Source organism: Pseudonocardia phyllosphaerae, from assembly GCF_046546475.1.
Taxonomy (GTDB): domain Bacteria; phylum Actinomycetota; class Actinomycetes; order Mycobacteriales; family Pseudonocardiaceae; genus Pseudonocardia; species Pseudonocardia phyllosphaerae.
Map to the genome: position 1 here is coordinate 399885 of NZ_JBKGXS010000002.1, position 114519 is coordinate 514403.

Sequence of the window (114519 nt, forward strand, 5' to 3'; positions counted from 1 at the left end):
GCTACTGGGGCGGTCCCGGGCAGTGGTGGTTCGAGGAGGTCCGCCGCGGCGTCCGGCAGCGTCGCGGTGAGCCGGGCACCGGGCACGCCGACTGGCTCACCGACTACTTCGAGCTCACCGAGCTGCACGTCCACCCGCAGGCTCAGGGTTCCGGGCTCGGGGAGGGCCTGCTGCGCGCCCTGGCCGCGGACGCCGACCGGTCCCGCATGCTGCTCTCCACCCCCGAGTACGCCCCCGGCCCACCCGGCCGGGCGTGGCGCCTCTACCGCCGGACCGGGTTCTCCGACGTCCTGCGCGACCACCTGTTCACCGGCGATCCGCGCCCGTTCGCGGTGCTCGGCCGGGAGCTCCCGCTCGCACCACCGGGCGGCGCACCGGATCACCCGACACACACCCGCGCGTGAGGACGGCGTCGTCGGTGCCGGGTGGCACGATGACCGCCATGCCGCTCCCCCGCACCGACGCAGCAGTCCCCGCACCCCCGGGAACCGCACGCCCGGCAGCGGCCCGCCGCGCGCGGGCCGTCGTGCTGCTCGTCGTGCTCGCCCTGGTCACCCTGACCGGCTGCACCCGCGCCCAGGTGGCACTGGCCGTGCAGCCCGACGACACGGTGGACGGCACCGTCACCGTCGCCACCCCGGACGGTGCACCGGGCGGCAAGGGCCCGCAGCTGACGGTGCCCGAGGACCTGCAGAGCCAGGTCGACGTGAGCTCCTACGACCAGGACGGCTACGTCGGCTCCACCGCGAGCTTCTCCGGCCTGAGCTTCGCCGAGGTCAGCAAGCTCAACGCACTCGGCGGGTCGGCGGCCGGCCGGGCGAACATGGAGATGCGCCGCGTCGGCGAGCGGATCCTGGTCCAGGGCCGCGCGGACCTCACGACGATGCCGGTGGACAAGGCCGACGTCCGGCTCGCGATCAGCTTCCCCGGCGAGGTCGTCGGTACCGACGGCGAGGCCGAGGGCGGCACCGTGAGCTGGAACTTCAGCCCCGGCAAGGTCAGTCAGTTCAACGCGCAGGTGGTCGCGACCGACCCGCACGCGCCGTCGGTGCTCGGCTGGACGCTGCTGCTGGTCCTGCTGGTGCTGGTCGCGGCAGGCGCCGCGGTGTTCCTGGCCCGCCGCGACCGGAACCCGCCGGTCCACTCCTGAGCCGCACCCTCACGAACGACGGCGGCGGGTCCGGGGAGATCCAGGGCCCGCCGCCGTCGTCGGGTCAGCTGGTCCTGCGGTGGGTCAGCGTGCCCCGGCCGGCACCGCCGCGGACTCGCCGCGGTGCGCGGCCAGGCCGAGCCGCTCGACCAGCTCGGTCGTCGCCGTCGACCGGTTGAGCGAGTAGAAGTGGATCCCCGGGACGCCCTCGGCGAGCAGTCGCTCGCACAGCTCCCCGGTGACCTCCATACCCGCGGCCCGGAAGGACTTGGCGTCCCCGGTGTAGGGCTCGAGGCGCTTCACCAGGTCCTCCGGCAGCGGCGAGCCGGACAGCTCGGGCCCCTTGTGGAAGGTCTTCTCCGAGGTCAGCGGCATGATGCCCGGGATGACGGGCTGGTCGAACCCGGCCGCGGCGACCCGGTCGCGCAGCCGCAGGAACCCGTCGGGCTCGAGGAACAGCTGGGTCACCGCGAACTCGGCGCCTGCCCGGAACTTCCCGACCAGGCGCTCGGTGTCGGACTCGAGGTCGGCCGAGCGCGGGTGGCCGTAGGGGAACGCGGCCACGCCCACGCAGAACGGGCCGGAACGCTTGATCAGCGTCACGAGCTCGTCGGCGTACTCGAGGCCCTCGGGGTGCTTCACCCACTCGCCGAGCGGGTCCCCCGGCGGGTCGCCGCGCAGCGCCATGATGTTGCGCACACCGGCTGCCGCGAGGGAGCCGATGACGTGTCGCAGCTCGTCGGTCGAGTGCGACACCGCGGTCAGGTGGGCCATCGAGCACAGGGTGGTGTCGGTGGCGATCCGCTCGACGGTGCGCACGGTGCGGTCACGGCTCGAGCCGCCCGCCCCGTAGGTCACCGACACGTACGCGGGGTCGAGAATCTCCAGGCGGCGGATGGCCCGCCAAAGGTCCGCCTCGCCCTGATCGTCCTTCGGCGGGAAGAACTCGACCGCGAAGAACGGGCGCTCGACACTGATCCTTTCGGTCACCGTGGATGCAGAAGTCGTCGTCACGAAGGGGACCCTACGTGGCCGGACGCCGGGATGGGACCCCACGGTGGACCGCAGGCGGGGCCCGGTGACCCCGGATAGCCTGGGGCCGTGGCCGATCCCACCCAGCACGACAGCGCCCCCGGTCCGTACGGGAACGCCGGTTACGGCCCGGCCGGAGCGGAGCCCGCCGCGCCGACCCCGTTCGACGACGACCTCCCCCAGCACGTCCAGCGGATCCTCGCCGGCTACCTGGAGCAGCGCCGCGAGGACGTCGTCGCCGTCGACCCGTCGGTCGGGCAGGCCGCGGAGGCGCTCGCCGCGTTCGTCCTGAACGGTGGCAAGCGGCTGCGGCCCACGTTCGCCTGGTGGGGCTGGCGCGGCGCGGGCGGCGACCCGTCGTCGCCGGACGCGGCCGGGGTGCTGACCGCGATCTCCTCGCTGGAGCTGATCCAGGCCTGCGCCCTGGTGCACGACGACCTGATGGACGCCTCGTCGACCCGGCGCGGCCGGCCGACGGTGCACGTCGACTTCGCCGGGCGGCACGCCGAGCGCGGCTGGTCGGGCCCGCCGTCGCGGTTCGGGGCGGCCGTGGCGATCCTGGTGGGCGACATGGCCCAGGTGTGGGCCGACGACATGTTCCACTCCGCCCCGCTGCCCGCGGGCGCGCACGACCGGGCCGCCCCGGCGTGGCGCGGGATGCGCACCGAGGTACTGGCCGGGCAGTTCCTCGACGTCGCCACCCAGGCCTCCGGCGACCCGGGCGAGCAGGCCGCGCTGCGGATCGACCGGTTCAAGACCGCCGCCTACACCGTGGAGCGGCCGCTGCACCTGGGCGCCGCGATCGCCGGGGCCGGGCCGGACCTGGTCACGGGCTACCGCCGCTACGGCGCGGACATCGGCATCGCCTTCCAGCTGCGCGACGACCTGCTCGGTGTGTTCGGTGACCCGCGGGTCACCGGCAAGCCCGCCGGGGACGACCTGCGGGAGGGCAAGCGGACGCTGCTCGTCGCCGTCGCGCTGCAGGAGGCGCAGCGCCGCGGTGACCGGGCGTCCTACGACCTGGTCACCGGCGCGCTGGGCGACCCGGGCCTCGACGACGCCGCGATCGAGCGGGTCCGCTCGGCGCTGGCCGGGCTGGGCGGGGTCGACGAGGTGGAACGCCGGATCGCCGCGCTGACCGGGTCGGCGCTGGACGCCCTGGACTCCTCGCCGGTGGCCGAACCGGGGCGGACCCGGCTGTTCGAGCTGGCCGAGCAGGCCACCCGGCGTACCTGGTGAGGCACGTACCGGGGCGGACCGACCACGTCGTCGTGGTGGGCGCGGGGCTGGCCGGGCTGTCGACGGCGCTGCACCTGCTCGGCGCGGGCCGGCGGGTGACGCTGGTGGAGCGCGACGCGTTCCCGGGCGGCCGCGCCGGGCGGGCCGACGTCACCGACGCGCACGGCACCTACCTGCTCGACACGGGCCCGACGGTGCTGACGATGCCGGACCTGCTCGAGGAGGCGTTCGCCGCGGCGGGCACCCGGATGGCGGACCGGCTCGACCTGGTGCGGCTCGACCCGGCGTACCGGGCGGAGTTCGCCGACGGTTCCGCGATCTCGGTGCACACCGACGCGGCGGCGATGGAGCAGGAGGTCCGCGACGTCTGCGGGCCGGACTCCGCGGCCGGGTACCGGCGGCTGCGGGAGTGGCTGACGGCCTTGTACCGCACCGAGATCGACGGATTCATCGGCGGCAACGCCGACTCCCCGCTGTCGCTGCTCGGCCCGGACCTGGCGCGGCTGGCCGCGCTGGGCGGTTTCGGCCGGCTGGGTCCGAGGATCGCGAAGCTGCTGCCCGACGAGCGGCTGCGGCGGATCTTCTCCTTCCAGTCGCTCTACGCCGGTGTCGCCCCGGCCGACGCGCTGGGCGCCTACGGCGTGATCGCCTACATGGACACCGTCGCGGGCGTGTACTTCCCGCGCGGCGGGATGCGCGCCCTCGGTGACGCGCTGGCCGGGGCCGCCGTCGACGCCGGGGCGGAGCTGCTGCTCGGCCGTACGGTGACCGGTCTGGAGCGTTCCGGGGACCGGGTGACCGCGGTGCGCCACACCGGATCCGACGGGACCGAGGGCCGGGTCGCGTGCGACGCCGTCGTGCTCACCGCCGAGCTGCCCGCCGCCTACGACCTGCTCGGCGGGGCGCCGCGCCGGCCGGTACCGCTGCGGTGGTCGCCATCGGCGGTCGTGGTGCAGGCGGGGCTGCCCGAGCCCGGTCCGGACGCGCCGTCGCGGCACCACCACACGATCTCCTTCGGGGCCGCGTGGGAGCGGACGTTCCGCGAGATCGTCGACGACGGCCGGCTGATGTCCGACCCGTCGTTGCTGGTCACGCGGCCGGGGCTGACCGAGCCGGGTGTGGCGCCCGCGGGGCGGGAGCTGGTGAGCGTGCTGGCGCCGTGCCCGAACACCGCGGTGTCGGACATCGACTGGGACGCGGTCGGGCCGGCCTACGTCGAGGAGCTGCTCGGGGTCGTCGCCGACCGGGGGCTGCTCGACCCGCACGTCGTCGCCGCGGGCCCGAGCTGGACGCGGACCTGGACGCCGGCGACGTGGGCGGCGCAGGGCATGGGCGCCGGGACGCCGTTCTCGCTCGCGCACACCCTCGCCCAGACCGGGCCGTTCCGGCCACGGAACCTGGTGTCCGGTGTGGAGAACGCGGTGCTGGCCGGGTGCGGCACCACCCCGGGTGTCGGGATCCCGCCGGTGCTGATCTCCGGGCGGCTCGCCGCGGAGCGGGTCACCGGCACCCCCGCGCCGGTCAGCTCGTTCGCCCCGGTGGGTGCCCCACGGTGACGGCCGTGGGCACGGGCGCGGTGCCCGGTGCGCCGACCCGCGCCGAGGCCGCCGAGCTCGACGCGGCCGGGATCACCGACCCGGCGCTCCGGACGGCCTACGCGGCCTGCCGGAGGTTGCACGCCGCGCACGGCCGGACGTACTACCTGGCGACGCGGCTGCTGCCGCCGGACCGGCGGATGGACATCCACGCGCTGTACGGCTTCGCCCGATACGCCGACGACATCGTCGACGAAGTCGACACCAGCAACACCCTCGACGAAGTCGACACCAGCAGCACAGTCGATGAAGCGGATGCCCGTGCCAATCCGCGGGCCGAGCTCGACGCGCTGGACTCCGAGCTCACCGACGCCCTCGCCGGGGCGTCTCCCCCGGGGCCGAGCCCGGTGGTCACCGCCGTTGCCGCGACCGCGCACCGGCACGGGCTGGACCCGCAGCTGTTCACGGACTTCATGGCGTCGATGCGGATGGACCTGACGGTCGAGGGCTACCGGACCGACGCCGAGCTGGGCCGCTACGTGCACGGCTCGGCGGCGGTGATCGGGCTGCAGACGCTGCCGGTGCTGGGCACGGTCGTGCCGCGGACCGAGGCGGAGCCGCACGCGGCACTGCTGGGGGTGGCGTTCCAGATGACGAACTTCCTGCGCGACGTCGGCGAGGACCTCGACCGCGGCCGTGTGTACCTGCCCGCCGACGAGCTGGCCGCGTTCGGGGTGGACCGGGAGCTGCTGGCCTGGTGCCGGGCCCACGGGCGCGGGGACCGCCGGGTGCGCCGCGCGCTGGCGCACCTGTGCTCGCGGACCCGGGCCACCTACCGGCGCGCCGATCCGGGCATCCCGATGCTGGAACCGGTGTCGCGGGCGTGCGTGGGTGCGGCGCGCGTCCTGTACTCGGAGATCCTCGACGAGATCGCCGACGCCGGTTACGACGCCGTGCTGCACCGCCGCGTCGCCGTCCCGAACCGGCGGCGGCTCGCCGTCGCGCTGCCGGGGCTGGGGCGGGCGGTGGCGGCGCGGGTGGCCGGTCGCTGACGCCGGCTCAGGCCGGTGCCCGGTCCGGGACACACCCGCCCCACTCAGGCCGTGGCGGGCCGCAACCGCATCGAGTACAGCACCGCCACGACGCCGAGCAGCGCCGTTCCGACCATGTACAGCGAGACCGGCCAGGACGCGCCTCCGCTCCAGGTCGTCAGCGAGACCGCGATCAACGGGACGAGGCCGGCGGCGATGGACCCGAGCTGCACCCCCAACGACGCGGCGGTCGCCCGGTACCGGACGTCGAACATCTCCGGGTAGTACTTGCCCTGCACGCAGTAGAGCCCGTAGAGCACCCCGTTCGCGAGCGTGTACGCGACGAACACCAGGACGAGCACACGCGACTGCAGCAGCCAGAACATGGGGAAGGCGATTGCCGCGGAGGCGATCGAACCCACCAGGTACACCCTGGCCGCACCGACCCGGTCGGCGATCCGCACGACGAGATAGATCGGCATGGCCGCGATCCCGCCGAGCAGCTTGAGGGTGAGGACCGATGCCGCCGCCATCCCCAGTGATCCCGTCGTGTAGGCGACGGTCCAGGTGAGCAGGTAGGTGATGCTGGCCTGGGTCGTGTGCAGACAGGCCACGGTGACGACCTGCCGGTAGTTGTCGCGCAAGACCTCACGTAGCGGGGTGCGCACGGGCGCCTGCTCGCGGACCCGCTCGAACTCCGGGCTCTCCGGCAGGCTACGGCGGATGTACAGGCCGATCGCGACGATGCCGACGCTGACCAGGAACGGGATCCGCCAGCCCCACGACAGCAGCTGTTCGGAGGTCAGCAGCCCGGTCATGAGGATCATCGACACCGACGCGAGGATCGATCCGGCCGAGGAGCCGAACTGCACCCACACCGTGTAGCGCGCCTTCCTGCCCGGTGGCGCGTGTTCGTTCAGCAAGCTCGCAGCGCTCCCCCACTCGCCGCCGATGGCGAGGCCGTGCGCGAACCTCAGCAGGGTGAGCAGAATCGGAGCCGCGGCTCCGGCCGCCGCGTAGGTCGGGAGCGCACCGATCCCGACGGAGGCGACCCCGACGACCGCCATCGATGCGACGAGCGCGGGCTTGCGCCCCAGGCGGTCGGCGATCCCACCGAAGACGATGCCGCCCAGAGGCCGTGCGACGAATCCGGCCGCGAACGTTCCGAACGAGGCGAGCAGCGCCGTGCTCGGATCGAGGCCGGAGAAGAACAGCTTGTTCAGAACGAGCCCGGCCATGAGGCCGTAGATGAAGAAGTCGTACCACTCGAGCACCGTCCCCGCGAAGGTCGCGGCATAGAGACGTCGGCGCACGGACGGCGACAGCTCCGCGGGGCGCGTGCCCGTTGCAGGCAGTCCGGTCATCTGAGAACGCCCTTCACCGGGGTCCGGACGGCACGAGCAGCAGCCGCAGCACGGTGTGGCGCTCCACCGCCGAGCGGCTGTAGTGCAGTGGGAACGTGTCCCCGGCGGCCCAGCGCGGCAGCAGGTCGCGGTAGTGGTCGTCCTCGGGACGCCCCGACTGACCGGGGGCGTTGACCGCCCGGGAGTTGTCCCAGTCGCCGACGTCGATCACCATGCTGAACGACGCTCCGCTGGTCTGGACGTAGGTGTCGTCGAACGCGGTCTGCATGACGGTGTCGGGGCCACCGCCCCGCTCGACCGGCGGTACCGCGACCCGCTCGTCGGAAAGACGCCCGGCCAACGGGTGCTGCGGCCTCGACAGGTGCAGGGCACCCCAGCGCCAGAGCTCAGGTGTCTCCCCGAGCCGGGACCGCAGGTCGTCGACCGCCGCACGCAGCGAGCGGGTGAGGATCTCGTCGAGGACGGTGCGCTCGCCGGTGAGGGCGGCTGCCATCTCCAGCGTCGTGCGGGTGTCGACGAGGGCGACCCGGCCCGGCATGAACCGTTCGACCGTGGTCTCCAGGTCCTCGGGCGCGACGCGGTCGGCCAGTGCGTTCCGGAGCAGCTCGGGCCGGAGGTGGGCCCGGCTCCACACCTGGTAGAGCGCCGCGGCCGCCGAGTCGGTCGTCTCGTCGCAGTCCCAGCCACGCAGCATCGCGACCGCGTCGGCGACGTCGGGCCCGGGCACGAATTCGTCGAGCACCTGCAGCAGCCTGCGGGCGGCGACGTCGACGGTGTCGCGCTGCAGCGCCTCGCAGGCGGCGATGGACACGTCCGTCGCCGAGCCCAGGACCTCGGCGATCCGTGCGTAGCGGAAGCCGGGGAGCCAGTCGTAGCCGACGGTGTGCTCGGCGTTGTCGTGGTCGTCGGGAAGGTTCATCTGGTTGGCCGTGGCGACCCAGTCGCACTCGGGGTCGCGCAGCGAGGGGAGACGGTCGACGTCGTAGAAGCCGTCCCACTCGTAGCGGCCGTCGCCCGGCACCGGGAGGGTGCCGTCCCAGTTGGGCCGGATCGGCACGAGACCGGCGGGGCGCCAACCGATCGTTCCGTCCGGTGCGGCGTAGACGTGGTTCAGGCCGGGTGCGCCCCAACGGTTCAGCGCGTCGACGTAGTCGTCCGGGGTCTCGGCGCGCTGGTAGGCCAGGCTCGACAGGTACGGGGCCATGCCGGGCTCGAGCCAGGCCGCCCGCACGGCGAACGCCGTGCGCCGCTCGGGATCGGCCCACACGACGGGTCCGTGCCGGGTGAACCGCAGCTCGACCTCCACCGGCTCCCCGCCCGCGACCGGCACGGTCTCGGTGACCACGGTCATCGGCTCCCACCCGTCGCGGTACCGGTAAAAGGTCGGGTTGCCGGGCTCGGTCTCGTAGACGTAGAGGTCCTGCATGTCGATACCGAAGATGGTCAGGGCGAAGGCGACGTTTCCGTTGTGCCCCATCGCCACGCCGGGCAGCGCCGGCTCCCCGGCACCGATGATGTCCACACCGGGGGCGGACAGGTGGGTGATGTAGCGCATCGACGGGAGGTCGATCGCCCGGTGCGGGTCGCCGGCCAGCAGGGGTCTGCCGGTCGCTGTCCGCGACGCACCGACCGCCCAGTTGTTGCTGCCTTCGGGAGCGTCGCGGTCCGGTGCCGGGTCCTCGCCGTCGAACACCGGCCAGCTCGTGGCCAGCCGGAAGTCGTCGAGGACGACCGAGGGGTCCTCGGGGAAGGCGGCGAGGTCGAGTCCCTCGGGAACGCGGATGGTGTGGGCGGGCTCCCGTGCCTGCCGCAGGTCCTCGGCCTCCGGACCGAGATCGCGCAGGGTCGTGACGCGCTCGATCTCCTGCTCCACGTTGTAGTAGAGGCCGTGGCTCCGGACGCGGACGACGTCGGCGGGCGCCCAGCGGCCCGGCTGGAACCCCAGCTCGCGGAACTCCAGCGGGAGCCGTTCGGGCTCCTGCTCGCAGACGTCGATGAACGCGTTGATGCCACCGACGAAGGCCGTCACGATCCGCTTGGTCGCGTCGCCGTAGGCGAGCCACTCCGCGTGCATGTCACCGCGGTAGAGGAAGAGTCGTGCTGCCCGGTCCCGCGCGACGAACCGTTCGCCGTAGACCTCGGCGAGCCTGCCGAGACCGCGCCGACGCCAGAGGTCGAGCTGGAAGAGGCGCTCGCGGGCGATGGTGAATCCCTGCGCGCGGTACAGGTCGTCGCCGGACGCCGCGTAATGGTGCGGCACTCCTGCGGCGTCGACGAGCACTTCGACCGTTGCGCCCAGACCCGCGACCGGAAGCTGCTCCTCGGGTGTCCCCGGTGGGATCTCACTCGCGTCGAACGGCATGGCGACACGCTAGGGATCACGCCGTTGATTCCGCTAACACTGAGATCATCTCACCGTGATGCCCGAAAGGCATCATCGCGCTGGTGAACCTGCAGCGTCTCGAGTACTTCCTCGCGATCGTCGACACCGGCACGACGCGGGCCGCTGCCGAACACCTGCGCATCGCCCAGCCCGCGCTGAGCCGGCAGCTCCGCGGTCTCGAACGCGAACTCGGACTCGAGTTGTTCACCCGGCACCGCCAGCGGTTGCAGCTGACTCCGGCGGGCCGGGAGACCGCTCGGCTGGCCCGCGAGCTCGTGGCGCACGCCGACTGGATGGAGAACGCGCTCGCCGATCTGACAACCGGGGCGGTCCGGCAGCTGACCGTCGCGGCCAGCATCCCGGTGATCAGCGAGATCCTCGCCCCGTTCATCGCGGATCTGCGGACGACCGATCCGATGATTCTCACCAAGGAGGGACCACACCTCGAGCTGGAGGCGCTGCTCCGCGGCGGGGCCGATGCCGTGATCTCCCCCGTCCGGCTGCACCGTGGATTCGCCCAGCACCTCATCGGCCGCAGGTCCGTGCGGGCCTTCGTCGCACCGACCCACCACTGGGCCCGTGACGGGCGTACCGCCGTCGGCGTGCGCGAGCTCGTGGACGAGCACCTGATCGTCCCCTCCGACGGTCTGGTCAGCAGGCGGCTGCTGGATGCGTCGACGACCCGGCTCGGCCTCACCTACGGCCGCAGGTCGGAGTGCGACTCGAGCAGTACCGCGATCGCCAACGCCGCTGCCGGGAAAGCTGTGGCGGTGGCCGCGACGCTCCGCGGCCCGGGCACGTATCCGATCCCCGTCCTGGAGAACGCCGACCGCCCGGACACCGTGCTGTACGTGCCGTTCCACCTGGTGTGGCACCCGCAGCACCACGCCGGGGCGGTGATCGAGGACCTCGCCGTCCGGCTCACGGCGTTCTTCCACGACGGGCCCGCGCGTCCGATGGCGTCGGCCGGGCCGGCCTCGCCTGCGCGCGGCGCCTGACCTCCTGGTGCCATACCGCCGTACTGCGGCCGGTCGCCCGGGTCGTCAGGTCGCCCGGGTCGTCAGGTCGCCGTCGACACCACGAGCTCGACGACGTAGCCGCCGTCGTCCTGCACGACGGTCCCCTGCCGGACCTCGGAACGCCCGAGGTCGATCCGCCGCTCGGCCACCGCGTCGTACAGGCCGACCGCCGCGGGATGCAGCGGGCCCTCCGGGAGGTTCTCGGCGTCGGCCGGGCTCCAGGTGACGACGAGCTCGGTGCGCGCCGGGAGGATCCCGGCGACCTCCTCCGGTCCGCACCACCCGTCGTCGACGGCACTCGTGGTGGGCCAGCAGCACACGAGGTCGACCGTGTCCTGCTCGCCGCTGCGCAGGCTCGACCAGGCCGGGCCGCTCGGCCCGAGACCGTCGGTCCGCAGCCGCGTGTACAGCGCTCCGAACGCCGCGTTCGCGACGTCGTCGGAGAGCTCGTCGAGTTCCTCGGGCCGTCCCCGGATCACGTGGCCGACGAACGGCTGGGCGGGCATCTCCCGCTCGGCGACCGCCACGGGCGCCGCCAGCGCACGCAGCACCTCACCGGCCGTGGCGAACGCCTGGTCCTCGGCCTCGCGCTCGGCGAGGACCGACCGGCGGTGCGCGGCGAGCGCGGCCGCCGCGTCACCGCCTGCGACGGCGTCGGAGACCTGCGGCAACGGGACACCGGCGTCACGCAGTGCGCGCACCGTCACCCCGGCCCGGACCTGGCCCTCGCCGTAGCGCCGGTACCCGGAACGGGCGTCGACCTCGGCGGGGACCAGGATCCCCTTCTCGTCGTAGTGGCGGAGCGCCTTGACCCCGAGCCCCGTCAGCCCTGCGAACTCGCCGATTCCCAACATGGGACCAGCGTCGCGTCTCCCCCTGCGGGAGGGTCAACCGACGACGGTGGAGGCGTCGCTCCGCGAGATCACGCCGGACGCCGCCGGACGCGCGGCCCCGACGTGCGGTGCCGCGAGAACGAAGTCGCGCCGCTCAACGCCAGCCGCAACGCAGCCACCTCGGGGAGGTCGGGCGGCGTGTCCCGCCGACAGGCCGGCGACCACACGCGAGTCGTCCCGCCCGCGTCGAGCTGACGCACCCGGGCAGGGTGTCCGGCCGGGCCGGGCGACGCCGTCAGAACGCCATCGCCTGCGCGCGACGCTTGATCTCCTTGTGCCGCCCCGCACGGATCGCGGCGATCGGCGTACCGGAGAGCGTCTCGTCGTCGGTGAACAGCCAGCGCAGGATGTCGGCGTCGTCGTAGCCGCCGTCGCGCAGCACCATGATCGTGCCGGACAGGCCGCGGACGACGTCGTCGCCGTCGAGGAAGACGGCGGGCACGACGACGTCGCGCTCGTGCTTCAGCGACAGCAGCTGGCCGTCACGCACCAGCTGGAACACGCGGGACACCGGGACCGACAGTCGTGCGGCGACCTCGTCGACCGGGATGATCTCCTCGGTGACGGCCGCGGGGAGGGACTCGCTCACCGGGGAACTGTCCCACATCGCACTACCGGGTGAACGGGGCCGCCGCCGGATCGGGTGGGTCGCCCCGCGGCCCGGCGGGGGCGCTGAAGTAGCCTTCCGGCCGTGAGCCCACCCTCCGGACCGGGCGATCCCGGCACGCCGGGTGGGGCCGCTCGGACGATCACCGACGGCCCGGCGCCGGTGTACCTCGACGACCGCTACCTGGTCGGCCCGGTGCTGGCCCGCGGCGGCATGTCGACGGTCTACCACGGCACCGACACCCGTCTCGACCGCGCGGTCGCCATCAAGGTCATGGACCCGCGGATGGCCGGTGACCAGGCGTTCCGCACCCGGTTCGACCGGGAGGCGCGGTTCGCGGCCCGGATCGACCACCCCGCCGTCGTCGCCGTCTACGACCGGGGCACCACCCCGGCCGGGCCGCTGGGTGAACCGAGCCTCTTCGTCGTCATGGAGCTGGTCGACGGCGGCACCCTGCGCGACGTGCTGCGCGCCCGCGGCGCGCTCGGCCTGCCCGCCGCGGTCCGCGTGCTGGAGCCGGTGCTGGCCGGGCTGGCCCGCGCGCACCGCCAGGGCATGGTGCACCGCGACGTGAAGCCGGAGAACGTGCTGATCTCCGCCTCCGGTGAGGTGAAGGTCGCCGACTTCGGGCTGCTCACCGCGGCCGCGGAGGCCGGCGTCAGCCACGCCGGGATGATCCTCGGGACGATGGCCTACCTGTCCCCCGAGCAGGTCGAGACCGGCCGCGCGGATGCCCGCAGCGACGTCTACGCCGCCGGGATCATGCTCTACGAGGTCCTCACCGGCGTCGCCCCGTACACCGCGGACAACCCGCTGTCGGTGGCCTACCGGCACGTGAACGAGGACGTCCCGCCCCCGTCGGCGCTGGTCCCGGGCCTGCCGCCGGCTGTCGACGCGCTCGTCGCCCGGGCGACCGCCCGCGATCCCGAGCTGCGTCCGGCGCACGCCGAGCAGTTCCGCCGCGAGCTGATCTCACTCGCCGACGACCTCGCGCTGCCCCGCGCCGCGGTCCCCCGCCCGCCGGCCCCGGTCGACGACGCCGAGACCCTCCCGGCCGGGCCGCGCCGGATCCGCGCCACCGCGCTCGAGGGCGCCGGCGCGAACGGCACCCGGGCCGCGACCCGCGGCGGTCCGCGCCACGGCGGCGGTACCGGCACGACGGTCACCCCCGCCGCCGAACCGGAGCCGGTGTCGCGCACCGAGCTGCGCCGCGCCAGGCGCCGCGGCAGGCGCACGTTCGCACTCTGGATGGTCCTTCTGGTGCTGCTCGCGGCGCTGGCCGGGACCGGTGCCTGGTGGCTCGGTGCCGGGCGCTGGACGACGATCCCCGCCGTCACAGGGCTCGATCGGGACCGGGCGGCGGCACTGATCGCAGAGTCCGACCTGACGCCATCGGTGGACGAGCGCGCCGACGACACCGTCGCGCCGAACCTGGTCGCCTCGGTCGACCCGGCCCAGCAGTCCCGGCTGCTGCGCGGCAGCACCGTCACCCTGGTCGTGTCGACCGGGCGTCCGGCGGTCCCGGAGGTCCCGCCCGGCAGCGCGGTCGGCGCCGCCGAGGACGCGGTCCGCCGCGCCGGGCTCAGCCCGGTCCGCAGCACCGAGGCCACCGAGTACTCCTCCACCGTCCCGAAGGACGCGGTGATCCGCACCGACCCGGTCGCGGGCACCCGGCTGCCCGGCGGAGCGCCGGTCACCCTGGTGACCAGCAACGGCGCCGAGCCGCCCCCGCCCCCACCCTCGCCGCCCGCACCGGTCGCCCCGGAGACGCCCGAGACTCGGGAGCCGACCACCAGCGCCCCGCCGACCAGCTCGGAGCCGTCCGGTTCCGGCTCGGTGCCGTTCGTGATCGGCATGAGCGCCGATGAGGCCCGGGAGCTGCTGGAGTCCGAGGGTTACTCGGTCGAGGTGGACAACAGCTTCCCGTTCGGGCGGCGCGACGACGGGCGCGTCGTCGGCCAGGACCCCGAGGCAGGCGACGAGGTGTCCGCCGGTGACACGATCACGCTGAACGTGCTCTGAGATGCCCCGGCCGGGTCCGGAGCAGCCGAGGCCCAGGGGCAGCCGGGGTCAGAGCCCGAACCGGGCCCGGGCCTCGCCGGTGAGCGGCCGCAGCTGCGCCCCGGGCGCGGTGACGGCGTAGGCGCCGGCCCGCACCGCGTAGCGGGCGGCGTCGGCGAGGTCGTCGCCTGCGGCGAGCCGGACGGCGACGGCGGCCAGGAACGCGTCCCCGGAACCGGTGGTGTCGACCGGGTCGGCCCGCACGGCGTCGACGTGGACGCAGTCGGTCCCGGTGCCTGCGTCGTGCACCCGGGCGCCCTGCTCGCCGAGCGTGACGATCGAGCGGGCCACGCCGTGCTCGCCGAGCAGCCGCGCCTCGTGCTCGTTGACCACCAGCACCCCGGTGAGCTCGAGCAGCTCGGCCGGGACCTCGGCGTAGGGCGAGAGGTTGAGCAGCACGGTGACCCCGGCGTCGCGGGCGGCACGGGCCGCGGCCAGCACGGCGTCGAGCGGGATCTCCAGCGACATGGTGAGCACCGCGGCACCGCCGAGGCCGGCCGGATCGGGGATGTCGGCCGCGGACAGCGTGCCGTTCGCCCCCGGCGACACGACGATCGTGTTGTCCCCCTGGGCGTCCACGGTGATCACGGCGGTGCCGGTCGCGGTGCCCGAGTCCGCGGGCCGCACCGCGATGCGGGAGACGTCCACCCCGGCGTCGGCGACGGCGGCGGTCACCGCGCGGCCGTGGTCGTCGTCGCCGACGGCGCCGATCATCGCGACGTCCCCGCCGAGCAGCCCGGCGGCGACGGCCTGGTTGGCCCCCTTCCCGCCGGGCCCGGTCACCAGGTCCTCCCCCGCGACGGTCTCCCCGCGCCCGGGGAAGCGCTCGGTGCGGACCGTGAGGTCCCCGTTCAGCGAGCCGACGACGACGATCCGGTTCACTCCGGCCTCCCGTTCGCCACCGCGGTCTCCCGCGGTGCGGTCTCCGCGGCGCTCGGCCGCGGGATCAGCAACGACACACCCAGCGCGGCCGCGGTGAGCACCGCCCCGGTGATCATCCCGCCGGTGTAGCCGGCGGCGGAGTGGTCGCTGCCGCCGAACGCGATCTGCGCGGCGGGCAGGACCACGAAGCTGATCCCGGCGCCGAGGTTGAACGCGCCCGCGTTGAGCCCCGGCAGCATCCCCGGGTTCTCCGGCGGCGACAGCAGCACCCCCAGCCCGTTGAGCATGATGTTGGCGATGCCGGCGTAGGTGATGCCGAGCAGCAGCGTCCCGGCGACCAGCACCGGCAGCGACGCGACCCCGGCAACGGCGAGCAGCACGGTCGCGGCGACGCTGCCCGCCAGCCCGATCCGCAGCACCGTCCGGTAGCCGAGCACCGGCGCGAGGCGTCCGGCGAACGGCCCGACCAGCCACCCGACCAGCGCGTACGGCGCGAGCAGCACCAGCGCGGTCAGGTCGGCGGGCAGCCCGAACCCGGCGCCGGTGGTGTTCTGCGCGAGCGAGGCGACCAGGCCGTTCGCGATCGCGAACACCCCGGTCATGGTGAGCAGCGTGGTCGCCAGCGTCGCCCAGGTGCCGCGGCGGCGCAGGAACGCCACCGGCACCAGCGGCTGCACGGTCCGCGCCTCGAGCGCGGCGAACACCGCCCCGGCCACGACGGCGACGACCACGTAGAGCGCGACCAGGCCCCAGTCGGCGTCGCCGAGCGCACCGGCCTCGTCGAAGGCCAGCAGCAGCGCGCCGACGGCGACGACCAGCGGGACGACGCCGCGCCAGTCCATCCGGGTCCCGGCCGAGGGTCGCGACTCGGTGCCCCACACCGCGACGCAGCCGATCGCGGCCACGGTGACCACGGCGATCACCCAGAAGATCGAGCGGAAGCCGTAGGCGGTGGCGAGCCAGCCGCCGGCCAGCGCGTCGAGCCCGGCGACGCCGCCGTTCACCGCGGTGACCAGGCCGAGGGCGACGCCGTAGCGGCGCGGGTCGGTGATCTCGCTGCGCAGCATGAGCAGCCCGATCGGGACGACCGGACCGGTGACGCCCTGCAGGATCCGGCCGGCGAACAGCATCCCGACGCCGGTGGCGAGCGCGGCGATCACGCTGCCCAGCAACATCACCGCGAGCATCCCGAGCAGCACCCGGCGGCGCCCGGCGATGTCGGACAGCCGCGGCAGGAACAGCGAGAACATCGCGGCGAGGGTGAAGAACATCGTCTGCGACAGCCCGACGGTCGCCTCGTCGGTGCCCAGCTCGCGGGCCATCGTGACCAGGGCGGGGCTGAGCATGGAGGCGTTGAGCTGGAACGCCACACAGGCGGCGACGACGGCGGCGACGAGCGCGGTCACCCGGCCGCGGGCGGCGGTCATGCGGCGTCCCCGGCCGTGCGCGCGGGCTCGCCGATGGTGCGCAGCGCGCCCACGACGAGGTCCCAGAACCGGGCGTGGTCGAGCTCGGTCGCCGCGTGCGTGCGGCAGCCGGCCGGGGCGGGCCCGCGCCGGTCGGCGACGGTCATCCCGGTGGTGTACCGCCCGGCTGTCTCGACGACGATCGGCATCGGTACGGCACGCACGACGCGCGGGTCGATGACGTGCGCGACGGCGCAGGGGTCGTGCACCGGCGGCGCGTCGAATCCCTGCACGTCGCGGTAGGTGTCGGCGAAGAAGTCGAGCAGCTCGTCGACGAAGCGGGCGGGCCCGGTGCCGACGGCGCGGATCGCGTCCCGCACGTCCGGGGTGGCCAGCGCCTGGTGGGTGAGGTCGAGCCCGACCATGACGACCTCCCAGCCGGCCGAGAAGACGATCTCGGCGGCCTCCGGGTCGATGGCGATGTTGAACTCCGCGACCGGGGTCCGGTTGCCGACCGCGACGCCACCGCCCATGAGCACGACCCGCTTGACGCGCTCGACGATCCGCGGCTCCCGGCGTGCGGCGAGGGCGATGTTGGTCAGCCCGCCGGTGGGGACCAGGGTGACCGTGCCGGGCTCGTGTGCCAGCACGGTGTCGACGATCAGGTCGACGGCGTGCCGGTCGACGGCGCCGAACGCGGGCTCGGGCAGCGCGGGGCCGTCGAGGCCGGTCTCGCCGTGGATGTCCGCGGCGACCTCGATCTCCCGCAGCAGCGGCCGGTCGGCGCCTGCGGCGAACGGGACGCCGGTGATGCCGGCCATCGTCGCGACCGACAACGCGTTGCGCGTGACCTTGGGCAGGGTCTGGTTGCCGACCACGGTGGTGACGGCGAGCAGCTCGATCGCCGGGTCGCCGTGCGCGAGCAGCAGGGCGATCGCGTCGTCGTGCCCGGGGTCGCAGTCCAGAATGATCTTCTCCGCCATCCGCGGATCTCCACCTCGTCGTAGAACCTCCACGCCCGGTGGGGCGCAGCGCCATCGTCATCCGTCAAGCGTTTGACGTCAAGCGCTTGATGTCGACTAGACTGCTGTGATGAGCGGGAACGGACGCAGGGTGACCGCGGCGATGGTCGCCGCACACGCCGGCACCAGCGTCTCGACGGTCTCGCTCGTGGTGAACGGCAAGGCCCGGGGCCGGGTGTCCGAGACAATCGCCGACCGGGTCCGCCGTTCGGTGTCCGAGCTCGGGTACGTGGTGGACCACGCCGCCAGCTCGCTCGCGCGCGGCCGGAGCGATCTGGTGGTCCTCCTGGCCCCGGACCTGCCGAACCCCTTCTTCGGCGACGTCGTCGCCGGTGTCCGCGCCGGCCTCGGCGAGCGCTACCACCTGATGCTGTCCACCCCGGCCGGGACGGGCACCCAGCCCGCCGCCGAGGACGTCGCCCGGGTCGCGGCGCTGCGCCCGACCGGGCTGCTGGTGCACGCGCCGTCGCCGTCACTGCTCGACGACCTGTCCCCCGACGGCCCGCCGCTGGTCCTGCTCGACGCGCGCGCTCCCGGCCACGACGCGGTGACCTTCGACTTCGGCCCCGGCGTCGACGCGCTGCTCACCCACCTGGCCGCACTCGGGCACCGCCGGATCGCCTACCTGGACGGCACCACGCCGTCGGCGACGTTCGCGGTGCGCCGCGAGCTACTCGCCTCCCGCGCCGGTGCGCACGGTCTCACCGTGCTCGGCGACGAGGTCCGCGCCGACGTCACCCTCGACGCGGCCGCGGACACCGCGGTCGGCGCGCTGCCCCGCTGGCTCGACGACGGCGCCACCGCGGTCGTCGCCGCCGCGGACACCCTGGCCTACGGCGTGCTCGCCGCCGCGGCCCGGCTCGGCCTCGCCGTGCCGGACGACGTCTCGGTCGCCGGGTTCGACGACCTGCCCTACTCGCAGATCACCGCACCGGCGCTGACCAGTGTGGGGCTGCCCGGGCACGCGCTGGGCCGGGCCGCGGCGCGCCGGCTCACCGCGGTGCTCGACGGCGACGACGCCGCTCCCCCGGTGTCCCCGATCGCCCGGCTGGCAGTCCGGCACAGCACGGCCCCGCCCCCGGGATCCGGGGACGGGGCCGCGAGCTGATCCCCGGCGGGCGCCTCAGCCGCGCAGCATCTCCGCGACCAGGAACGCCAGCTCCAGGCTCTGCTGGGTGTTCAGCCGCGGGTCGCACGCGGTCTCGTAGCGACCGGCGAGATCGGTGTCGGAGATCCGCTGCGCGCCGCCCAGGCACTCGGTGACGTCCTCACCGGTGACCTCGACGTGGATGCCGCCCGGGTGCGTGCCCAGCGCGCGGTGCACCTCGAAGAAGCCCTGCACCTCGTCGACGATCCGGTCGAAGTGCCGGGTCTTGTAGCCGGTGGAGGCCTCGTGGGTGTTGCCGTGCATCGGGTCGCACTGCCAGATGACCTTGTGCCCGGACGCGGTGACCTTCTCGACGATCGCCGGGAGCACGTCGCGGACCTTGTCGTTGCCCATCCGCGAGATCAGCGACAGCCGGCCCGGCCGGTTGTGCGGGTCGAGCCGCTCGACGTACTCGACGGCCTGCTCCGGCGTCGTCGTCGGGCCGATCTTCATGCCGATCGGGTTGGCGACGAGCTCGGCGAGGGCGACGTGCGCGCCGTCGAGCTGGCGGGTCCGCTCCCCGATCCAGAGCATGTGCGTGGACAGGTCGTAGAGCCGCGGCGCGGCGCCCGTGCCGTGCTCGTCGGCGCGCTCCAGGTCCAGGCGCAGCATCGAGCGCTCGTAGTCCAGCAGCAGGGCCTCGTGGCTGGCGTAGAACTCGACCTGGTGCAGGTTGTGGTCCTGCACGCCGCAGGCGTCCATGAAGCGGACCGCACGGTCGATCTCCGCGGCGACGGCCTCGTACCGGACGCCGGCGGCGGAGGTCCGCACGAAGTCCTGGTTCCAGTGGTGGACCTTGGTCAGGTCGGCCATGCCGGTCGCGGTCAGCGCGCGGACCATGTTCATCGCGGCCGAGGCGTTGGCGTAGGCGCGGATCATGCGCGACGGGTCCGGGGTGCGCAGCGCGGCGTCCGGCTCGAGGGCGTTGACGATGTCACCGCGGTAGGACGGCAGGCCCGCCGAGTCGATCGAGCTCGACCGCGGCTTGGCGTACTGCCCGGCGATCCGGCCGACCTTCACCACCGGCAGCGAGGCGCCGTAGGTGAGCACGACGGCCATCTGCAGCAGCGTGCGGATGGTCGCGCGGATGTGCGGCTCGGTGTTGTCGACGAAGGTCTCGGCGCAGTCCCCGCCCTGGAGCAGGAAGGCCTCCCCGTTCGCGACGGCGGCGAGACGCTCCTGCAGCCGGTCGACCTCGGGCGGGAGCACGACCGGCGGGACGGACTCCAGCACCTTGCGGACGTCACCGACCCGCGACGGGTCGGGCCACTCGGGCTGCTGTGCGGCGGGGCGGGAGAGCGCGTCGTCCAGCGAGGAGCGCAGGTCCGCGGGCAGCGGCGGGAGCTCCGGGAGGACGTCGATCGGCGCGTCGACGGACCAGTTCACGGCGCCCAGAATAGGGCGGTGTGCCCGGTCACCGGGTCCCGGCCCCCGTGGCGCTCCCCTGGGCGACAGCCGCCTCGATCGCCTGCCAGCGCTGCAGGTTGTGCCGTGCGTCGGCGAGGGCGTCGTGCGCCTCCCGCGGCGGCGGGGGCAGCGTGGGCCGGCCGGTGTCCTCCCAGCGCTGGCGCAGCTCGCGGGTGAAGCGCGGCATCGCACGCGGCAGCGCGGGCATCGAGCCCCACAGCTGGCAGAGCGCGACGTGGTCGTAGGCGGCGATCCAGGCCCACAGCTCGACGTCGCCGGGTGCGGAGGTGCAGAACTCGAGGATCTCGTCGCGGATCCGGGCGCGCGACATCCACGCCTTGTCCGCCGGCGACGGGAGCTTCGGCAGCACGTTGGTGCGCACCCACTTCCCGGCCCGGTCCGGGTCGAACTCGGTGGAGACGGCGTAGAACTCCCGGCCGTCCTCGCCGACCATCCCGATCGACACCAGGTCGATGGTGGTGCCGTCCTCGATGAACTCGCAGTCGTAGAAGAAGCGCATTCCGTGTTCCGTCGTCGGCGGTGCGGTCCGGGTGGATCCGCCCGGCGACGAGCGTACGTGTCAGCGGGTGCACCAGCTCCACAGCGGTCATCCGGACTTCCCTGCGCCCTACGCGCAGCTCGGCTCCGGCCCGATCTGGACTCGGCCGGTCGTCGAGGAGTTCGCCCGGCGCTGGTCACGCCGCCCGGGACGTCCGGCGTCCGCGTAGCGCGTCGGATCGCACCGGCCGCCGACCGTGATCACCGCCGGGAACCGCGCCGCCACGGCCGCGACGGGGTCTCGGCCGCCGAATGCCTCAGCAGGTGAGGCTTCTTCGGAGTGGGTATGCCCGTCGCCCCGGCGCGGGCAGCGCGGCCCGCGCCCGGTGGCCGCGCCCCTCAGCTCGCGCGCGAGTCCGGCAGCTTCGGGTCGGGCAGCTTCGGCTCCGTCCGCGACGGCGCGGGCGGCGGGGCGCCTGCGGCGGCCTTCTCCTTGACCGAGGCCGCGTACAGGTCGACGTAGGTCTGCCCGGACAGCTCCATCAGCGCGTACATGATCTCGTCGGTCATGGAGCGCTCGATGAACCGGTCGCCTGCCATGCCCTCGTAACGGCTGAAGTCGATCGGCTCGCCGATCACGATGCGCACCTTGAGCGGGCGCCACATCTTCGAGCCGATCGGGTTGACGCGGTCGGTGCCGACCATCGCCACCGGGATCACGCGGACGCCGGCCTCCAGTGCCATCCGGGCGACGCCGGTCTTGCCCTTGTAGAGGCGGCCGTCGGGCGAGCGGGTGCCCTCGGGGTAGATGCCGAGCAGCTTGCCCTCGTTGAGCAGCCGCACGGCGGTGTCCATCGCGGCGCGCGCCGCGGAGCCGCCGGAGCGGTCGACCGGGACCTGCCCGACGCCGCTGAAGAACTGCTTGGACAGCCAGCCACGCAGGCCCGGGCCGGTGAAGTACTCGCGCTTGGCGAGGAACGTGACCCGCCGCGGCAGCATCAGCGGCAGGAAGAAGGAGTCGGCGACGGCGAGGTGGTTGCTCGCGAGGATCGCGCCACCGTCACGCGGCACGTTCTCCGCCCCCACGATCGACGGTCTGCAGAACAGCCGCATGAGCGGCCCGAGCAGCACGAACTTGGACCACCAGTACAGCACGCTGCGCTGCCTCCCTACGACGTCGCCGCGTCAGCCTACGGATGCCCGCGACGTTCCGACAACGGGGCGGCGATCACGTCGGTCCGGCCCGTGCCACCGGCGTCGTCGCCGTGCCACCATGGGCGCTCCGGACGGGCGAGGGAGGGCGTGCGATGGAACCGCACGGCGGGTCCGGCCGCGACGAGGAGTTCGAGTCGATCGTCGCCGGCTGGCGCTCGGAGGGCTCGGTGCCCGCGTGGCCCGCCGAGCGTCCCGACCCCGCCCCGGAGGGTTCCGCCCCGCCGCCCGCTCAGGACGAGACCGGGCCGGGTGACACAGGACCGGACGTCGTCGACGCCGGCGCCGACCCCGACGACCACTACCACCCGCCCGAGCCGCCGCCGCTGCCCCGCCTGGGCCCACCGGCCGTCGTCGGGGGCGGGTTGATCGGGACGGGGCTGCTGCTCGCGGGCGCACCCGAGCTGGTCGGTGCAGGCGGGACGTGGCCGCTGCCGCTGGGCCTGGTGCTGATCGCGGCCGGGCTGGCGTGGCTGCTGCTGCGGCTGTGGACGGCCGACTCCGGTCCCGAGGACGACGACCTCGACGACGGCTCGCGGCTCTGACCCGCGGGGTCAGACGAGCAGGGCGTCCCGGGCCAGCGTCGCCGACCCGACGACGGCGGCCGCGGCCCCCAGCTGCGCGGTGCGGATCCGCGCGAGCGGCCGGTTCCCGGCGCCGGTGAGGATGCGGGCGTAGTGCTCGCGGGCCTCGTCGAGGAACAGCGGCGCCGAGGACGACACCCCACCCCCGATCACGACGACGTCCGGGTCGAACAGGTCCGCGACCAGCGACAACCCTTCCCCCAGCCAGCGGCCCATTTCGCGCACGGCGGCCCGGGCGACCGGGTCGCCCTCGCGGGCGGCGGAGGCGACCCGCTTGCCGGTGATCCGCCCCGGGTCGGCGGCGGCCTCCCGGGCCAGCGCCGACGGCCCCGCCACGTGCCCGCCCGAGACCAGCTCCAGGGCGGTCGTCGCCAGGGCGGTACCGCTGCAGTAGCGCTCCCAGCAGCCGCGCTTGCCGCACGGGCAGGCCCGCCCGTCCGGGACGACCCGCAGGTGCCCCAGCTCGGGGGCGACACCGTGGGCGCCGCGGAACAGCGCGCCGTCGAGCAGCAGGGCGCCGCCGATGCCGGTGCCGATCGCGACCAGCACCGCGGTCGACGCCCCGGCGGCGGCGCCGTAGCGGCGCTCGGCCAGGGCGGCGGAGTTCGCGTCGTGCTCGACGACGACCGGGACACCGCCGAGCCGGTCACGGATCCGGTCGGCGACCGGGGCGTCGCGCCAGGACAGGTGCGGCGCATAGCGCACGAGCCCGCGCGGGGCGTCGACGAACCCGGCCAGTGCCAGCCCGACGGCCTCGGCCGGGTACCGGGTGCGCAGCTCGTCGACCGCACCGGCGATGGCCTGCTCCAGGGCGTCGTCGGTGCGCGGGGTGGGCGCGGTGGCGGTGTCGAGGATCTGCCCGTCGGCGTCGACGACCCCGGCCCGCACGCTGGTCCCGCCGACGTCGACGCCGATGGTGAGCCGGTCGTCGGCGTAGCTCACGGCCGGTGCACCGGGATCCGCTGAACGGTCCGGCCGCGCGGCCGGGCGCCGTTCGTGCCGGTGCCCGGACGCGTGCGGCCCCGGGCGTCGGGCTCGGGGCGCGGCTGGTGCTCTCCGGTCTCCTCCAGCACCGCGATCAGCAGCGACAGCAGCCCGCCGACCTGCTGGGCCAGGCGCGCCGCGAACTCGGAGTGCTCACCGCGCAGCACCGCGATCAGCGCACACACCGGGCAGGCGGTGCAGGCCCCGGCCGAGCCGGGCGGTGGGCCGGCGGGCTCCCCCGCGGCGGAACCGGTCCCGGCCCCGTTCGCGGGGCCGGTCCCGGGCCCGTCGGCCGAGCCGGTCCCGGGACCCGTCGCGGAGCCGTTCGCCGTGCCGTTCGCGGACCCGCTCGCCGCACCAGCAGCCGAGCCGGTTGCCGACCCGGCCGTAGGGGCACTGCCGGAGCCAGTGCCCTGCAACGGTTCCAGCCCGTCCCGCAGCCGCTCCAGCGCGCTGATCGCCGTGGCCCGGAGGTCGTCCGGGATCCCGGCGTGCGTGCCGCAGCATCCGGGGCGCGGGGTCACGAGCTCATCCAGGTTCCGGGGTCGGGCTTGAACGCGATCACCAGGCGTGCGTCCAGCCCACCGGGCTCCAGCCGGGCGCCGACGGCCTCACAGCGCCGCAGCACCGACGGCAGCGTGATCACCCGCCGCGTCACACCGAGCCCGACGACCATGTCGTCGCCGACCCGGGCCAGGTCCAGCGGGCTGTCCTCGGCGCCGGGCAGCGCGACGTCGAGCTCGAACTCGGTGTCGGCGGAGACACCGTGCCCGGCGGTGCGGCGCAGCTCCATCAGCGGACGCGGGGTGCCGCCGTCGGGTGCGCCGGCCGGGTCGTCGTCGCCATAGATGGAGCGGGCCAGCTCGGCCAGCGCCTCGACGCCGGTCGGCTCGGCCGCGGTGTAGGGCACCGCGACGACCGGGACGCCGACGCCGAGCTCCTCCAGCTCGCGCAGCACCGCGTGCTGCTCGCTCGCCCGCTCGCGCAGCCAGCGCGCCGCGGGCCCGCGCAGCGACGGCGGCGGGCCGGGCATCACCCGGTTCGCCATCAGCGCGTCGACCCGCAGCTCGTGCAGCGCGAGCGCGGTCAGCGTGCGGCGGGTCTCCGCGGCGACGACGCGCTCCGGGGTCAGGACCAGGCGGATCGCGGTGCGGTCGCGGTCGGCGAGCATCGCGCGCAGCCCGGTGAGCTGCCCGGCGAGCGCGCCGAGGGCGGCGACGGTGCGATCCCAGCCGTCGGTGTCGTTCTTCGCCCCGGCGAGGTTCGCGACCAGGCCGCGGACGGCCCGGCGGTGCGCGGGGAACAGTCGCTCCAGGTAGCCGTTGAGCGCCTCGGGCAGGGTGAGCAGCCGCAGGGTCTCCGCGGTCGGCCCGCAGTCGACGACGACGACGTCGTAGACACCCGAGTCGGCGAAGCGCTGCACCTCGGCCAGCGCCAGCAGGTCCTCGACGCCGGGCAGCACGGTCAGCTCGTCGGCGACCAGCTCGTCGACGCCGGCCCCGGCCAGCATCGTCCGCAGGTGTTCCTGCAGGTCGCCCCAGGTGCCCTCGAGCAGGGTGCGGGCGTCGATGTGCGCGGCGTGCAGGTTCTCGGTGATCTCGGCGGGCTCGGGTCCGAGCGTGGTGCTCAGCGCGTCGCCGAGGGAGTGCGCCGGGTCGGTGGAGACGACCAGCGCGGTGCGGCCGGCTCCGGCGAGCAGCGCGCCGGTCGCCGCGGCCAGGGTGGTCTTGCCGACCCCGCCCTTGCCGGTGAACAGCACGACGCGCACGCGCCGGAGCGTAACGAGAGGCCCGGTCCCGGTCCGAGGGGACCCGCCGGTGCGCCGGTGGTGCGGCCGGCGCTGCGGCTCAGCCCTTCTCGACGCGGCGCTTGAGCCCCTTCAGCGCCGCATCGATGATCACCTTCTCGGCCTTGCGACGGAGCATCCCGATCATCGGGAAGTTCACCTCGACCGAGAGCGCGTAGGTGACGGTGGTGCCGGAGCCGTCCTCGACGAGCTCGTAGGACCCGTCCTGGGCCTTCTGGATGCCGCCCTTGACCAGCTCCCAGGTCACCGACCGGTCGTCGGGGGCCCAGGTGTAGTCGAGGGTGTAGGAGTCCTTGATCGCTCCGGCGTCCATCGCGAAGCGAACCTGGCGGGCGCGGCCGCCCTCGCCGGCGTCGACGATCTCGACGTCGTTGATCTGGTCGGTCCACTCCGGGTACTTCGGGAAGTCGGCGATGACCGCCATCACGTCGTCGGGGGTCGCGTCGATGTGGATCGAGGAGGTCGTCGCGTCGGCCATGGCCGGGAGGCTATCCCGTCGGGCCGGGCCCGGCTCACAGGTGGAGCACGTAGGGCTCTCCGGAGGCGCGGAAGTGCCCCGCGTTGACGGCCTCGGTGCGCCCGATGCGCACGCGCGGGTGCAGCGGCTGGTGCACGTGGCCGAACAGTGCGTGCGACGGCTGCTCGCGCCGGATCCGGTCCAGCAGTGGGCGGCTGGTCATCTCCCCGCGGCCGGTGACGACGTCGAACGCCAGGTCCGGGACCGCGGGCGGGACGTGCGTGCAGAGCACGTCGGCGGGGCCGAGCGCGTCGAGGCGGGCGGTCCAGTCCTCGTGCCGGACGAAGTGCGGCTGCCACGGCCCGGCCGGGCGGGGCTCGCGCCCGGGCGGCAGCGGGACGCCACCGAGGAACCCGACCCGGCGCCCGCCGATCTCGACGACGGTCCCGTCCGGGGTGGCGACGCCGTCGACGTCCGGCCAGGCGGCGGGCATGTCGACGTTGCCGGGGATCGCCCACACCGGCACGCCGAGCCCGGCGAGCACGCCGAAGATCTCGGCGTACTGGGCGGCGACGGCCTCGTGCACCGCTGCGGCCGGGTCGTCGAAGCGGGCCCAGGCCCGGTCCATCAGGCCGAGCATCTCCTCCCGCGGCGCCCCGGCGCGGCGCAGCCGGGCGAACTCGGCGGCGACGCCGACCCCGAGCAGCCGCCCGACGATGCCGTTCGCGGGCTCGCGGTAGTCGATGAACTCGACGAGGTCGCCGAGCACGATCACGCCGTCGGCGCGGGAGCCGTCCGGGCCGTGCGCGACGCGGGCGAGCGCGGCGCTGTCGCCGTGGACGTCGGTGACGACGTGCAGCCTCACCCTGCGGTCTCCCCCGCGGTGTCGGCTCCGGTCTCGCGCACGTGCTCCGGGACGACGCCGGCCGGTCGCCCGCCCTCCAGGCGCCGCTTGGCCGCGAACGCGCGGGTCTTGAACTCGCGGTGCCGCCGGTCGGACTCGCGCCGCTCGCGGCGGGCGCGGGTCAGCCGGTGACCCGGCAGCGGCGTCGTCGGGTCGGCGCGCAGGAAGAAGTGCAGGACGGTGCCGTCGCCGACCGGCTCGCACCAGACCTCCATGGTCCCGGTGAGCGCGCCGGTGACCGTCCAGCGGATCCCCGCCGGGCCGCGGTCGTGCGCGACCTCGGGGCGCAGGTCGGGCCACCACTGCGGCCACCGCGCAGGGTCGGCGAACTCCGCCGCGACCCGCTCGCGGGGCACGGCGACGAACGTCTCGTCGATCACGTCCACGGCCGGCACCCGGCCAGCCTGCCACCCGGGTCCGGGCGTCGCGCCGCGGGGACGCCGTGTCCGGTTCGTACCGTTTCCGAATCGCAGCTGACGACCCGTGTTCCCGGGGTCTACCAGACGGTAGGTTCCTGGGGAGATCATGTGCGGCACGAGGGCCGCGTGGTCGCACAGCCCAGCCGTCGCACAGCCCTGCCGAGGCCGCCAGGAGGTCGATTCCCGTGCGTGAGTACAGCGTTCCCGCCGCGGTGTCCGTGGGAGCCGAGGAGTCGCTCTCCGACGCCGTGTTCACCAATGCCGAAGAGTTCCCGCAGTCGGTGCTGTACCGGCGCAAGGACGGGGACGCCTGGGTCGAGGTGACCGCCGCCGAGTTCGCCGAGCAGGTCACCCGGGTCGCGGCCGGTCTGATCGCGGCCGGGATCGAGGCCGGGGACCGGGTCGCGCTGCTGTCGCGCACCCGCTACGAGTGGACGCTGTTCGACTACGCGATCCTCGCGGCGGGCGGGGTCACGGTGCCGATCTACGAGACGTCGTCGCCGGACCAGATCGGCTGGATCGTGTCGGACTCCGACGCCGTCGCGATCGTCGTCGAGACCGCCGACCACGCGGCGGCGGTGGAGAAGGTCCGCGCCGACCTGCCCGGGCTGCGGGCGGTGTGGCAGATCGAGCCTGCCGTGTCGGCTCCGGACGCGCCACCGGCCGTCGCGCAGCTCACCGGGCTCGGCTCGGACACCGGTGACGACGTGGTGCACGAGCGCCGCAACGCCGTGCGCGCCGAGGACCTCTGCACCCTGATCTACACCTCGGGCACCACCGGCCGGCCCAAGGGCTGCGAGCTGACCCACCGCAACCTGGTCACCGAGATCCGGACGATCGCTGCGGCGATGCCGGACCTGTTCGGCGACGACGACTCGGTGCTGCTGTTCCTGCCGCTGGCGCATGTGTTCGGCAAGGCGATCCAGTGCGGCTGCCTGGCGACCCGCACCGTCGTCGGGCACACCCCGGACGTGAAGAACCTACTGCCCGACCTGGCGGACTTCCGCCCGACCTTCCTGCTCGCGGTGCCGCGGGTGTTCGAGAAGGTCTACAACGGCGCCCGGGTCAAGGCCCACGACGAGGGCAGGCTGACCGGGACGATCTTCGACACGGCCGCCGACGTCGCCATCGCCTACTCCAAGGCGCTGGACACCGGGGGCCCGGCGCTGCCGCTCAAGGCCGTGAACGCCCTGTTCGACCTGCTGGTCTACCGCAAGCTGCGGGCCGCCGTCGGCGGCCGGGTGAAGGCGGCGGTGTCCGGGTCCGCCCCGCTGGGCGAGCGGCTCGGGCACTTCTTCCGCGGCGTCGGGCTGCCGGTGCTGGAGGGCTACGGCCTCACCGAGACCTCCGCCGGGATCACCCTGAACACCCTCGACGCGCAGCGGATCGGCTCGATCGGGCGCCCGGTGCCGGGCTGCGCCGCGCGGATCGCCCCGGACGGGGAGATCCTGCTGTCCGGCGACATCGTGTTCCGCGGCTACTGGCACAACGACACCGCCACCTCCGAGGCGCTGGAGGACGGCTGGTTCCGCTCCGGCGACATCGGCGAGATCGACGACGCAGGCTTCCTGCGGATCACCGGCCGCAAGAAGGAGCTGATCGTCACCGCGGGCGGCAAGAACGTCGCCCCGGCCGTGCTCGAGGACCGGCTGCGGGCGCACCCGCTGGTCGGGCAGTGCATCGTGATCGGTGACCAGAAGCCGTTCATCTCGGCGCTGGTGACGATCGACCCGGAGGCGCTGCCGGGCTGGCGCGAGCGTCAGGGCAAGCCCACCGGCGACGGCTCGTCGGCCGCCGACCTGGTCGACGACCCGGAGCTGCGCGGCGAGATCGCCGCCGCGGTCGAGGAGGCGAACCAGGCGGTGTCGCGGGCCGAGCAGATCCGCAAGTTCCGGATCCTGCCGCACGACTTCTCCGAGGCCGGCGGCGAGCTGACGCCGACGATGAAGGTGAAGCGCAAGGTCGTCGTCGACTCCTACGCCGGCGAGATCGAGGCGATCTACTCCTAGGCCTGCTCCTGGGCGGGTCCGCGGGCGCACCCGGCACCGTGGAGGAAGGCGCGCAGGCGTTCCGCGGAGCGCGGGCCGCCCCAGATCCGCTGCACCCGCGCCCGACCGGCCCGGCCCATCGCCTGCGCGCGGGCCGGGTCGGCGAGCAGGCCCGCGACCCGGCCTGCGACGGCCTCGACGTCCCGGCCGTCGACGACGTGCCCGGTCACGCCGTCCTCGACGGTCTCCGGCGCGCCCCCGGAGTCCCCGGCGACCACCGGCAGCCCGCTCGCAGCCGCCTCCAGCAGCGCGATGCCGAGCCCCTCGACGTCGAGACCGCGCAGGTGGGTGCGGCACGGCAGCGCGAAGACGTCCCCGGCGGCGTGGTGCGCGGCCAGCTCGCCGTCCGGAACCCCTCCGGTGACGACGACGGCGTCGGCCACCCCCGCGCGCCGGGCGAGACGCTGCAACCGGTCCCGGTAGGGGCCGCCGCCGACCAGCAGCAGCCGCGCGCCGGGGACCCGTTCGCGGATCCGGGGCAGCGCGGCGACCAGCGTGTCCTGCCCCTTGCGGGGCACCAGCCGGGACACGCACGCGACGACCGGGGCCTCCCCCAGCCCGTACCGGGCCCGGATCGCGGCGCGGGCGGCCGGGTCCGGGGCGAACCGGGTGGTGTCCACCGGTGGCGGCAGCGGTTCGAGCACCGCGTCCGGGCCGAACGCGGCACCCAGGCGGGAGCGGGTCCAGCCGGAGACGGTGGTGATCACGTCGGCGTCGGTGCCGATGCGCCGCAGCGCCTGGCGGGCTCCGGGCAGCATCGACCAGCCGACCTCGTGGCCGTGCGTGCTCGCGACGACCCGGCCGATCCCGGCGCGGCGGCGCAGGTACGGGCCGAGCAGGGCCAGGGGCGCGGCGGCGCCGAACCAGACGGTCGTCGCGTCGTGGTGGCGCGCGAGCTCGGCGGCGCGGCGGGCGACGTCCGGGGTGGGCAGCATCAGCGACGACGGGTGCCGGTGCACCGGGAACGGCTGGGCCCCGTCGAACACGGCGTCGGACGCCACATCGAGTACGGCGTCGGACACCGCATCGGCCACGGGGCCGGGCCGCCAGGCCGGGGCGTAGACGGCGAGCTCGCCGTCGGGCAGGGCACGGGCGAGGGCGTGCAGGTAGTGCTGGATGCCGCCGGGGCGCGGCGGGAAGTCGTTGGTCACCAGCAGGGTGCGGGCCACCCGGCGACCGTAGCCGCCGCGCCGGGCACGGCATTCCTGTCGGTCCCCTCCCCTACTGTCCGCGCTGATCACACGAGTGCTCCACGGAGGAGGCGGAATGATCATCGACTGCGACCGCTGCGAGGTGCGTGGCGACGCCTGCGGCAGCTGCGTGATCGGCGTGCTGATGGAGGTCCCGGAGGAGGACCGGCCGATTCCCTACCTGCCGGTCGACCCGCCGGGTGCGGCGGCGCGTGAGCCCGTCGTGGCCGCCGCCGGGCCCGCGCGGGTCTCCGGCGGGCCGTCCCGGGAGCCGGTCGAGTTCAGCGAGCCGGAGCGCCGGGCGCTGCAGGTGCTGGCCGAGCAGGGGCTGATCCCGCACCTGCGCCTGGTCGAGGGCGCCCGCACGCCCGGCCCGGTCGAGCAGCCGGATCTGGGGGTGGCCCCGGTGCAGCCGCTGCGGCGCCGGTTCGCGGGCTGAGTCCGCCGCTCAGCCGAGGCGGCGCAGCAGCACCGCCGACGGGACCGTGTGCGCCCCGCGGCGCCGCACCGAGCGAACGACCTCCTGATCCGACGTCGCGACGAGCAGCGTGCGCCCGCGCGGCTCGGCGGCGACGAGATCGCGGACGACGTCGTCGGCGAGCACCCCGGGGTCGCTGAACAGCACCCGCACGCCGCGCGCCCCGCGCCCGGACGCGGCGACGACGGCGGCGCCGTCGAACACGACGGTGACCTCGACGCCGGTGCGGGCCGCGAGCGCGCCCAGCTGCGTCACGAGCCGGGTGCGCTGGTCGGCGAGCGGGAGGTCCGGGTAGCCGGTCTTGCTGACGTTGTAGCCGTCGACGATCAGGTGCATCGACGGCATCCCGAGCAGCGTGTCCAGGGCGGCGAGCCCGTCGACGGGGACACCGGCGCGGCCGTGGCCGGTGCCGTCCCCGCTGCCGTCGGCGACGAGGTCGGCCGGGCGCGGTCCCCCGGCGCCGACGTCGAGCTCGCGGCGCAGCCCGGTGACTGCGCCGCCGATCGTGTCGAGCAGCAGCTCCAGGCGCACCTCGTCGGCCTTGCGGGCCTCACGGGCGGCGCGGCGGGCCACACCGACCTCGCGGGCCGCGGCGTCGGCGCGACGGCGTTCGGCGGCGGCCCGGTCGCGTTCGGCGTCCAGCTCGGCCTGCACGGCGGCGAGCCGGTCGTCGGAACCGGCGCGCAGCCGCCGGACCTCGGCCTCGAGGGTGTCGCGGGCGTCGACGGCGGCGCGCAGCTTGGCGCCCTGGTCGCTGACCCGGCGGCGCATCTGCTGGTACTCGGACTCGCGGTCGGAGACGACGGTGGCGGCGCGTTCGCGTTCGTCGGTGAGCTCGGCGCGGGCGCGTTCCAGCTCGGCGGTGAGCTTGTCGACCTTGGCCAGGGCCTCGTCGCGTTCGGCGCGGAGCGCGGCGAGGTCGCTCGTGCGCTCGGCCTGCGCGACCCGCCGCGACGCGAGGGGGTCGCCGGTGAGCAGCGCGACGGCCGCGGCGTCGAGGGTGTCGACCGGGGCGGGCAGCAGGTCGTCCGCGGCGGGCACCTCCGGAGAGGCCGGTGCGGTGCCGGACGCCGCGTCCGGCAGCTCCAGCTCGCCCGGCCGGTGCTCGGCCCACCAGGCGACGACGGCGGCCCGGAAGACCGGGTCGCTCTCCAGCCGTCCGACCAGCGCGGATGCACCGAGCCTGGCCCGCTTGGCGGGGGTGAACTTGGCGAACCGGCGCAGCGGCGCGGGCACGTCGGGCGGGGTCATCCCGCCGAGCGCGGTCGCGGCGATCTCGGCCAGCCGGGCACGCAACGGGCCGGGCAGCGCCGGCCACTCGGTGATCGGGCCGGGCTGCGCCGCATCCTCGGTCGGCCCCGCACCGGCCGGGCACGACGGGGCCCCGGCGCCCGCGGGCTCCGGCCGGTCTCCGTCGTGCTGCACCATCGGACCAGGTTATCCCCGTGCCCCGCACCCCGCGTCTGCCCGCCCGACCGGCCGCCGAGGCCGCCCCGATCGGGCCACCCGCACCAGGTCCCCGTTCGAACGGACGGGCGATCGAACATCTTGTCGGTACCTGCCGCTAGCGTGCGCCCCGTGAGTCCCCGCTCCCCGCAGCTCGCGTTCGACGAGCTGGGCACCCCGCTGCGTGACGTGACGTTCTGCGTGCTGGACCTGGAGACCACGGGCGGCAGCGCGACGCGCAACGCGATCACCGAGGTCGGCGCGGTCCGGGTCCGCGGCGGCGAGCGCGTCGACGAGCTCGCCACCCTCGTCGACCCGGGCATCGCGGTCCCCGCGGACATCACCCGGCTCACGGGCATCACCGACGCGATGCTCGACGACGCCCCGCCGCTCGGTGCCGTCCTGCCCTCGGTGCTCGACTTCGTGTCCGGGACGGTCCTGGTGGCACACAACGCGCCGTTCGACACCGGTTTCCTGCGCGCTGCCTGCGAACGCCTGGAGCGGCCGTGGCCGAAACCGCCGGTGTTGTGCACGGCCCGGCTCGCCCGCGCCGTCCTGCCGCGCAGCGAGGTGCCGAGCATGCGGCTCGGTGCGCGCGCCGCGCACTTCGGCTGCACCACCACCCCGGACCACCGCGCCCTCACCGACGCCCGCGCCACCGTCGAGGTGCTGCACCACCTGCTCGAACGCATCGGCAACCTGGGGATCCAGACCCTGGAGGAGCTGCTGCAGCTGGTGAAGGACCGTGCCCCGCACCGTCCGACGACCGCGCAGCGGCGCCGCCGCCACCTCGCGAACGACGTCCCGGCTGCGCCCGGGGTGTACCTGTTCCGTAACGCCGATGGCGAGGTGCTCTACGTCGGTACCAGCGGCGACCTGCACCGGCGGGTGCGGTCGTACTTCACCGCGGGTGAGCGGCGCCGCCGGGTGCGGGACATGGTCGCCCAGGCCGAGAAGGTCGACACCGTCGTCTGCGCGCACGCCCTGGAGGCCTCGGTCCGCGAGCTGCGGCTGATCGCCGCGCACCGGCCGCGCTACAACCGGCGCTCCCGCAACCCCGGCCGCGGCTGGTGGGTGGTGCCGACCGCCGAGGCGTTCCCGCGGCTGTCGGTGGTGTCGACCCCGCGCGACGGCGCGCTGGGCCCATTCGGCTCGCAGCGCGCAGCGACCGACGTCGTCGATGCCGCACTCGACGCGGTCCCGCTGCGCCGCTGCACCGTGCGGATCCCGGCGCGGAACCCGTCGGCGTCGCCGTGCGCGCTGCACGAGCTGGGCCACTGCGGGGCGCCGTGCGCCGGCCTGCAGACCCGCGACGACTACGCCCCCGCCGTGACCGCCTGGCACGACCTGGTCGACGGCCGCGACGACACCCCGCTGCGCACCCTGGCCGACGGCGTCGCGCAGCGATCCGCCGACGGCCGCTACGAGGCCGCCGCTCGGGGCCGGGACCGGCTGGCCGCGCTGGCCTCCGGTCTGGACAGGGCGGGGACGCTCGCGTCGCTGGCCACGCTGGAGGAGGTCGTCGGTGCCCGCCCGGACGGCGCCGGTGGCTGGGAGCTGGCGGTGCTGCGGCACGGGCGGCTCGCCGCGGCCGGGACCGCGCCGCGCGGGGTGCGCCCGATGCCGGTCGTCGAGTCGCTGCGGGCGGGCGCGCAGACGATCCTGCCCGGCGACGGCCCGCTGCGCGGCGCCCCGCCGGAGGAGGTCCGGCTGCTGCACCGATGGCTCACCACCGGCGGCACCCGCCTGGTGTACAGCACCCCGGCGTGGGCCGAGCCCGCGCACGGCGGCGGGCCGTGGCGGGAGTGGAGCGACCGCGCCCGCGACGCCGCCGGCCGCCTCGGCGAGCGCTCCCCCGACGAGACCGGCCGCCAGTAGATCGCCACCGGACGACACCGCCACCCCGAAGATCGCCACGTTCGTGACCACCCGGCCGCACAACGAACGCCTGGTCACGATCCCGGCGATCACCGTCGATCCGCCGCCACCGCACGAACACCTGCCCCCGAAGATCGCCACGTTCGTGACCACCCGGCCGCGCAGCGAACGCCTGGTCACGATCCTGCCGATCACGGATCGAACGGGCCGCCGATCAACCCACCCCGTGGCCCGCCCCGGCGAACGACGACGGACCCGCCCCCGGGATACCGGGAACGGGGCCGTCGTCGGAACGGGTGCGGCGATCAGGGCTGCTGCGGGCGCCCACCGTCGTCGGGGCGGCCGGCGAGCTCGCCCTGCTGCGCGGACTCCAGCTCACGGCGGGCGGCGGCCTCGCGCTCGTCGCGCGCGGCCAGCTCCTGCTCGTGGGCCTCGTGCCGCGCGGCGGCCAGCTCCCGGCTCTCGTCGGCCGGGTCCGGCGTCAGCAGCGAACCGGGGACCGGCTCACCGGCGGAGCCCAGCTGGTTCATCCGCTTCGGCACGGACGCGCCCTGGTACTCCAGCGGGATCGCGTGGCCGTGCGAGTCCACACCGCCGAGGGGCTGGTGCACCTCGATGAACTCGCCGTGCGGCAGCCGCCGGATGACACCGGTCTCGATGCCGTGCTCGAGCACCGCGCGGTCGGACTTCTGCAGACCCAGGCACCAGCGGTAGGTGACCCAGTACATGATCGGCGGCAGGATCAGCAGGCCCAGGCGACCGGCCCACGTCGTCGCGTTCAGCGAGATGTGGAAGAAGAACGAGATCCAGTCGTTGAAGCCGCAGATCACGAGCCACAGGTAGAAGGTGATGCCCATGGCGCCGAGCGCGGTACGGACCGGCACGTCGCGGGGGCGCTGCAGCAGGTTGTGCAGCGCGTCGTCGCCGGTGAACTTGCGCTCGATCATCGGGTACATCGCGCCGATCACGAACAGCACCGGCAGGAAGCCCGCGGTCGGGATGAACGCGGCCGGGATCGTGTACTTGCCGAACAGGTAGAACTCCCACGGCGGGAAGATCCGGCCCATGCCCTCGGAGAAGAGCATGTAGAAGTCCGGCTGCGAGCCCGAGGAGATGTGCGCGGCGTCGTACGGGCCGAGGTGCCAGATCGGGTTCATCTGGAACAGGCCGGCGACCAGCACCAGCACACCTGCGACGATCGCGAAGAACGCGCCGCCCTTCGCCGCGAACTGCGGGAGGATCCGCACGCCGACGACGTTGTTCTCGGTCCGGCCGGGGCCGGGGAACTGGGTGTGCTTCTGGTACCAGACCAGGCCCAGGTGCACCGCGACCAGCGCCAGGATCAGGCCCGGCAGGATCAGCACGTGGATGATGTAGAGCCGCGGGATGATCTCGGTGCCCGGGAACTCCCCGCCGAACAGCGCCCACTGCACCCAGGTGCCCATGATCGGCACGGTCAGGGTGATGCCCGAGGCGATCCGCAGACCCACACCGGAGAGCAGGTCGTCCGGCAGCGAGTAGCCGGTGAAGCCGGTGAAGGTGCCCAGCAGGATCAGCACGATGCCGATCGTCCAGTTGGCCTCACGCGGCTTGCGGAACGCGCCGGTGAAGAACACCCGGAGCATGTGCACGATCATCGACGCCATGAACAGCAGCGCCGCCCAGTGGTGCAGCTGGCGCATGAACAGGCCGCCGCGGACCTCGAACGACAGCTCGAGCGCCGACTCGTAGGCGCGCGACATGTGCACGCCGCGCAGCGGGTCGTACGGCCCGTTGTAGACGACCTCGGCCATCGACGGGTCGAAGAACAGCGCCAGGTAGATCCCGGACAGGATCAGGATGATGAAGCTGTAGAGGGCGATCTCGCCCAGCATGAACGACCAGTGGGTCGGGAAGACCTTGTTGAACTGCTTCCGCAGGCCCGCGGCCGGGTGGTACCGCTGGTCGAGCTGGTCGAGGGCCTCGCCGGCCTTCGCGCCGAGCCCGCCACCGGCTGAGGTGGTGGGTGTGGTGATCGCACTCATGTCGTCTTCGGCCTCTCCCAGAACGCGGGTCCGACGGGCTCGACGAAGTCACTCACGGCGACGAAGTAGCCCTCTTCGTTCACCTTGATCGGCAGCTGCGGAAGCGGCCGGGCAGCGGGCCCGAAGACGGGCTCGGCGTCCTTGGTCGCCAGGAACTGCGACTGGTGGCACGGGCACAGGATGCGGTTGTCCTGGGCCTGGAACAGCGACGTCGGGCAGCCGAGGTGCGTGCAGATCTTCGACCAGGCGTAGTACTCGCCGTAGTTGAAGTTCTCCTGTCCCGGGCGGGACTCGACGACGGTGCCCGGCCGGAGCCGGATCAGCATGACGGGCGCGTCCGAGGCACGCTGCGCCTTGAGCAGCTCCTCGTCGTTGCCGCGCTCGCTCTCCCGGTACGGGAAGACCGTCATCATCGCACCGGGCTCCATGTCCTCGGGCCGCACTCTCGCGATCTCGCCCAGGATACCGGTGTCCGTGCGCAGGTACACGGTTTCGTTGCCCTCCGGACGCCACCCGGTGTGCCACAGCGGCGAGTTGTCGCCCTCGGCCCACGGGTTCCGGATGATGCCGCCGAGCGCGATGACACCGGTACCGATGCCCAGCGCCCCCGCGGCGAGGCCGGCCGAGCGCTGGATCATCTTGCGCCGTCCCAGCGTCGACTTGTTCCCGGCGTCGGCCAGCTGCGCCAGGATCGTGCGGCGGTCGACGTCGTCGGACGCCCCGCCGTGCCGCTGCTGGACCGACACCTCGTCGGGCAGCAGCTTCTTGACGGCCTGGATGACCGCGATCCCGAGCGCCAGGATCGAGAAGCCGAAGAAGAACCCGATGACCGGGGTGTAGAGCGAGTACACGAAGTAGCCGGGCTCGCCGACGTTCTTGTACTCCCACGGCCACCAGATGAAGGCCACGATGAAGCCCAGCCCGGACAGGGCCGAGATGACGAACCACAGCGCGACCGACCGCTCGGCGCGCTTCTCCGCCCGCGTCCCCTCGATCGGGAACTTGGGCGTGTTGTGCACGACGTCGACGTCGTCCAGCTCGCCCGCGAGGCGGGCCAGCTCGTCGGGCGACATCGCGTCGAGCTCGGCCTGGGTGGGCCGCTTGCCCGACCCGGTGCTGACGTCGCTGCTCAACTCTTCGCCCCCAACCAGATCGCGAACCCGACCAGAGCGCTGATGACGACGGCGAAGATGAAGATGCCCTCCGCCGTCGGCCCGAGGCCCAGCAGCTCGTTACCGCCCGGGTTGTTCGTGCCGTTCACCGACTTGACGTAGGCGATGATGTCCTTCTTCTCCTGCGGCGTGAGCTGCTGGTCGGAGAAGCGCGGCATGTTCTGCGGGCCGGTCAGCATCGCGGTGTAGATCTGCTCCTCGCTGGCGGGCTCCAGCGCCGGGGCGTACTTGCCGGAGGACAGCGCGCCGCCCACACCGGTGAAGTTGTGGCAGGACGCGCAGTTCAGCCGGTACAGCTGGCCGCCGCGGCCGGGGTCGTCGCCCTGCAGGGCCTGCCCACGCTGCTCCGGCGCGACCGGGCCGCCGCCGTTGGCCTGGATGTAGGCACCGAGCGCCTGCAGGTTCGCCTGGCCCTCGGCGGTCTCCGGGTCGAAGACCGGCAGCGGGTGCTTGCGCATGGCCTGCGCCTCCTGGCGGGCCATCGGCATGCGGCCCGAGGAGACCTGGAAGTAGACGGCCGCGTCGCCGACGCCGATCAGGCTCGGACCGCGGTCCTTCACACCCTGCAGGTTCGCCCCGTGGCAGGTGATGCAGGTGTTGTTGTAGAGCTCCTCGCCCTTGGCGACGAGCGCCGCGTCCGGCTGCGCCTGGGCGTACTCGCCCTGCGGCGCGAACGCGGAGTACAGGAAGCCGACCGTGAGCAGGCCCAGCCCGATGGCCAGGGCGCCCGCGACGCGGCGGCGCAGCTTGCCGTGCGGCCGCGCGGCCCGGTCACGGCCGCCGGACGGCCGTTCCGGTGGTGGGTTCTGGGCGACGGCGCCCTCGGGGTTCTCTGTCATCGCTCGGTGGTCTTCCAACCTCGACGTCGTGGCGGGTGTGGCGATTCGGGAAGCAGCGGGACGGCTAGCGGATGAAGTAGATGACGGCGAACAGGCCGATCCAGACGACGTCGACGAAGTGCCAGTAGTACGACACGACGATCGCGGCGGTGGCCTGAGCAGGGGTGAACTTGCTGAGCGTCGTCCGGATCAGCAGGTAGACGAACGCGACGAGCCCGCCGACGACATGCAGGCCGTGGAAGCCGGTCGCCATGTAGAAGACCGTGCCGTAGGTCGAGGACGCCATCGTCGTCCCGCCCTCGATGAGGTGGCGGTACTCGTTCGCCTGGCCGATGACGAAGAACGTGCCCATCAGCAGGGTCAGCACGTACCAGCGGCGGAGGCCGAAGACGTCTCCTCGCTCGGCGGCGAACACGCCGAACTGGCAGGTGAACGAGGACGCCACCAGCACGATCGTCACGACGAGCGCGTACGGGACGTCGAGCTCGGTGGGGGGCGTCGGCCACGGGCCGGCGTTCTGGGCCCGCGCGGTGAAGTACATCGCGAACAGCCCGGCGAAGAACATCAGCTCGCTGGAGAGCCAGACGATCGTGCCGATGCTGACCAGGTTCGGTCGGTTCAGCGAATGGATCCGCGCGCTGATGTTGGGTGCGGCTGTCGTCACGGTTCGCATTATGACCCCACGCGAACTTCTACAGCCTGTCGGGCTCCCGGTTCGCACGTCACGATCGGCGAACGGCATGCGTGATCGACTTCGTGTCGGAACGCAACGGCGGCCGAGGGCACGACGTTCGAGGGCGCCGAGGAGTTCCCCTAGTATCGCCGGTGTGGCGAGCCGAACAGGTACCGACAGCGCCGGCACGGCGGCCGGGACCAGCACGATCCTGGTCTACAGCCATCGTCCCGAGGTGCGCGAGAGCATCATCGAGGCCGTCGGGCGCCGTCCCGCGCCGGACGTGGGCCGGGTGCGTTACGTCGAGGCGTCCGGGATCGCCGAGGTCCTCGCGGCCTGCGACGCAGGCGAGGCCGACCTGCTGGTGCTCGACGGCGAGGCGCAGCCGACCGGTGGCATGGGTGTGGCCAAGCAGCTGCACCACGAGGTCACCGACTGTCCGCCGATCGTGCTGACCGTGCGCCGCCGCGACGACCGCTGGCTGGCCACCTGGTCCGAGGCCGACGCGGTGCTGGTGCACCCGCTGGACCCGATCGAGGCCGCCGAGGTCGTCGCCCAGGTGCTGCGCGACCACCGCGCAGGCGCCGTCACCCCGGGCTGAGCGCCGTGGGCGAGCAGGACACGACGTGGCCCGCGCTGATCGGGCGGCTGATCCGCGGCGAGGACGTCGGCGACACCGAGACCACCTGGGCGATGGACCGGGTCTTCGCCGGTGAGGCCACGCCCGCGCAGTTCGCCGGGTTCCTGGTGGCGTTGCGCGCCAAGGGCGAGACGGCCGCCGAGATCTCCGGCATGGCCGACGCGATGCTGCTGCACGCGCTGCGGGTCGAGGTGCCGGGCCGCGCGCTCGACGTCGTCGGGACCGGGGGCGACCAGGCACACACGGTGAACATCTCGACGATGTCGGCGATCGTCGCCGCGGCCGCCGGGGCGCCGGTGGTCAAGCACGGCGGGCGGGCCGCGTCGTCGTCGTCGGGGACCGCGGACGTGCTCGAGGCACTCGGCGTGACGATCGAGCTGGGCCCGGCCGCCGTCGAACGCTGCGTGGCCGAGCTGGGCATCGGGTTCTGCTTCGCGCCGGCGTTCCACCCGGCGATGCGCTACGCCGGTGGGGTGCGCCGCGAGCTCGGCGTGCCGACCGCGATGAACGTGCTCGGGCCGCTGTCGAACCCGGCGCAGCCCGCGGCCGGGCTGATCGGCTGCGCGGACCTGCGGCTGGCCCCGGTGATGGCCGAGGTGTTCGCCCGGCGGGGCCGGTCGGCGCTGGTCGTGCGCGGTGACGACGGCCTCGACGAGCTGACCACGACCACGACCAGCCGGGTGTGGGTCGCCGAGGGCGGGCAGGTCCGCGAGACCGTGCTGGACCCGGCCCCGCTCGGGGTGCGCCCGGCGACCGCGGAGGACCTGCGCGGCGGGTCGCCGGAGTACAACGCCGACGTGGTGCGCGACCTCGTGGCAGGCAAGCCCGGCCCGGTCCGCGACGCGGTGCTGCTCAACGCCGCGGGCGCGCTGGCCGCGCACCGCGGCGTGACCGGGGATCTCACCGAGGCCGTCGCGGGCGGCCTGGACGCCGCGGCTCGCGCCCTGGACTCGGGTGCGGCGGCGGAGCTGCTGGCCCGGTGGGCGGCATTGTCGACCGAGCTGGGCCGATAGCCCGGCGGTCCGGAGGTCAGTCGAGCCCGATGGAGTACGCGGCGTCGGTGTCGGCCTTGGAGTAGGACCGGAAGGCGATGTGGGTGTCGGTGCCCACGACACCGTCGACCTTGCTCAGCTTCCCGGCGATGACGTCGGCCAGCTGCTCGTGCTCGCGGACCCGGACGATCGCGACCAGGTCGACGTCGCCTGCGCAGGAGTAGACCTCGGCGACGCCGTCGAGGTCGGCGATCGCCTGCGCGGTCTCCGGGATCCGGTCGGCGGCGGTGTGCACCAGGACGAACGCGGTGATCACGGGGCTCCCTCGGGTCGGCGGGGCTGTCCGGACCAGGCTAGTGCGGCGGCGTCCCGGGCCGCAGGACGGCGCCGGACGTGGTGTCGCGCAGCCGTTGCCGCCCGTTCACCCGCGCCGTGTGGCGCACGCCGCAGCCCCCTCTGCTACGCTGTGATCATGCGCACCGTCGGGCTCACCTCCACCGAGCTCTCCCTCACGCTGCGCGCAGCGCTCCCGGCACTCGCGGTAGTAGCACTGCGCGTCGGCTGATCCAGGCCGCCGACGCGCCCGCCGTACCCCGGCACCCCTCCCCTCCTCCCACGCACAACCCGCGTCCGAGGACCCATCGAGACCTGGCTCGCGTTCAGAGATCCGTTCTTCTCGCAACGCATGGAGCCCGATCACCATGAGCATCACCATCGACCGCCCCGCCACGATCGCCTTCCCGGCCACCTCGGGCACGCCCGCGGACATCGCCTCCCGGATGCCGCGCCGGCACACCGTCGTCACCGACGACGGCCTCGCCGGGGCCATGCTCGTCGCCAACGCGCTGCAGTCCTGCGGGCGCACGGTCCGCGAGTTCGCCGTCGACGTCCGCGAGGGCGTTCCCTACGGCTCGGTCACCTGCACGCTGTCGATGACCCCGGCCGAGACCGAGGAGTTCTGCGACCGGCTGCGCACGCTGCCCTGCGTCCTCGCGGTCGACCCGTACTGAGACCCGGTTGCGGGCTCACGTCCGGTCGCGGGGGCCGCGGGCGGCGTCGAGCATCGCGTCCCACTCGGCGATCTTGACCCGCTCGGTGCCGCCGCGGGCGGCCCCGAGGGCGCGTTCGGCGTCGTCGAGGCGGAGCCAGTCGCTCCAGGCAACCGGCTCGATCCCCAACGCGCGCAAGCGTTCCGGCACCGCGTCGCCGCCCGGGCGGGGTGGCGCGGCCAGCCCGGGGAGGTCGGCGAGCACGCTCTGCGCGGTCTCGGTGCCGTCGTGCTTGTTGGTGCCGATCACCCCGGTGGGGCCGCGTTTGAGCCAGCCGGCGACGTAGCTGCCCCGTACCGGCTCCCCGCCGAGCACGACCCGGCCCGCGACGTGCGGGACGGTGCCGGTCGCCGCGTCGAACGGCAGGCCGGGCACCGGCTCGGCGACGTGCCCGACGGCGCGCACGACCAGCCCGGCGTCGAGCACCGAGAGTTCGCCGGTGCCGCGGACACCGCCGTCGGGGGTCATCTCGGTCCGCTCGATCTCCACCCGGCCGACCCGGCCGGTGCCGTCGTCGAGCAGGCGGACCGGGCGGCGCAGGAAGTGCAGGTGCAGGTGCCGCCGCCCGCCGGCACCGGGCGGGTGGTCGCGCCAGTCGGTGAGCGTCTCGAGGTTCTGCCGGGTGCGGCGGTCGTCCTCGGGCGGGACGGGCTCGTCGAGGGCGTGGTCGTCGTCGACGTCGATCTCCACCCCGGTGATGCCGGGCAGTGCCCGCAGTTCGGCCGGGGTGAAGCGGGCGTGCTCGGGGTCGCGGCGCACGAGCACGTGGACGTCGGTGATCGCGCTGCGGCGCAACGCCTCCAGTACGGCGTCGTGGGCGTCGGTGGCGGCGAGGTCGTCGGCGGGGCGGGTGAGGATCCGGGCGACGTCGAGCGCGACGTTGCCCGCGCCCACCACCACGGCGCCGGGGTGGTCGAGCGCGGGACCGGGGCCGGCGGCGTCGGGGTGGCCGCAGTACCAGGACACGAACTCCCCGGAGCCGACCGAGCCGGTGAGCTCCTCCCCCGGCACCCCGAGGTCGCGGTCGATCGCGCTGCCGGTGGCGTGCACGACGGCGTGGTAGTGCACGCGCAGCACCTCCGCGGGCACCCCGTGCTCGCCGACGGGCACGTTGCCGAGGAACCGGACCCGGTCGGCGTGGTCGAAGGTCCCGGCCAGCGCGCGGATCACCGACTTCATCTTCAGGTGGTCGGGGGCGACGCCGTAACGGACCAGGCCGTACGGGGCGGGGAGGCGGTCGAGCACGTCGACGTGCACGTCCGGGTCGCCGTCGAGCAGCGCGGCGGTGGTGTAGAGCCCGGCCGGCCCGGCGCCGATCACCGCGACCCGGGGTGGGTACGGCGCGGGTCCTGCGGGATCTGCTGCGCCGGCCACGATCTGCCCCCTCCGCCCTGGTGTGACGACGCTAACACCGGTGGAGGTGCGGCGGCAGGGCCCGGGACCGGGACCTACATCGTCAGGGAACCGATCGTCCGGCCACCGTCGACGAAGAGCGTCTGGCCGGTGATGAACCCGCTCAGGTCGGTCATCAGGAAGGCGACGGCGTGGGCGAGCTCGGCGGGCGTGCCGAACCGCTGCAGGGGCACGACCGCCACGTTGGCCTGCGCCTCGGGGTCGTCCGCCGGCGTCGACTCGGTCTCGATCATGCCGGGGGCGACGACGTTGACCGTGATCCCCAGCGGCGCCAGCTCCAGCGCCCAGGTGCGGCTCATCCCGATGACGCCGGACTTCGTGGCGGCGTAGGCCGTGCGGTTGGCCTTGCCCAGAGCGGCGCGCGAGGAGATGTTCACGATCCGGCCGGACCCCAGTGCCCGCATCCCGGGGATCATGGCCTGGGCACAGATGAGCGGGGCCGTGAGGTGCAGGTCGCTCGAGGCACGCATGTCGCCGACGGTCGTGTCGAGGACGGAGCGGTCGGCCGAGAAGAGCGCGGCGTTGTTGACCAGCCCGTAGAACGGCTGTTCCTCGGCGAGCGACCCGATCAGTGACGAGGTCGCCTCGGTGTCGGTCAGGTCGCAGATGTGGAAGTCGGCCCCGTCGATCGGGGTCTCGGGTTCGAGGAGGTCGATCCCCGTCACCCGGTACCCGTCGTTGGCGAGGCGCCGCGCGATCGCGTACCCGATCCCCCGGCGCGCCCCGGTCACCAGCACTCGCCTGTTCTCGCTCACGCAGACCTCCCGACGGTGACGACGCTGACACCGGCCGGGCACGCTAACACCGGTCGCGGTGCCGCGGCAGCCCCTGCGTGCGGGTCGGCCCGGGATCAGGCCGGCGTGCGGAGGCCTGCGCCGACGGCGCGGACGGCGGCGCGGCCGTCCGGGAGCAGCAGCTCGGTGCGCAGGGTCCAGAACCGGCGGCCGTCGCGGACGACCTCGGTGCGGGCGCGCAGCTCGTCGTCGACCTGGACGGGGCGCAGGAAGTCGACGGTCAGTGACAACGGCCGGGTACCCGCGGCGCCGTGCCTGTCCAGGTACGCGACCTGCGCAGCCTGGGCGAACCCGCTCAGCACGGCGCCGTGCGTGGTGCCGTTGAGGTTGGTCGCGCCCACACCGGGGGTGTACAGGGCGTCACCGGTCTCCGGGTCGATGCGCAGCGCCTCGGGCCGCAGGGCGGTGGGGTCGAACGGGGGCAGCTCGGCGCGGAAGTCGTCGTCCGGGTGGCCGTCGCTCGCCGGGCCGGATGCCGCGGGCGTCGCGGAGTCCGCGGCGCGACCCGCGGCGGCGAGGCCACCCGGCCGGTCCGGGACGCCGGTGAGGGTCATGGTGACCATCGCGTGCGCGACGAGCGTGCCGGCGTCGTCGCGCATCTCGGCACGTCCGAGGCCGATCCGGTCGTCGAGGTGCAGCAGGGCGAGGTCGGCGGTGAGCCACTCGGAGTCCGCCGCGGGGGTGCCTGCGAGGTCGAGCCGCAGGTCGACGGTGGGGGCACCGGCGGCGAGCCTGCCGCGGGAGACAACGAGGAAACCGATGCCGGAGTCGGCGAGCGTCGCGGGCAGCACCGGGGCGACGGCGCCGCCCGGGAGCAGCACGGCGTCGGTCAGCGGCGCCCGGACCCGGACCCGGTCGGGACCGGCATCCGGGGCCGGACGCATGCCCAGCCCGCGTTCGACCGGCGCGTTCCGCACGCGCCCGCCGGTGTGCGTCCCGGGATCGCGCGAACCGGGACGTCCGGCAGGACGGGCGGACGACGACGTCGCGGGCATGACGGCCATCGTGCGTCACCACCGGCGACGCCGTGGGCCGCTTTCGGTGTGCTGTCGGTCACTCTGCGTGGAAGGCCTGTTCAGGCCGCTCCGGGTCCGGCGTCGTGATCGCATCGGAACGTGGCGCGGTAGTCGGCGGGTGCGACGCCGAGGGCGGCCCGGAAGTGGTGGCGCAGCAGCGCGCCGGTGCCGAACCCGCAGCGTGCGGCCACCGCGTCCATGCCGAGGTCGGTCTCCTCGAGCAGCGTGCGGGCGTGCAGGACCCGTTGCCGGGAGATCCAGCGGTGCGGGGTCGTGCCGGTCTCGGCGACGAAGCGGCGGGCGAAGGTGCGCTCGGACATCGCGGCGCGCCGGGCCAGCGCGGCGACGGTGTGCCCGGCGTCGAGGTGCTCGACGACCCACGCCAGGACCGGGGCGAGCGAGTCGCCGCCGCGTTCCGGGACGGGCAGCTCGACGAACTGGCGCTGGCCGCCCTCGCGCTGCGGCGGCACGACCATGCGGCGGGCGATGCCGTTCGCGACGGCGCCGCCGAGCTCGCGGCGCACCAGGTGCAGGCAGGCGTCGATCCCGGCGGCGGTGCCCGCGCCGGTGACCAGGTCGCCGTCGTCGATGTAGAGGGCGTCCGGCTCGACGACCGCCTCCGGGTGCCGGGCGCGCAGGGCGTCGGCGTGCTTCCAGTGCACGGTGCAGCGGCGGCCGTCGAGCAACCCGGCCGCCCCGAGCACGAACACCCCGGAGCACACCGAGAGCAGCAGTGCGCCGCGGTCGCGGGCGGCCCGCAGCGCGTCGAGGGCCTCCGGCGGGTACTCGCTCAGCCCGGTCGCGGCGACGGCGACGAGGTCGGCGCCGGCCAGCCCGTCGAGGCCGTGCTGCGGGACGACGTGCACGCCGGAGGTGGTGGTCACCGGGCGTCCGGCGGCGGTCCCGCAGACCTTCCAGTCGAGGACGGGCAGATCGTCGTCGGAGCGGTCGAGGCCGAAGACCTCGCAGAGCACGCCGAACTCGAACACGGCGAGCTCGTCGAGGACGAGCGCGGACACGCTGCGCAGCACACGGTCACGCTAGTTGGCAGGAACTGGTGTGTCGACGGCTTCTCTGCCGGTCGGGGCGTTGCGGGGTCAGGTGCTCGCGTAGCGGCTGGCCGGGCGGGCGAGGCCGAACCGGCCGCGCAGCGACTCGTCGTAGGGGGCCGGGGACCAGAGGTCGCCCAGGGCCGGGACCAGTGCGTCGGTGACGCCACCCAGCCCGTCGGCGCCGGCGGCGTACGCCAGCGGGAGCAGGGTGAACCCGTCCGCGGCGCGCTCCTCGGCGGCGTCGCGCAGCAGCGCGGCGAGCTCGTCGGCGGGTCCGGTGTGGCGCAGCGTCGCCGCCGCGGTGTCGGTGCCGGACGGGGCCAGCCGGTCCAGCTCGCGCAGCGTGTCCGCCGCATCGGCCCCCAGCAGCACCTCGACGTCGAGCAGCACGGTCACCGTCTCCGGGTCCCGCCCGGCGTCGGCGACGGCGGTGCGCACCCGCTCGCGCAGCTCCGCGGCCTCGGCGACCGAGGGAGCCGCGACCCGGACGACGTCGGCGTACCGCGCGGCCACCGGCAGCGCCTCGGGTTCGTCCCCGCGCACCACGGTCAGCGGCCTGCCCTGCGGCGGGCGCGGCGTGATCGACGGGCCCTTCACCGAGAAGAACTCGCCCTCGACGTCGACGTAGTGCAGCTTGTCGCGGTCGACGAACCGGCCGGTCGCGGCGTCGCGGATCTCCGCGTCGTCCTCCCAGGAGTCCCAGAGCCGGGAGACGGCGTCGGCGACCTCGCCGGCCTCGCGCCACAGGACGTCGGCGGGCTGCGGGCCGGTGCGCCCGAACAGGTCGGCCTCGGCCGCGGTGCGGGAGACGTCGGGCTGCCACCCGGCGCGTCCGGTCGCGACGAAGTCCAGTGTCGCGATCGCCTTCGAGACGTGGAACGGCTCGGTGTGGGTCACCGGGACGACCGGCACGAACCCGATCCCGGCGACGGCCGGGGCGACCCGCGCGGCGACGGCGACGGCGTCCGGGGTGCCGGGGATCGCGGCCGGGTCCGGCGCGGGCGGGGTGAACGTGTCGTCGATCGTCACCAGGTCCAGGCCCGCCGCGGCGGCGGCGCGGGCCCGGGCGAGGTAGCCGCCGGCGTCGAACGGGTCGGCGGCGCCGGGCAGCCGCCACGCGCCGGGGTGCGCTCCCGCGCCACCGATCTCCACCGCCAGATGCAGCCGTCCGCTCACCGGTACCTCCCGATCGCCTCGGTCGTCCTCCTGCGCAACACGGGCCCGGGGCCCGCTGTTCCCCGGCCCCGGGGACGCGCGGTGACGGCTGGGAGACTGGGCGCGTGCTGACCCACATCCTGCTCGACCTCGACGGCACCCTCGTCGACTCCGCTCCCGGCATCCTCGGCTCACTGCGCCGCGCCATCGACGAGGTCGGGCTCGAGGTCCCCGACTCCGCGATCAGCACCCGGCTGCTCGGCCCGCCGCTGTACGACTCGCTGCCGGAGATCCTGGGCGACGAGGGCACCGCCGCGGTCCTGCCGGTCTACCGCCGGATCTACGGCGACGAGGACGGCTGCCTGGACTGCCGCCCCTACCCGGGCGTCGAGGAGCTGCTGCGCGGGCTGTCCGACGCCGGCGTCACGATGGCGCTGGCCACCTCGAAGGCCGAGGTGTCGGCCCGCAAGATCCTCGCCCACCACGGCTGGACGGACCTGTTCACCGAGATCGTCGGTGACACCCGCTCCGCCGACCGCCCGACCAAGGGCGCGGTCGTCGCCGAGGCGCTGCGGCTGCTGGACAACCCCACCGGCCCGGACGCGCCGCTGATGGTCGGCGACCGGCTGCACGACGTGCACGGCTCGGCCGAGCACGGGCTGCGCTGCGCGGGTGCGGGCTGGGGCTACGCCGAGCCGGGTGAGCTGGCCGAGGCCGGCGCGGACCCGATCTACGACTCCCCCGGCGAGCTGCGGCGCGCGCTGCTCGGGTAGCCGGCCAGGCCTCGGTCCACCGCCGGGCCGGGGATCACCGGCAGCGCCGACAAGCCGCGGACCAGCGTCGACTCCCGGTACACCAGTTCCGACGGGTCCACTGCGAGGGCCAGATCCGGGCGCTGCTCGAACAGCATCCCGATCGCGACGCGGCCTTCGGTGCGGGCCAGCTGGGCGCCCAGGCAGAAGTGGATGCCGTGCCCGAAGAACACGCCGCCGGACGCGTCGCGGGTGATGTCGAGGGTGCCGGGGTCGGGCGTCCACTCCGGGTCCCGGTTGGCCGCGGCGAGCCCGAACATCACCGGCGAGCCTGCCGGGATCGTGACCCCGGAGTACTCGACGTCGGTGGTCGTGAACCGGACCGGGGTGTTGGACACCGGTGACTCGAACCGCAGGAACTCCTCCACCGCCCCGCCGATCAGCGACGGGTCCGCCTGCAGCCGGGCGCGCTGCTCCGGGTGGGTCAGCAGCGCGAGGACGCCGTTGCCGATCAGGTTGGCCGTCGTCTCGTGGCCGGCGATCAGCAGCATCACCGCCATCGCGACGAGCTCGTCGTGGGACAGGCGGTCTCCGTCGGCCTCGCTGACCGCGAGCAGCGAGGACAGCAACGCGTCGTCGGGCTCGGTGCGCTTGCGCTCGATCAGCTCGCCCAGGTAGTCGTGCAGCTCGCCGAGGGGGCCGAACTTCTCCTCCTGCGGCGAGTCGTCGACCAGCACCGTCGACCACGCGGAGAACCGGTCGCGATCCTGCGAGGGCACGCCGAGCAGCTCGCAGATGACCTCGACCGGAATGGCGAAGGCGTAGTCGCGCATGAGGTCCACCGGCGCGTCGGCGGGGAGCCGGTCGAGCAGGCCCTGGGCGATCTCGGCGACGCGCGGGCGCAGCTCCTCCATCCGGCGCACCGTGAACGACCGCCCGACGAGCTTGCGCAGCCGCGTGTGGTCCGGCGGGTCCATCAGGACCATCATCGGGATCGGCGCAGCCGACTGCCCCTCGCGCTGATCGGCGGGCAGCGTGTAGCGCCAGTCCTTGGACAGCCGCGGGTCGGTGAAGGCCGCGCGGACGTCGGCGTAGCGGGTGAGCAGCCACGCCTTCCCGTCCGGCAGCGCAAGCTCGCGGACCGGCTCACCGGTGCGCAGCGCGGTGTACGCGGGGTGCGGGTCGGTCCAGAAGTCACCCTCGAACAACGGGTGCTTCTCGGTGCCGGTGGTGGTCGACGCCATGACGTCCATGCTGCCACCGGGGTGTAAGCGAGCGCTTACACCGAACCGGTGAATCGGGTGACCGAGCACACATCCGGGTCGAGGTCGACGTCGGCCGGAGCGTCGGCGCCGAGGATCCGGGCCGCGGCGAGCGTGGCCAGCCCGGGTGCGGACTCGATCCCGGAGCCACCCTGGCCTGCGACGAACCAGAACCCCGGATGCTCGGGCCGCTCCCCCAGCACCGGGGCACGGTCCGGGGCGAACGTCCGCAGCCCCGCCCAGGCGGTGCGTACCGAGCGCAGCGGCAGCGTCGTCGCGGCCCGGACGCGGTCCAGCGCGAGCGCGACGTCGAGCTCGTCGGGCCGGGCGTCACCGGGCGGCTGCGGGGTCTCGTCGGCCGGGGAGACCAGGACGGTGTCGGCCTCGGCCTTGAGGTACCAGCGCTCGGCGGCGTCGATGACCATCGGCAGCGGGTCGTCGGGTCCCTCGCCCGTGCGCAGCAGCGACGGTTCCACCGGGCAGGCGGCGATCGTGCGCCGGTAGACGGTCAGACCCGCGCCGGGGATACCGGCCAGGGCGGCGACCTCGTCGGCCCAGGCCCCGGCGGCGTCGACGACGGCGGCCGCGGTGAACCGTGCACCGGTGGCGGTGGTGACGACCCAGCCGTCGCCGTCGCGGGTGATCGCGGTGACCCGGGCGTCGCGGTGCACGACGCCGCCGCGGGCGCGCAGGCCGCGCCGGTAGCCGTCGTGCAGGGCGGCGGTGTCGACGTCGGCGGAGCCCGACGTCCAGGCGGCGAGCTGCGGCGCGGTGCGCAGGATCGGGACGCGGCGCAGTGCCTCGGCCGGGTCGAGCGGGACGGGTGCCCCGGGCTCGCCGGTCTGCTCGTCGAGCATCGCCTGCAGGGTCTCGGCGCTCGCGTCGTCGTCGGCGACGTGCAGGACCGGGCGGGGTGACAGCAGCGGCGGGGTCCCCAGCTCGGCGGGCAGCGCGGCGTAGCGGGGCCCGGACGCGGCGATCAGCGTCCGGAACGGGCCGGTGCCGTGCCCGGGGATGTAGGTCGCGGCCGACCGCGCGGTGGAGTGGACCGGCAGGTCCCGCTCGGCCTCGAGCAGGACGACGCGGGCGTGCGCGGCCAGCCCGTACGCCGTCGAGATCCCGGCGATGCCACCGCCGACCACCAGCAGATCCGTGTCCGTCATCGGCGATCACGATAATTCGGTGGCGGCTGATCCGCGGGGCGCTCTACCGTCGCCGCCATGCTGATCCGGTTCCTCTGAGCACGACGCGGGCATCGTCCCGCGTCCCGGTCGCGGCCTCGTCCGCGCCGCTCGTCCCCCGGCCCGTGACGTCTCCCGGGCCCGGAACCAGGCTGTTCGCGTTTCCCGCCCGTTCCGGGTCTCCGCACGTCACCGGCTCCTGCCGATCCGATCTCGTGTCCGATCCTCGTGGAGGCCCGTATGCGCACCACCCACACACGCTCGTCCCTGTCCGCATCCCTGTCCTCGCCGGACCCGGTCGCGCCGACCGTCCCGGCGGCCGCAGCGGGCGGGGTCGCCACATCCGGCCCGGGGTCGTCCGCCGCGGGGCCGTCCGGGACGGCGCTGCCCGATGCCAGGCCCGTGGCTGCGGGCGACGTCGCATCGTCCGGGGACGACCGTCCCGCCAACCGGGCGGAGCGCCGCGCCGCGAAGCGGGGTCACGGTTCCGCCGGGAACGGCGGTCCCCCGGCCCCGCGGACGTCCGGCCCTGCGCCGCACGTGAAGCCGGCCCACGTGCGGTCCGACTTCGCCGCCCGTCGCACCGGCTGACGCGGGAACCGTCCGGTCCGGTCGATCACCGGGCCGGGCGTCCGCGGGTGCCCGGTGTCCGCGGGTGCCGGGTGCCGTGGAGCCCGAGCGGTCGCGGGGTCGGTCGATCGCCGGGGCCCGGTCCACACCCCTGCGCCGGTCTGCACACCCCGGGGCCGGTTCGCACACCCCATATTTCGGGTGTGCGGACCGGCCCCGGGGTGTGCAGTCGCCTGCCGCTCCCTCGCGGCGCAGCACACCGTTTCCGTACGTGGCACACGCTGCGGCATGTGCTGCGTACGGAAACGGTGTGCTGCGCGCGTTCCGGGGTGTGGGTGGCCCCGTGACAAGGTGGACTCGTGAGCGCCTCCGTCGCCGTCTACCTGGCGAAGCCGATCGATCCGGCCACCCGGCCCGACCTCGTCGCGCTGCTCGACGACCACGAGCGCGAGCGGATGGCCGCGTTCCGGCGCGACGACGACCGCGCCCGCTACCTCGCCGCGCACGCGCTGGTCCGGATCGTCGTCGCCGACCGGATCAGCGCCGACCGGATCAGCGCCGACGGAATCCCAGACGACCGGACCACCGCGGCCGCCCTGGTCCTCGACCGCACCTGCCGCTGCGGGAAGCCGCACGGCAAGCCCCGGGTCGCCGGCGGCGGGCCGGAGTTCTCGCTGACCCACTCCGGTCAGCTCGTCGGCGTCGCGGTGTCCGACGAACCGGTCGGGCTCGACGTCGAGCAACACCGCCCGCTGTCCGCATTGGACGGCCTCGCCGAGCACGTGCTGTCCCGGGCCGAGCTGGCCGCCGGCGTCCCCGCCCCCGCGGACTTCCTGGTCACCTGGACCCGCAAGGAGGCGCTGCTCAAGGCCACCGGCGAGGGCCTGTCCAGCCCGATGGACGCGATCACGCTCTCGGCTCCGGACGCGAGCGGTCCGCGGGTGCAGGCCTGGGACGGCGTCGACGGCGACTGGTGGGTCGCCGACGTCGACACCGGGCTCGACGACCATCCCGCCGCCGTCGCCGGGGCCGGGCGAGTCACACCGGAGATCCGCATCGGCGACGGCACCGCGATCCTGTCGGGGGTCCGCGCGACACTGGAGCGGTGACCGGGCCCGACAGCGGCACCGCGGACCTCCGCTGGGTGCTGCACCTCGACATGGACGCGTTCTTCGCCTCCGTCGAGCAGCTGACCCGCCCGACGCTGGCCGACCGGCCGGTGCTCGTCGGCGGGGCGGGGCCGCGTGGCGTCGTCGCCGGGGCGAGCTACCAGGCGCGGGTGTTCGGCGCCCGCTCGGCGATGCCGATGGGCCAGGCCCGCCGCCGCTGCCCGCACGCCACGGTGCTGCCGCCCCGGTTCCCGCTCTACAAGGCGATCTCCGACCAGGTCATGGGGGTGCTCGCGGAGTTCTCCCCGGTCCTGGAGCCGGTGTCGGTGGACGAGGCGTTCATCGAGCCGCCGTCGCTGGCCGGGGCGTCCCCTTCCGATGTCGAGGCGTTCGGCACCCGGCTGCGCACGGCGGTCCGGGAGCGGACGGGCCTGCCCGCCTCGGTCGGGGCCGGGTCCGGCAAGCAGGTCGCGAAGATCGCGTCCGAGCTGGCGAAGCCGGACGGGCTGCGGGTGATCGCGCATGCCGAGCAGGAGGCCGTGCTCGCGCCGCTGCCGGTGCGGTCGTTGTGGGGCATCGGGCCGGTCTCCGGCGAGGCGCTGCGCAAGATCGGCGTCGACACCATCGGCCGGCTCGCCGCGATGGACGGCCGCGAGGTCGCCGGGATCCTCGGCTCCGCCGTCGGGACCGAGCTGCACCGCCTCGCCCGCGGCATCGACGACCGCCCGGTCGCTCCGCGCGGTGCGGCCAAGCAGATCAGCGCGGAGACGACGTTCGACGCCGATCTGACCGCGATGACCGCGGTGCACGAGGCCGTCGCGTCGATCTGCGTGTCGGTGCACCGGCGCCTGGTCGCCGACGGCCGTGCCGCGCGGACGGTGACGGTGAAGGCGCGGACCGGGGACTTCGTCACCCACACCCGGTCGGAGACGACACCGTTCCCGACCCGCGAGCTGTCCACCCTGACCGCGGTCGCGCGGCGGCTCGCGGAGACCGCCGTCGGCGAGGGCGGGGTGCGGCTGCTGGGGGTGTCGGTGTCCGGGTTCGGTGACGAGCCGCCGCTGGCCCTGTTCGACGCCGTCCCGTCGGCGCAGGGGTGGGCCGCGGCGCCCGCGGCGGAGTCATCAGGCGACGTGCCGCCCGGCCTCGGCCTCGCGCTCACCGGCGGACCGGGCGATGCCGCGACGGAAGCCGGCCCCGCACCCGGGACCGGCGCCGTACCCGAGATCGGCGCCGGGGTGCTCGGCACCGCGGTGACCGCGCATCCCACCGCCCCTGCGGGCCCGGGAACGGCTGCGGCGGAGGGCATGCGCCCGGACCGCGATCCCGATCCGGGGCGGCCGTGGCGGGCCGGCGACGACGTCGCGCATCCCGAGTACGGGCACGGCTGGGTGCAGGGCGCCGGGCACGGCCGGGTCACCGTCCGGTTCGAGACGGCCGCGACCGGACCCGGGCGCACCCGGACCCTCGACGCCGCCGACCCCGCACTGAGCCGGGCGGACCCGCTGCGCAGCTGGCACCCCGAGGACACCGCGACATGACGGCCCCGGGGCCGGCGACGCGGCGTGACGTCCCGGGTGGGCGGCGGGCCGGTCGACCGGCCCGGTGTGACGGCGACGCACAGGATCGGCGACGCACGCACCGGCGCTCAGCCCGGCAGCGTGCTCCGGAACGGCGGCGCGACGCGCTCCTCGGCGCACACCCGCACGGCCACGCCCCCGGCGACGGCGCCGAGCCCGTCGAGCACGGCGCGCAGGGCGACGTCGTCGGCGGGGTCCCCGGCGACGAGCAGGACGGCGGTGCGTCCCGCACGTTCCGCGGCCCAGGTCGCGATCCGGGTGACCGCGGCGCGCGGTGAGACGGTCTCCACCCGCCACGCCTCGGCGTAGAACAGGGCCACCGACTCGGGGTCCGCGGCGGGTCCGGGCGGGAAGGCGAACACCAGGTCGGCGTCGGCGAGCAGGTCGGCGGCCCCGGGTGTGCCGGGGCCGGGTCCGGTGCCGAGCACCAGAAGGTCGGTCGTCATCGCGGTTCCTCCTCGGGGGTCCTCGCCCCCGGCATGGGATTCGTGCGACGACGGCTCAGTGTCCTGGCTCCCGGATCCGCGCGCCTCCCCGGCCTTCCGGTCCGGCGACCGTGGCCTGCGGTGGGGAGGCGCTCCCCGGTGACAGTGGCGGGACCGCGCCGGACTCGCACCGGCTTCCTGATCTCCGTCGTCGCGGACGAGCCCATCACGCGCCCGGGTGAGGGTCAACCGGCGACGACGACCGCCACATCCGGTCGGGCCACGGGCGACACAGCCCATCAGGCAAGGGCGGCGGGCGCCGCACCCCGCAGGTGGTCGAGGACGTCGTGCTCGGCGATCGTCCCGAGCAGCGGGCCGTCTGTGCCGTCTGTGCCGTCTGCGCCGTCGCGCACCGCCAGGCTCGCACCCCGGTGTTCGGCCAGGGTGGCGAGCACGTCGTGCACCGGGGTTCCCGGGTCCACGGATCCGGTGGCTCCGGTGTCGCCTGCGATCTCCCCGGCCGTCGCCGGGCGCATCACCTCCCGCACCGTCACCCACCGCAGTGCCTCGTCGACGGCGGTGTCGGCGCCGATGTCGACGCCGCGGCGCAGCAGCTTGAGCGTGTAGATGTTCTCCCGCGACACCAGGTGGCTGATCCCGGTGGAGAGCACGACGGCGGCCATCAGCGGCAGGATCAGCGCGTAGTCGCCGGTCAGCTCGAACACGATCAGCACCGCGGTGATCGGGGCGTGCGCGGCGCCGGCGAACACCGCGGCCATCCCGACGAGCCCGAACGCACCGGGGTCGAGGTGCAGCGCCGGGAACAGGGCGTCCATCGCCACGCCGAACGCGGTTCCGGCGGTCCCACCGACGAACAGCGACGGCGCGAACACCCCTCCCGAGCCGCCGATGCCGATCGTCAGGCTGGAGGCGAGGATCTTGCCGAGCACCAGCAGCAGCAGGAACCCGAGGACGTAGCGGCCCTCGATCGCATTCTGCAGCACCGGGTAGCCGACGCCGTACATCTCCGGCAGCCCGAGCAGCAGCGCACCGAGCACCAGCCCGCCGACGGCCGGGCGCAGCCACTCCGGGCCGCGCCACACGGCGTCGCAGGCGTCCTCGATCGCGTAGAGGATCCGGGCGAACGCCCAGCCCAGCAGCCCGGCGAGCAGGCCGAGCAGCGCGTAGAGCGGCAGCTGCACCGGGCTGCCCAGCTCGAAGTGCGGCAGCGTCAGGATCGAGTGTTTGCCGGCGATCACGGTGGCGACGACGTTCGCCGTCACCGAGCTCAGCACCAGCACGCCGAACGCCTCGGCGGAGAACGACCGCAGGATCAGCTCCAGCCCGAACACGACGCCGGAGATCGGCGCGTCGAACGTCGCGGAGATTCCGCCGGCCGCGCCGCAGGCCACCATCAGCACCAGCCGGGTCGCGGGGACCCGCAGCCATTGCCCGATCGCCGAGCCGAGCGCCGACCCGATCTGCACGATCGGCCCCTCCCGGCCGACCGAGCCGCCGGTGCCGATGCAGATCCCCGAGGCCAGCGCCTTGACCGCGGCGACCGTCGCCGGGATCCGGCCGCCCCGCCGCGCGACGGCGACCATCACCTCCGGGACGCCGTGCCCGCGGGCCTCCGGGGCGAACCACTGCACCAGCGGCCCGTAGACCAGCCCGCCGAGTACCGGGGCGATCAGCAGGAACCAGTAGCCGAGCGCGGGCAGGTGGGTCGAGGCGACGCGGCCGGCGTCGGAGAAGTCCTCCCGGCCGGTGACCAGCCACGTCACGCCGAGGATCAGCTCGTGGAACAGCACCGACCCGATCCCGGCGCCGACTCCGATGATCACGGCGAGACCGACCAGCCCGGGCCGGGTGGCGACGAGCGTGCGGTGCAGCGTGCGCGGCGAGAGCACCCCGGCGCTCACGGCGCTGTCCCCGGCTCTGTGTCCGACGCTGTCTCCGGCTCCGGGTCCGGCTCCGACGCCGTCTCCGGCAGGGGCGCGACGGCCCAGTCGGTCTCCGGGACCTCCCCGGCCGCGCCGGCGAAGGTGCGCAGCCCGTCCCGGACCGCGACCCGGTCCGCGGCGGGGAGCATCTCCAGCAGCCGGCGCAGCTCCGCGCGGCGCAGGCGGGTCACCTGGAGCACCAGCTCCCGGCCCTGCGGGCTGAGCGCGACGACGACCTCGCGGCGGTCACCGCCGTCGCGGGTCCGCTCGGCGAGCCCGCGCGCGACGAGCCGGTCGCACATCCGGGTCGCGGTCGACGGGCCGACCGAGAGCGCCACGGCCAGGTCGGCGGGGCGGCGGCTGCCGTGCTGGGCCAGGACGACCAGCGCGCGGTACTGCGGGAGGGTGACGTCGTCGTCGACGGCAGCCAGGGACCGGGCGACCACCGCGAGCATGGCGCGGCTGGCGGTCATGACGGCGTCGACGAGCTGGTCGGTCTCGTCGGACATGCCGCGACGATTGCACACTGCAAACTTGCAGTGTGCAATCCATGACCGGGGTCACTCCCCGACCGGCGCCTCCAGGCCCGCCACCGGCCCGACGACGACGATCGCCGGCGGGCTGACCTCGTGCGCCTTCGCATCGCGCTCGGCCTCGGCGAGCGTGGTGCGCACGCTGCGCTCGATCCGGGTCGTGCCGTCCTGCACGATCAGCACCGGGGTCTCCGGGTCGCGGCCGTTCGCGATGAGGGTCTCGGCGAACCGGCCCAGCCGCTCGACGGCCATCATGAGCACGATGGTGCCGGTCATCCGGCCCAGCGCGGTCCAGTCGGTGAGGCTGCGCGGGTCGTCCGGGGCGACGTGCCCGGAGACGACGACGATCTCGTGCGCCACCCCGCGGTGGCTGACCGGCACCCCGGCGACGGCGGGTGCGGCGAACGCGCTGGTGATCCCGGGGACGACGGTCACCGGCACCCCGGCGGCGGCGCAGGCCTGGACCTCCTCGAAACCGCGGCCGTAGACGAACGGGTCGCCGCCCTTGAGCCGGACGACGAACTTCCCGGCCTGCGCGTGCTCGATCAGCAGCTCGTTGATCTTCTCCTGGGCCATCGCACGGCCGTAGGGGATCTTGGAGGCGTCGATGACCTCGACGTCGTTGCCGAGCTCGTCCATCAGGTCGCGCGGCCCGAGCCGATCGGTGACGACGACCTGGGCACGCGAGAGCAGCCGCCGCCCGCGCACGGTGATCAGCTCCGGGTCGCCCGGCCCGCCGCCGACCAGGGCGACACCGGCCTGCGGGACCTCGGCCTTCTCGTCGACGACCCCCGACGCGAGCGCCTCGAGCAGCGCGGTCCGCACGGCCGCGGACCGGCGGTGCGCGCCGTGCGCGAGGACGCCGACGGTCAGGCCGTCGTGCTCGCCGGTGGCGGGGGTGACGGCGGTGCCGTGCGCGGCGTCGTCGGCGCGGACGCAGAACACCCGGCGGCGCTCGGCCTCGTCGAGGACGGCGGCGTTGACGGCCGGGTCGTCGGTGGCGGCCATGGCGTACCAGGCGCCGTCGAGGTCGCCGTCGGCCCAGCCGCGGTGGGTCCAGCTGATCTCACCGGCCGACACCATGCCCTCGACGGCCGGGGTGACCTCGGGCGAGACGACCTCGACGTGCGCGCCCGCGGCGATGAGCCGGGTGACGCGGCGCTGGGCGACCTGCCCGCCGCCGACGACGACCACGCGTCGTCCGGCCAGGTCGAGACCGACGAGGTACTGCTCGTGCTGCGCGCTCAACGACATTCCTCTCCCGGGGAGTCCGCACCCGGCGGTGGCTTCGGTTGCTGCGACCGCCCCGGCCACACGCGCGGGCACGGTCGTGGCGGCGGGCCATCCGGTGCGTACCGGGTCCCGCGCGACGACTGACGGACGAGGATAACGGTCGGTGCATGCGTGCGGTGAGGGCGCGAGGCCGATCCCACATCGGCGGTGATCAGCGGCGGGCCCGCGCGACGGCGACCGTGACACCGTCGCCGCGGGTCTTGGGGACCAGCAGCGTCGCACCGGGTCCGGCGGTGAGCAGCGCCGCTGCCTCGGCGACCGACGCGGTGCCGACGGCCGCGCCGACCCGCCCGTCCGGGCTCGGGACCGGCACCGCGGCGAGTGCCTCGGCCGGGTACCCGACCGGGGCACGCGGTGCGACGGCGGCCCGCAGCCCCGGCTCGTCCGCACGCCGGCCCAGGGTGGCGACGACCGCCGTGTCCAGCTCCAGCCCGTGCTCGGTGGCGACCCGGTGCAGCAGCTCCCGCACCGCGGCCTCCGGGGTCCCCGGCCGCAGCCCGATCCCGACGACGAGCGCTCCCCCACCCGTGATCACCGGTTGTGGAGCGGAACCCGCGGCCTGCGGTGCGTCCGCTCCGCAACCGGTGATCACGGTGCGGTGCGGGCCGCCGCGACGAACCGCGCGACCGCGTCGGGGACCCCGGCCGGGTGGGTGTGCAGGAACGACGCGTGCACCCCGCCGCCGGCGTAGCCCTCCGGTTCCCCGCCGCGCCACGCCCAGGCCGGGGTCGTGCCGGCGCGCGGGGTGACAGCGCAGCGGTGGAACTCGTGCGCCGACGCCCGCGCCCCGGCCGGAAACAGCGGCGACGGCGAGACGGCGACGGCGTCGCGGTAGCCGAGGGTGAGCCTCGGGGTCATCCCGGCCGACGCGTCGAGCACCCCGCACATGTCGACGCCGTCGAGGTCGCGGCACAGGTACAGCAGCCCGCCGCACTCGGCGTGCACCGGCGCCCCGGACGCGGCGAGACGGGCGACGTCGTCGCGCAGGGACCTGTTGTCCCCCAACGCCCCGACGTGCTCCTCGGGGAACCCGCCGGGCAGCACCAGCGCGGCGGTGCCCGTGGGAAGCGCCGGGTCGTGCAGCGGGTCGAACCGGACGACGTCGGCGCCGGCGGCGGTGAGCAGCTCGGCGTGCTCGGCGTAGCCGAACCCGAACGCCGGTCCCCCGGCGAGCGCGACGACCGGCCGGGCGCCCGGGCCTCCCGCCCCCAGGGGCACGCCCGGGGCATCCGTGGCAGCGAGGGTGCCCCCGGGGGCATCAGGAGCGTCGGCACCGGCAGCGGCCACCTCCGCGTGCGGGTCCCAGACCGGCCCCTCCGGCAGCGGCCGGGCCAGGGCGACGACGGCGTCGAGGTCCACGTGCTCGGCGACGAGCTCGGCCATCGCCTCGACGGCGCCGGTCGCCGCGGCCCCGTGCTCCGCGGCGGTCACCAGCCCGAGATGCCGCGACGGCACCGCCAGCTCCGCGCGCCGCGGCACGGCGCCGAGCACCGGGAGCCCGATCTCCTCGGCCGCGTCCCGGCAGACCCGGGCGTGCCGCTCGGAGCCGACCCGGTTGAGGATCACCCCTGCGACCTGCACCGACGGGTCGAACGAGCGGAACCCGTGCAGCAGCGCGGCCAGCGACCGCGACTGCCCCCGGACGTCGACGACCAGCACCACCGGCGCCCCGAGCTCGGCCGCCACCGAGGCCGTCGATGCAGCACTGATGTGCGCTCCGCCTGCGCTCCGCGCTGCACCGATGTGCGCTCCGCCTGCGCTCCGCGCTGCACCGATGTGCGCTCCGCCTGCGCTCCGCGCTGCCCCGTCGCCGATCCGACCGTCGAACAACCCCATGACGCCCTCGACGACGGCGACGTCGCACCCGGCGGCACCGTGCCGGGCCAGCGGTGCGATCCGCTGCGGGCCCTGCAGCACGACGTCGAGGTTCCGGCCGGGCCGCCCGGCGGCGAGGGTGTGGTAGCCGGGGTCGATGTAGTCCGGCCCGACCTTGAACGGTGCGACCCGGGACCCGCGGCGGCGCAGCGCGGCCATCAGGCCGGTCGCGATCGTCGTCTTCCCGCTGCCCGACGCCGGCGCGGCGACGACCAGCGCGCGCGGACTCACCACGTGGTCACCACTCGATGCCCCGCTGGCCCTTCTGCCCGGCGTCCATCGGGTGCTTGATCTTCGTCGTCTCCAGGACCAGGTCCGCGGCCTCGATCAGCGCAGGCGGCGCGTCCCGCCCTGTGATGATCACGTGCTGCTGCCCGGGCCGGTTCGTCAGCACGTCCACGACCTCGTCGACGTCGATCCAGCCCCACTTCAGCGGGTAGGTGAACTCGTCGAGCACGTAGACGCGGTGGGTCTCGGCCTCGATCCGGCGGCGGATCTCCGCCCAGCCCTCGCGGGCGTCGGCGGCGTGGTCGGTCTCGGTGCCCTGCTTACGCGACCACGACCAGCCCGAGCCCATCTTGTGCCACTCGATCGGCCCGCCCTGCCCGGTCTCCTCGTGCACCCTGCCGAGCGCGAGGAAGGCCTCCTCCTCGCCGATCTTCCACTTCGCGGACTTCACGAACTGGAACACCCCGATCGACCAGCCCTGGTTCCAGCCGCGCAGCGCGGTCCCGAACGCCGCGGTCGACTTCCCCTTCATCTCACCGGTGTGCACCACCAGCAGCGGGCGGTTGCGGCGCTGGCGGGTCGTCAGCCCATCGTCGGGTGTGACGGACACCTGTCCCTGCGGCACGGTCGTTCTCCTTCTGCTCAGGCGGCGTGCGCGGACCGGGCGGATCGCACCAGGTCGCCCACGCTGTCGGCGGTCAGCTCGTCGAGGGTCACCAGCTCGCCACCGGCCGCGGCGGCCAGCGGCGCAGCCAGCCCCAGCCGGACGTGCCCGGCCTCGCAGTCGACGACGACGGTGTGCACACCGTCCTCGGCCAGCAGCCCGGCGGCGCGGCGGGCGTCGGCGACCGGGTCGCCGCCCTCCCGGGCCGGGACGGTCGCCCGCCCGTCGGTGAGCAGGACGACCAGCGGACGGCGGCGCGGGTCGCGGCGGCGTTCGGCGGTGAGCACGGCGCGGGCCCTGAGCAGGCCGTCGGCGAGCGGGGTGCGGCCTCCGGTGCGCAGCTTCGCGAGCCGCTGCTGCGCGGTCGGGACCGACGACGTCGGCGGCAACGCCAGCTCGGCCGACCGGGCCCGGAACGTCACGAGCCCGACCTTGTCGCGACGCTGGTAGGCGTCGCGCAGCAGGCCGAGCACGGCGCCGGACACCGCGGTCATCCGCCGGCGCGCGGCCATCGACCCGGACGCGTCGACGACGAACAGCACCAGATTGCCCTCGCGTCCCTCGCGCTCGGCGCGGCGCAGGTCCGAGCGCCGCACGAGCAGCCCGGGCCCGCGGCGTCCGCGGTCGTGCTGGTGCGGGGCGGCGGCGAGCACCGTCCCGGCCAGGTGCAGGTCCGCAGCGCGGGTGGTGCCGCCGTCGGTGGGGCGCACGACGCGGCCGGTGTCGGTGCGGGCCCGCGACCGGCGCCCGGGGGCACCGGCGCCGAGGCCGGGGACCTGGAACTTACGGACGGTCGCGCGGTGCAGCCGGGCCGCGTCCCCGACCGTGACCGCGCGGCCCTCGCCGCCGTCGCCGCCGGGCTCGCCCTGCTGCCCGGTGCCCTCCTGCTCGGCGCCCTGCCGGTCGGCGGGCTGCGGGATCTCGTCGGCCGGGGTGCCGTCCGGGCTCTCCTGCGACGGCGCCTCCGGGGTGCCGTTCGCGGCGTCCTGCGCCCCCGGGGTGCCGTCCGGGCCGGAGCCGTCGCCGCGATCCGGGTCGGCGTCGGTGTCCTGGCCGGGTCCGTCGGGAGCCTGCCTCTCGGGGCCGGTGTCGCCGGGCTCGTCCGGGCCGCCGTCGCCGGGATCCGGGTCGGGGTCGTCGTCGGGGTCCGGGTCGTCACCCAGGTGGTCCTCGGCGTCGCGCAGCGCCTCGTCGAGGTCCTTCTCGTCCAGGCCCGGCTCGTCGAAGGGGTCCCGGCGCCGGCGGTGCGGCAGGGCGAGGGTCGCGGCGACCCGCACGTCGTCGGCGGTGATCGCGTCGCGGCCCTCCCAGGCCGCGTGCGCCGCCGCGGTGCGGGTGATGACCAGGTCGGCGCGCATGCCGTCGACGTCGAAGCGGGCACACACGAACGCGATCCGGCGCAGCTCCCGGTCGGAGACCTCGACCTTCCCGACCCGGGTGCGGGCGGCACGCAGCCGCTGCGCCAGCGCGGTCTCCTCGTCGGCGAAGCGGGCGACGAAGGCGGCCGGGTCGTCGTCGAACTCCATCCGGCGACGCGTGACCTCGGCCCGGGTGTCGACGTCGCGGCTGGCGCGCACCTCGACGGTCAGCCCGAAGCGGTCGAGCAGCTGCGGGCGCAGCTCCCCCTCCTCCGGGTTCATCGTCCCGACCAGCAGGAACTTCGCGGCGTGGGAGACGGAGACGCCGTCGCGCTCGACGTGCGCGCGACCCATCGCGGCGGCGTCGAGCAGCAGGTCGACGAGGTGGTCGTGGAGCAGGTTGACCTCGTCCACGTAGAGCACGCCGCGGTGCGCCTCGGCGAGCAGCCCCGGCTGGTAGGCGCGGCGGCCCTCGGCGAGGGCCTGCTCCAGGTCCAGCGAGCCGACCAACCGGTCCTCGGTGGCGCCCACGGGCAGCTCGACCAGCCGCGCGGGCCGGGTCACCGACGGCGCGTCCGGTGGGTGCGGGCCGTCCGGGCAGTCCGGGTCGGGGTCGGCGGGGTCGCAGCCGAAGCGGCAGCCCTGCACGACCCGCAGCTCGGGCAGCAGCGACGCGAGCGCCCGCACCGCTGTCGACTTGGCGGTGCCCTTCTCTCCGCGCACGAGCACCCCGCCGACGCCGGGGTGGACGGCGTTGAGCAGCAACGCCAGGCGCAGGTCGTCGTGGCCGACGACGGCGGAGAAGGGGAAACGCGGAGAACTCACGGCTGCGAGGCTGCCAGACGCGACGTCACGACCGGCAGTTCCGGCGACGCACCGTGGCGGATCACATGCTCAAGTGTCGACATGTCCAGATGATGTTCGACCAGGTCGGCCAGCAGATCCGCCTGCCGGGTGCGTTCCGCGGCGAACGAGGTGTCGTCCGCCACCCGGAACCCGTCGCGGCCGGCCTCGGCGGCGAGGCGGATCAGCAGCAGCCTGCGGAACGCGTCGTTCTCGGCGAGCCCGTGCCAGTGCGTGCCCAGCACGTTCCCCCGGTCCGAGCCCTCCCCGTCCGGGGCGTCGCCCAGCAGCGCCGGGTCGCCGGAGCGCACGACGCGGCCATGGTGGATCTCGTAGCCGGTCACCGGGACGCCCCACGCGGTCGTCGTCGGGGTGCCGAGGTGCTTGGCCGGGTCGAACGCGATGTCCAGGTCGAGCAGCCCGAGCCCGGGAACGGTGGTGCCGGGCGCGGCCTCGGCGCCGTCCGGATCGGTGATCGTGGTGCCGAGCATCTGGTAGCCGCCGCAGATGCCGAGCACCGGGCGCCCGGCAGCGGCGTGCGCGGCGACCGCGTCGGCCATCCCGGACGACCGCAGCCAGGCCAGGTCCGACACCGTCGCCTTCGACCCGGGCAGGACGACAACGTCGGTGTCGGCGATCCGGGACGGCTCGGTCACGTAGCGGACGGCGACGCCGGGCTCGCAGGCCAGCGCCTCGGCGTCGGTGGCGTTGGAGATCCGCGGGAACCGGACGACGGCGACGCGCAGCCACTGGTCCCCGCGCGGCGGTGCGGGGCGGCCGAGCACCCCGTCGCCGACGGCGGACAGCGAGTCCTCGGCGTCGAGCCAGAGCCCGTCGGCCCAGGGCAGGACGCCGAGGGTGGGACGCCCGGTCAGCTCGCGGAGCTGGTCGAGGCCGGGGTCGAGCAGCCGCGGGTCGCCGCGGAACTTGTTGATCACGAAGCCGGCGACGAGTGCCTGGTCGGCCGGGTCGAGGACGGCGAGGGTGCCGAACAGGTGGGCGAGCACCCCGCCGCGGTCGATGTCGCCGACGACGAGCACCGGCAGGTCGTTGCGCCGCGCGAACCCCATGTTGGCGAGGTCGGTGGGGCGCAGGTTGATCTCGGCCGGGGAGCCGGCGCCCTCGCAGACGACGACGTCGTAGCGGGACCGCAGGCTCGTCAGCGAGTCGGCGACGACGTCGGCGAGCGCCGCCGTGCGGTGCCGGTAGGACAGCGCGGACACCTGCCCATCGGCGCGGCCACGCACGACGACCTGCGAGGTGCGGTCGCTGCCCGGTTTGAGCAACACCGGGTTCAGGTCGACGCCCGGGGTGATCCCGCAGGCGAACGCCTGCATGGCCTGGGCGCGGCCGATCTCGCCGCCGTCGGGGGTGACGACGGAGTTGTTGCTCATGTTCTGCGCCTTGAACGGGGCGACGGAGACACCGCGGCGGGCCAGGACCCGGCAGATCCCGGCGACGACGGCGCTCTTGCCCGCGTCCGACGTCGTGCCCGCGATCAGTACCGCTCCCCCGCTGCCCACGCCCACCAGTATCGGATCACCGGTACGCGGGCCGGTGGCTACCCTGGCGGTCGTGCGTTTCCTGCTGCGTCCGGGGTGGATCGCGTTCGTCGTCGCGGTCCTGGCCTTCGTGGTCGCCTGCTACACCCTGCTGGCCCCGTGGCAGTTCGGCCGGGAGGAGCAGCGCAACGCGGAGAGCCGGGCGATCGCGCAGGCCGACGCGACCCCGCCGGTGCCGTTCGCGTCGCTGGTACCGGGCACGGAGATCCCCGGTGACGCGGTGTGGCGCCGGGTCGCGCTGACCGGCGAGTTCGACCGTGCGGCCGAGAGCGTCGTCCGGCTGCGGGTGGTCGACGGGAGCCCGGCGTTCGAGGTGCTGACGCCGCTGCGGCTCACCGACGGGCGGGTCGTCGTCGTGGACCGGGGCTCGGTGCAGGCCGGTGACCGCGGCCGGGTCCCCGCCTACGCCCCGGCCCCGGCCGGGCCGGTGACCGTCGACGGGCGGCTGCGCACCGACGAGAACGACCCGCAGGCGCGGGCCCCGCTGACCGGCGAGGGCGTCCCGCAGGTCTACGCCGCGGACTCCCGCTCGGTGGCCGCCGCGACCGGGATCCGCCCGCAGCCGGTGGCCGGCACGGTGACGCTGGAGGCGGGTCAGCCGGGAGTGCTGGACCCGATCCCGGTGGCGCCGTCGGGGGGCGGTGCGCCGTTCAGCAACTTCTCCTACGCCCTGCAGTGGCTGACCTTCGGCGCCGTCGCCCTGGTCGCGCTGGGCCTGTTCATCCGGCTGGAGCTGTTGCAGCGCAAGGGCGCCAAGACCGGCACGGACGCATCGGGCTCCGGTGCCGCACCGGCCGGTCGCGTCAGCCTGCGCGACCAGCTCGCCGGACGCGACGGGTACGGCGCCGACGCCCCCGCCTCCTCTGCTGAGCCGGCCGCAGACCCCGACTCCGCAGACCACGACTCCGCCGGGCAGGAGTGCGCGGGGCGCGAGTCCGCCGGGCAGGAGTGCGCGGGGCGCGAGTCCGCGGGGCGCGAGTCCGCGGGACGCAGGTCCGCCGGGCACGACGTTCCTGGCGGCCGCCCGCGCTGACCCGGCCGGTTCGCACACCCCTGGACCGGTTCGCACACCCGAAATATGAGGTGTGCGGACCGTCCGCCGTGTGTGGGAACAACCGGCGTTCGCGCCGCCGGGGCCCGATGCGAGCCGGAGCAGGACCGTCGGTCCGGAAATACGTCAGCACGTGACGTACTGCGCGACCCCGCGCCCCCTCCGAGGGACCTGCCGGCGCCCCGCCACCACTCCGCCGGGCCCCTCCCCCGGAGAAGCCTCAGCAGGTGAGGCATGTGCGGGGCGCCCCCTGATCGGGAGACCGTCGCAGTCCCACCGTCTCGCACGACCGTCGCAGGGCCGCCACCGGCCGCGAGACCGAACTGGTCCTGGACTGCACCCAGCCGTCGCCTCACCTGCTGAGGCATCCCCGGACCCCGCGCATCACTCGGCTCCGACCCAGCCCCCACGCCGTCAGCACCGCCAGCGCCCCGGACGCCCCCGCGACCAGCCGGGACAGCCGCGCGGCGCGGTGCAGGTCCGCGGTCGTCGGAGCCGGGCCCGAGCCCAGCGACGGACGTTCCTCGGTGCCGTGGGCGTAGGTCGTCGTCCCGCCGAGGCGCAGCCCGAGCGCGCCGGCGGCGGTGGCCTCGACCGGCCCGGCGTTCGGGCTCGGGTGCCCGGCGGCGTCGCGGCGCCAGGCCCGCAGCGCCGCGGACGGCGACCCGCCGACGGCCGGGGCGAGGGCCACGGTGAGCAACGCCGTCACCCGCGCCGGCAGCAGGTTCACGACGTCGTCGAGCCGCGCCGACGCCCGGCCGAACCGGTCGTAGCGGGGCGAGCGGTAGCCGACCATCGCGTCGAGGGTGTTCACCGCGCGGTAGCCGAGCAGCCCCGGAACGCCCGCGAACGCGCCCCACACCAGCGGCCCGACGACCGCGTCGGAGGTGTTCTCCGCCAGCGACTCCACCCCGGCGCGGGCCATGCCGTCGGCGTCGAGGAGCTGCGGGTCCCGCGCGCAGAGCGACGGGATACGGGCCCGCGCCGCGTCGAGGGCGGCGTCGTCGAGGGCGGCGTCGTCGAGGGCCGCGTCGCCGAGGGCGGCGTCGTCGAGGGCGTGCGCGAGCGCCGCCCCCTCCCCGATCAGCGACGTCCCGCCGAGCACGGCCCAGGTCGACACCGCGACCAGCGCGGTCTCGGCCGCCGCCCGCCCCCGCACCAGCCGCGCCACCGCGGCTCCGCCGAGCACCGCCCCACCGGCCAGCACCGCCGCGTACCCGGCGCCGGCTCCGACGGAGTCCCGGTACACCCGCCGTTCCAGGGCGGCGGCGACGGCGCCGAAACCGGCGACCGGGTGGCCCCGCCGGGGGTCCCCGAACGCCGCGTCCGCCGCGATCCCGATCATGAGCCCGGCCGCCCGGGCACCAGTGCGCATGATCAGACCGTAGAAGGCAGGATCGGGATCATGCGCACGGACCTGAGGCCGGACGAGATGGGCGCCGGCCCGTTCTACAAGCTGCTGACCAGCGTCGTCGTCCCCCGCCCGATCGCCTGGGTCTCGACCCGGTCGGCCGACGGCGTCGACAACCTGGCGCCGCACTCGTTCTTCACCGTCTCCTGCGTCGACCCGCCGATGGTCCAGTTCACCTCGGTCGGGAAGAAGGACTCGCTGCGGAACGTGTCCGAGACCGGCGAGTTCGTCGTCTGCCTGGCCGGTGAGCCGCTGTTCGAGAAGATCAACGCGACGGCGACGGACTTCCCCGCCGAGGTCAGCGAGCTCTCCTCGGTCGGGCTGACCGCGGAGTCGAGCGCCACCGTCGCGCCGCCGCGGGTCGCCGAGTCCCCGGTCGCGCTGGAGTGCGTGCTGCACGCGAACATCGAACTGGGCAACTCGACGGTCGTGATCGGCCGGGTCACCCACGCCGCGGTCGACGAGGCCGTCCTCAGCACCGACGAGCGCGGCAACACCCTGCCCGACGTGCGCAAGCTCGCCCCGCTGGCGCGGCTGGGCCGCAACGAGTGGTCCCGGCTCGGCGAGGTCGTCGAGATCACCCGGATCCCGTACTCCGACTGGCCGGGCCACTTCGGCGACTGACGCCGCCGGGTGGCCCGGCCGGTGGGTCAGAGCGTGTACTCCGTCGGCACCGCGGCCGCGGCGTCGGCGTGCAGCTCGTCCTCGCGTCCCCGCAGCTCGACCCGGCGGATCTTCCCGGAGATCGTCTTCGGTAGCTCGAAGAACTCCAGGCGCCGCACCCGCTTGTACGGCGCGAGGTGGTCGTAGGCGAACTGCAGGATGGCCTTCGCGGTCTCCTCGTTCTGCTCGTAGCCCTTCGCGAGCACCACGTAGGCCTTCGGGACGGCGAGGCGCAGCGGGTCCGGAGAGGGCACGACCGCGGCCTCGGCGACGGCCGGGTGCTCGATGAGCACGCTCTCCAGCTCGAACGGGCTGATCCGGTAGTCACTGGCCTTGAACACGTCGTCGGCGCGGCCGACGTAGGTGATGTAGCCGTCGGCGTCGCGGGATCCGACGTCACCGGTGTGATAGAAGCCGCCGGCCATGGCCTCGGCGTCGAGCTCGGGGTCGTCGGCGTAGCCGACCATGAGCCCGATCGGGCGCGGGTCGAGCTGCAGGCAGATCTCGCCCTCCTCACCGACGGTCCCGGTGGCGGCGTCGACGAGCGCGACGACGTAGCCGGGCATCGGGCGCCCCATCGAGCCGGGCTTGATCGGCTGGTTCGGCGGGTTGCCGACCTGCAGGGTGGTCTCGGTCTGGCCGAACCCGTCGCGGATCCGCCGTCCCCAGGACTTCTCGACCTGCTCGATGATCTCCGGGTTGAGCGGCTCACCGGCGCTCATGACCTTCGTCGGCGGCGTCGACAGCGCGGACAGGTCGGCCTGGATCAGCATGCGCCACACCGTCGGCGGGGCGCAGAAGCTGGTGACGCCGCAGTCGCCGAGCACGGAGAACACCGACTCGGCGTCGAACCTGGCGTAGTTCATGACGAGCACGGTCGCCTCGGCGATCCACGGCGCGAACACGTTGGACCAGGCGTGCTTGGCCCAGCCGGGCGAGGAGATGTTGAGATGCACGTCGCCGGGCTCGAGCCCGATCCAGTACATCGTGGTCAGGTGCCCGACGGGGTAGGAGACGTGCGAGTGCTCGACGAGCTTGGGCTTCGACGTCGTCCCGGAGGTGAAGTAGAGCAGCAGCGTGTCCGAGGCCTTCGTGACGCCGTCCGGGGTGAACTCGGCCGGCGCGTCGTAGGCCTCGCCGGTGTAGTCGCGCCAGCCCTCGGCCGCGCCGCCGACGGCGATGGGTGTGTAGTCGCCGGTGACGTCGTCGAACTTGGCGGTGTCGCCCACCCCGACGACGACGTGCCGGGCCCGGCCGCGGTCGATGCGGTCCTGCAGGTCGGCCGGGGTCAGCAGCGTCGTCGCGGGGATGACGACCGCGCCGAGCTTCATCGCGGCGAGCAGCGTCTCCCACAGCTCCAGCTGGTTGCCCAGCATCAGCACGATCCGGTCCCCGCGGCGCACCCCCTGCTCGCGCAGCCAGTTCGCGACCCGATCGGACCGCTCGGCGAGCTCGGCCCAGGTCCACGAGGCCTGCGACCCGTCCTGCTCGACGATCCACAGCGCCTTCTGCGCACCCTTCTCCGGATCAGCGGCGACGACGTCGAAGTGGTCGAGTGCGAAGTTGAACTCGGTCAGCTCGGGCCGGCGGAAGTCGCGGTAGGCGGTGTCGTAGTCCTCGCGGTGGGCGAGCAGGAAGTCACGCGCGGCGCGGAACTTCTCCGTCGCCGCGCCGTTCTCGGATGCCATCTCGGTGCACCTCGTCGGGCTCGGAGGATGTGCGGGCCCGAGCGGGTCCGCGGCCGTCATCGCGCACCCTAATGACTCCGGAGATGCCGCGCTCCCACCCACTCGCGCACCCGACGGCGTCCTCCCGTCACCCGGTCGACGGGATCCGCCGCCCCGGACGGCGGTGCGGCACTGCACACGCCGGGTGATCGTCCTACGCTGCGCGCGTGATCGTCCCCCAGCTGCGGCAGACCGCGCAGGCGCACCGTCCCGGGCCCGTGCGGGTCCACTTCGGCCCCCTCGGCCCGCGGCTGCTCCTGCGTGCCCTGCTGGTGGTCCTCGCGCTGGCGACGCTGGTGATGATCCTGACCGGTTGCGGTGGCGCACAACAGCTCCCGCCGGCCGACGCGGCCGCATCGGGTGCGGCCCCGCCCCCTGCCGCGCAGCCTCCGGCACCGCCCGCGGCCGCGGCGCCGCCCTCGGCGACCGACAACCCGTCGACGACCGACGAACCGGCCACCGACGAGCCGGAGCCGACGACCGGGTCCGCGCCGAGCACGACCGACGACGAGTCCGGGGACTCCGGCGAGTCCGGCACGACCCCGCCGTCCGGCGAGGCACGCCGGGCCGCCCCGACGACGACCCCGGCCCCGTCGCACGCGCACGGCAGCGCGGGCAACGCCGGCAGCGTGGACAGCGGAACCGCCGGCGAGGGCACGCAGGAGAAGAAGAAGGAGCGGAGCGCTCCGAGCTCGGCGACGCCGATCTGGCCCGCCTCGTCGCAGGCACAGGCGAAGGCGCTGCAGCAGCGGGTCGACAACGGTGGTGAGCCGTGGCTGCTCGACCCGCGCGAGGTCGCGATCTCCTACGCCGGCAGCGAGCTCGGCTACCGCAACCCGAAGGTGACGGTGCGTCGTCCCGGCGTCGTCGACCTGCACGACGGCAACGGCTCCTCGGCCTCGGTGACGGTCACCCTGAGCCAGACCGTCCGGAAGGGCGCCGGCGGCATCTGGCTCGTCACCGGCGTCGCGAAGCACTAGGAACCTGTCGCGAAGCCAACCTGTCGCGAAGCACCAGGAACCGCAGGATCAGGGACCTCCGCCTCTCCCGGAGTGGCCCCGCTCACCGCACGGTGAGCATCATGTCGCGCGAACGGGTGAATCCCGCCCGAAGGTGCAGCGCGACGGCCGTCCGGGACGATGGACGGGGTGAGAGCACGCGACGGGGGTGCTCCGCCGGCGACGCGGGAGAGGCACGATCGGTATGACCAGCGACTCGATCCAGCAGGACGTCTTCACCGTGCTGCACGGGCAGGCCTCCCCGATCGTGAGCCGGTGGGGCTACCGCGCCGACGACCCGTTCGCCGTGTCCTTCGCGGTGCGTCGTTCCCCGGACCGCTGGATCGAGTGGCTGGTGGCCCGCGACCTGGTGATCGAGGGGCTGACCGCGCCCACCGGCGTCGGGGACATCCGGATGGCGCCGCGCCGGGTCGACGGCTACGACGTCGTCGAGATCGAGATCCGGTCCGACGGCGGCGCCGCGGTCCTCGAGGTCGACCGGGACCTGCTGGCCCAGTTCGTGGACGCGACCTGCGAGCTCGTCGACCTGGGCGAGGAGGCCGACCACCTCGACCTGGACGCGGCCATCGCCCGCCTCAGCAGCACGGCCTGAGCCGCGCCACTCCCGCACACACCGCGCCACTCCCCGCACACACAGAACGCCGCCCGGCTCGTCGTGAGCCGGGCGGCGTTCTGCGTCTGCAGGAGCGGGGTCAGGCGTCCTGCTCCTCCTGCTCCTCCCACAGCTCCCGCTCGGCGTCGGCCTCCGCCTCGTCGGCGTGGTCGTCCTCGGCGAGCTGGCGGCTGACCTCGGGGTCACCGACCGGCCGGTCGTCGGCGACCGGGTCGATGGCCGGGTCGACGTCGTGCACGGCGGCCTCCTCGGCACTGGCCGCGCCGCCGTCGATGCCGGCGTCGAGCGCGGCGCCGTCGGTGGCGGGCTCCCCGGCCGGGGTCTCGTCGGCGTTGACCAGCCGCCCGGAGCGGTCGGCCTCGCCGACCGGCAGCTCGTCCGGGACCTCCTTGGCGAGCCGCTCGTCGAGGGTCTCGCCGTCGCGCTCACCGGCCTCGGTCACCGCGTTGTCGTCGACGCCCAGCGGGCGGTCCGGCGGGATGTAGCCGGAGTCGAGCGGGTCGGTGTCCGACGGGCCGGTCAGGGCCTCGTCGGTGTCCAGCTGCATCGCCGACGCCATGTCCGGTGCCTCGGGCTGGAACTCGTTCTCGTCGCCTGCAGCCATTGCGGCCTGTCCTCCTGCGGTGGTGGTGCGTGTGGTGGTCCGTTCCGGTGGTCGGAGGCGGTTACCCGGCCCGGCGGGGCCGCACACCCCGCCCGGCGGGCGCTACGGTCCGCCGGACGTGTCCGCACCGCCAGGAGGTCTCCCCCGTGCCCGCCGCAGGCCCGCCGTCCGAGCCCGCCCCCGCACCCGACGACGGCGGCGCCACCCGCCGCGCGCTGCTCACCGCCGCGGCGGAGCTGTTCGCCGAGCAGGGCTACGACCGGACCACGGTGCGCGCCATCGCCGAGCGGGCAGGGGTGAACCAGGCACTGCTGTTCCGGCACTTCGGCAACAAGGAGGCGGTGTTCGCGCGGGTCGCGGCCGAGCGGGCGCTCGCGGTGCTGCACGCCGGCCCGTCCGGCGAGCTCCTCGCCCGCACGCTCGGCTCGATCCTCACCGAGCGCTCCGGCCCGGAGAACGACCTGTTCGACTCGGTGCTGCGCTCGGCGGGCAGCACCGAGGCGCTGCGCGTGGCCCGCGACGAGCTGGCGCACGCGTTCACCGCCGCGTTCGCCGCGCAGGCCGCCGGGGAACCGTCGGACGCGGCACTGCGCGCGGAGCTGCTGCTCGGCTGGCTACTGGGGATCAACCTGCTGCGCAACGTCCTGCACACCGACGCCGTGTCCGGTGCCGACCCGGCAGCGGTCGACGCGCACGTCACCCGGGCGGCGACGGCGCTGCTGACCGGCTGACCGGCTCACTCAGGCGGTGAGCCGGTCCACCTCGGCCCGGAAGCGCTCCACCTGCTCGGGGGTCTCCTGCGTCCGGGACAGGTAGTGCTCCGGGCGGGGCGCGCGGTCGTGCCAGAACCGTCCCGTCCCCACCTCCGAGGACGGTGCCGCGGCCAGCCAGACGGCGGTGTCCGCGCCCTGGTCCGGGCTGCGCAGCAGCGGTCCGAGGATCTTGTCGAAGGCGGGGTAGACGTCGGTGACACCGGGGGTGCGCGCCCAGCCGGGGTGCAGCGCGTGCACGGTGATCCCGCGCGGGGCCAGCTCCTCGGCGAGGATCCCGGTGAGGACGACCTGCATGCGCTTGGTGCGGGCGTAGGCGGCGGTGCCGCCGTACTTCCCCTCGCGGAACTGCAGGTCGTCGGCGACCAGCGGCTGGGCGTACATCCCGCCCGAGGACACGAACAGCACCCGCGAGTCGGTGCCGGACAGCTCGGCGCCCTTGGCGAGCGCGTCGGCGAGGCCCCGGGTCAGCAGCAGCGGGCCGAGCACGTGCACGGCCAGGGTGATCTCGTTGCCCTCGGAGGTCTCGGTGCGCTCCGGCGGCACCAGGCCTGCGTTGTGCACCAGCACGTCCAGGCTCCCGACCTGCGCGGTGAACCGGGCCGCGAACTCGCGCACCTTCGCCAGCTCGCCGAGGTCGCAGACCTGCACCGGCAGCCGCTCGCGCGTCGCGCCGGGCACCGCGGCGAGGATCCGGTCGCGCACCGCACGGCCCTTCTCCTCGCTGCGCACCAGCAGGTGCACGGTCGCGCCGAGCTCCGCCAGCCCGCGTGCGGTCGCCTCTCCCAGACCGCCACCGGCCCCGGTGACCAGCGCGGTCCGCCCGGCGAGCGACCCGGGTGCGGGGTCGGCCCGCCCGCCGGTCCAGGAGCGGCGGCGGGCCAGGTAGCCGAGCTTGGTGTAGCCCCCGATGAGGCTGCGGTCCAGCACGGTGTCGAGCACGACCTCGGGAGACGGCATGACCCCGATCCGACCACACCCGCGATCCGGGCGCGCGGCGGCCGGGCTCAGCGTTCGCCGTCGCGGCGGCGCAGCAGGTAGGTGTCCATGATCCAGCCCTTGCGCTCGCGGGCCTCGGCGCGGACGCGGACGATCTCGTCGGCGACCTCGTCGAGCGGGCCGGCGACGAGCAGTTCGTCGGGGGTGCCGAGGTAGGCGCCCCAGTAGATCGACAGCTCGGTGCGCCGCTCGGGCGGGATCGTGGCGAACGCGGTGCGCCCGTCGAGCATCACCACGACGTCGTCGACGTCGTCGGGCAGGCCCTCGGCGACGCGGCGGCCGGTGGTGATCAGGACCGGGCGGCCGACCCGGTTCAGGATCAGCCGGTGCGCGGCGGCGAGCGCGGCGACCGAGGAGATCCCGGCGATCGACTCGAACCGCCACTGCCCGGGCGCACCGTCGAGGACCTCGTCGAGCAGGCGCAGGGTGCCGTCGTAGAGGGAGGGGTCGCCCCACACCAGGAACGCGCCGGTCTCGCCGTCGGCCAGCTCGGCGTCGAGCATCTCGCGGTAGAGCCGGGCCCTGCGGTCCTGCCAGTCGACGACGACCTCGCGGTAGGTCTCGTCGTCACGCTCGACGACCGGGCCGCGGTCCCGCCCGACCTCCGGCGCGGTGACCAGGCGGTAGCCGCCGTCCGGACGGTGCCGGCGCAGGATCTCGGTGCGCAGGGCCAGCAGGTCGTCCTGCCCGCCGGAGTCGAGCCCCTTGTCGATGACGAACACGACGTCCGCCCGTCCCAGCGCGGTGACCGCCTGGAGCGTGAGGTGCTCCGGGTCGCCCGCCCCGATCCCGATCACCAGCACCGTGCGCATTCCCGCGACGGTAGCCGCAGCCGACCCTGCTTCCTCGGTAGGGTGAGAGCGAGCACGCCGAACGAGACCCGCACCACCCCGGGAGGACGACGCGCCGTGACCACCAGCCCCCTCCGGATCGGGCACCTCGTCGACTCGCTGGACCCGCGCGGGGTCGCCGCCGCCCTCCCCGACCTGGCCACCGCCGGCCCCGACGCCGGGTTCGAGATCGTCGTCGTCGCGCTGGCCCGGACCGCCGATCCCACGGTCGAGCGGGCGCTGGACCGGGCCGGGTCGGCGTCGATCGAGCTGAACCTGGCCCCGTGGGACCCGCGCGGGGTGCTGCAGGTCGTCGCGGCGTTCCGCGAGCACGGCGTGCAGCTCGTGCACACCCACGGCGCCCGCGCCGACGTCGTCGGGTCGGCCGCCGCGCGGCGGCTGCGGGTCCCGGCCGTCTCGACGCTGCACCACATCCACGACGAGCCCGCCGACCGCGCCGACCACCTGCGGCGGACGGCGAAGACGCTGGCCCGCAAGCGGTTCATGACGCGCACGATCGCGACGTCGCTGCTGCAACGGGACTGGTACCGCCGAGTCGCCGGGTCGATGTCCGGGCTGTCGGTGATCCCCGACGGTGCGCTCGACCCAGGGGCGAGCACCCCGGAGGACGCGGCCCGGCTGCGTCGCTCGCTGGGCGTCGGCGACGACGAGGTGGTCGCCGTGTCGCTCGCGCCGATGCGCCGCGGTCAGGGCCAGGACATGCTGCTCGACGCCCTCGCCGAGCTCCCAGCCGAGGAGCCGGTGACCGTCGTGCTCGGCGGGGACGGCCCGCTGCGGCCGTGGCTGGAGTCGCGGGTGGCCGCCGACCCGGCGCTGGCCGGGCGGATCGCGTTCCGCCGCACCACCGACCCGATCGAGCTGCTCAAGGGCGCCGACCTGCAGCTGCACACCACCCGGCACGACACGATGCCCCGCGTGCTGGTCCTCGGGCAGGCCACCGGCACCCCGGCCGTCGCGACCCGGGTGGGCGGCATCCCGGAGATCGTCACCCGCGACACCGGTGCACTCGTGCCGGTATCGGCGACGCGGATCGCCGAGGAGGTCGTCCGGATGGTCCGGCGCCCGGAACTGCGCACGACCCGCGGTGCCGCCGCCCGGGAGCGCTTCCTGCAGCGCTTCTCCGCGACGCACTGGGCCGACCAGCTCGACGAGATCTACCGCAGCGCCCTCGGCCTCGCCGGCTCCACCGCACCCGCCGACCTCGACACCCCGGAGCCGGCCGGGCGCTCCTGAGCGCCCCTGCGCCCGCCCCGAACGGCGGCACGTGCACCGGTCCGCTACTCCGATTGCACCAACCGCTCACCGTGGGCCCACCTGGGCACGGGATCCGAACGGGCCAGGGTGTCCACCGTTCGGCGGTAGATATGTGCGTGGATCGCGCCACAGCCACCGCTCGTCGCACGGACGGCGGGTCCGCTGCACCGGCGCATCACGGACCGGTTACGTTGCTCTCGCTGGTCGGCACACGTCGGCTGGTGCGCCCGGTCGGTCGTTCGCTCCCCGCCGCCGACACTCCCCCTGGCGCCCACCCAGCTGGTGGCGGGGACGGGTACGTCGGCTCCCCCGCCGATGGCGTACCCGCCGGACGACGAGGACCCCCGAATGACCTCTGCACTGACTCACCCCGGCGAGACCCTCGAGACCACCGGGACCGACGCGCTCCCCCGCCGTCGCCGCGACCGCGACGCCTCCGCCGGCATCTCCGCGAGCGAGCTGCTCGCCCGCTACTCCGACGCCGGCTTCACCGCCCCGGCCACCGGCGGCCACCGTGCCGCCCACACCGCCGACCACACCGCCGACGCGTTCGGCCCGGCCGTCGAGCAGCTCCCCACCGAGCACGTCCCCGCCGAGCAGTTCGCCGCCGGGCACGGCGCCTCCGTGCCGGACGCCGGCGACACCGTCGTCACCCGCGACGCCCCGGCCGGCCTGACCTCCTCCACCCCGGTCGGCCTGATTCGCGGCCGTGGCGGCGACACCGGATCCTGGGGCCGCAACCCCCGCGCCGTCGCCGCGACGATGTCCGCGACGCTGGTCGGTGCCACCGCCGTCATGGGCGTGGTGACCACGCTCGGCGGCCAGGACGCCCCCGAGGACACCGAGCAGTCCATCGGCCTCGCCGGTGCCTCCTCGGAGAACACCATGCGGCTCTCGACCCCGGCCGCCGGCGCCCAGGGCGGCACCAGCCAGACCGCGACGTCGATGACCCAGGGCTTCCAGAACGTCTCCGCGGCCGTGCCGCAGGCGTTCCAGCAGGCCGATGCCGCCCGGATCACCGCCGTGGCCAAGCAGCAGGCCGCCAAGCAGGCCGCCGCCCAGCACGAGGCCCGGCAGAAGGCGGCCGCCGCCGCGGCGAAGGCCACCGCCGTCCGCTCGGCGGCGACCACCACCCCGAGCACCGGCCGCGACTCCGACGACGACGGCCCCGGCTCGGACACCGGTCAGGGCGCCGGCGATGACTCCGGCTCCGGTTCGGACTCCGGCTCCGGCTCCGGTTCGGACTCCGGTTCGGGCTCCGGCTCCGGCTCCGGCTCCGGCTCCGGGGACTCCAGCAGCAGCGACACGAAGTCCGACGCCCCGGCCGGTTCGTCGATCGGCACGCAGGCGCTGTCCGCGGCGGAGACCAAGCTGGGCAAGCCCTACGTCTGGGGCGCCACCGGCCCGAACTCCTTCGACTGCTCCGGCCTGATGAAGTGGGCCTTCGAGCAGGTCGGCAAGGACCTGCCCCGCAGCTCCTCGGCCCAGTCCCAGATGGACGGCCAGGACGTCTCCGAGGACGAGCTGCAGCCCGGCGACGTCGTGTTCTTCTACTCCCCGGTCAGCCACGTGGGTATCTACGCCGGCAACGGCAAGGTGCTGCACGCCTCCCAGGAGGGCGAGCCGGTGAAGTACTCGCAGGTCAGCGCGATGCCGTTCCACAACGCGCTCCGGCTCTCCTGAGCCACACACCCGAGAAACGTACGAGGCCGGTACCCCTGGGGAGGGGATACCGGCCTCGTCGCTGTTGTGGGGGCTGTTGCGTGGTTACAGCGAGCGCAGCCGCTCCGCCGCCGCCTCCGGCGACACGTCGGAGATGAACGCACCCGCCCCGGTCTCCGATCCCGCCAGGTACTTGATCTTCCCGGGGGCCCGGCGGATCGAGTGCAGGCGCAGGTGCAGCCGGGCATCGGACCGGCCGTCGGCCTCCCGCACGGGGGCCTGCTGCCAGGCCGCCACGTAGGGCAGCTCCTCGCCGTAGAGCGCGTCGAGGCGGCGCAGCAGGTCCAGGTAGAGCGGCCCGAATGCGTCCCGCTGTGCGGGGTCGAGCGCGGGCAGGTCCGGGGTCGGGGTGTTCGGGTACAGGTGCACCTCGACCGGCCAGCGCGCCGCCTCCGGAACGAACGCCGTCCAGTGCTCGTTCGCGACGACGACCCGCTCCCCGGCCCGCTCGGCGGCCAGCCGGACGTCGAACAGGTTCTCCCCGGTCTCGGCGCGGTACGCGGCGACGTTCGCCAGCATCCGCTGCGGGAACGGAGGCACGTAGGGGTAGGCGTAGATCTGGCCGTGCGGGTGCCCGAGCGTGACGCCGATGTCGGCGCCGCGGTTCTCGAACGGGAACACGTAGCGCACGCCCGGCCGGGCGCCCAGCTCGGCGGTGCGCTCGGCCCAGGCGTCGAGCACCAGCCGGACACGCTGCGGGGTGAGCCCGGCGAACGGGGTGTCGTGGTCGTCGGTGAAGCACACGACCTCGCAGCGGCCGGCGGCCGCGACCGGGGCGTCCCCGGTGACCTCCGGCGGCGGTGAGCCGGCCGGGGCACCGAACGAGGGAAAGCGGTTCTCGAACGCGACGACGTCGTAGGACGGGGCCGGTACCTCGGTGAGCCGGTCACCGCGGGTCGGGCACAGCGGGCACCGGTCGGTCGGTGGCTTGTAGGTCCGGTTCTGCCGGTGCGCCGCGATCGTCACCCACTCCCCCATCAGCGCGTCGTAGCGCAGCTGCGAGGCCGGGACGACCGGCGGCAGGTCGCGGTGGTCGACGAGCGTCGCGGGGTCACGCGGCGGGGTCCCCGGCTCGTCGAACCAGAGGATCTCCCGGCCGTCGGCCAGGTGGGTGCTGAGCGTGCGCACCGTGTCGGTCACCGTCTCCACTGTTCCGTTCCCATGTGCCGTTCCCGTCCTCCTAGGTGCCGGGCCGCGCGAGGATCACGCGCCCGACCTCGCTCTCCAGCACCGCGCGGCCGTCCTCGGGCAGGCCGTCGTCGGTGACCAGCACGTCGGCCTCGCCGAGCTCGGCGATCGTCGAGATGCCGACGCCGCCCCACTTGGTGTGGTCGGCGACGACGACGAGCGACTGCCCCGCGTCGACCAGCGCCCGGTCGGTGTCGCGCTCGGTGAGGTTCGGCGTCGAGTAGCCCGCCGCCGCGCTCATCCCGTGGACGCCCAGGAAGACGATCTCCAGGTTCACCGAGCGCAACGAGCCCACCGCGACCGGCCCGACCAGCGCCTCCGACGGCGTCCGCACGCCACCGGTGAGGATCACCGTGCTCCCCCGGGCCTCGGCGCCGCCGCTGTAGAGCGCGTCCGCCACGACCAGCGAGTTCGTCACCACCGTCAGCCGCGGCACCCGTGCCAGCAGCGATGCCAGCCGCCACGTCGTCGACCCGGCCGACAGCCCGATCGCCGCGCCCGGCTCGACGAGCCGGGCGGCCTCGGCCGCGATCGCCTCCTTCTCCCGGCGCTCGCGGTCGGCCTTGGCGGCGAACTCGGGTTCGTCGGTGCCGTGCCCGGCCGGTTCGCCGAGCCGTTCCGATCCCAGCTCCCCGACCGCCGTCGCCCCGCCGTGGACCTTGTCCACCAGCCGCCGGCGGGCCAGGACGTCCAGGTCCCGGCGCACCGTCATCTCCGAGACCGACAGGTGCTCGGCCAGCTCGGAGACCCGTACGGCGCCGCGTTCGCGCACCTGCTCGACGATCAGCTCGCGGCGCTGCTCACCCAGCAGGCTCATGTCGGGCCCGGTCCGGGCCGGGCCGCCTCGTCGCGGCCCCGGTTCTCACTCACCCGAACATAGTGCAACAAAACCGCACGTACGGCAATACGCCTGTGCTCGGACGATCACGTAGCGCCGATGGTTCCGGAATCCGCATCACTGTCCGGTCTCGGATTCGAGCGAACGTGTTCACTTCTGTCCGACTGCGAGTTACATTGTGCGGCGTTCGCGGCTCCTGTGGTACGTCGCACAGCTTCGCCGCGAACCCGCACAGAACGACTCAACGTCGAGGAGCGTCCACGACCATGTTTCACGGCGACACCCCCGCCCACCGGCGGGCCCTGACGCGGGAGGCCGGGGCATGACCGCGGACATCCTCCGTCTGCACCCGAACTGGGTCGACTACCTGCTGGTGGTCTTCTACTTCGTGCTGGTGCTCGGCATCGGCTACGCGGCCCGCCGTTCGGTCTCGTCCAGCCTGGACTTCCTGCTGTCCGGCCGGTCGATGCCGGCCTGGATCACCGGCCTGGCGTTCATCTCGGCCAACCTCGGTGCGCTCGAGCTGATCGGCATGGTCGCCAACGGCGCCCAGTTCGGCATCCCGACGGTGCACTACTACTGGCTCGGCGCCATCCCCGCGATGGTCTTCCTCGGCCTGGTCATGATGCCGTTCTACTACGGCTCCAAGGCCCGCTCGGTGCCGGAGTTCCTGCTCAAGCGGTTCAACCGCACCACCCAGCGCGTGCAGGCGGTGATCTTCGCCGTCGCCTCGATCCTGATCGCGGGCGTCAACCTGTTCTCGCTCGGCCTGGTGCTCGAGGCGCTGCTGGGCTGGCCGCTGATCGTCGCGATCCCGGTCGCCGCGGTCGTCGTGCTCTGCTACATCTCCCTCGGCGGGCTCTCGGCCGCGATCTACACCGAGGTCCTGCAGTTCTTCGTGATCCTCGCGCTGCTCATCCCGCTGACCCTCGCGGGCCTCAACCGCGTCGGCGGCTGGGACGGCCTGAAGGAGAAGGTCACCGCGGGCCCCAGCGGCGGCGCGGACCTCTCGGCCTGGCCGGGCACCCCGCTGACCGAGATCGCGAACCCGTTCCTGTCGGTGCTGGGCATCGTGTTCGGGCTGGGCTTCGTGCTCTCCTTCGGCTACTGGACGACCAACTTCGCCGAGGTGCAGCGCGCACTGTCGGCCAAGTCGATGTCCGCCGCGCGGCGCACCCCGATCATCGGTGCGTTCCCGAAGGCGCTGGTCGTGCTGGTCATCGTGACCCCGGGCATGCTCGCGGCGATCATCGTGCCGCAGATCAGCCAGGTGAAGGCCAACGGCGGCGACGCCGTCGACGGCATCACCTACAACAACGCGCTGTCGCTGCTGATGAAGGAGGTCCTGCCGAACGGCATCCTGGGCGTCGCGATCGCCGGCCTGCTGGCCGCGTTCATGGCGGGCATGGCGGCGAACATCAGCTCGTTCAACACGGTGTTCACCTACGACATCTGGCAGGACTGGGCGCGCCCGGGCCGCGACGACCGCTACTACCTGCAGGTCGGCCGGATCGTGACGATCGTGGGCTGTGTCCTGGCCATCGGGACGGCGTTCATCGCGTCGGGCTCGGAGAACCTGATGGACTACATCCAGTCCCTGTTCTCCTTCTTCAACGCCCCGCTGTTCGCGATCTTCATCCTGGGCCTGTTCTGGAAGAAGATGTCCGGGCCGTCGGCCTGGATCGGCCTGCTGTCCGGCACCACCGCCGCGGTGATCGTCGACGTGCTGGTGCGCACCGAGGTCATCGCGGTGTCGAGCCAGGCGGGCAGCTTCCTCGGCGCGATCGCGGCGTTCGTCGTCGGTGTCGCCGTGGCCGGGGCGGTCTCGCTGGTCACCGCGCCGAAGCCGGAGAACGAGCTGGTCGGGCTGGTGTGGAGCCTCACGCCGAAGGAGCAGCGCGCGCACTCCAGCGAGGGCGAGGACGCCGGCTGGTACCGCTCGCCGACCGTGCTCGGCGTCGGCGTCCTGGCGCTGACCGTCATCATGTACATCGTCGCGGGCTGAGAGGGAGGACGACATGTCGAGGATCGACGACACCGCCGAGCCCCGGAGCGGCGCGGACGCGCCCGTCTCCGCGACCGCGGCGAACCTGTTCGACCTGCGCTCGGTGATCGCGCTGCTGTTCGGTGTCTACGGCATCGTGCTGCTGATCATGGGGATCGTGTCGGGGAACGACCCGGAGAATCTCGCGAAGACCGGCGGTTCGAACCTGAACCTCGAGACCGGCATCGCCATGCTCGTGGTGGGCGTGCTGTTCGTCCTGTGGGTGCGGCTGCGACCGCTGAAGGTGCCCGCGGCCCCGGCGGAGACGCCGGAGGACTGAGAGAGACGGCAAGGGCGGGTCCGGGCGGCTCTGCCCGGACGTGCACTCCCCCTGCGAACGGCCGGCCGGCGGTACGGGGCCTCGTGCCCCGTACCGTCAGCGGTCGTCGCGGGCCGGCGTCGGGTAGACCGGGTTGAACGCCTCGAGGGTGAAGGTGTCGATCCGGCGGACGAGGCCGGCGACACCGGAACGCAGGGTGCGGAGGGTGTCGGTCATGGGGTGGTCCCTTCTCGTGGTCGTCGTACCGCTCCAGTGTCTTCTGAATCGGTTCCGAACCGCAGCCGATCGCGACCCGCGTCACGCTGTGACCTGCGGAACCACGCACCGGGGCGCCGCATGCGGGTGATCGCCCGCGACGGCGAGCACGAGACCGAGGTCTCCCGGTCGCGGTTCGTCTGCACCGTCGCCCGGGTGCGCAGCACCGACGCCGCGGCCGCCGTGGTCGACCGGGTCCGCCGCGCAGGCCCCGACGCCACGCACCACTGCACCGCACTGCGGATCGGTGACCCCGGCACCGGCGACGTGACCGCCCGCAGCAACGACGACGGCGAGCCGTCGGGCACCGCGGGCGTGCCGATGCTCGAGGTGCTCACCCGCCGCGAGCTGACCGACGTCGTCGCGGTCGTCAGCCGGTGGTTCGGCGGCACCAAGCTCGGCGCGGGCGGCCTGGTCCGCGCCTACTCCGGAGCGCTGGCCGCCACCCTCGACGAGGTCGGCACGCTGCGCCGGGTCCGGCACCGGGAGCTGCTGCTGGCCCTGCCGCACGACCGCGCCGGCCGGCTCGAGCACGAGCTGCGGGCCTCGCCGTACCGGCTGCGCGACGTCAGCCACGGCGCGGACGTCACGTTCACCGTCGCCGTCACCGACGTCGACGCCTTCACCGCCTGGCTCGCCGAGCACACCGGCGGCGGCATCGAGGCCGTCGACGCCGGGCCGCGCGACCTCTATCTCCCGTGACAGCGCTCCTACGCTGAGGCGGTGCTGATCACCGACGCCCGCGAGGACGACTGGCCCGCCATCTGGGCGATCCTGCGCGAGGTCTTCGCCGAGGGCCGCACCTACGCCGTCCCCACCGACGTCGACGAGCAGGACGCCAGGGCGATGTGGATGCCCGGCCCGCCGGTCCGGACCGTCGTGGCCCGCGACGGCACCCACGGCACCGTGGTCGGCACCGCCGAGTTCGGCCCGAACCGTCCCGGGCCCGGCGCACACGTCGCGAACGCGAGCTTCGCCGTCGACCCGGCCCGCGCCGGCCGCGGCACCGGCCGCGCACTCGGTGAGCACGTCCTGGCCGCCGCGGCCGCCGAGGGCTACGCGGCCATGCAGTTCAACGCCGTCGTCGAGTCCAACACCCGGGCGGTGGCGCTGTGGCACTCGCTCGGGTTCACCACGGTCGGGATCGTCCCGGACGCCTTCCGGCTCCCCGACGGCTCCACCACCGGGCTGCACGTGATGCACCGCCGGCTCACACCTGCTGGCATCTCCTAGTTAGCCCTTCCTACACTCCGGGTTCGGAAGCCCTCAGGAGGTCGGGTGCAGCAGGCAGTCACGGTCGAGTCTCTGCGCGACAGCGGCTGGCGCGGGCGCCTCGCCGTGCTCGGCCCGGCGTTCGTCGCCGCGGTCGCCTACGTCGACCCGGGCAACTTCGCGACGAACTTCTCCGCCGGTGCCGGCTACGGCTACCTGCTGGTCTGGGTGATCGTGCTGGCCAACCTGATGGCCATGCTCATCCAGTCGCTCTCGGCGAAGCTGGGCCTGGCGACCGGGTCGAACCTGCCCGAGCTGTGCCGTGAGCACATGCCGCGGTGGGGCACCCGGTTCATGTGGGCGCAGGCCGAGCTCGTGGCGATCGCGACCGACCTGGCCGAGGTGATCGGCGGCGCGGTCGCCCTGCACCTGCTGTTCGGGATCCCGCTGTTCACCGGCGGGGTGGTCACCGGGGTGCTGGCGTTCGTACTGCTGGGGCTGCAGTCGCGGGGGCACCGGCCGTTCGAGCGGGCGATCGTGTTCCTGCTGCTGGTCATCCTGGTCGGGCTGGTCTCGACGGTGTTCCGCGTCCCGGTCGACGGCGGCGCCCTCGCCGCCGGGCTGGTCCCCGCCTTCGACGGGCTCGACTCGGTCGTGCTGGCCACCGGCATCCTCGGCGCCACCGTCATGCCGCACGTGATCTACCTGCACTCCGCGCTCACGCAGCGCCGCGTCGTCGCCCGCACCCCGGCCGACACCCGGTTCCTGCTGCGGGCCGGGCAGTTCGACATCGTCGCGGGGATGGGCGTCGCCGGGCTGGTGAACCTGGCGATGCTGGTGATCGCCGCGGCGCTGTTCGCCGGGACCGGGATCGCCGACACCGACTCCCTGGAGGGGATCTTCGCCGCACTGGGCACCCGGCTCGACTCCGTGGCCGCGTACGGCTTCGCGATCGCGCTCCTGGCCTCGGGGTTCGCGTCGTCCGGGGTGGGGACCTACGCCGGCCAGGTGATCATGGCGGGCTTCCTGCGGCGCCGGATCCCGCTGGTGCTGCGGCGCGCGCTGACCCTGCTGCCGGCACTCGTCGTCCTCGGGGTGGGGATGGATCCGACCCGGGCGCTGGTGCTGTCCCAGGTGGTGCTGTCCTTCGGCATCCCGTTCGCGCTGGCGCCGTTGGTGTGGCTGACCGCCCGCCGCGACGTCATGGGCGAGCTGGTGAACCACCGGGTCACCACCGCGACGGCGGTCCTGGTGACCGCGGTGGTGATCGCGCTCAACGGGGTGCTGATCTGGCAGACCCTCACCGGCTCCGGCTGAGCGGCTCAGCGTGCCGCGGCCTGCGCGGGTGCGGTGCTGCGGTTCCACGCGTCGGGCACCGGGTTCTCCCAGTCCGCCAGCAGCGTCCGCAGCGCCGCGACCAGCGCCAGCGGCTGGTCGATCATCACGTGGTGCCCGGCGCCGGGCAGCTCGACGACCGGGGCGGGCCGCCCCATCCGGTCGACGACCATCTCCCCCATGTCTGCGGGTACCAGCCCGTGCTCGGCGCGGAACAGGGCGACCCGGCAGCCGGGGCGGCCCAGCTCGCCGGGGGTGAGCCCGATGCCGCCGAAGATCTGCGGGTCGAACTTCCAGGTCCAGCCGCCGTCGACGGCGCGGATGCTGTGCTCGGCGATGTGGGCGTGCACCCAGGGCAGGTCGCCGTCCTGCTCGGGGATGGTGCGGAACCGGGCGAGCAGCGCGTCGCGGTCGGGGTGCACGCGGGCCGGGCCGAACGCGCGCCGCGACCGGGCGGCCCGCTCCTCCGGTGAGCGGTCCTTCACCGGGGAGTCGACGGCGACCGCCCCGGCCAGCTCCTCGCCGTAGGTCAGGGCGGCGGTGAGCGTGACGAACCCGCCCATGCTGTGCCCGATCAGCGTGGGCCGCTCCCCCACCCCGGACGCGGCGACCACCGCGCGCAGCTCGGCGGCCCAGCGGTGCAGGTCGTAGGCCGGTGCCCGGCCGGAGTCTCCGTGCCCGGACAGGTCGAGCGCGACGACGCGGCGCCTGCCCTCGACCAGCAGCGGCGCGACGTGGTCCCACCAGCGGCTGTGCGCGGCACCGCCGTGCACGAGGACGACACCCGGGGCGCCCGGCTCGCCCCAGGTCCGGTACCGGATCGGGACGCCACCGGCCCCGGTCTCACCCGTCCCGGCCGGGACGGCGAGGGCCTCGGTGAACCACGCCGGTGCAGTCACGGCACCGAACCTACCCCGCGCTCACCCGACCGGGGCGGGCCCGACGGCGTGCGGGTGCTCACCGCCCGCCGCCCACATCGGGCCGACGCGCCCGGCCACCCGGGCCGCGACGACCCGCATGCCCGGTGAGCGCGCGGCGATCCCGGCCAGGGCGTAGAGCAGCTCGCCGTCGGTGCCCAGGTGCAGGTCGAGGACGCCGTGGGCGCGGGCGAGCTCGCGTACCGCCGTCCCGGGCGCGGTACGGCAGCGGGCCGAGGTGCGGGCCAGCGCGACCACGATCCGCGGGTCGGCGGCGGGCAGCAGGCCGCGCCCGAGCAGCGCGGCCGCTCCGGCGAGCGGCCCGAGGTCGGCGGGCACGACCGGGACCAGGCACAGGTCCGGGCAGGGGCCGGGCGGGTAGCCGGGCCGGTCCTGGGCGTCCTGCACGGCGGCGTCGAGCCGGTGCCAGGCGCGGCGGGCGTCGGTGGCGGGGAGCCCGGCGTCGCAGGCCTCGGCGAGCAGCACCGCGACCCGGTCCGCCGCGACCCGCCAGCCGTCCCGGTCGCGCGGGACGGCCCGGATCACCGTCGGTGTCACCGCTGCGCCCATGGCCGCGACGGTAGCGCCGCCGTCGTGCCCGGTCAGGGGGATGCGGGCCGATTTCGTCAAGTTTCGCCCGCCCGTGCCTACGATGATCATGTGGTCGATGACGTGACGGTACGGACGGGCGACGGCCTGTCGCTGGCGGTGCAGGTGCGCGGGGAGGGCCCGACCGTCGTGGCGGTGCACGGCTATCCCGACGACCACCACGTGTGGGACGGGGTGGCCGACGCGCTGGTCGGGTCCGGGCACCGCGTCGTCACCTACGACGTGCGCGGCGCCGGTGCCTCCGGCGTGCCCGGCGACCGCGCCGGCTACGACCTGGAGCTGCTGGCCGCGGACCTGCGGGCGGTGTGCGACGCGGTCTCCCCCGCCGAGCCGGTGCACCTGCTCGCGCACGACTGGGGCGCGATCCAGACCTGGCACGCCGTGACCGGGGACGCGCTCACCGGCCGGGTCGCGTCGTTCACCTCGATCTCCGGTCCGTGCCTGGACCACGTGGCCCGGTTCCTCGGCCGCCGGGCCCGCCGCGACCTGCCCGCGGTGGCCCGGCAGATGCTGCACTCCTGGTACACGGTGTTCTTCCGGATCCCGGTGCTGCCGGAGCTGCTGATCCGCTCCGGGCTGCTCGGCCGGATCGTGGCCCGCTCGGAGCGGATCGCCCCGCCGGACCCCGCCGACGCGGTGCACGGCCTGGAGCTCTACCGCCGCAACCTGCCCCGCCGCCTGGGGAACCCGCAGATCCGGCGCACCGACCTGCCGGTGCAGATCCTGTGCCCGCGCCGGGACGCCTACGTCGGCACCGACATGGCGGTCTCCGCGGCGCCGTTCGCCCCGGACCTGCGGGTCCGGCACCTGCCCGGCGGGCACTGGGTGGTCCGCCACCGCCCCGACGAGGTCGCCGGCCCGGTCGCCGAGCTGGTCGCCGAGACGACCGGCGACACCGTCGCGCCGGGGCTGGAGCGCGCCCGGACCCTGGGGTCCGCGCTGGTCGCGACCGGTGGCCGCGCCCTCGGCCGATGACGCTCAGTTCATGATCGCGAGCGTGTTCGGGACCAGCCGGTAGGCGTCGCCCGCGGGCCGGTTCACTACCTTGCCCCGGTACACCAGCATCGACGACCCGCCGCCGTCGAGGTTGACGCCGTCGACGGCCCCGGCGCGGCGCAACAGGTCCGCGGTCTCGGCCAGGGTGACGCCGACGCTGGTGGTCTCCCGGCCGTCCGCGGTGACCAGGACCAGCCTGCCGTCGCGGGTGATGCCGGCGGCGCTGCGCGGGGCGCGGGCCCGGGTGTCGAGCCCGGGCACCGGACGGCCACCGCGCAGGATCGGGCTCCCGCCGACGGCGGTGCGCGGCGAGGCGCCGGACCTCGCGACGAGCCGGTGGTGCAGCACCACGGAGTCACCGACCCGCAGCCTGCGCAGCTGCCACGCGCCCTCGTCGCGGCCGACGAGGATCTTCTGCCCCGGCCCGATCGGCCCGGCCCCGGGCTCGCGGACCGCGGTGACCCGGGCCCCGTCGACGACGACCTCGGTGCGGTCCGGCGGGCAGGGCGCGTTCCGGTCGGTGTTCGTGCCGCACAGCGTCGCGTTGCGGTCCCGGTCGCCCCAGGCCGGCGTCAGGATCCCGATGCCGCCCTCCGGGACGGCGTAGGCGTTGAGGGTGCGGATCGGGAAGCTGCCGCGCGGCCCGCGTACCTCCCCGGCCAGGGTGAGCCGGTCCAGCCGCGCCCGGCCCGCCTTGTCGATCACCAGCGCGTCGCCCTCCTGGTCCCCGGGGACCCCCGGGGCCAGCCGCCGCCCGGCCGGGACCGGCGAGGTCAGTGCGACCCCGCCCTGCACCGACGGCCCGGACGGGGCGTTGCTGCGGCCGAAGTCGAAGAAGTCGCCGTTGATCGCGGCGACCGCCCCGGCGGCGCGGGCGCGCTCCTGCGGGGTGGCCCGCTGCCCCACGGTGCGGCCGGTGAGCAGGGTCGCGCGCACCCGTCGCAGGTCGGCGACGACGACGTCGCTGGTCACCGGTCCCTTGGGCGTCGTCATCCGCTGTTCGCGGTGGACGACCGCGGGCGCCGTCCCGGCGGCGGCCGTGCTGGAGGTCGCGAGCAGGTCCCGGGTGACCGACCACTGCTGGTCCGGGGCGAGCGGGCCCGCGGGGGTGAGTGCGGCGAGCGCGACGGACACGAGCAGCACCATCAGCGGCTTGCTCTTGTCCGGGCCCTGCGGGACACCGTTCTCGTCGCGTTCCATCTCGCTGTCTCCAACGGCCCGCCGGAGTCGTGGAGACGATCACGACCGGGGCGTGGCTCGTGTGGGTGAACGTGTGGGTGGATCAGTGACTGCGGTACCCGGCTCCCGGGTGGTCCTTGCCGAGGCGGGCGCCGTCGCCGGTGCCGTAGCGCTCGCGCAGCGTCGGCCCGCCGGCGTCGGGCGCGGCGGGGACCCGGCCGCGGCGGCGCAGCTCCGGCACGACGTGGGTGACGACGTCGCGCATGGTGCCGGGGGTGACGGCGTAGGCGAGGTTGAAGCCGTCGAGGTCGGCCTCGTCGGCCCAGCGCTCCAGCTCGTCGGCGACGGTCGCGCCGGACCCGACGACGACCGGCCCGCGCCCGCCGACGGTGATGAACTCGGCCAGCTCCTGCACCGTCCAGTCCCGGTCGGGCCCGGTGAACGCGGCCAGGGCCGAGCGCGTCGACTCGGTCTGCACGTACTCCAGCTTCTGTCCCGGGTCGGCCCCGGCGAGGTCCACGCCCGACCAGCCGCCGAACAGCGCCAGCGCCGCCTCCGGGTCGGTGAGCTGCAGGTACTCGGCCAGGGTGGCGTGCGCGGCCTCGTCGGTCTCCCCGGCGATCGCGGTGAGCATCGCGAACACCTTCACCGAGCGCGGGTCGCGCCCGGCCTGCTCCGCCTCGCCGCGGATCGCATCCACCGAGCGCCGGACGACCGCCGGTGAGGGTCCGGACACGAACACGGCCTCGGCGTGGGTGCCGGCGAAGCGGGCGCCGCGCGGCGACGCCCCGGCCTGGAAGATCACCGGGGTGCGCTGCGGGGACGGCTCGGTCAGGAACGCGCCGGGCACGTCGAACCACTGGCCGTGATGGCCGATGTCGTGCACCTTCGCCGGGTCGGTGAACACGCCGCGCGCGGCGTCGCGGACGACGGCGTCGTCCTCCCAGGACCCTTCCCACAGCTTGTAGCAGACCTTCAGGAACTCCTCGGCGAGCTCGTAGCGCTCGTCGTGCGGGATCTGCCCGGAACGCCCGAGGTTGCGGGCCGCGGAGTCCAGGTAGGAGGTCACGACGTTCCAGGCGACCCGGCCGCGGGTGAGGTGGTCCAGCGTGGCGAACCGTCGGGCCAGGGCGTACGGGTGCTCGTAGGCGACCGAGACGGTCACACCGAAACCGAGCCGGGAGGTCACCGCGGCCATCGCCGGGACCAGCAGCAGCGGGTCGGCCAGCGGGACCTGGGCCGCGGCGCGGACGGCGGCGTCGCGGGATCCGCCGTAGACGTCGTAGACGCCGAGGACGTCGGCGAGGAACAGCGCGTCGAACCCGCCGTCCTCCAGCATCCGGGCGAGCTCGGTCCAGTGCTCCAGGTCGGTGTAGCGGTACCCCTCGTCCGACGGGTGGCGCCACAGCCCGGCGGACTGGTGCCCGACGCAGGCCATGTCGAACGCGTTGAGCAGGATCCGGCGGGTCATGCGGGGGTGTTCTCCTTCGTCGGGAGGGTGATGCGGTCGTCGCGCAGGCCGGTGCGCAGCGTCTCCGGGGACAGCACGGTGGCGAGGATGCAGATCGCGAACAGCACCGCGAACCAGCCCCAGATCAGCCAGGGGCGGCCGCCGCCTGCGTAGAGCAGCGCGGTGGAGATCAGCGGTGTGGTCCCGCCGATCACCGACCCGATCTGGTAGCCGAGCGAGGCGCCGCTGTAGCGGACCCGGGTGTCGAACAGCTCGCCGTACCAGGCGGCCTGCGGGCCGTACATCGCGTCGTGGAACAGGTTCACCAGCACGACCATCCCGACGACGACCAGCGCGGTGGACCCGGTGTCGAGCAGCAGGAAGAACACCGCGAGGAACAGCGGCGCCCCGATCGCGCCGACCAGGTACACCGGTTTGCGGCCGACCCGGTCGGACAGGATCGCCCACAGCGGCGTCGACACCAGCCCGATCGCCGACGCGACGATCACCGCGGTGAGCCCGGCGCCCGCGGCCGCGGAGGTGGTCTGCGCCAGGTAGGTCAGCGCGAACGTCGTCGCGAGGATGTAGACCGAGTTCTGCGCGATCCGGCTGCCGATGGTCAGCAGCACGGTGCGCCAGTCGGTGCGCAGGACCTCCAGCACCGGCATCCGGGCCAGGGTCCCGGCGTCGCGGGCGGCGGTGAACACGGCCGGGTCGGCCAGGGTCAGCCGGATCGCCAGCCCGACACCGACGAGCAGCAGGCTGAGCAGGAACGGGATCCGCCAGCCCCAGGCCAGGAACGCGTCCTTCCCGACGACGCCGAGCACCCCGGCGTAGACACCGGAGGCGAGCAGCATCCCGGCCGACGAGCCGATCTGCGGGAAGCTGCCGAAGAACCCGCGGCGCCGCTCGTGGCCGTCGCCGGTGGAGTGCTCGACGGCCATCAGCATCGCGCCGGCCCACTCGGCGCCGACCGCGAGGCCCTGCACCAGGCGCAGGACGACGAGCAGCACCGGGGCGAGCAGCCCGGCCGTCGGGTAGGTGGGCAGCAGCCCGATCAGCGTGGTCGCGGCGCCCATGAGCAGCAGCGACGCGACCAGCACCGACCGTCGTCCGACGCGGTCGCCGAGGTGCCCGGCGACGACGGCGCCGACCGGGCGGGCGCCGAACCCGGCGGCATAGGTGGCGAACGAGGCCAGCAGCCCGGCCGCCGGGTCGACGCCGGTGAAGAACAGCGGGGCGAACACCAGCGCGGACGCGGTGGCGTAGAGGTAGAAGTCGTACCACTCGATGGTGGTGCCGACGAGGCTCGCGACGGCGGCGCGGCGCGGCGTGGGGTGCGGGGTGGGACGGGACACGGGTGACCTGCCGGAGGTGGAGGTGAGCAGATGCGGGGAGCGTGCTCAGCGACAGGCGTGCGAGGACAGCCGGCCGTGGTCGAGCCACCGGCGGCGGGTCAGCGCGGTGCCCTCCATCCGCTCAGACGATCAGACCGTGCTGTCCCGATGCAACGGAAGGTGACGGGGTCCCCTCTCGTGCCGTGGTCCCCTCGCTCTGGAGCCCCGAGCCCGGGAGCCCCGCGCGCCTGGAGCCCCGAGGGGCACCCTCGTTCCCGTCGGTGGTGACGAGGGTGCCCCTCGGGGCATCGGCCCCGGGCGCGCTCAGCGGGCGCGGATCCGGGCGTGCAGCGCCGCCCAGTGCCCGGCGTCGAGATCGCGGGGCAACGCGCGCGGCCCGATCGCGTGCTCGGCGGCCCACGCGCGGGCGAGCCGGTGCCCGAAGCGGCGCCCGACGACGTCGACGACCCCGCGGCCGCGCCCGGTGAACACCGCGTCGACCGTGCGCTGGTAGGCCCGCGGCGGGCCGTCGACCAGCGGGACGGGCCGCCGGGTGATCTCCAGGACCCCGCCGTCGACGGCCGGGACGGGGCGGAACGCGGTGGCAGGAACCCGCATGACCAGCCGGAACGCGAACCACGGCCACCAGCGGGCGGTGAGCGCGCTCGTCGGTCCGACCGCGGCGCGTTTGCGGGCGACCTCCCACTGCAGGAGCAGCAGCGCGTGCCCCCAGCGCGGGGCGGCGAGCAGCCGGCGCAGCAGCGGGGTGGTCAACGCGTACGGCACGTTGGAGACGACGTCCTGGTGCCGGTCGAGACGGGCCTCGAGCAGGTCGCCGTGCCGCACGGTGACGGTGCCGCCGAGACGGCGCCGCAGCCGCCGGACCCGGTGGAGGTCCAGCTCGACGGCGGTCAGTGGTCGCCCGAGCCCGGCCAGCGGGACGGTCAGGGCACCGTCACCGGCGCCGAGCTCCAGCAGCGGCGACGGCGGCCACCCGGTGACGACGGCGGTCAGCGCCGCCGGGACCGAGGGGTCGGTGAGGAAGTTCTGGCCGTGCTCGTGACGGCCGAGGGGACGTGGGCGTGACAAGGAGGGCTCCCGAGTCCGGCAGGGGTACATGGACCTGCGGGACGGCGGCGCCGAGAGAGGAATGCGAGGGTGACGCCGCCGTCAGGCGACGCGCAGCCGTATCGAGGCGAACATGGCCGGGAGGCTAGGCGGGGACTACCCCGGAGGCACCCGGTTTTCCGCGCCCCCGGTGCGGCCGGGAGCGGCACCACTCACGGGGCGCCGGTGTTCCAGCGGCGGGTGGTGACGGTGACGCCGCCGTCGGTGCGGCCTCCGGCGATCCGGGCGGCCCGGATGCAGGCGTGCGTCCACATGTTGAGCTGCACCTCCTTCGCCACCCGCAGCCGGTTGTAGAGCACGTGGGAGAACCGGTCCCCGGGCCGTGCCCAGGACTCGATCTCGAAACGCAGCCGGTGCGGCAGCTCGTCGTCGCGCCGGACGCGGAACTCGATCCGCCCGGCCTCGAGGTGCCCGCGCAGGGTGACGAAGGAGAAGCTCGCCGGGCCGGTGGCGCAGACCCGGACCGGGCCGTCCCAGGGGCCGGGCATGCGGATCAGGAACTCGTCGCCGACGTTCATCGCGCCGGGGGTGCCGCGGGTGCGGCGGAACACGGCGAACTCCGGCGACCAGCGGTTGGGGTCGGCGACGATGCGGCGCATCAGCTCCTCCGGTGTCAGGGCGCTGCCCTTGATCCGGGCGGAGTAGGTGCGGTGCAGCAGAGTGCCGTAGCCGTCGGACGGGGCCTGGACGTCGGCGTCGTCGATCCCGGCCGGGGTGCGCGGTGGCTCGTCGGAGGCGTCCCCGGCGACGTCGCTGCGGTGGATCGCGGTCGCCCGCCAGAAGTAGCGCCACGACACCAGCACCACTGCCGGCGGCCAGCGCAGCAGCGCCGCCACCCGTTGCGACCGGCGGTCACCGGTCACCGGTGTGTCGGCTCGTCCCATGCTGCGAGTCCAGCACGGGTGTACCGGCCCCGCGAGCGGGGAACCTGGCGGCATGACGGTCGGAGGAGTGCTGCGCCGCGGTGGCGTACGCGGCGCACAGCTGCAATGGGTCTCGCTCGGCACGATCGGGCTGTCGATCGGGTTGTGGTTGCGCGCCAAGACCGTCGACCAGGACGAGCGGGGCAACGCCGAGCGCCGCGCGATCTTCGTCGGCATGTGGCCGTCGATGTTCTGGGTGATCGGCGAGTCGATGCGCCGCGACGAGCACCGCGGGGGCCGGTCCTGATCGCCGGCGTCGCGCTCGGTGCCACCCCGCCCGCGGACCTCGACGCGGAGCTGGACGGCCTGGCCGGGCTCGCGGTCAACTTCGACGACGCCGAGACCCCCGAGTCCGGCGACGACCCGCGCTGGCACGTCGACCACGGCCGCGCGCTGGTCGGCCGGGAGGCACCGGGGCCGCCGGAGCCGGGCGGGCCGTGGGAGCGAGCGTGCGTGGTGCTGCGCGACTACCAGTTCACCGCCCCGGGGCGGCTGCGCGGGATCTTCCGCCCCGGCGACCCGCTGCTCGGCCGGAACATGCTGCTGGAGGGCCGGTTCGGGCCGATGCGCTTCCACCTGGGTGTGCGGGTGACCGGCGTCGAGGACGCCGAGCGCGACGGGCAGCGGGTGTGGGGCTGGACGTACGAGACGCTGCAGGGCCATCTGGAGGAGGGCCGGCTCACCTACGAGGTGGTGAAGGACCTCGCGTCCGGCGACGTCGAGTTCGTCATCCGGGCGTTCTCCCGGCGGGCCCCGGTGCCGAACCCGATCCTGCGGCTCGGGTTCGCGGTCTTCGGCCGCGCTGTGCAGGAGGAGTTCTACCACCACGCCGGGCAGCGGGTCCGGGAGCTGGCCGGGGTGCCGGGCCGGGTGCCGGTGGTCGAGACGGGGCCGGACGGCGTGACCGTCGCCCCGGCCGGGAGCGGGCCGTCGTGGACCGACCGGCTCGCGGTACTGGTCCGGTACCCGGGCGCGAGCAGAGGCCTGTAGACGGTCGACGCCGACCGGCAGGCCCGCAGCATCCGCGAGCACCGGCTGAACGAGACGCACCGAACCCCCGCCTGCCACCGGGGCCGACGGGGGTTCGGTGCGTGTTCGCGGGTCAGGGGATGACGACCGGCGCGACGGTCGGCGCCGGGGCGTCGGCCCAGCGGTGACCGGTCTCGCGCGGGGTCACGCCCTCGTCGGTCCACGCGGCCATGAGCTGCGCGACCTTGGCGTGCATCACCGTGCGGAGCTTGTCGAACGAGTTCTCCGGCTGGTCGTCGACCTCGCCGAGCAGCAGCCACCAGGCCCAGGCGACGGCGCCGGCGTTCGCGACGAAGTCGGGCAGGACCGGGACCCCGCGGGCGGCCAGCATGGCCTCCGCCTCCGGGGTGGTGGCGGCGTTGGCGGCCTCGACGACGACGCGGGCCCGGACGTCGAAGGAGTTGTCCGGCGTGATCGCGTAGGAGATCGCGGCGGGGACGAAGATGTCGGCGTCGGTGGAGAGGATCGCGCCGCGCGGCAGCTGCTCGACCCCGTCGGGCAGCTGGGTGCGGTCGATCTCGCCGTAGCCGTCGCGCAGGTCCAGCAGGGCCGGGACGTCGAGGCCGTCGGCGCAGACGAGGGTGCCCGCGGCGTCGGCGACGGCGGTGACCTTCATGCCGGCCTCGTGCAGGTAGTACGCGGCCGCGCCGCCCATGGTGCCGACGCCCTGGATGGCGACGGTGGTGTCGGCCGGGACCTGGCCCCAGCTCACCGCGGCGGCCAGGCAGGAGTGCGCGACGCCGTAGCCGCCGATCACGTCACCGAGCTCGAAACCGTGCTCGACCTCGGCCTTCAGCCCGGTGCGGACCCGCTCGAGGGTCGCGGCCGGGTCGGCGGCGCGGCTGATCGCGGCGTGGTAGCTCTGGCCGAGGCCCAGCTTGGCGAAGACCTCGTCGATGAGGTGCTGCGGGACGCCGAGGTCCTCCGCGGTCACCCAGTGCGCGTCGATCCACGGGCGCATGGCCTCGCAGAACCGCTCGAGCACCTCGACGGCGCGGGGGTCCTTCGGGTCGAAGTCGATGCCGCCCTTGGCCCCGCCGATGGGCAGGTCGAAGGTGGCGGTCTTGTTCGCCATGCCCCGGGCGAGGTCCTCGACCTCGGAGAGCGTGCAGCCGGCACGCATCCGGGTGCCGCCGGTGGCGAGGCCGGCACGCAGCGTGTGGACGACGAGGTAACCGACGGCGCCGGTCTCCGGGTCGTTCCACTGCAGTCGCATGTACGGCTCGGGGCGGGCTGCGGGGACGACCGGGGCCGGAGCGGCCTGCCGGGTGATCTGCGGGGCCGTCTGCGGGGTGCTACCGGCCGGGTTCTGCATCGTCGTCATGGCGACCCACCTCCTCGTCGTGCTGTCACCGGCCTCTCGGGCTCCCTGGAGGAACGGCGAGTGCCACCGGTCTTTCGATGTGTGGCGGACCTCGTCGTCCGTGGGTCGGCCCCGCCTTGCGGGCCGGTGACAACAGCGTGCGGGCGGACCCCCGCGGGCGTCCATTTACGGATCATTCACTGCCGTGTTCACGGTTCCTGCACAGCGGCCTTACTCTCCCCGCATGGACCTGTCGTTGCCCCGGCTGCGGATGCTGCGTGAGCTGCACCGGCGCGGGACGATCACGGCGGCGGCGACGGCGCTGCACTACACCGCGTCGGCGGTGTCCCAGCAGCTCGCCCAGCTGGAGCGCGACGTCGGGACTCGCCTGTTCGAGCGACGCGGGCGCCGGGTGCAGCTCACCGACTCCGGGGTGCTGCTGGCCGAGCACGCCGAGGAGATCCTCGCCTCGGTGGAGCGTGCCACCGAGGCACTCGAGGAGGCCGGGGAGACCGTCTCGGCCCGGCTCCGGGCGGGGGTGTGGGCGTCGGTGGCGTCGGGCCTGCTGCCCGACGCGCTGGTGGCGCTGGCCCGTACGCACCCCGGCATCGTGGTGCGCAGCCGTGAGCTGGCGCCGGAGGACACCGCGGGTGCGGTCCGCGACGGCGCGCTCGACCTGTCGTTCGTGATCGACTACTCGAACTACCCGATGCCGTGGGACCCGGCGTTGCAGCGGTCGGTGATCGCGGTCGAGCGGCTCTACGCGGCGGTCCCCTCCGGTGCGGTCCCCTCGGCCAGCGTGGCGCTGGCCGAGCTGTCGGAGCATCCGTGGATCTCCCCGCCGGCGCGGTCGCACTTCGGCCGGGCGACCCGGCTGGCGTGCCAGGCGGCGGGGTTCGAGCCGCGGGTGGACCACGAGGTCGAGGAGCAGGCGACCGCGATGGCGATGGTGGCGGCCGGGCTGGGGGTCACACTGGTCTCCGATCTGGGGCTGGCGCTGCGCCCGCCCGGGGTCGACGTCGTCGCGCTCACCGAGGGGCTGCACCGCACGGTGTCGGTGGCCTACCGGACCGGGTCTGCACGGCGGGCGGCGTTGTCGCTGGTGGTGGACGCGGTCCGGACGGTCGCGGCGGAGAAGGGCCTCGCCGCGACCGCGGCCATCCCGCCGCCGGACCGGACGGCTCTGGGCACCGCGACGGAGGCTCCGTTACCCGAGACACCGGACGGTCCGGGCGCCGGCGGCCCGGCCGGAGTCGGAGTGCCCTCCGGTGAGGCGGCACTCCCGGTACCGCCTGACCCGGGTCACGGTTCGGCCGCCGGTGGGTCCGGGCCGAGATAGCCGTGCCCGGTGGGTGTCGTGGTGCGGAACCCGTCCGGGGTGCGTTCGACGGTCCATCCGGGTTGTTCGCGGACGTGGTTGTGGAACTCGCACACTCCGCGTCCGTTGTCGAACTCGGTGCGGCCGTCGTCGGCGGCCCGTAGTACGTGGTCGATGTGGCGGACCGGGGCATCGCAGTACGGCTCGGTGCAGCGGTTGCGGCTCCGCGCCCGGATGAACTCGGCGAGCGGGCCGGTGAAGGTGCGGCGCCGGGAGTCCCCGCCGATGACGATGCCGTCCTTGGTGATCAGCCGGCGCAGGCTCTTCTGGCCGGTGAGGGTGGCGAGCAGGTCGGCGGGGACGGGCCCGTAGCCGGGGATCTCCGCCGGTAGCGGGCTGTCCGGATCCAGCAGCGCCGCCAGCGGCACCATCACCTGCACCTCGACGTCCACGTCGGATGCGGTCGTCTTGCCGGTGAGCCGTTCGACGAGGGTGTCGGCCATGACCTGCGCGCGGGTCCGCGTCAACGGCGCCGGGTCGCAGGACAGGGTCGTGAACGCCTTCTGCAACGCCGCCAGACACGCCGCACCCTGCGCGACCGGCAGATACGCCGTCAGGTACGCCATCCCGTCGGTCGCCGGGCGCAGCGTCACCCGACGCTCGGACTTCGCCTGCTCGGCACGGTCGCGGAACTTCTCCGGCGCGATCTCGGCGACCAGGCGGCGCACCAGGTCCCGCAGACGGCCGATGCCGCGGCCGGTGAGGTCGTGCTCGGCCAGCCGCGCGTCGAGCCGGGCCCGGTCCCGGGCGGACAGGTCACCGGCAGCCGTGATGATGGCCGCGACCGTGTCCTCGGACAGCTCACCCGCCACGAACAGCGCGCGAAGGTAGGTGAACCCGTCGTAGAGATCCCGGGCAACCCGCATCCGTGACCGTGCCGTGAACGGCGAGATCTTGCAGGCCATCCCGAGCTGCGAGGCGACGGAGCGTTCCAGCTTCTCCGGCTCGCCGGCCCCGGCGGCGATCTGGTTCGCGACGTGGGTGCGGGCGAAGTGCCGCAGGCGGGTCGCCCGCAGCGCGGCCAGGGAGTTGTTCAACGCCTCCAGCTGCTGCAGCTCGTCGATCAGCTCGGCCTCGGAGACGTCGGAGTCGGCGAGGGCGGCTTGTTCGATGGCGACCTGCATCAGGGTGTAGTCGACCCGCGGCACGCCACGGTCACCGGTGTCGGTGACGGGTGGTTCCTGGACCGCGGTCATGCTGCCAGTGTACCGGAAATCGAACTAGTGTGCGAATTGCGTTCGCCATCGCAAACGCTGCGACCTGCAACGATGCGGCGAGGGCCCGGTGATCGCCACGGTCGTGACGAGGCGTTCGCCCCGCGGCCGTCCTGTCACGAACGCGCCGATCTCGGGCGGTCGAGCCACGGGGCCATCCGTTCGGAGCTACCGGGCCCTCCATCCCCCGGCACCCCGGGACGAACACGTGATCCGGAACCGGCCGGCACACGAACCCCACGTGTGCTCCCCACGATCGTGCCGACGCCCCACCGGTCGCCGCGCCGCGGTCTGGACGATCATGTGCGGGAGGCGCGCGACGTTTCCGGCACGCCTCCCGCCGACCGCACGCAGAAGGGCCGCGCCCGCACGCGATGAGCCACCCGACGAACCCCGGCACGACGCGCTCCGACGAGCCGGCCGACACGACCCGGCCCCGCGCCGCGGAGCCCGGCAGCCTGCGCGCCGCGAGCACCGCGTCCGGCGGCCGGCGCGCCGCGATCACCGCGACCATCGCCGGCCTCGTCGCGCTCCTGCTCGCCGCGCTGGTCCCGTTCGCCCAGGTGATCACCCGCGACACCATCGTCACCTGGCCGCAGGCCGGTGAGGCGCCGTCGTCGACGACGGCGGCGTTCGTGCCCGCCGCCCCGGAGTCGGTGCGGATCACGCTGCCCTGCACCGTGTTGCGCGCCGCCGACACCAGCGACGCCACCGTCGTCTCCTCCGAGCCGGTCGGGAAGCCGAACATCGGGTTCACCGTGGTCGCCGGCGGCGGCGACGTCCGGGTTTTGGTCGGCGGGCAGGAGCTGGTCCGCGAGCCGCTCGGCGACGGCGACTGCGGCCGCGTCGTCACCGCCGACGAGGCCGGGACCACCGTGACCGCCGCGAACGGCGGCACCCGGTCCTTCCCCGGCGCCGTCGTCCGCGCGATCGGCGCGTTCGCCACCGCGCTGCCGGCTGCCGACGCCACCGGGCTGCAGGTCACCGCGCGCACCGCCGACTGGTTCGCCGCCTCCCCCACCGTGCTCAAGGTCGTGCTGGTCGTCGCGCAGTGGCTCGCCGCCGCCGTCGCCGCGGTCCTGCTGGTCCGGCTCGCCGGGGACCGGGTCCGGGCCCGTCCCGGCCTGCGCCGGCGGCTGCGCGCCCGGCTCGGGCTGCGGGGACTCGCGCGGGCCGCCGTCGACGTCGTCGTGCTCGGGACGCTCGCCGCGTGGGTCGTGCTCGGCCCGCTGAGCACCGACGACGGCTTCACCGAGGCCATCGCCCGCAACGCCACCGGCGCCGGGGACTTCGGCAACGTCTACCGCTGGGGCAACGCCTCCGAGGCGCCGTACACGCTGGTCCTGCGGATGGTGAAGATCTTCGTCGACGCCGGCGCGGGCCCGCTCGAGCTGCGTGTCCCGGCGATGGTGGCCGGGGCGCTGACCTGGCTGCTGCTCAGCCGGGTCGCGCTGCCGGCGCTGCTGCCGCGGCACCGGCGCCGGATCGGCGTCCGCATCGTGCTCGCCGTGGCGCTGCTGGCGTGGTGGCTGCCGCTGAACTCCGGGGTCCGGCCGGAGCCGTTCGCGGCACTGTTCGCCGCCGCGGCGCTGGCCTGCGGGCTGCGCGCGGCCGCCCGCCCGGGTGGGCGCACCGGGCTGTGGATCGCCGGGACCGCGCTCGCGTCCGGGCTCGCGCTGGCCGTGACGCCCTCGTCGATCAGCGTGGCCGGGCCGTTGCTGCTCCTCGTCCCGGCGTTGTGGCGCAGGGTGACCCGCACCGGCGGGACCCGCACCGGGGTCGCCGCGGCGGTGGCCGCCGCCGGGGTCGCGGCCGCCGGGCTGGTCACCGTGTTCACCACGCAGAGCCTCTACACCGTCTCCCGTGCGACGCAGATGCACGCGTTCTACGGGCCCGACGTCCGCTGGTACGACGAGGTGCGCCGCTGGGTGCTGCTGCTCGGCTTCGACACCGAACAGGGCGGTCTCGGACGACGCCTGCCGGTGCTGCTCGCGGTCGCGCTGCTGGTCGCGGCGCTGCCGCTGGTCGCCCGCGGCGCGCACCACTGGACGCCCGGGCTGCGGTGGACGCCGGTCCCCCTGGCCGGGCTGGTGCTCGGCTTCGCGCTGCTCACCCCGGCACCGTCGAAGTGGACCCACTACTTCGGGACGCTCGCCGGGCCGGGGGCGCTCGCCGTCGTCGCCGGGGCGGTGCTGATCGTCGGCGCGGCCCGGGCCCGGCCACACGACCCGACGGTGCGCGGCGCCGCGGCCTCCGGGACGCTCGCGGTGGTGCTCGCGGCGGCGCTCGTGTTCGCCGGGCGCAACGCCTGGTTCCTGTGGTCGCAGTGGGCGGTCCCGCGCCGCGACGGCCCGTTCGGCCCGCTCGCCTCCCCCGCCCTGTGGCTGGTGGTCGCACTCGTCCTCGCCGGGGCGGCGCTACTGCTGCACCGCCGCTTCCCGCTGCCCGCGGTCCCGGCCGCGCTGACGGTGACGGCGCTGGTCACCGGGGTCGCGGTCGTCGCCGGATCGATGGTGGCGGCACCCGCGCGCTCCGGCGGCGGCTACTCCGTGGCCGGGCAGCTCGCCGACGAGCTCACCGGCGAGCCGACCTGCGGGATCCTCGACCACGTCCGGCTCACCGTCGACTCCCCCGGCGCTCTGAAAACCGCAGGCGGCTCGGCCGGCTCCGACGAGCTCCGCGGCTTCACCGCGGGCAAGGGCTGGGCCGGTGACGCACCGCCGGACAAGGGACCGGCCTGGGGCAGCCACTCCGGCGGCGGCGACGCGGGCACCGGTGCGACGACCGGTGAGCTCACCACCCGCTGGTTCGCCCTCCCGAAGACCCGCGACGACCAGCAGCTCGCCGTCGCCGTCGCCGGCCGGACCGGGCAGGGAAACACCGTCGAGCTGCAGTTCGGCCGCGGCGACGACCCCGCCCCGATCGGGACGGCGAGCCTGGACGACACCCGCACCTCCCCCGACGTGCGAGGCGAGTACCCGACCGAACGCGTCGACGAGCTCGCGCCGCTGGACCGGCCGGGCTGGCGGACCGTGCCCGTCCCGCGCGACGCGGCCCCCGCCGGGGCGGACCGGGTGCGCGTGCACGCCGTCGACACCACCACCGACCCGGCCGGCTGGGTCGCCGCGGCCGCCCCGCGGGTGCGGACCCTCGCCCCGGCCGTGCCGATGCTGCGCGACGCCGACGGCCCGGTCTACGTCGACTGGTCGATCCTGTGGGCCGCCCCCTGCCTGCGCGACCTGCCGACCGTGCGCGCCGGGCTCGCGCAGACGCCGCGCTACCTGGTGCTCGGGCCGTCGTCGCTCGGGTTCGCCCTCGACGTCTCCTTCTCCGACGGCGCAGGCGGTAGCTTCGCGGCCATGCGGCGCACCACCTCCGAGACCGGTGTCGGCACCCGCGTCGACACTGCCGACGACCCCGACCGCAGCGACTGGGGCTCGATCTCCCGGATCGACACCGGCCGCCTGGCCCGCGACGCCTACGACGTCACCTCCACCGGCGTCACCCGCTGGGGCTGGCAGGGCGACCGTTCCCCACTCGGGTTCCCGGAGAAGCCGGCGCCCTGATCCTCTCCGCCCGGAGAGGTCACGGGCGCCCGGTGCCGGGTGTAGACACGGTCACGGAGTGACATGGCCACTCCCGCATACGGATCACCGCACGAGCAAGGGAGCTCACCGTGGCCTTCCCCGGACTGCAGCACGTCGCGATCACCGTCAGCGACCTGGAGCGCAGCACCAAGTGGTACGCGGCGCTGTTCGACGCCGAGCCGGTCCTCGACGAGGACGAGGAGGGCGGAACCTTTCACCACACCGTCTTCGCCCTCGACGGCGGCATGCTCTTCGGCCTGCACACCCACCAGGGCCGCGAGTCCGGCGACACCTTCGACGAGCGCCGCACCGGCCTGGACCACATCGGTTTCGCCGTCGGCTCGCAGGCGGAGCTGAAGCAGTGGGCGGAGAAGCTGACCGAACTCGGGATCGCGCACGACGGCGTCAAGTCCGCGCACTACGGCAGCGGGGTCTCCTTCCGCGACCCGGACAACATCGCGCTGGAGTTCTTCGCCGCCCCCCAGGACTGAGCGCCCCGAGACCCGGGCCCCGCGCCGGGTCCGTGTCCGGACACTCGGCCACTCGTCGGGAGCACCCTTGTCGGCGCAGGCGAACCGCGGTCGAATCATGCGGTGATGCGCACCCTGCCTGGAGACCTCCCATGACCGTCACCGACGACCTGCTCGAGAACAACGCCCGCTACGCCGAGGGCTTCTCCGGCCCGCTGCCACTGCCACCGTCCAAGAAGGTCGCCGTCGTGGCCTGCATGGACGCCCGGCTCGACGTGTACCGGATCCTCGGCCTCGCCGACGGCGAGGCGCACGTCATCCGCAACGCCGGCGGCGTGATCACCGACGACGAGATCCGCTCGCTCGCGATCAGCCAGCGGCTGCTCGGCACCGAGGAGATCATCCTGATCCACCACACCGACTGCGGGATGCTGACCTTCACCGACGACGGGTTCAAGGCCTCCATCCAGGACGACACCGGCATCAAGCCGGCGTGGTCGGCCGAGGCGTTCGGCGACCTGGACACCGACGTCCGCCAGTCGATCGCGCGGATCAAGGACAACCCGTTCGTCCCGAACAAGGACTCGGTGCGCGGCTTCGTGTTCGACGTCGCGACCGGGAAGCTGAACGAGGTCGCCTGAGCCCCGGCGTCCGCCCGGACCGGCCCGGGCGGACGCCGCTCCGGGGCGAACCGGTACAGGGCCGGAACGGATCAGCGCCGATAGTCCGCCGCGAACGGCACCGACCGCACCCCGGCGTCCTCGGGCACGGCGGCCGGCGGCTCCCACAGCCCGCGGGCCCGCAGGATCGGCAGGACGCCCTCGCCCATCCACCACGCCTCCTCCAGGTGCGGGTACCCGGACAGCACGAACTCGTCGATCCCCGCGTCGTGGTACTCGGTCATCCGGTCCGCGATCTCGGCGTGGCTCCCGACGAGCGCGGTCCCCGCGCCGCCCCGGACCAGCCCGACCCCGGCCCACAGGTTCGGCGCGATCGTCAGGTCCTCGGTGGAGCCGTTGTGCAGCGCGCGCATCCGCCGCTGCCCCTCCGACTCCGACGCGGCCAGCCCCGCCTGCACCCCGGCGATGGTCTCCGGGTCGAGCGCGTCGAGCAGCTTCTGCGCCTGCGCCCACGCCTCGGCCGCGGTGTCGCGGGCGATCACGTGCAGCCGGATGCCGAACCGCACGGTGCGGCCGCGGTCGGCGGCGAGCTTGCGGATCCAGCCGATCTTCTCCGCAACCTGTTCGACCGGCTCACCCCAGGTCAGGTAGACGTCGGCGTGCTCGGCGGCGATCTCCCCCGCCGCGGGCGATGACCCTCCGAAGTAGATCGGCGGCACCGGGTCGGGCAGCCGGGACAGCGACGCCCGCTCGACGTGCAGGTGCTCGCCGTCGAGGTCGACGGTCTGGCCGCGCCACAACCGGGAGATGATCGACAGGAACTCGCCGGTGCGGGCGTAGCGGGCGTCCTTGTCCAGGAAGTCGCCGTAGGCGCGCTGCTCCGCCGACTCACCGCCGGTGACGATGTTGAGCAGCAGCCGCCCGCCGGAGTGCCGCTGGAACGTGGCGGCCTGCTGCGCGGCCAGCGTCGGGGAGATCGACCCGGGCCGGAACGCGACCAGGAACCTCAGCCGCTCGGTGTGCGCGACCAGCATCGCCGTCGTCAGCCAGGCGTCCTCGCACCACGCGCCGGTCGGGGTCAGCGCGCCGTCGAACCCGACCTGCTCTGCCGCGCGCGCCACCTGCGTCAGGTAGCCGATGTCCGCGGGGCGGATCGTGCCGGCCGAGCCGGTCGCGTTGCCGTGCCCGCCGCCGACGAGATGACGGCCGTCGCCCATCGTCGGCAGGAACCAGTGCAGGGACAGGGGTGCGTCGCTCGCCATCCGGTGACGGCACCAGCCGCGGGCGCCCGCGCACAAGGTTCCGGGCGTCGATCACCGCCGGTCTCCCGAGGCGTGCGACGAGCAGGTGAACCTGTCCGGACGAACGAGCCGCAGGCCTCTCACCAGGCAGGACGCCGGTGATCCGGATCGCCGATCGCTTGGGGACCGCCGGATCGCGGGCTACCGTCGGGCCATGACCGGCTCGGTGCTGCTGACCACGCGGGGGCACGTCGACCTCGCGCGTGTGGCGTCGGCGCTCTGTCCGTCCTGACGACCGGTCCCCCTCCGCTGCTGCACGTCCCGGACGCCGTCCGTCGCGTCCCGGCACGTACCCGCACGTCTTCTCCTCCACGAAGGACGCCTCTGTGACCACGACCGCCCCGTCCCCCACCCGCTGGTCCGACGCCCAGCTCGACGAGGTCTTCGGCCCCGTCTTCGCCCGCATCGCCGAGGGCGCCGTCGACCGCGAGCAGCACCGCACCCTCGCCCACGACGAGGTCGACGCCCTGCGCGAGGCCGGATTCGGTGCGCTGCGCGTCCCGGCCGAGCTGGGCGGCTACGGCGTCTCGGTACGCCAGCTGTTCCGGCTGCTGATCGACCTCGCCGCGGCCGAGTCGAACCTGCCGCAGGCGCTACGGGTGCACTGGACGTTCGTCGAGGACCAGCTGCGCGCCGAGCCCGGGCCGGACCGCGAGCGGTGGCTGCGTGCGGTCGCCGACGGAGTGCTGGTCGGCAACGCGATCTCCGAGCCGGGCGTCGGCGCCGCCGACCGCTACCGCACCACGCTGACCCGCGACGGCGACGGCTGGCGCCTCGACGGCACGAAGTACTACTCGACCGGCAGTCTCTACGCCGACCACATCCTCGTCGCCGCGGACCTCGACGGGGAGCGCAAGGCCGTTCTCGTCGACGCGACCGCCGACGGTGTCACCCAGCACGACAACTGGGACGGCTTCGGCCAGCGCCTCACCGCCAGCGGCACCACCGGGTTCGCGCACGTGTACGTACCCGCCGACCGGCTGCTCGGCCCGGGCTACGGCGCGCCCGGCCGGACGTACGCCACGGCGTACCTGCAGCTCGTGCAGCTGTCGGTGCTGGCCGGGATCGCGCGCCGCGCCACCGACGACGTCGCAGGGTGGGTGCGGCACCGCACCCGTACCTACTCCCACGCGCCCGCCGACCTGCCACGCCACGACCCGCTGGTGCAGGAGGTGATCGGGCGGCTGTCGTCGACGGCGTGGCAGGCCCGCACCCTCGTGCTCGACCTCGCCGGGCGGATCGACGAGCTGCTCGACGCCGGCGGCGAGGACCCCGACCTGCTCGACGCGCTCGAGCTCGACACCGCACACGCCCAGTCCGTCGTCATCCCGGCGGTGCTGGACGCGACCACCCAGCTGTTCGAGGTCGGCGGCGCGTCGAGCACCTCGGAGGCACTGCGCCTGGACCGGCACTGGCGCAACGCCCGCACCATCTCGGTGCACAACCCGCTGATCTACAAGCTGCGCTCGGTCGGCGACCACGTCCTCAACGGCAGCGACCTGCCCTACGCCTGGAGCGCCGGCGCCCGATGACCCGCCGCATCCACCTGAACGCGTTCGACATGACGTGCGCCGGGCACCAGTCGCCCGGCCTGTGGCGCCACCCCGACGACCGGTCGCACACCTTCCACGACCTGCGCTACTGGACCGACCTGGCACAGCTGCTGGAGCGGGGCGGGTTCACCAGCCTGTTCGTGGCCGACGTCGTCGGGCTCTACGACGTCTACCGCGGTGGACCGGAATCGGCGATCCGCGACGGCATCCAGGTCCCGGTCGGCGACCCGACGCTCGCGGTGTCGGCGATGGCCGCGGTGACCGAGAAGCTCGGCTTCGGGATCACCGTGTCGCTGACCTACGAGAAGCCCTACGCGTTCGCGCGGCGGTTCTCCACACTGGACCACTTCACCGGTGGCCGGGTCGCGTGGAACGTCGTGACGTCCTACCTGGAGTCCGCGGCCCGCAACCTCGGACTGGAGGTGCAGGTCCCGCACGACCGGCGCTACGACGTCGCCGACGAGTTCATGGAGGTCGTCTACCAGCTGTGGGAGGCGTCCTGGGACGACGACGCGGTGCTGCTCGACCGGGACAAGGGCGTCTACACCGACCCGGCCAAGGTGCGCCCGATCGACCACCACGGCGAGTTCTTCGACGTCCCCGGTATCGGGCTGACCGAGCCGTCCGCGCAGCGCACGCCGACGATCTTCCAGGCCGGGGCGTCGCCGCGCGGGGTCGCGTTCGCCGCGCGGCACGCCGAGGGCGTGTTCGTCACCGCCGCGACCCCGGAGACGCTCGCCCCGCGGGTCGCCACGCTGCGCCGCACGGCCGCCGAGCAGGGCCGCGACCCGGCGTCGGTGAAGGTGTTCGCGCTGCTCACGGTGGTTACCGCCGCCACCGACGCGGAAGCCGGGGACAAGTACGAGGACCTGCGCCGGTACGTGAGCCTGGAGGGCGCGCTCACCCTCTACGGCGGCTGGTCCGGCCTCGACCTGTCCACACTGGACCCCGACGAGCCGCTGCGGTTCGCCGAGACCGACGCGATCCGCAGCGCCGTCGAACAGTTCACGACCGCGGACCCGACACGGGAGTGGACCCCGCGCGACATCGCCGAGCACATCGGCATCGGCGGGATGGGCGCGGTCGTCGTCGGCGGGCCGCAGACCGTGGCCGACGAGATGGCGCGCTGGGTCGACGTCGCCGACGTCGACGGCTTCAACCTCGCCTACGCGATCACACCCGGCTCGTTCTCCGACGTCGTCGAGTTCGTGGTGCCCGAGCTGCGGCGCCGCGGGCTGCTGCCCGACGAGCCCGAGGGCGCGACGTTGCGCGAGCACCTGTACGGCAGCGGGCACGCACGGGCGCTGCCCGACCATCCGGCCGCCGTGCACGCACGGCGCTGATCCGCACTCCCGGAGGAACCGTGTCCGATCCCGCCACGTCCGATCCCGCCACGTCCGGCGCTCCGCCGCAGCGACGGCGGCTCGACGCCGACTGGGGCGCCGTGCTCCTCGCGGCGGTCCTGGTTCTGCTGGCCGTGCTCGGCCTGCTCCCCTCGATCCCGTTCCTGATCTCGTGAGCGCGCCCGCTGCACCGGCCCGGGCCTCCGGGATCGCCGGCACCGCCGGTCGTGCACTCCCGGGGCTGGTCCTGCTGCTCGTCGTCGGGCTGGTCGGGGTGGCGCTGCAGGCGGGGCTGCGTGCGGCCGGCACCGCCGGCGGCATCCCGCTGCCCGACGTCGAATACGTCCTGTGGGCGATCCTGCTCGGCCTGCTGATCCGCAACACCGTCGGTGTACCGGCGGTGTTCCGGCCGGGCGTGGCGACCTACGAGTTCTGGCTCAAGACCGGGATCGTGCTGCTCGGCGCCCGGTTCCTGCTCGGCGAGCTGGCTCGGCTCGGCGGTCTGAGCCTCGGGCTGATCCTGATCGACATGGTCGTCGCGACCGCGGTGATCCTGCTGGTCGGCAGGGCGTTCGGGCTGAGCGGGAAGCTGTCGACGCTGCTCGCGATCGGCACCTCGATCTGCGGGGTCTCCGCGATCATCGCCGGGCGCGGCGCGATCGACGCCGACGACGAGGACTCCGGCTACGCCATCGCCGCGATCCTCGCGCTGGGCGCGGTGGCGCTGTTCAGCTTCCCGGCGATCGGGCACGCGCTGGCACTGACCGACACCCAGTTCGGGCTGTGGGCGGGGCTGGCGGTGGACAACACCGCGGAGACGACGGCGACCGGTGCCGCGTACTCCCCGCAGGCCCAGCAGGTCGCCGTCGCGGTGAAGAACACCCGCAACGCGCTGATCGGCGTCGTCGTGCTGGTCTACGCGGTCTACTGGTCGACGCGTGGTGGCGTCGCCGTCGCACCGGGCCGGCGGGCCCGCGGCGCCTTCGTCTGGCGGACGTTCCCGAAGTTCGTGATCGGCTTCGTGGTCGTCTCCGCGCTCGCGACGGCCGGGGTGCTGGGCAAGGCCGACGTCAAGAGCCTCGGGAACCTGTCGAAGTGGGCGTTCCTGCTGTGCTTCGCCGGGGTCGGGCTGAACTTCGACCTGCGGGAGATCGCCCGCAGCGGCATCCGGCCGCTCGTCGTCGCTGCGCTCGGGCTGGTCGTGGTGGCCGGCTGCTCGCTGGTGCTGGTGCTGCTCACCTCGGACCTGCTGGGCACCGGCTGAGCCGCGCCCCTGCACCAGCCGATCAGCACGGTTCCACGGTGGTCACCGCGGGACCGTGCTGATCGACTCCTGGAGCTGCCTCAGGCGGCAGGCCGGTGCCGCGGCGCGGTCCGGGCGATCGCGAGCTGCTGCGCCACCTCGGCGGTGATCAGCTCGACGTGCAGCGGACCCGAGGTGTCGTGGGCCAGGGCCCGGTGCCTGCGCACCAGGGCCTCCAGCCCGTCGAGCAGACGGGCCCCCGGATCGGTGTCGGTGTGGTCGATGGTCGTCACGGCATCTCCTGTGCTGTCGCGAGGTCGGTCGGATCGGGGTGGATCGCAGGCCCGACACAGCGACGCGTGCACCAGGCCGTAGTCGACGAACCTGCGCCGGGACAGGACGGTGCGGGTCACGTCACCGCTCCCGCCCGTTGACCGGCGATCGCAGCGAGAAGCTCCTGGGTGTGGCCGTCGTGCGGGTCGGCGAACAGTTCCGCGGTGGGGCGGAGCTCGCGCAGCCGTCCGGCGTGCATGACGCCGGTGCGGTGGGCGACCCGGCGGACGACGGCGAGGTCGTGCGAGATGAACAGATAGGACAGCCCGTCGCGTTCCTGCAGCTCGGCGAGCAGCTCCAGGACCTGGGCCTGTACCGACACGTCGAGTGCGGACACCGGCTCGTCGCACACGACGAGCTGTGGGGACAGCGCGAGCGCGCGGGCGATCGCGACCCGCTGGCGCTGGCCTCCGGACAGCTCCGCGGGCCGCCGGTCCAGCACCGGCGCCGGTAGCGCGACCCGGTCGACGAGTGCGGCGGCGTGCTGGTCCTGCTCGGCGCGGGTGCCGACGGCGAACGCGCGCAGCGGCTCGGTGATCACCTCACGCACGGAGAAGCGCGGGTCGAGCGAGGCGTAGGGGTTCTGGTGGACGAGCTGGGCGCGGCGGCGCAGCCCGCGCCACGCCTCGCCGCGCACGGTGGTGACGTCCTCGCCGTCGAGCAGCACCCGGCCGGACGTGGGGTCCTCCAGGCGCAGCAGCAGCCGGGCGGTCGTCGACTTGCCGGAGCCGGACTCCCCCACCAGGGCGAGCGTCTCGCCGCGGCCGATGGTGAACGACACCCCGTCGACGGCGCGGTGGCGCTCGCGGCGCCACTGCCCGCGGATACGCGGGAGGGCGAACTCCTTGACCAGGTCGTGGACCTCGGCGACCGGCGCCTCCCCCGCCCCGGCCGCCGGGAAGGGTGACGGCGGGGTGCTCGTCGCGAGCCCGGGGGCGGCGGCGAGCAGCTCGCGGGTGTAGGCGTCCGACGGGTCGGCGAGCACGGCAGCCGCAGGCCCCTGCTCGACGATCCGTCCGTCGCGCATGACGACGATCCGGTCGGCCCGGTCCGCGGCCACCGCCAGGTCGTGGGTGATCAGCAGCAGGGCGGTGCCGTCGTCGCGGCGCAGGGTGTCGAGGTGGTCGAGTATCCGGCGCGCGACGGTCGCGTCGAGTGCGCTGGTCGGCTCGTCGGCGATCACCAGGCCGGGCCCGGCGGCGATCGCGACGGCGATCAGCACGCGCTGGCGCATCCCGCCGGAGAGCTCGTGCGGGTACTGGCCGGCGCGCACCGCGGCGTCCGGGAGCCCGGCGCGTTCGAGCAGCTCGACGGCCCGCCGGGGCGCGGAGCGGCGGTCGGCGATGCCGTGCGTGCGCAGCGCCTCCGCGACCTGCGCCCCGACGCGCTGCACCGGGTTCAGCGCGACCCCCGGGTCCTGTGGGACGAATCCGATCCGGGCGCCGCGCACCGCGCGCAGTCCGCGCTCGCCGAGCGTGGTGAGCTCGCCGGTGCCGTCGAGCTCGACCGTGCCTGCGGTGGCCGCTCCGTTGTCGGGCAGCAACCCGATGACCGCCTGGGCCAGTGTGGACTTGCCCGACCCGGACTCGCCGACGACGGCGACGACCTCCCCCGGCGCGACGTCGAGGCTCACCCCGCGCACCGCCGGGACCGTCCCGGCCGTCGTGCGGTAGCCGACCTCGAGCCCGCGGACCGACAGCAGCGCGCTCATGCCGACCGCCGCCACTCGCCGTCGAGGGCCCGGGAGATGCGGTTCAGCGACAGCACGGTCGCGGCGATCACACAGCCCGGCAGCCCGCACATCCACCAGGCGACGGCCAGGTAGTTGCGGCCCTCCGCGACCAGCGACCCCCACTCCGGGGTCGGTGGCGGGGTGCCGTAGCCGAGGAAGGACAGCGACGACACCGCCAGGATCGCCAGCCCGAACTCCAGCACGGCGAGCACTGCGACCGGGCCGACGGCGTTGGGCAGGACGTGCCGGGCCAGCGACACGTACCAGCGGGTGCCGACGGCGCGGGCGGCCTCGACGTAGGTCGCGCGCCGGACCCGCAGTGTCTCCGCCCGCATCACCCGGGCGACGTTCGCGATCGAGGCGACGCCGACGGCGACCGCAACCTTCACCGTCCCGAACCCGAGCGCGGTGACCAGTGCCAGCGACAGCAGGATCGACGGGATCGACAGCAGCACGTCGACGATGCGCATCAGCACCTCGTCGACCCAGCCGCCCGCGAACCCGGCGAGCAGCCCGATCAGCCCGCCCGCGACGAGCGCGACCGCCACGGCGATCACCGTGCCCAGCAACGACAGCGACGCGCCGTGCACGACGCGGGTCCACACGTCGCGGCCGAGGTGGTCGGTGCCGAACCAGTGCCCTGGCCCCGGCGGCAGCGAGCGCTGCGCGATCACCCCGGCGTCGGGGTCGCCGGGCGCGAGCAGCGACGGCACGACGGCGGCCAGCAGCACCGTGGCCACGACCAGGATCGCGACGACCAGCCCGGGGCGGTGCCGCAGGAAATGGCCGAGCCGGGCCGCACCGGGTCGGCGGGGCGTGGCCCCGGTGGGACCGGGCGTGGGCGGCGCACCGCGGTCGAGCAGCGAGGTCATCGGGTCCCTCCGTGGACGAGCACCCGCGGATCGAGCAGCGGGTACACGAGGTCGACGAGCAGGTTGACCAGCACGAACACCAGTGAGGCGAACAGCACCACGCCCTGCACGACGGGGATGTCCTGCAGCCCCACCGAGGACACGGTGAGCCGCCCGAGGCCGGGCCGGGTGAACACCGTCTCGACGACGACGGTCCCGGCGAGCAGGTTCCCGACGACGTAGCCGAGCACGGTCAGCGCGGGGATCGCGGCGTTGCCCAGGGCGTGCACCAGGTGCACCGCGGCCGGTCCGGCGCCCTTGGCCCGCGCCGTCGTCACGTACGAGGAGCCGAGCGCGGTCTGCAGGCTGCGCGCCAGCACCTGGGCGATCAGCGCCCCGGTCGGCAGGCCGAGCGCGATCGCGGGCATGACCAGCGCGGCCGGTCCGCGGGCGCCGACCGAGGGCAGCCAGCCGAGGGTGAAGGAGAACAGCTGCACCAGCATCAGCCCGACCCAGAACACCGGCAGCGACACCGCCAGCGACGGCAGCGAGCCGAGCAGCTGGGCCAGCCACCGCCGCCGCGTCCAGGTGGCGGCGACGGCGACGACGGTCCCGCCGACCACCGCGACGGCCAGCCCGGCGCCGGCGATCTGCAGGGTCTTCGGCAGCACCCGCCCGATCGCCGAGCTCACCGGCTCCCCGGTGGCGAACGACGTCCCGAGGTCGCCGTGCAGCGCGGCGGCCAGCTTCTGCCCGTACTGCACGAGCACCGGCTGGTCGAGGCCGTAGCGGGCGCGCAGCGCGGCGAGCTCGGCCGGGCTGACCGGCTCGCCGTCGGAGGCGCCGCCGGCCATCGTCGCGACCGGGTCGCCGGGCAGCAGGTAGAGCACGACGAAGGACACGGTCCACGCCGCCCACAGCACGACCAGCGCCAGCCCGACGCGGCGCAGCAGGTAGGGCACGCTCATGAGCGCCTCACTCCTCGGACTTCCAGGTGTCGTGCAGCTGGATCCGCGACGACGCGTCGAACGCGACGTCGTGCGCGGTCGGTGCCACTCCGAGCACGGTGGTCAGCTCGGCGACCGGTGCGACGCGGTGGTCGTCGGCGAGGATCTGCTGGGCCCGCGCCGCGGCCGCGGCCCGCTTCCGCGGGTCGACGGCGGCGGCCTGCGCCGTGAGCGGCGCGTCCAGTGGGCCGGGCGGGAACCGGTAGAAGTTCACGCCGGCCGAGGAGAACTGGGAGCGCAGGATGTCCGGGTCGGCGCGGGTGAGATTGCCCCACAGCGCGACGAAGTTCCCGCTCTGCTGGATCCCGTCGAGCTCGGAGATCTGCTTCTCCTGCAGGTCCACCTCGATCCCGATCCCGCGCAGCTGCTGCTGGACGAGCTCCAGCGCGGGCCGGTTGGTGGCCGCGTTCTGCGCCCAGGTCACCGGGACGACGAGCCGCTGCCCGCCGCGGACCCGCACCCCGTCCGGGCCGGGGACCCAGCCGGCGGCGTCGAGCACCCGCGCGGCGCGGGCCGGGTCGAAGCGGATGGCCGCGCTCCGGTCGGTCCAGTACGGCGTCGTCGAGGCGAGCGGCCCGGTCGCGACCTTCGTCTGGCTGGGGAACACCGCGCCGACGACCTGGTCGCGGTCGATGCCGCGGGTCACCGCCTCGCGCACCGCCGGGTCCTTCCCCAGTGGCGACGCCTGGTTGAAGGTGATCCCGAACGGCAGCCCCGGGTTGGGCCGGGCGGGCATGGCCACCCCGGCCGCCGCGAGCGGCGCCTCGTCCTGCTGGCCGACGCTGGCGATCACGTCGACCTCGCCGGACTGCAGGCTCCCCGCGCGTACCCCGGACTCGGGCACGACGCGGAACTCGGCGTGGTCGAGGTAGGCCTCGCCGGGGTGGGTGAACAGCGGCGAGCCCCACGCGTAGCCGGGGCGCCGGGCGAGCACCGTGGTCTGGTCCTTCACGTAGGACTCGATCACGAACGGGCCGGACCCGACGACGCCGGCGCAGCGCTCGTCGTCGCTGCGCGCGGCACTGGCCGGGGACAGCAGGCCCAGGCTGTGCGTGGAGGTGCCCTGCAGGAACTGCACGTTCGGCTTCGTGAAGCGCACCGTGAACCGGTCCGGGGCGACGACATCGGTGCCGGCGTAGCCCGCGAGGTAGCCCTTGGCCAGGGTGCCGCGGGCGCCCAGCTTCGGCACCCGGTCGAGGTTGGCCTTCACCGCGGCCGCGTCGACCGGGGATCCGTCGGAGAACGTGGCGCCCCGCCGGAGGGTGAACGTCCACGCCGTGGCCTGCGGGTTCGACGACCAGCGGGTCGCGAGCCACGGCACGATCGCCCCGCTGCGCGGGTCCTGGTCGGTGAGCGAGTCCACGACCTGGCGCAGCGAGTAGATCGAGTCGTTGCTCTTGACCTGCTGCGGGTCGGCGCAGCCCTGGTCGGAGGCGACGGCGACGGTCAGCGTGCCGCCGGGGCGCGGCGGACCGGCGTCGGCACCGGGTGCACCGGCACCGGCGGCGGTGCCGCAGCCGGCCAGCGCCACGGTGAGCACCGCGGCCGGCGCGAGGAGGGATCGCCTCACGCCGGCACCGCCGGGTCGCGCCGGTGCCCGAACCGCGACGGGTGCGCCAGGCCCAGGTTCTCCCGCAGCGTCCCGCCGTCGTAGCCGGTCCGGAACACGCCGCGTTCCTGCAGGATCGGCACGACCCGGTCGACGATCTCGTCGAGCCCGGACGGGCTGACGTGCGAGCCGAGGATGAAGCCGTCGCAGGCGTCGGCCTGGACGTAGCGGTCGATCTCGTCGGCCACGTGCTCCGGGGTCCCGACGAACACGGCGCGGTCGAAGACGTGCTTGACCGTGTCGCGCAGCGAGAAGCCGCGGGCGGCGGCGAGCTCGCGCCAGGCGGCGACGGTGGCGTGCGCGTCCTGGGTCAGCGGGGCCCGGCCCTCGATCCACTTCGGGGCCTCGGGGGTGGGCTCGACGTCGGGCAGCGGGCCTTCCGGGTCGTAGGCGGACAGGTCGCGGTTCCACACCATCTCGGCGAGCACGATCGCGGTCCACGGGTCGACCTGGCGGTCGTGGATGTCGGCGTGCCGCTCGCGGGCCTCGGCGTCGGTGTCACCCAGGACCACCCCGGCGCTGGGCAGGATCCGCACCTCGTGCGGGTCGCGGCCTGCGGCGCGGACGCGGGCCTTGACGTCGTCGTAGAAGGCGCGGGCCTCGTCGAACTTCTGGTAGCGGGAGAAGATCGCGTCCGCGCCCGCGGCGGCGAAGTCCCGCCCGGCCGGGGACTCCCCGGCCTGCAGGATCACCGGGTGGCCCTGCGGGCAGCGCGGCACGGTGAACCGCCCGGCGACGTCGAACTGGTTGCCCGACAGCGCGAAGTCGCCGACTCCGCCGTCGCGCAGGAACCACCCGGAGTGCGGATCGGCGACGACGGCGTCGGCACCCCACGAGTCCCACAGCGCGCGGACGGCGGCGAGGGTCTCCCCCGCGCGCTCGTAGCGCTGGTGGTGGCCGAGGTAGGCGCCGCGGCGGAAGTTCTCCCCGGTCGGCGCGTCGGAGGAGGTCACGACGTTCCAGGCGGCGCGGCCGCCGGAGAGCACGTCGAGGGTCGCGAGCTTGCGGGCGAGCTCGTAGGGCTCGTTGAACGTGGAGTTGATCGTCCCGGCCAGCCCGATGTGCTCGGTGACCGCGGCCAGCGAGGCGAGCACGGAGAACGTGTCCGGGCGCCCGGCGACGTCCTGGTCGAAGATCTCGCCGCCGCGGGTGCGCAGCCGCAGGCCCTCGGCGAGGAAGAGCAGGTCCAGCTTCCCGCGCTCGGCGGTGCGGGCCCAGTGCTCGAAGGACTCCCAGGCGATGTGGCTGCCCGAGGCCGGGTCGCTCCAGACGGTGTCGTGGTTGACGCCGGGGAAGTAGGCGCCGAGGACGATCTGCTTGCGGCTCATGCGGTCGCTCCCGCGGTGTTCGGCGAGTCGGAGTTCGGGGAGATGGCGCTCGGGGAGATGGCTGGGACGGCCGCGGGGTCGGCGCCTGCGGCGTAGCGGCTGAGCGGGCGGGCCAGCCCGAAGCGCTCGCGCAGCGTGGTCCCGGTGTAGGCGGTGCGGAACG

General features: G+C 74.6%; 105 protein-coding genes, 1 pseudogene and 1 riboswitch (2 of these 107 running past the window's edge). Of the genes and pseudogenes, 42 read left to right on the plus strand and 64 right to left on the minus strand.

Annotated features, from left to right (window positions below; all coding sequences use genetic code 11):
- Positions 1 to 404: the 3' portion of a GNAT family N-acetyltransferase gene (locus ACLE50_RS07190; protein ID WP_410942611.1), read on the plus strand. Its footprint begins 220 nt before the window's first position; the window shows 404 of its 624 coding nt (coding positions 221-624); its start codon lies beyond the left edge, outside the window; the stop codon is at positions 402 to 404.
- A 38-nt stretch (positions 405 to 442) separates the two neighbouring features.
- Positions 443 to 1150 (plus strand): LppM family (lipo)protein, encoded by a 708-nt coding sequence (locus ACLE50_RS07195; RefSeq protein ID WP_410942612.1) that lies wholly within the window; start codon positions 443 to 445, stop codon positions 1148 to 1150.
- 84 nt (positions 1151 to 1234) lie between these two features.
- Here the strand turns inward: ACLE50_RS07195 and metF are convergent, their stop codons facing one another.
- Entirely contained in the window at positions 1235 to 2140 is a 906-nt protein-coding gene (gene metF, locus ACLE50_RS07200; RefSeq protein ID WP_410942613.1) for a methylenetetrahydrofolate reductase [NAD(P)H], read from the minus strand.
- A 237-nt stretch (positions 2141 to 2377) separates the two neighbouring features.
- Here metF and ACLE50_RS07205 point away from each other — a divergent pair, with 237 nt between their 5' ends.
- From ACLE50_RS07205 to ACLE50_RS07215, 3 genes are read left to right on the plus strand one after another with little or no spacing between them, the layout of a single operon-like run.
- Positions 2378 to 3421 (plus strand): polyprenyl synthetase family protein, encoded by a 1044-nt coding sequence (locus tag ACLE50_RS07205; RefSeq protein WP_410942859.1) that lies wholly within the window; start codon positions 2378 to 2380, stop codon positions 3419 to 3421.
- Positions 3418 to 4977 (plus strand): phytoene desaturase family protein, encoded by a 1560-nt coding sequence (crtI, locus tag ACLE50_RS07210; protein WP_410942614.1) that lies wholly within the window; start codon positions 3418 to 3420, stop codon positions 4975 to 4977. Before ACLE50_RS07205 ends, crtI begins: the two co-directional genes overlap by 4 nt.
- A gap of 5 nt (positions 4978 to 4982) precedes the next feature.
- Complete coding sequence (locus tag ACLE50_RS07215) at positions 4983 to 6008, plus strand: phytoene/squalene synthase family protein (protein WP_410942615.1); 1026 nt, start codon at positions 4983 to 4985, stop codon at positions 6006 to 6008.
- Positions 6009 to 6052: 44 nt separating this feature from the next.
- On the opposite strand, the gene ACLE50_RS07220 is transcribed toward ACLE50_RS07215, so the two are convergent.
- Together ACLE50_RS07220 and ACLE50_RS07225 are read right to left on the minus strand one after the other, a co-directional pair.
- Positions 6053 to 7300: an MFS transporter gene (locus tag ACLE50_RS07220; RefSeq protein ID WP_410942616.1), complete on the minus strand. Its 1248-nt coding sequence runs from the start codon at positions 7298 to 7300 to the stop codon at positions 6053 to 6055.
- Positions 7301 to 7364: 64 nt separating this feature from the next.
- On the minus strand, positions 7365 to 9713 hold the full coding sequence (locus ACLE50_RS07225) for a penicillin acylase family protein (protein WP_410942617.1): 2349 nt from the start codon (positions 9711 to 9713) through the stop codon (positions 7365 to 7367).
- Positions 9714 to 9796: 83 nt separating this feature from the next.
- Here ACLE50_RS07225 and ACLE50_RS07230 point away from each other — a divergent pair, with 83 nt between their 5' ends.
- Positions 9797 to 10732, plus strand: coding sequence for a LysR family transcriptional regulator (locus tag ACLE50_RS07230; RefSeq protein WP_410942618.1), 936 nt, complete (start codon positions 9797 to 9799; stop codon positions 10730 to 10732).
- Between the two features lie 62 nt (positions 10733 to 10794).
- On the opposite strand, the gene ACLE50_RS07235 is transcribed toward ACLE50_RS07230, so the two are convergent.
- Together ACLE50_RS07235 and ACLE50_RS07240 are read right to left on the minus strand one after the other, a co-directional pair.
- Positions 10795 to 11607, minus strand: coding sequence for a MerR family DNA-binding transcriptional regulator (locus tag ACLE50_RS07235; RefSeq protein WP_410942619.1), 813 nt, complete (start codon positions 11605 to 11607; stop codon positions 10795 to 10797).
- A 274-nt stretch (positions 11608 to 11881) separates the two neighbouring features.
- Positions 11882 to 12235 (minus strand): Rv2175c family DNA-binding protein, encoded by a 354-nt coding sequence (locus tag ACLE50_RS07240; protein WP_410942620.1) that lies wholly within the window; start codon positions 12233 to 12235, stop codon positions 11882 to 11884.
- A gap of 102 nt (positions 12236 to 12337) precedes the next feature.
- On the opposite strand from ACLE50_RS07240, the gene pknB reads away from it, so the two are divergent.
- On the plus strand, positions 12338 to 14275 hold the full coding sequence (gene pknB, locus ACLE50_RS07245; RefSeq protein ID WP_410942621.1) for a Stk1 family PASTA domain-containing Ser/Thr kinase: 1938 nt from the start codon (positions 12338 to 12340) through the stop codon (positions 14273 to 14275).
- Positions 14276 to 14323: 48 nt separating this feature from the next.
- On the opposite strand, the gene ACLE50_RS07250 is transcribed toward pknB, so the two are convergent.
- Genes ACLE50_RS07250 through uriH form a run of 3 tightly spaced genes read right to left on the minus strand, consistent with a single transcriptional unit; the run spans position 14324 to position 17585 of the window.
- A complete protein-coding gene (locus tag ACLE50_RS07250; RefSeq protein WP_410942622.1) occupies positions 14324 to 15196 on the minus strand; it encodes a ribokinase in 873 nt (290 codons plus the stop codon).
- Positions 15193 to 16623, minus strand: coding sequence for a uridine transporter UriT (gene uriT / locus ACLE50_RS07255; RefSeq protein ID WP_410942623.1), 1431 nt, complete (start codon positions 16621 to 16623; stop codon positions 15193 to 15195). The genes ACLE50_RS07250 and uriT overlap by 4 nt, the downstream gene beginning before the upstream one ends.
- Positions 16620 to 17585, minus strand: a complete 966-nt coding sequence (gene uriH / locus ACLE50_RS07260) for a uridine-preferring nucleoside hydrolase UriH (RefSeq protein WP_410942624.1) — start codon at positions 17583 to 17585, stop codon at positions 16620 to 16622. The genes uriT and uriH overlap by 4 nt, the downstream gene beginning before the upstream one ends.
- Before the next feature lie 109 nt (positions 17586 to 17694).
- On the opposite strand from uriH, the gene ACLE50_RS07265 reads away from it, so the two are divergent.
- The gene (locus ACLE50_RS07265) at positions 17695 to 18732 is read left to right on the plus strand and encodes a LacI family DNA-binding transcriptional regulator (protein WP_410942625.1); all 1038 of its coding nucleotides are present in this window, start codon (positions 17695 to 17697) and stop codon (positions 18730 to 18732) included.
- A gap of 15 nt (positions 18733 to 18747) precedes the next feature.
- Here the strand turns inward: ACLE50_RS07265 and ACLE50_RS07270 are convergent, their stop codons facing one another.
- The 3 genes from ACLE50_RS07270 to ACLE50_RS07280 all read right to left on the minus strand — a co-directional run bounded on the left by ACLE50_RS07270 (position 18748) and on the right by ACLE50_RS07280 (position 21831).
- Positions 18748 to 20157 carry a class II 3-deoxy-7-phosphoheptulonate synthase gene (locus ACLE50_RS07270; RefSeq protein WP_410942626.1) on the minus strand — a complete coding sequence of 470 codons (1410 nt, stop codon included), beginning with the start codon at positions 20155 to 20157 and terminating at the stop codon, positions 18748 to 18750.
- A gap of 28 nt (positions 20158 to 20185) precedes the next feature.
- Positions 20186 to 20698, minus strand: a complete 513-nt coding sequence (locus ACLE50_RS07275) for a polyadenylate-specific 3'-exoribonuclease AS (RefSeq protein ID WP_410942627.1) — start codon at positions 20696 to 20698, stop codon at positions 20186 to 20188.
- A 377-nt stretch (positions 20699 to 21075) separates the two neighbouring features.
- Positions 21076 to 21831: a lysophospholipid acyltransferase family protein gene (locus ACLE50_RS07280; RefSeq protein WP_410942628.1), complete on the minus strand. Its 756-nt coding sequence runs from the start codon at positions 21829 to 21831 to the stop codon at positions 21076 to 21078.
- 152 nt (positions 21832 to 21983) lie between these two features.
- Here ACLE50_RS07280 and ACLE50_RS07285 point away from each other — a divergent pair, with 152 nt between their 5' ends.
- The gene (locus ACLE50_RS07285; protein ID WP_410942629.1) at positions 21984 to 22433 is read left to right on the plus strand and encodes a DUF308 domain-containing protein; all 450 of its coding nucleotides are present in this window, start codon (positions 21984 to 21986) and stop codon (positions 22431 to 22433) included.
- A 9-nt stretch (positions 22434 to 22442) separates the two neighbouring features.
- Here ACLE50_RS07285 and ACLE50_RS07290 read toward each other — a convergent pair whose 3' ends face one another.
- From ACLE50_RS07290 to ACLE50_RS07315, 6 genes are all read right to left on the minus strand, one after another.
- Complete coding sequence (locus ACLE50_RS07290; RefSeq protein WP_410942630.1) at positions 22443 to 23414, minus strand: ROK family protein; 972 nt, start codon at positions 23412 to 23414, stop codon at positions 22443 to 22445.
- Positions 23411 to 23980 carry a hypothetical protein gene (locus tag ACLE50_RS07295; protein WP_410942631.1) on the minus strand — a complete coding sequence of 190 codons (570 nt, stop codon included), beginning with the start codon at positions 23978 to 23980 and terminating at the stop codon, positions 23411 to 23413. The genes ACLE50_RS07290 and ACLE50_RS07295 overlap by 4 nt, the downstream gene beginning before the upstream one ends.
- On the minus strand, positions 23977 to 25224 hold the full coding sequence (locus ACLE50_RS07300) for an ArsA family ATPase (RefSeq protein WP_410942632.1): 1248 nt from the start codon (positions 25222 to 25224) through the stop codon (positions 23977 to 23979). Before ACLE50_RS07300 ends, ACLE50_RS07295 begins: the two co-directional genes overlap by 4 nt.
- Before the next feature lie 79 nt (positions 25225 to 25303).
- Positions 25304 to 25741, minus strand: coding sequence for an SRPBCC family protein (locus ACLE50_RS07305; RefSeq protein WP_410942633.1), 438 nt, complete (start codon positions 25739 to 25741; stop codon positions 25304 to 25306).
- A gap of 34 nt (positions 25742 to 25775) precedes the next feature.
- Positions 25776 to 26585: a metallophosphoesterase family protein gene (locus tag ACLE50_RS07310; protein ID WP_410942634.1), complete on the minus strand. Its 810-nt coding sequence runs from the start codon at positions 26583 to 26585 to the stop codon at positions 25776 to 25778.
- Positions 26582 to 27019 carry a polyketide cyclase / dehydrase and lipid transport gene (locus ACLE50_RS07315; protein ID WP_410942635.1) on the minus strand — a complete coding sequence of 146 codons (438 nt, stop codon included), beginning with the start codon at positions 27017 to 27019 and terminating at the stop codon, positions 26582 to 26584. Before ACLE50_RS07315 ends, ACLE50_RS07310 begins: the two co-directional genes overlap by 4 nt.
- 209 nt (positions 27020 to 27228) lie before the next feature.
- On the opposite strand from ACLE50_RS07315, the gene ACLE50_RS07320 reads away from it, so the two are divergent.
- Positions 27229 to 29052, plus strand: a complete 1824-nt coding sequence (locus ACLE50_RS07320) for an AMP-dependent synthetase/ligase (protein ID WP_410942636.1) — start codon at positions 27229 to 27231, stop codon at positions 29050 to 29052.
- Here ACLE50_RS07320 and ACLE50_RS07325 read toward each other — a convergent pair.
- Positions 29049 to 30260 carry a glycosyltransferase family 4 protein gene (locus ACLE50_RS07325; protein ID WP_410942637.1) on the minus strand — a complete coding sequence of 404 codons (1212 nt, stop codon included), beginning with the start codon at positions 30258 to 30260 and terminating at the stop codon, positions 29049 to 29051. The genes ACLE50_RS07320 and ACLE50_RS07325 overlap by 4 nt on opposite strands.
- Positions 30261 to 30357: 97 nt before the next feature.
- Here ACLE50_RS07325 and ACLE50_RS07330 point away from each other — a divergent pair, with 97 nt between their 5' ends.
- Entirely contained in the window at positions 30358 to 30720 is a 363-nt protein-coding gene (locus ACLE50_RS07330; RefSeq protein ID WP_410942638.1) for a hypothetical protein, read from the plus strand.
- 9 nt (positions 30721 to 30729) lie between these two features.
- On the opposite strand, the gene ACLE50_RS07335 is transcribed toward ACLE50_RS07330, so the two are convergent.
- Positions 30730 to 32187 carry an NYN domain-containing protein gene (locus ACLE50_RS07335; RefSeq protein WP_410942639.1) on the minus strand — a complete coding sequence of 486 codons (1458 nt, stop codon included), beginning with the start codon at positions 32185 to 32187 and terminating at the stop codon, positions 30730 to 30732.
- Positions 32188 to 32337: 150 nt separating this feature from the next.
- Between ACLE50_RS07335 and ACLE50_RS07340 the strand changes: the two genes are divergently transcribed.
- A complete protein-coding gene (locus tag ACLE50_RS07340; protein WP_410942640.1) occupies positions 32338 to 34083 on the plus strand; it encodes a DEDD exonuclease domain-containing protein in 1746 nt (581 codons plus the stop codon).
- A gap of 305 nt (positions 34084 to 34388) precedes the next feature.
- On the opposite strand, the gene qcrB is transcribed toward ACLE50_RS07340, so the two are convergent.
- The 4 genes from qcrB to ctaE all read right to left on the minus strand — a co-directional run bounded on the left by qcrB (position 34389) and on the right by ctaE (position 38791).
- Positions 34389 to 36107 carry a cytochrome bc1 complex cytochrome b subunit gene (qcrB, locus tag ACLE50_RS07345; protein ID WP_410942641.1) on the minus strand — a complete coding sequence of 573 codons (1719 nt, stop codon included), beginning with the start codon at positions 36105 to 36107 and terminating at the stop codon, positions 34389 to 34391.
- Positions 36104 to 37240, minus strand: coding sequence for a cytochrome bc1 complex Rieske iron-sulfur subunit (gene qcrA / locus ACLE50_RS07350; RefSeq protein WP_410942642.1), 1137 nt, complete (start codon positions 37238 to 37240; stop codon positions 36104 to 36106). The genes qcrB and qcrA overlap by 4 nt, the downstream gene beginning before the upstream one ends.
- Positions 37237 to 38118: a cytochrome bc1 complex diheme cytochrome c subunit gene (gene qcrC, locus ACLE50_RS07355; RefSeq protein ID WP_410942643.1), complete on the minus strand. Its 882-nt coding sequence runs from the start codon at positions 38116 to 38118 to the stop codon at positions 37237 to 37239. The genes qcrA and qcrC overlap by 4 nt, the downstream gene beginning before the upstream one ends.
- A 64-nt stretch (positions 38119 to 38182) precedes the next feature.
- Positions 38183 to 38791 carry an aa3-type cytochrome oxidase subunit III gene (ctaE, locus tag ACLE50_RS07360; protein ID WP_410942644.1) on the minus strand — a complete coding sequence of 203 codons (609 nt, stop codon included), beginning with the start codon at positions 38789 to 38791 and terminating at the stop codon, positions 38183 to 38185.
- A 154-nt stretch (positions 38792 to 38945) separates the two neighbouring features.
- Here ctaE and ACLE50_RS07365 point away from each other — a divergent pair, with 154 nt between their 5' ends.
- Together ACLE50_RS07365 and trpD are read left to right on the plus strand one after the other, a co-directional pair.
- Positions 38946 to 39392, plus strand: coding sequence for a response regulator (locus ACLE50_RS07365; RefSeq protein ID WP_410942645.1), 447 nt, complete (start codon positions 38946 to 38948; stop codon positions 39390 to 39392).
- Between the two features lie 5 nt (positions 39393 to 39397).
- Entirely contained in the window at positions 39398 to 40444 is a 1047-nt protein-coding gene (gene trpD, locus ACLE50_RS07370; RefSeq protein WP_410942646.1) for an anthranilate phosphoribosyltransferase, read from the plus strand.
- Between the two features lie 16 nt (positions 40445 to 40460).
- Here trpD and ACLE50_RS07375 read toward each other — a convergent pair whose 3' ends face one another.
- The gene (locus ACLE50_RS07375; RefSeq protein WP_410942647.1) at positions 40461 to 40739 is read right to left on the minus strand and encodes an Lrp/AsnC family transcriptional regulator; all 279 of its coding nucleotides are present in this window, start codon (positions 40737 to 40739) and stop codon (positions 40461 to 40463) included.
- 385 nt (positions 40740 to 41124) lie between these two features.
- On the opposite strand from ACLE50_RS07375, the gene ACLE50_RS07380 reads away from it, so the two are divergent.
- Entirely contained in the window at positions 41125 to 41433 is a 309-nt protein-coding gene (locus ACLE50_RS07380; RefSeq protein WP_410942648.1) for a hypothetical protein, read from the plus strand.
- A 15-nt stretch (positions 41434 to 41448) separates the two neighbouring features.
- Here the strand turns inward: ACLE50_RS07380 and ACLE50_RS07385 are convergent, their stop codons facing one another.
- The 5 genes from ACLE50_RS07385 to ACLE50_RS07405 form a co-directional block, all read right to left on the minus strand.
- Complete coding sequence (locus ACLE50_RS07385) at positions 41449 to 42846, minus strand: FAD-dependent oxidoreductase (RefSeq protein ID WP_410942649.1); 1398 nt, start codon at positions 42844 to 42846, stop codon at positions 41449 to 41451.
- Between the two features lie 74 nt (positions 42847 to 42920).
- Positions 42921 to 43640: an SDR family NAD(P)-dependent oxidoreductase gene (locus ACLE50_RS07390; protein WP_410942650.1), complete on the minus strand. Its 720-nt coding sequence runs from the start codon at positions 43638 to 43640 to the stop codon at positions 42921 to 42923.
- Positions 43641 to 43735: 95 nt separating this feature from the next.
- The gene (locus ACLE50_RS07395; RefSeq protein ID WP_410942651.1) at positions 43736 to 44674 is read right to left on the minus strand and encodes an acyl-CoA thioesterase domain-containing protein; all 939 of its coding nucleotides are present in this window, start codon (positions 44672 to 44674) and stop codon (positions 43736 to 43738) included.
- 80 nt (positions 44675 to 44754) lie between these two features.
- Positions 44755 to 45726 carry a helix-turn-helix domain-containing protein gene (locus tag ACLE50_RS07400; RefSeq protein ID WP_410942652.1) on the minus strand — a complete coding sequence of 324 codons (972 nt, stop codon included), beginning with the start codon at positions 45724 to 45726 and terminating at the stop codon, positions 44755 to 44757.
- Between the two features lie 66 nt (positions 45727 to 45792).
- Positions 45793 to 46923 (minus strand): LLM class flavin-dependent oxidoreductase, encoded by a 1131-nt coding sequence (locus tag ACLE50_RS07405; protein ID WP_410942653.1) that lies wholly within the window; start codon positions 46921 to 46923, stop codon positions 45793 to 45795.
- Positions 46924 to 47027: 104 nt separating this feature from the next.
- Here ACLE50_RS07405 and ACLE50_RS07410 point away from each other — a divergent pair, with 104 nt between their 5' ends.
- Complete coding sequence (locus tag ACLE50_RS07410) at positions 47028 to 47675, plus strand: HAD hydrolase-like protein (protein WP_410942654.1); 648 nt, start codon at positions 47028 to 47030, stop codon at positions 47673 to 47675.
- On the opposite strand, the gene ACLE50_RS07415 is transcribed toward ACLE50_RS07410, so the two are convergent.
- The gene (locus ACLE50_RS07415; protein ID WP_410942655.1) at positions 47633 to 48898 is read right to left on the minus strand and encodes a cytochrome P450 family protein; all 1266 of its coding nucleotides are present in this window, start codon (positions 48896 to 48898) and stop codon (positions 47633 to 47635) included. The two genes, ACLE50_RS07410 and ACLE50_RS07415, sit on opposite strands and share 43 nt — an antisense overlap.
- 35 nt (positions 48899 to 48933) lie before the next feature.
- Positions 48934 to 50079, minus strand: a complete 1146-nt coding sequence (locus ACLE50_RS07420) for an NAD(P)/FAD-dependent oxidoreductase (RefSeq protein ID WP_410942656.1) — start codon at positions 50077 to 50079, stop codon at positions 48934 to 48936.
- Between the two features lie 947 nt (positions 50080 to 51026).
- Between ACLE50_RS07420 and ACLE50_RS07425 the strand changes: the two genes are divergently transcribed.
- Both ACLE50_RS07425 and ACLE50_RS07430 read left to right on the plus strand, forming a co-directional pair.
- Complete coding sequence (locus ACLE50_RS07425) at positions 51027 to 51776, plus strand: 4'-phosphopantetheinyl transferase family protein (RefSeq protein WP_410942657.1); 750 nt, start codon at positions 51027 to 51029, stop codon at positions 51774 to 51776.
- Positions 51773 to 53317 (plus strand): DNA polymerase IV, encoded by a 1545-nt coding sequence (locus tag ACLE50_RS07430; RefSeq protein WP_410942658.1) that lies wholly within the window; start codon positions 51773 to 51775, stop codon positions 53315 to 53317. The genes ACLE50_RS07425 and ACLE50_RS07430 overlap by 4 nt, the downstream gene beginning before the upstream one ends.
- A 107-nt stretch (positions 53318 to 53424) precedes the next feature.
- Here ACLE50_RS07430 and ACLE50_RS07435 read toward each other — a convergent pair whose 3' ends face one another.
- The 9 genes from ACLE50_RS07435 to ACLE50_RS07475 form a co-directional block, all read right to left on the minus strand.
- Positions 53425 to 53802, minus strand: a complete 378-nt coding sequence (locus ACLE50_RS07435) for a hypothetical protein (RefSeq protein WP_410942659.1) — start codon at positions 53800 to 53802, stop codon at positions 53425 to 53427.
- 35 nt (positions 53803 to 53837) lie between these two features.
- A riboswitch (cobalamin riboswitch) is annotated at positions 53838 to 54023 on the minus strand.
- Positions 54024 to 54080: 57 nt separating this feature from the next.
- Complete coding sequence (locus ACLE50_RS07440; protein WP_410942660.1) at positions 54081 to 55703, minus strand: chloride channel protein; 1623 nt, start codon at positions 55701 to 55703, stop codon at positions 54081 to 54083.
- Positions 55700 to 56233, minus strand: coding sequence for a MarR family transcriptional regulator (locus tag ACLE50_RS07445; protein ID WP_410942661.1), 534 nt, complete (start codon positions 56231 to 56233; stop codon positions 55700 to 55702). The genes ACLE50_RS07440 and ACLE50_RS07445 overlap by 4 nt, the downstream gene beginning before the upstream one ends.
- 51 nt (positions 56234 to 56284) lie before the next feature.
- Complete coding sequence (gene cobA / locus ACLE50_RS07450) at positions 56285 to 57511, minus strand: uroporphyrinogen-III C-methyltransferase (protein WP_410942662.1); 1227 nt, start codon at positions 57509 to 57511, stop codon at positions 56285 to 56287.
- Positions 57512 to 57701: 190 nt separating this feature from the next.
- Positions 57702 to 58085: a cobalamin biosynthesis protein gene (locus ACLE50_RS07455; RefSeq protein WP_410942663.1), complete on the minus strand. Its 384-nt coding sequence runs from the start codon at positions 58083 to 58085 to the stop codon at positions 57702 to 57704.
- A gap of 53 nt (positions 58086 to 58138) precedes the next feature.
- Entirely contained in the window at positions 58139 to 59659 is a 1521-nt protein-coding gene (locus tag ACLE50_RS07460; protein ID WP_410942664.1) for a cobyrinate a,c-diamide synthase, read from the minus strand.
- Positions 59660 to 59663: 4 nt separating this feature from the next.
- Positions 59664 to 60278 carry a cob(I)yrinic acid a,c-diamide adenosyltransferase gene (gene cobO / locus ACLE50_RS07465; protein ID WP_410942665.1) on the minus strand — a complete coding sequence of 205 codons (615 nt, stop codon included), beginning with the start codon at positions 60276 to 60278 and terminating at the stop codon, positions 59664 to 59666.
- A 17-nt stretch (positions 60279 to 60295) separates the two neighbouring features.
- Positions 60296 to 62500 carry a putative cobaltochelatase gene (locus tag ACLE50_RS07470; RefSeq protein WP_410942666.1) on the minus strand — a complete coding sequence of 735 codons (2205 nt, stop codon included), beginning with the start codon at positions 62498 to 62500 and terminating at the stop codon, positions 60296 to 60298.
- Complete coding sequence (locus ACLE50_RS07475; RefSeq protein ID WP_410942667.1) at positions 62497 to 64041, minus strand: cobyric acid synthase; 1545 nt, start codon at positions 64039 to 64041, stop codon at positions 62497 to 62499. Before ACLE50_RS07475 ends, ACLE50_RS07470 begins: the two co-directional genes overlap by 4 nt.
- Before the next feature lie 52 nt (positions 64042 to 64093).
- Between ACLE50_RS07475 and ACLE50_RS07480 the strand changes: the two genes are divergently transcribed.
- Positions 64094 to 65113 carry an SURF1 family cytochrome oxidase biogenesis protein gene (locus ACLE50_RS07480; protein ID WP_410942668.1) on the plus strand — a complete coding sequence of 340 codons (1020 nt, stop codon included), beginning with the start codon at positions 64094 to 64096 and terminating at the stop codon, positions 65111 to 65113.
- Positions 65114 to 65483: 370 nt separating this feature from the next.
- On the opposite strand, the gene ACLE50_RS07485 is transcribed toward ACLE50_RS07480, so the two are convergent.
- The gene (locus tag ACLE50_RS07485) at positions 65484 to 66506 is read right to left on the minus strand and encodes a cobalamin biosynthesis protein (protein ID WP_410942669.1); all 1023 of its coding nucleotides are present in this window, start codon (positions 66504 to 66506) and stop codon (positions 65484 to 65486) included.
- A 30-nt stretch (positions 66507 to 66536) separates the two neighbouring features.
- On the opposite strand from ACLE50_RS07485, the gene ACLE50_RS07490 reads away from it, so the two are divergent.
- Positions 66537 to 67166: a flavin reductase family protein gene (locus tag ACLE50_RS07490; RefSeq protein ID WP_410942670.1), complete on the plus strand. Its 630-nt coding sequence runs from the start codon at positions 66537 to 66539 to the stop codon at positions 67164 to 67166.
- A gap of 26 nt (positions 67167 to 67192) precedes the next feature.
- Here ACLE50_RS07490 and ACLE50_RS07495 read toward each other — a convergent pair whose 3' ends face one another.
- Entirely contained in the window at positions 67193 to 68893 is a 1701-nt protein-coding gene (locus ACLE50_RS07495) for an AMP-binding protein (RefSeq protein ID WP_410942671.1), read from the minus strand.
- Positions 68894 to 69099: 206 nt separating this feature from the next.
- Between ACLE50_RS07495 and ACLE50_RS07500 the strand changes: the two genes are divergently transcribed.
- Both ACLE50_RS07500 and ACLE50_RS07505 read left to right on the plus strand, forming a co-directional pair.
- Positions 69100 to 69912 (plus strand): hypothetical protein, encoded by an 813-nt coding sequence (locus ACLE50_RS07500; RefSeq protein WP_410942672.1) that lies wholly within the window; start codon positions 69100 to 69102, stop codon positions 69910 to 69912.
- 223 nt (positions 69913 to 70135) lie between these two features.
- On the plus strand, positions 70136 to 70543 hold the full coding sequence (locus ACLE50_RS07505; protein ID WP_410942673.1) for an SsgA family sporulation/cell division regulator: 408 nt from the start codon (positions 70136 to 70138) through the stop codon (positions 70541 to 70543).
- Between the two features lie 100 nt (positions 70544 to 70643).
- On the opposite strand, the gene ACLE50_RS07510 is transcribed toward ACLE50_RS07505, so the two are convergent.
- Positions 70644 to 71168, minus strand: coding sequence for a DUF5709 domain-containing protein (locus ACLE50_RS07510; RefSeq protein ID WP_410942674.1), 525 nt, complete (start codon positions 71166 to 71168; stop codon positions 70644 to 70646).
- A 146-nt stretch (positions 71169 to 71314) separates the two neighbouring features.
- On the opposite strand from ACLE50_RS07510, the gene ACLE50_RS07515 reads away from it, so the two are divergent.
- Positions 71315 to 71899, plus strand: a complete 585-nt coding sequence (locus tag ACLE50_RS07515) for a TetR/AcrR family transcriptional regulator (protein WP_410942675.1) — start codon at positions 71315 to 71317, stop codon at positions 71897 to 71899.
- A 9-nt stretch (positions 71900 to 71908) separates the two neighbouring features.
- On the opposite strand, the gene ACLE50_RS07520 is transcribed toward ACLE50_RS07515, so the two are convergent.
- The gene (locus tag ACLE50_RS07520; protein ID WP_410942676.1) at positions 71909 to 72898 is read right to left on the minus strand and encodes an SDR family NAD(P)-dependent oxidoreductase; all 990 of its coding nucleotides are present in this window, start codon (positions 72896 to 72898) and stop codon (positions 71909 to 71911) included.
- A gap of 47 nt (positions 72899 to 72945) precedes the next feature.
- Complete coding sequence (gene cobF / locus ACLE50_RS07525) at positions 72946 to 73749, minus strand: precorrin-6A synthase (deacetylating) (RefSeq protein ID WP_410942677.1); 804 nt, start codon at positions 73747 to 73749, stop codon at positions 72946 to 72948.
- Between the two features lie 96 nt (positions 73750 to 73845).
- Here cobF and ACLE50_RS07530 point away from each other — a divergent pair, with 96 nt between their 5' ends.
- Both ACLE50_RS07530 and ACLE50_RS07535 read left to right on the plus strand, forming a co-directional pair.
- Entirely contained in the window at positions 73846 to 75021 is a 1176-nt protein-coding gene (locus tag ACLE50_RS07530; protein ID WP_410942678.1) for a glycosyltransferase family 4 protein, read from the plus strand.
- A gap of 369 nt (positions 75022 to 75390) precedes the next feature.
- The gene (locus ACLE50_RS07535; protein ID WP_410942679.1) at positions 75391 to 76725 is read left to right on the plus strand and encodes a C40 family peptidase; all 1335 of its coding nucleotides are present in this window, start codon (positions 75391 to 75393) and stop codon (positions 76723 to 76725) included.
- An 84-nt stretch (positions 76726 to 76809) separates the two neighbouring features.
- Here the strand turns inward: ACLE50_RS07535 and galT are convergent, their stop codons facing one another.
- Both galT and ACLE50_RS07545 read right to left on the minus strand, forming a co-directional pair.
- Positions 76810 to 77892, minus strand: coding sequence for a galactose-1-phosphate uridylyltransferase (galT, locus tag ACLE50_RS07540; protein ID WP_410942860.1), 1083 nt, complete (start codon positions 77890 to 77892; stop codon positions 76810 to 76812).
- A 52-nt stretch (positions 77893 to 77944) separates the two neighbouring features.
- Positions 77945 to 78769, minus strand: a complete 825-nt coding sequence (locus tag ACLE50_RS07545) for a DeoR/GlpR family DNA-binding transcription regulator (protein WP_410942680.1) — start codon at positions 78767 to 78769, stop codon at positions 77945 to 77947.
- 343 nt (positions 78770 to 79112) lie between these two features.
- On the opposite strand from ACLE50_RS07545, the gene ACLE50_RS07550 reads away from it, so the two are divergent.
- The 5 genes from ACLE50_RS07550 to ACLE50_RS07570 all read left to right on the plus strand — a co-directional run bounded on the left by ACLE50_RS07550 (position 79113) and on the right by ACLE50_RS07570 (position 83898).
- Positions 79113 to 80795 carry a sodium:solute symporter family protein gene (locus ACLE50_RS07550; protein WP_410942681.1) on the plus strand — a complete coding sequence of 561 codons (1683 nt, stop codon included), beginning with the start codon at positions 79113 to 79115 and terminating at the stop codon, positions 80793 to 80795.
- Positions 80796 to 80808: 13 nt separating this feature from the next.
- Positions 80809 to 81114 (plus strand): hypothetical protein, encoded by a 306-nt coding sequence (locus ACLE50_RS07555; protein WP_410942682.1) that lies wholly within the window; start codon positions 80809 to 80811, stop codon positions 81112 to 81114.
- Between the two features lie 336 nt (positions 81115 to 81450).
- Positions 81451 to 82071, plus strand: coding sequence for an IMPACT family protein (locus ACLE50_RS07560; protein ID WP_410942683.1), 621 nt, complete (start codon positions 81451 to 81453; stop codon positions 82069 to 82071).
- 21 nt (positions 82072 to 82092) lie between these two features.
- A complete protein-coding gene (locus tag ACLE50_RS07565; protein WP_410942684.1) occupies positions 82093 to 82602 on the plus strand; it encodes a GNAT family N-acetyltransferase in 510 nt (169 codons plus the stop codon).
- Positions 82603 to 82647: 45 nt separating this feature from the next.
- Positions 82648 to 83898 (plus strand): Nramp family divalent metal transporter, encoded by a 1251-nt coding sequence (locus tag ACLE50_RS07570; RefSeq protein ID WP_410942685.1) that lies wholly within the window; start codon positions 82648 to 82650, stop codon positions 83896 to 83898.
- Positions 83899 to 83903: 5 nt separating this feature from the next.
- Here the strand turns inward: ACLE50_RS07570 and ACLE50_RS07575 are convergent, their stop codons facing one another.
- Together ACLE50_RS07575 and ACLE50_RS07580 are read right to left on the minus strand one after the other, a co-directional pair.
- On the minus strand, positions 83904 to 84815 hold the full coding sequence (locus ACLE50_RS07575) for an alpha/beta fold hydrolase (RefSeq protein ID WP_410942686.1): 912 nt from the start codon (positions 84813 to 84815) through the stop codon (positions 83904 to 83906).
- Positions 84816 to 84836: 21 nt separating this feature from the next.
- Positions 84837 to 85403 (minus strand): hypothetical protein, encoded by a 567-nt coding sequence (locus ACLE50_RS07580; protein ID WP_410942687.1) that lies wholly within the window; start codon positions 85401 to 85403, stop codon positions 84837 to 84839.
- A 102-nt stretch (positions 85404 to 85505) separates the two neighbouring features.
- On the opposite strand from ACLE50_RS07580, the gene ACLE50_RS07585 reads away from it, so the two are divergent.
- Entirely contained in the window at positions 85506 to 86417 is a 912-nt protein-coding gene (locus tag ACLE50_RS07585) for an alpha/beta fold hydrolase (RefSeq protein ID WP_410942688.1), read from the plus strand.
- Between the two features lie 3 nt (positions 86418 to 86420).
- On the opposite strand, the gene ACLE50_RS07590 is transcribed toward ACLE50_RS07585, so the two are convergent.
- From ACLE50_RS07590 to ACLE50_RS07610, 5 genes are all read right to left on the minus strand, one after another.
- Positions 86421 to 87638, minus strand: coding sequence for a phosphodiester glycosidase family protein (locus tag ACLE50_RS07590; protein WP_410942689.1), 1218 nt, complete (start codon positions 87636 to 87638; stop codon positions 86421 to 86423).
- An 82-nt stretch (positions 87639 to 87720) separates the two neighbouring features.
- Positions 87721 to 89088, minus strand: coding sequence for an LLM class flavin-dependent oxidoreductase (locus ACLE50_RS07595; RefSeq protein ID WP_410942690.1), 1368 nt, complete (start codon positions 89086 to 89088; stop codon positions 87721 to 87723).
- Positions 89085 to 90425: an MFS transporter gene (locus ACLE50_RS07600; RefSeq protein ID WP_410942691.1), complete on the minus strand. Its 1341-nt coding sequence runs from the start codon at positions 90423 to 90425 to the stop codon at positions 89085 to 89087. Before ACLE50_RS07600 ends, ACLE50_RS07595 begins: the two co-directional genes overlap by 4 nt.
- Before the next feature lie 303 nt (positions 90426 to 90728).
- Positions 90729 to 91493 (minus strand): ribosomal RNA small subunit methyltransferase A, encoded by a 765-nt coding sequence (locus tag ACLE50_RS07605; RefSeq protein WP_410942692.1) that lies wholly within the window; start codon positions 91491 to 91493, stop codon positions 90729 to 90731.
- 191 nt (positions 91494 to 91684) lie between these two features.
- Positions 91685 to 92416: a DUF1990 family protein gene (locus tag ACLE50_RS07610; RefSeq protein ID WP_410942693.1), complete on the minus strand. Its 732-nt coding sequence runs from the start codon at positions 92414 to 92416 to the stop codon at positions 91685 to 91687.
- 52 nt (positions 92417 to 92468) lie between these two features.
- Between ACLE50_RS07610 and ACLE50_RS07615 the strand changes: the two genes are divergently transcribed.
- Positions 92469 to 92702, plus strand: a complete 234-nt coding sequence (locus ACLE50_RS07615) for a hypothetical protein (RefSeq protein WP_410942694.1) — start codon at positions 92469 to 92471, stop codon at positions 92700 to 92702.
- On the plus strand, positions 92633 to 93445 hold the full coding sequence (locus ACLE50_RS07620) for a DUF1990 family protein (protein ID WP_410942695.1): 813 nt from the start codon (positions 92633 to 92635) through the stop codon (positions 93443 to 93445). The genes ACLE50_RS07615 and ACLE50_RS07620 overlap by 70 nt, the downstream gene beginning before the upstream one ends.
- Before the next feature lie 112 nt (positions 93446 to 93557).
- On the opposite strand, the gene ACLE50_RS07625 is transcribed toward ACLE50_RS07620, so the two are convergent.
- Entirely contained in the window at positions 93558 to 94700 is a 1143-nt protein-coding gene (locus ACLE50_RS07625) for a Glu/Leu/Phe/Val family dehydrogenase (protein ID WP_410942861.1), read from the minus strand.
- A gap of 331 nt (positions 94701 to 95031) precedes the next feature.
- On the opposite strand from ACLE50_RS07625, the pseudogene ACLE50_RS07630 reads away from it, so the two are divergent.
- Positions 95032 to 95952, plus strand: a pseudogene (locus ACLE50_RS07630) (LysR substrate-binding domain-containing protein); the annotation flags it as partial.
- 137 nt (positions 95953 to 96089) lie between these two features.
- Here the strand turns inward: ACLE50_RS07630 and ACLE50_RS07635 are convergent.
- The gene (locus tag ACLE50_RS07635; RefSeq protein ID WP_410942696.1) at positions 96090 to 97361 is read right to left on the minus strand and encodes an HNH endonuclease; all 1272 of its coding nucleotides are present in this window, start codon (positions 97359 to 97361) and stop codon (positions 96090 to 96092) included.
- 392 nt (positions 97362 to 97753) lie between these two features.
- Between ACLE50_RS07635 and ACLE50_RS07640 the strand changes: the two genes are divergently transcribed.
- From ACLE50_RS07640 to ACLE50_RS07650, 3 genes are all read left to right on the plus strand, one after another.
- Entirely contained in the window at positions 97754 to 100945 is a 3192-nt protein-coding gene (locus ACLE50_RS07640) for an arabinosyltransferase domain-containing protein (protein WP_410942697.1), read from the plus strand.
- A gap of 110 nt (positions 100946 to 101055) precedes the next feature.
- Positions 101056 to 101457 carry a VOC family protein gene (locus ACLE50_RS07645; RefSeq protein WP_410942698.1) on the plus strand — a complete coding sequence of 134 codons (402 nt, stop codon included), beginning with the start codon at positions 101056 to 101058 and terminating at the stop codon, positions 101455 to 101457.
- A gap of 131 nt (positions 101458 to 101588) precedes the next feature.
- Entirely contained in the window at positions 101589 to 102077 is a 489-nt protein-coding gene (locus tag ACLE50_RS07650; protein ID WP_410942699.1) for a beta-class carbonic anhydrase, read from the plus strand.
- Between the two features lie 71 nt (positions 102078 to 102148).
- On the opposite strand, the gene ACLE50_RS07655 is transcribed toward ACLE50_RS07650, so the two are convergent.
- Complete coding sequence (locus ACLE50_RS07655; protein ID WP_410942700.1) at positions 102149 to 103318, minus strand: LLM class flavin-dependent oxidoreductase; 1170 nt, start codon at positions 103316 to 103318, stop codon at positions 102149 to 102151.
- Positions 103319 to 103511: 193 nt separating this feature from the next.
- Here ACLE50_RS07655 and ACLE50_RS07660 point away from each other — a divergent pair, with 193 nt between their 5' ends.
- The 5 genes from ACLE50_RS07660 (at position 103512) to ACLE50_RS07680 (ending at position 107517) form a co-directional block, all read left to right on the plus strand.
- Entirely contained in the window at positions 103512 to 103589 is a 78-nt protein-coding gene (locus ACLE50_RS07660; RefSeq protein ID WP_410942862.1) for a putative leader peptide, read from the plus strand.
- Positions 103590 to 103683: 94 nt separating this feature from the next.
- Positions 103684 to 104889, plus strand: coding sequence for an acyl-CoA dehydrogenase family protein (locus tag ACLE50_RS07665; RefSeq protein WP_410942701.1), 1206 nt, complete (start codon positions 103684 to 103686; stop codon positions 104887 to 104889).
- Positions 104886 to 106253 carry an LLM class flavin-dependent oxidoreductase gene (locus ACLE50_RS07670; protein WP_410942702.1) on the plus strand — a complete coding sequence of 456 codons (1368 nt, stop codon included), beginning with the start codon at positions 104886 to 104888 and terminating at the stop codon, positions 106251 to 106253. The genes ACLE50_RS07665 and ACLE50_RS07670 overlap by 4 nt, the downstream gene beginning before the upstream one ends.
- 20 nt (positions 106254 to 106273) lie before the next feature.
- On the plus strand, positions 106274 to 106429 hold the full coding sequence (locus tag ACLE50_RS07675; RefSeq protein WP_410942703.1) for a hypothetical protein: 156 nt from the start codon (positions 106274 to 106276) through the stop codon (positions 106427 to 106429).
- Entirely contained in the window at positions 106426 to 107517 is a 1092-nt protein-coding gene (locus ACLE50_RS07680; protein WP_410942704.1) for a YeiH family protein, read from the plus strand. The genes ACLE50_RS07675 and ACLE50_RS07680 overlap by 4 nt, the downstream gene beginning before the upstream one ends.
- An 80-nt stretch (positions 107518 to 107597) precedes the next feature.
- Here ACLE50_RS07680 and ACLE50_RS07685 read toward each other — a convergent pair whose 3' ends face one another.
- The 7 genes from ACLE50_RS07685 to ACLE50_RS07715 form a co-directional block, all read right to left on the minus strand.
- On the minus strand, positions 107598 to 107789 hold the full coding sequence (locus ACLE50_RS07685; protein WP_410942705.1) for a hypothetical protein: 192 nt from the start codon (positions 107787 to 107789) through the stop codon (positions 107598 to 107600).
- Between the two features lie 116 nt (positions 107790 to 107905).
- Entirely contained in the window at positions 107906 to 109540 is a 1635-nt protein-coding gene (locus ACLE50_RS07690) for a dipeptide ABC transporter ATP-binding protein (protein ID WP_410942706.1), read from the minus strand.
- A complete protein-coding gene (locus ACLE50_RS07695; protein WP_410942707.1) occupies positions 109537 to 110433 on the minus strand; it encodes an ABC transporter permease in 897 nt (298 codons plus the stop codon). Before ACLE50_RS07695 ends, ACLE50_RS07690 begins: the two co-directional genes overlap by 4 nt.
- Positions 110430 to 111380 carry an ABC transporter permease gene (locus ACLE50_RS07700; RefSeq protein ID WP_410942708.1) on the minus strand — a complete coding sequence of 317 codons (951 nt, stop codon included), beginning with the start codon at positions 111378 to 111380 and terminating at the stop codon, positions 110430 to 110432. The genes ACLE50_RS07695 and ACLE50_RS07700 overlap by 4 nt, the downstream gene beginning before the upstream one ends.
- Before the next feature lie 7 nt (positions 111381 to 111387).
- Positions 111388 to 112989, minus strand: coding sequence for an ABC transporter substrate-binding protein (locus tag ACLE50_RS07705; protein ID WP_410942709.1), 1602 nt, complete (start codon positions 112987 to 112989; stop codon positions 111388 to 111390).
- Entirely contained in the window at positions 112986 to 114356 is a 1371-nt protein-coding gene (locus ACLE50_RS07710; protein WP_410942710.1) for an NtaA/DmoA family FMN-dependent monooxygenase, read from the minus strand. The genes ACLE50_RS07705 and ACLE50_RS07710 overlap by 4 nt, the downstream gene beginning before the upstream one ends.
- On the minus strand, positions 114353 to 114519 hold the end of the coding sequence (locus ACLE50_RS07715) for an LLM class flavin-dependent oxidoreductase (protein ID WP_410942711.1). 1120 nt of this gene lie beyond the right edge of the window; only the last 167 of its 1287 coding nucleotides appear in the window; its start codon lies off the right edge, out of view; its stop codon occupies positions 114353 to 114355. The genes ACLE50_RS07710 and ACLE50_RS07715 overlap by 4 nt, the downstream gene beginning before the upstream one ends.

Coding starts and splice junctions, on each gene's coding strand:
- ACLE50_RS07615 (WP_410942694.1), top strand. CDS start 92,469: ATGACGGTCGGAGGAGTGCTGCGCCGCGGTGGCGTACGCGGCGCACAG.
- ACLE50_RS07660 (WP_410942862.1), top strand. CDS start 103,512: ATGACCGGCTCGGTGCTGCTGACCACGCGGGGGCACGTCGACCTCGCG.
- ACLE50_RS07580 (WP_410942687.1), bottom strand. CDS start 85,403: ATGGGCGCAGCGGTGACACCGACGGTGATCCGGGCCGTCCCGCGCGAC.
- ACLE50_RS07520 (WP_410942676.1), bottom strand. CDS start 72,898: ATGCCGTCTCCCGAGGTCGTGCTCGACACCGTGCTGGACCGCAGCCTC.
- qcrC (WP_410942643.1), bottom strand. CDS start 38,118: ATGACAGAGAACCCCGAGGGCGCCGTCGCCCAGAACCCACCACCGGAA.
- ACLE50_RS07420 (WP_410942656.1), bottom strand. CDS start 50,079: ATGACGGACACGGATCTGCTGGTGGTCGGCGGTGGCATCGCCGGGATC.
- ACLE50_RS07265 (WP_410942625.1), top strand. CDS start 17,695: ATGAGCGGGAACGGACGCAGGGTGACCGCGGCGATGGTCGCCGCACAC.
- ACLE50_RS07625 (WP_410942861.1), bottom strand. CDS start 94,700: ATGCGACTGCAGTGGAACGACCCGGAGACCGGCGCCGTCGGTTACCTC.
- ACLE50_RS07435 (WP_410942659.1), bottom strand. CDS start 53,802: ATGACGACCGACCTTCTGGTGCTCGGCACCGGACCCGGCCCCGGCACA.
- ACLE50_RS07395 (WP_410942651.1), bottom strand. CDS start 44,674: ATGCCCGCGACGTCGTCGTCCGCCCGTCCTGCCGGACGTCCCGGTTCG.
- ACLE50_RS07305 (WP_410942633.1), bottom strand. CDS start 25,741: ATGGCCGACGCGACGACCTCCTCGATCCACATCGACGCGACCCCCGAC.
- ACLE50_RS07560 (WP_410942683.1), top strand. CDS start 81,451: ATGCGGGTGATCGCCCGCGACGGCGAGCACGAGACCGAGGTCTCCCGG.
- ACLE50_RS07490 (WP_410942670.1), top strand. CDS start 66,537: ATGCGCACGGACCTGAGGCCGGACGAGATGGGCGCCGGCCCGTTCTAC.
- ACLE50_RS07225 (WP_410942617.1), bottom strand. CDS start 9,713: ATGCCGTTCGACGCGAGTGAGATCCCACCGGGGACACCCGAGGAGCAG.
- ACLE50_RS07635 (WP_410942696.1), bottom strand. CDS start 97,361: ATGACCGCGGTCCAGGAACCACCCGTCACCGACACCGGTGACCGTGGC.
- ACLE50_RS07545 (WP_410942680.1), bottom strand. CDS start 78,769: ATGAGCCTGCTGGGTGAGCAGCGCCGCGAGCTGATCGTCGAGCAGGTG.
- ACLE50_RS07535 (WP_410942679.1), top strand. CDS start 75,391: ATGACCTCTGCACTGACTCACCCCGGCGAGACCCTCGAGACCACCGGG.
- ACLE50_RS07550 (WP_410942681.1), top strand. CDS start 79,113: ATGACCGCGGACATCCTCCGTCTGCACCCGAACTGGGTCGACTACCTG.
- ACLE50_RS07555 (WP_410942682.1), top strand. CDS start 80,809: ATGTCGAGGATCGACGACACCGCCGAGCCCCGGAGCGGCGCGGACGCG.
- ACLE50_RS07710 (WP_410942710.1), bottom strand. CDS start 114,356: ATGAGCCGCAAGCAGATCGTCCTCGGCGCCTACTTCCCCGGCGTCAAC.
- ACLE50_RS07670 (WP_410942702.1), top strand. CDS start 104,886: ATGACCCGCCGCATCCACCTGAACGCGTTCGACATGACGTGCGCCGGG.
- ACLE50_RS07700 (WP_410942708.1), bottom strand. CDS start 111,380: ATGAGCGTGCCCTACCTGCTGCGCCGCGTCGGGCTGGCGCTGGTCGTG.
- ACLE50_RS07235 (WP_410942619.1), bottom strand. CDS start 11,607: ATGTTGGGAATCGGCGAGTTCGCAGGGCTGACGGGGCTCGGGGTCAAG.
- ACLE50_RS07610 (WP_410942693.1), bottom strand. CDS start 92,416: ATGGGACGAGCCGACACACCGGTGACCGGTGACCGCCGGTCGCAACGG.
- ACLE50_RS07695 (WP_410942707.1), bottom strand. CDS start 110,433: ATGACCTCGCTGCTCGACCGCGGTGCGCCGCCCACGCCCGGTCCCACC.
- ACLE50_RS07505 (WP_410942673.1), top strand. CDS start 70,136: ATGACCAGCGACTCGATCCAGCAGGACGTCTTCACCGTGCTGCACGGG.
- ACLE50_RS07595 (WP_410942690.1), bottom strand. CDS start 89,088: ATGACCCGCCGGATCCTGCTCAACGCGTTCGACATGGCCTGCGTCGGG.
- uriT (WP_410942623.1), bottom strand. CDS start 16,623: ATGACCGCCGCCCGCGGCCGGGTGACCGCGCTCGTCGCCGCCGTCGTC.
- ACLE50_RS07590 (WP_410942689.1), bottom strand. CDS start 87,638: ATGGAACGCGACGAGAACGGTGTCCCGCAGGGCCCGGACAAGAGCAAG.
- ACLE50_RS07415 (WP_410942655.1), bottom strand. CDS start 48,898: ATGGCGTCGACCACCACCGGCACCGAGAAGCACCCGTTGTTCGAGGGT.
- ACLE50_RS07640 (WP_410942697.1), top strand. CDS start 97,754: ATGAGCCACCCGACGAACCCCGGCACGACGCGCTCCGACGAGCCGGCC.
- uriH (WP_410942624.1), bottom strand. CDS start 17,585: ATGGCGGAGAAGATCATTCTGGACTGCGACCCCGGGCACGACGACGCG.
- ACLE50_RS07510 (WP_410942674.1), bottom strand. CDS start 71,168: ATGGCTGCAGGCGACGAGAACGAGTTCCAGCCCGAGGCACCGGACATG.
- ACLE50_RS07285 (WP_410942629.1), top strand. CDS start 21,984: ATGGAACCGCACGGCGGGTCCGGCCGCGACGAGGAGTTCGAGTCGATC.
- cobA (WP_410942662.1), bottom strand. CDS start 57,511: ATGTCGTTGAGCGCGCAGCACGAGCAGTACCTCGTCGGTCTCGACCTG.
- ACLE50_RS07495 (WP_410942671.1), bottom strand. CDS start 68,893: ATGGCATCCGAGAACGGCGCGGCGACGGAGAAGTTCCGCGCCGCGCGT.
- ACLE50_RS07335 (WP_410942639.1), bottom strand. CDS start 32,187: ATGGTGCAGCACGACGGAGACCGGCCGGAGCCCGCGGGCGCCGGGGCC.
- ACLE50_RS07330 (WP_410942638.1), top strand. CDS start 30,358: ATGATCATCGACTGCGACCGCTGCGAGGTGCGTGGCGACGCCTGCGGC.
- ACLE50_RS07690 (WP_410942706.1), bottom strand. CDS start 109,540: ATGAGCGCGCTGCTGTCGGTCCGCGGGCTCGAGGTCGGCTACCGCACG.
- ACLE50_RS07195 (WP_410942612.1), top strand. CDS start 443: ATGCCGCTCCCCCGCACCGACGCAGCAGTCCCCGCACCCCCGGGAACC.
- ACLE50_RS07445 (WP_410942661.1), bottom strand. CDS start 56,233: ATGTCCGACGAGACCGACCAGCTCGTCGACGCCGTCATGACCGCCAGC.
- ACLE50_RS07655 (WP_410942700.1), bottom strand. CDS start 103,318: ATGGCGAGCGACGCACCCCTGTCCCTGCACTGGTTCCTGCCGACGATG.
- ctaE (WP_410942644.1), bottom strand. CDS start 38,791: ATGCGAACCGTGACGACAGCCGCACCCAACATCAGCGCGCGGATCCAT.
- qcrB (WP_410942641.1), bottom strand. CDS start 36,107: ATGAGTGCGATCACCACACCCACCACCTCAGCCGGTGGCGGGCTCGGC.
- cobF (WP_410942677.1), bottom strand. CDS start 73,749: ATGCGCACGGTGCTGGTGATCGGGATCGGGGCGGGCGACCCGGAGCAC.
- ACLE50_RS07380 (WP_410942648.1), top strand. CDS start 41,125: ATGAGCATCACCATCGACCGCCCCGCCACGATCGCCTTCCCGGCCACC.
- ACLE50_RS07485 (WP_410942669.1), bottom strand. CDS start 66,506: ATGCGCACTGGTGCCCGGGCGGCCGGGCTCATGATCGGGATCGCGGCG.
- ACLE50_RS07275 (WP_410942627.1), bottom strand. CDS start 20,698: ATGCGCTTCTTCTACGACTGCGAGTTCATCGAGGACGGCACCACCATC.
- ACLE50_RS07650 (WP_410942699.1), top strand. CDS start 101,589: ATGACCGTCACCGACGACCTGCTCGAGAACAACGCCCGCTACGCCGAG.